The sequence below is a fragment of the Cellulomonas avistercoris genome (assembly GCF_014836445.1).
Classification (GTDB): domain Bacteria; phylum Actinomycetota; class Actinomycetes; order Actinomycetales; family Cellulomonadaceae; genus Cellulomonas; species Cellulomonas avistercoris.
In genome coordinates this window covers 97663-213005 of record NZ_JACSQV010000007.1, presented here as the reverse complement: position 1 = coordinate 213005, position 115343 = coordinate 97663, and the positions used below count along the sequence as shown (strand labels likewise).

Here is a 115343-nt window from a genome sequence, read left to right as displayed (position 1 = left end):
GCAGGAACGCCACGGCGTGGCGCACGGCCTGGCACATCGCCTCGTCGAGGTCGGGGTCCATGCCGGTCGGGATCCAGTGCGTCGCCGTCTCCACGACCGGCGTCCGGACGTCGCCCAGGACGCCGGGCAGGTCGGCCGCGGCCACGACGCTCAGCCGCACGGTCGCCCGCAGCGACGCCTCGAGCGCGGTGAGCGCCACCTCGCCGTTGCCCTGCGCGAAGTGCGGGTCGCCCGCGTAGAAGAGGGCGCCGTCGACGGCGACCGGCAGGTACAGCGTCGCCCCCACGCCGGTGTGCTTGATGTCGATGTTGCCGCCGTGGTCACCGGGCGGCACCGACGGCACGGGCGCGCTCGTCGCCGGCGCGGTGCCCATGAGCCCGAGGAACGGCGCGAGGGCGAACTGCACAGTGCGGCCGGCGCCGGCGTCCATCACCCCGACGTCACGCCCGGCCCGCTGCTCCACCCACGCGAAGTGGCTGACCGAGCCGTCGGTGATCATGCGGTCGACGTGCCGCGTCGGGGTCGAGTCCCGGTCCTGCGGGTACTCCCCCGCGAGCGCACCGAACCCGTGCCGGTTGCTGACGAACCCGTACGGCACGCGGTGGGCGAGGTCGAGGACGTCGACCCGGAGCACGTCGCCGGGCCGCGCGCCCGCGACCGCGATCGGCCCGGTGACGACGTGGGGGCCGTCGTCGGGTCCGTTCGCGATCCCACTGCCCGCGACCTCGACCGCGTCGTCCAGCACGTCGACGTCGCCGAACTGCCGGATGTAGCGCGCGGGGTCGCGGCCCTGGTCGGCGAGCAGCCCCTCGTGGGACAGGGTGTCGAGCGTGACGGTGGCACCGTCGGCGACGTGCAGCACCGGGGACGCGTCCGCGTTCGGCAGCCAGCCCCACCGCACCTCGTCGGCGCGTGACGGCAGGTAGTGCTCTCCCAGGACGGCTCCCTGCCCGGGCTGCAGCGTCGGGCGGTCCGTCATCGTCTCCGCGCTCATGCCGCACCGCCCGGCATGCCGACCACCAGGTCGACCTCGACCAGCGCACCGACCGCCAGGCCCGTGACCCCGACGCACGTACGGCTCGGCAGGGGGTCGTCGAACCACGTGCGGTACTCGGCGTTGAACTCCTCGAAGTCGTCGAAGTCCGTCAGGTAGGCCCGGACCATGAGCGTGTCGTCCAGCTCGGCGCCCGCGGCGCGGACGACGGCCTGCAGGTTGGCCATCACCTGGCGCGTCTGCTCGACCAGCCCACCGTCCACGAGCCGCCCCGTGGCAGGGTCCGTCGGCATCTGCCCGGTGACGAACAGCAGGTCACCGAACTGCACGGCGTGGCTGAAGGGCCCGACCTGGGGCGGGACCCCAGCCGACGCGGGAATGACGTGGTGCGTGCGTGCCTTGCTCATCTCAGACCTCCGCCGAATCCATCGCGCGGACGAAGCGACGCGTCGCCTCGACCTGCGGGTCACCGATCACCTGCTGTGCCGTGCCCTGCTCGACGACCACCCCGCCCGCCATGAAGACGACCCGGTCCGCCACCTCGCGGGCGAACCGCAGCTGGTGGGTGGCGATGATCATCGTGAGACCGCCCTGGCGCGCGAGGCCCTGGATGACACCCAGCACCTCGGCGACCAGCTCGGGGTCCAGCGCGCTGGTCGGCTCGTCGAGCAGCAGCACCTTCGGGTTGGACGCCAGCGCCCGGGCGATGCCCACGCGCTGCTGCTGACCACCGGACATGTGCCGCGGCAGGGCGTCCGCGCGGTGCGCCATGCCGACCTGCGCGAGCAGCTCGTCGGCACGGGCGGCGGCGTCCTCGCGGGACCAGCCGTGCACCCAGCGCAGCGGCGCCGCGACGTTCTCGCGCGCGGTCAGGTGGTGGAACAGGTTGAACTGCTGGAACACCATCCCGACGCCCGCCTCGACGCGCTGGCGGGCCACGTGCCGCTCGACCAGCTCGTCACCCCGCTCGCCGTAGCCGATCGCCGTGCCGGCCACGAGCACGGACCCGCCGTCGAGCCCCTCGAGGTGGTTGATGCAGCGCAGCAGCGTGCTCTTGCCCGAGCCGCTGGGGCCCAGCAGCGCGACGACCTCGCCCTGACGGACGTGCAGGTCGATGCCGCGCAGCACCTCGTTGTCGCCGTAGGACTTGCGCAGGTCGAACGCCTCGATGAGCGCCTCGCCGAAGCTGCGCGGCGGCGGGTCCGCCCGGGTCAGTGCGGGCACCTCGCCGAGGCCGACGTCGGTGCGGTCGGGCGCGCGACGCAGGTCGGGCTCGACCGTCGTCGGGACGCCGACCGCGGGCCGACCCAGCCGCGCGACCCACGACCGCAGCGAGGCCTGCGCGGGCCGGTCGAGGTCGAGCGCCCGCTCCACCGCGAGCTGCACCAGGGTGAGAGCCCCCGTGAGCAGCAGGTACATCACCGCGGTGGCGAAGTAGATCTCGAAGTAGTCGAACGTGGCCGACGCGAGCTGCTGCGTGCGCAGCGTCAGCTCCGGCACCGCGATGATCGACGCGAGCGCCGAGTTCTTCATCGTGGCGACGCCCTCGCTGCCCAGGGACGGGACGATGGCCCGCAGCCCCTGGGGCGCCACGACGCGGCGCATCAGCAGCGCCGGCCGCATGCCGAGCGCACGTCCCGCGGCGACCTGGCCCGGGTCGACGCCCTTGACGCCGGACCGGAAGATCTCGGCGAAGAACACCGCCTCGTTCAGGGCCAGGGCCAGGCCCCCGGCCACGAGCGGGGACAGCGTGATCCCCGCCCGTGGCAGCACCGAGAAGACGAAGACGAGCTGCAGGATCAGCGGCGTGCCCCGGTAGAGGGTCACGTACGCCCGGGCCACCCAGGTGAGCGCCCGGAACCGCGTGAGCTGCATCGCCGCGAGGAACAGGCCGAGGACCATGCCGCCGACGAACCCCATGGCGGTGAGGCGCAGGGTGAAGGCGATGCCCTCGAGCAGGTAGGGAAGGGTCAGGTAGTGCAGGAACTCGGTCATGGTCGTGCCGTCCTCGCGTCGCTCGTCATGTCAGGGGTGAGCGGGGACGGTCAGCCGACGCTGAGGATCGTCGGCTCGGCCAGGGCGTTCTCGTCGAGCTTCCACTTCGTGGCCAGCTCGGCCTGCAGACCGGACTCCTGGATCTCGACGAGCGCGGCCTGCACGGCGTCGCGGAACTCGTGGTCGCCCTGCAGGACGCCGATGCCGATCTCGTAGTCGAGCATCACGGTCTCGGCCGAGTCGAGCTCGTCCGGGTGCTCGGCGATGTAGCCCTTCACGGTGTTGATGTCGTTCATGTAGGCGTCGGCGCGGCCGGCGAGGATCGCCTGCACGCAGTCCGCGCTGGAGTCGAAGAGGCTGACGGTCGGCGCGACCAGGCCCTCGGCCTCGCACTCCGGGCCCATCGCCTCGACCAGCGGGACCTCGACGTACCCCTTGTTCAGCGCGACGGTCGTGCCGCACAGCGAGGTGTCGATGCCGGTGATGCCCTTCGGGTTGCCCGTGGTGACGAGGATCCCGTCGAAGACCTTGGAGTAGCTGATGAAGTCGACGCCGCCGTTCGCGCGCTCCTCGGTGGCGTACAGGTTGGACACGATCCAGTCGGCCTGGCCGCTGGCGACCGTGGGCACGAGCTCGGCGAAGCCGACCGGCAGGTAGTCGACGTCGAAGCCGAGGCAGTCGCCGATCGCGTCGCCCAGGTCGATGTCGAAGCCCATGTACTCGTCGGGGTTCTCGGGGTTGACGACCTCGTAGCCCGGCGTGTGGGGGTTGAGCGCGTTGGTCTTCGTCGTCCCGACGAGGTCGGGGTTCTTCTCGCGGAGCTCGACGCAGGCCGCGGAGCCGGCGAGGTCCGCGTAGGTGGCCTCACCGGCGTCGTCGGATGCCGAGCTGGTGCTCGTGCACGCCGAGACGGCGAGCAGGGCGGCGACGGCGCCGGTGGCCAGGACCACCGTGCGGGGGGACTTCGTGGGGAGCATCGCGCATGCCTTCCGGTCGCGGGACGGCTGCGCCGGGGGCCGGGGGGAACGACGGGCCACGACGCCGCCGTTGGTGTCGTCGGTCAGATGGTCTGACCGATGTGGCATGAAGGTAGACGCGCCCGGAGGGGACGAACAGGACTTCACGGACTCGGAAACACACTCTTTACCGGCTCGACCCATGGCGAAACATTGGTCAGACCATCTGACCGATCGGGTGCTAGCGTGCCGTCACGCACAGCCGTGCCACGGACGATGGACACCCGAACAGGAGCGCCCCGTGCCGACACCGGTCCCGCCGTTAGCCCGCAGGTCGCCCACCATCTCGGTGACCCTCGCGGCGCACCTCGAACGCCTCATCGCCACCGGCGAGCTGGCACCCGGGCAGCGCCTGCCGGGCGAGCGCGAGCTCGCCGAGCAGCTGTCCGTGTCGCGCGCGTCGCTGCGCGAGGCGATGTTCGAGCTCGAGTCCAAGCACCTCATCGAGCGCCGGCCGGGCCGCGGCACCGTGGTCGTCGAGACGTCCGCCGAGCAGCGCGACCTGCACGAGCTCACCACCGACGCGGCCGGTGGCACCGCCCGGGCCGACGCCGCAGAGCTGCGGCTCATCGTCGAGCCGTCGGTCGCCGGCCTCGCGGCCCGCCGCGCCACGCCCGCCAACCTGCTCCAGCTGCAGGACGTGCTCGACGCGTCGGTGGGCCCCCTGAGCGCGGCACGCTCCGTCGAGGTCGACCTGGAGTTCCACCTGCTGCTCGCCCAGGCCGCGCGCAACCCCCTGCTCACGACGCTGCACGGCCGCATGGCCGAGTGGACGATGCCCGTGCGACGGCGCTCGCACGCGACCAAGGCCGGCCGCGCCAGCTCGCTGGCGGGGCACCGCGCGATCTACGCCGCCGTGGCCGCGCACGACCCCGACGCCGCGACCGCCGCGATGCACGACCACCTCACCGACATCCACACCCTGCTGAAGGAAACCTGATGCGACGCCCCACGGCCGGCGGCCTGTTCACCTCGGGCCTGCTGCTGCTGACCGCCGCCACGGGCGCGATCGACGCCGTCAGCTACCTCGCCCTCGACGGCGTGTTCACCGGCAACATGACCGGCAACGTGCTGTTCCTGGCGTTCGCGCTGGTCGGCGTGCCGGACATGCCGCTGCTCAACAACGGGTTCGCGCTCGCCGGGTTCGCGCTCGGCTCCGTCCTCGGCGGGCGCATCGTGGGGCGCGGTCACCCCGTCGGCCTGCCGACGCGCAGCGCCTGGCTGCTGGGCGTCGGGGCGGCCCTGGTCTTCGTGCTCGTCGGGGCGTGGACGGCGGTCGGCCACCTGCACGGCCCGGCCGAGATCACCCTCACCGCGGTGCTCGCCGCGCTCATGGGCGCGCAGGTCGCGGCCGTCAAGCCCGTCGGCAACACCGACATCACGACGGTCGTCGTGACCAGCACCCTGGCCAACGTCACGCGCGAGAGCCGCGTGGGCGGCGGGCGCCAGACCCGCACGCAGTGGCGCGACCGGGCCCTGGCCGTGCTCGCGATGGGTGCCGGCGCGGCCGTCGGCGCCGCCGTGCTGCGCGCGGCTGACGGGCCGGCGGCGCTCGCCGCGTCCGGCGTGGTGTTCGTCGCCGGCGTCGCGGCGCTGCTCCTCGGACGTCGTGCGGCGGCTACGGCGGCCCCGTGACCGATCCGTCGAGCACCGAGCCCCGCAGCTCCGGCTCCTCGGTCGCCACCGCGCAGTACGCCGTCGTGCCGCCCGACGACCAGTCGTCCGGGTGCGGGAAGCTCACGTCGGACCACACCACCCACTCGTCGACCAGGCCCGGCGCGGCCTGCTCGATCTGCGCCGCGCACAGCTCGAACCCGCGGTCGTACTCCCGGAACGGCGACTCCGTGTACGAGTCGACCGGACCGGGCAGCGGCAGGATCGACACGATCTCCAGCGCGTGCTCCTCGGCGCAGTCCACCGGGTCGGCCGTGCCGAGGTCCCACGACCAGGGGTACTCGCGCAGGCAGTCGCCGACGACGAGGTCCGAGCGCAGCGTGTAGTCGGGGAGCTCGTCCTCCGCCGCCAGGCCGCTCGGGGCGCCAGGGTTGCCGTCGGCCCACACCGCGAGCCACACCAGGCCCGCGCACACGAGCGTGCTCACCGCACCCACGACCACACCGGCGATCGCCATCCCGCGCCCCCGCGTACCGCGCTGCCGGATCCGGCGCAGCGCACCGATCCCCAGGCCGAGCCCGACGGGCCCCGGGAGCCCTGCCAGGAGCACCAGGCCCGCGACGCTGGTCACCAACGAGGCGGTCGCCAGGCCTTCCGTGGGGACCTCGACGAACGGGGCGCCGTAACCGAAGGGCGGGCCGGCCGGGGCGGGGGCACCGTACGCGGGCGGCTGGCCGTACGCGGGTGGCTGGCCGTAGGCGGGTGGCTGGCCGTAGGCGGGCGGCTGGCCGTAGGCGGGCGGCTGGCCGTAGGCGGGCGGCTGGCCGTACGCCGGTGGCTGGCCGTAGGGCGCGGGCTGGCCGTAGGCGGCGGGGACGGCGGGTGCGCCCCAGGGCGGCTGGTGCGCGGGCGGCGGGGCGTAGGGCGACGCCTCCGCCACGGCCGGCGGGGGGTACGGCGGCGTCACAGCCGCCGCTGCCGCACCGTCGTCCGGCGACGCGCCTGCGCGGACGCCGCCCGGCGGGGCGAACGGCGTGCCGCTGGGCTCGTGTCGCGTCGGCTCGCTCACGCGCGGCACAGTAGCGGGGCGGCCTCACTGCGCGTGCAGGTTTGCCGGGGGATTCACTCGCGCGCTCCCCCGCAGTCGACGCTCGCCGCACGCCGACGAGCCGACCTAGCGTCAGGCGGGACGCGTCACCATCGCCATTCCCCAGGGGTCGCGCTCACCGTGGACGCCGGCTCGGCTGGTGACTAGGATTCTGGTCATGACGACGACCTCGCTCGCGAATGTCAAGGCGCACCTGTCGCGGTACGTGGACTCCGTGCAGGACACGCATGAGCGCGTGACGATCACGCGCAACGGCGAGCCCGCAGCGGTGCTGATGTCGCCGGACGACCTGGCGTCGCTCGAGGAGACGATCGCCGTGCTGTCCGACCGCGAGACGATGGAGGAGGTCCACGAGGCGGACGCAGCAGTCGCCGCAGGGGACGTGACCCCGCTCGCGGAGGTCCTCCGCCGGCTCCGTGAGGGCGCGTGACCTACGAGGTGGTCCTCGCGCCGCCGGCCCGCCGAGCCCTGGCCGGCGGACTTCCCCCTTCCGTCGCAGCCGCGGTCGTCGAGTTCCTCTCAGGTCCGCTGGCGCGAGAACCGTTCCGGGTCGGGAAGCCGCTGCGCAACGAGCTGGAGGGCAAGTGGTCAGCCCGACGCGGCGAGTACAGGGTGATCTACACGATCAACGCTCGGGTGGTCACCGTGACCGTCCTGACGATCGCGCACCGGCGCGACGCCTACCGCCCATGAGGAGTCGTGAGCAGAATCGCGGCACACCCGGCAACCGCGTCCACCACCTCACGGCGAACTCCAGCCAGGGGCGGCCGGGCGGCGCGCGGCGGTTCCCGCGCGATTCACTCGTACGCTCCCCCGCAGTCGACGCTCGCCCACCGGAGCGCCGCGCCGTCGTCGACGGTCAGCCGAGCACGCTGCGCGCCCGGCGCACCATGAGCTCCTCCTCGCACGCCGTGGCCCACTCGCGGCGCGGGCCGCGCAGGGTGGGTGCGGGAGCCAGGCCCAGCGCGACCACCGTCCCGAGGACGTACGCACGACGCGGGGGCACGTGACGCAGACGCGCCTTCGCGTACGTCTTCCCGAACGCGCTCACGTGCGCCTCGACGAGCACGCTCAGTGCCCGACGGACAGGCTGGGACAGCGTCGACATGGTGCTCTTCTCCTCCGTTCCGACGTCCCGTTGGCGAGTAGAGGGCAAGTGTCGCTCGCCGACCTGAGTGCACGGCCCACGGCGCGGGGACCGGTGGACAGGTGCCCTGCCCCCCGTGCCTCGTCGCGCTGTGACGCACCGCCCACCCGGACGCGGGACCTGTGCCGCCGCTGCGGCCCGACCGCGCGGGTAGGCTCCCGGACGAGCCTGGCCGACGGCTCACCAGGAGGAACGCACCGGTGGAGACCACGTCCGCACGCACCACGCCGACGCCGGGGACGGCCCCACCACCGCGGCTCAGCCGCGACGGCAGCGTGCACGTCACCGACGAGCGGGTCAACACCGTCACGCACCTCGCGGCGAGCTGCTTCGCGCTCGTCGGGGGTGCCGTGCTCGTCGCCCAGGCGGTCACCGAGGGCGACCTCTGGAAGGTCGTCGGGCTCAGCGTCTACGCGGCGTCCGTCCTCCTGCTCTTCGTCGCCAGCACGCTGCACCACGGCATCGACCGGGGGCCGCGCGTCAACGGCGTGCTGCGGACGCTGGACTACGCGTCGGTGTTCGTCCTGATCGCCGGCTCGGTGACGCCGCTGGTGCTGGTGCTGTTCCGCAACGCGTACGGCTGGGCCGTGCTGGGCGCGGTCTGGGTGGTCGCCGCGGTCGGCATCGCGCTGCGGTCGGCGCTGCGCGAGCTGCCCAAGTACGTGACGAACACGCTGTACATCGCGATGGGCTGGATGCCGGTGGTGCTCGTCGGCGCCGGTGTCGCCCTGCCCGTGGGGGCGTACGTGCTCATGGCCGCCGGTGGGCTGGTCTACAGCGTCGGGTTCGTCGTGTTCGTGGTCGAGCGGCCCAACCCCCTGCCCGGCGTGCTCGGCTTCCACGAGATCTGGCACGTGCTGGTGGTGCTCGCGTCCGTGCTGCACTACCTGCTGATGTACCGGTACGTCCTCCCCGCCTAGCGGTCCGCACCGGTCCCGGGACGCCGTGACGGGCGCGACTCACCCTCTCGCGGCGGCGCGCAGCGTGTGCCGGGGCCCCGCGGCCGGTCGCGCCACCGCGGCGGCGCGACCGGCGCGGGCTCTCAGCGCGAGCGCGCCGACAGCCGGCGACGGGCCAGCGCTGCGGCACCCGCGACCAGCAGCACGAGGCCGGTGGCCTCCCGCGCGCCGACACCGCCGGCCGGCCCGCCGGCGGCACCGTCGGCCGCGAGCGTCTGGATGCCCGGGTCGTGCGCCGCCTCCACCGCGGACTGCAGGTCCGTGGCGTCCTCGACCCCGGCCAGAGGCGCGGCGGCCGCGCGTGAGAGCGCATCGACGTCGCCGTCCTGGCCGACCTCGACGAGCCCGCCGAGCTGCGGGTCCTGCACGACGTCACCCGTCGGCGCCTGCGTGAGGGCTCGTCCCGCCTGCGCGTCGTCGTCGACGTACGCGAACGCCACGGCCCCCGCGGACTCCGTCGCGGCGATGGTGCCGACGACGACGCCGTCGCGGGAGAGCGGCGCCACCCACTCGCCGCTCGCGACGAGGGGCTCGACGGACTCGCCGTCGACGAAGCCGTCGCTCCACCGGTGCAGGGCGACGGGGTCGCCCACGGTGAAGGTGCTCGCCGGGGAGCTCGCGTCCGCGATGTCCACGGCACGCCCCTGCAGGACGTCGCCCGCCACAGCGGGCGCCTCTTGGGCGAACCACGTGGTGACGGCCTCGGGGGCGTCCTGCGCGGCAGCGGGGGACGCACCTCCCAGCCAGAGCAGGACGAGCGCGGCGCCGGCGACGGCCGGGACCCGGGAAAGTGCAGCCATGTCGCGCCTCACTTCTTCGTCAGGTAGATGAGGCCGGTGCCCGTCGTCCACGACGAGTTGGTCAGGTAGCTGCCCCACTCGCGGGACGTCGTGGTCCCGGACGCCGGGTCGACGTACGAGACGCCGTAGGAGTAGCCGGTGTCGTAGTAGCCCCGGATGACGTGGGCGTGCCCGCCGCCGGACTTCCAGAGGATCGAGCTGTACACCGGGCGGCTCGTCTTCATCTCCGCGACGACCGTCGCCCAGTCCAGCTTCCGCTCGGTGCCCGGGTTCACGCCGTTCCTGGACAGCGCGTTCATGACGTCGGACTTCGACCCCGCCACGTTGGCGCACGAGGACGTGCCCTTGCCGTTCTTGACGAGCGTGCACTGGGCAACGACGTTGCCGGTCTGGAACTTGACGATGGTCTTCGACGCCGCGGCCCAGCACCAGTTCGACTGCTCCTGCTTGTACGGCGTCACGCTCAGGATCTTCTCGACGCCCTGGGCGGCACCCGGCGCGACGAGGACGAGGCCGACCGCGACGGCGAGCGACGGGAGCACGGTGCGAAGGGACGGGGATCTCTGCCTCATGTGCACATCCACCTTGGGTGAGGAGACCCGCGGTCAGTCGACCGGCGGGTGGATCGTCGTGGCGTCGAAGAACGCCACGGGTGCCGCGTCGACCGCGCAGAAGTCGACCAGGGTGGCCACCTTGCCCGGCGGCTGCGACTCCTCCCCGAACGGCAGCGCGTCGTCGACGACCGCCGCCGCCTCGAAGGAGTCACCGGTTCGCAGGGACGTGCCGTCGGGCAGGGTCACGACGTAGCTGCCGAGGTCGTCGGGGTCCTCCTCGACCTGGGTGCCGCTCGGCCAGAAGGGCAGGCGCTCGACCCCGTCCACCTCCACCGTCACGCACCCGCCCGGGGTCACGCCGAGACGTGCGACGACGGTGGTCGGCTCGGCCGTGAAGTGTCCGGGCTGGGGCGGGTCCTCGAGGTCCGACACCTCGAGGTGGCCTGTGCCGTCGGAGGGCTGGTTGCCCGGCGGGGTGCCAGACGGACCGGCGGGCGCGTCGCCGCCCGAGCACGCCGCGAGTGCCCACGCGACGCCGACGAGCAGCGCCCCCACCGTCAGCGTCACCTTCGGCGTCGACCTCATCTTCGGACGATAGCGGCGTACCGGCACGTCCCGAGGCGGTTCGGCGGACCGATCTGCGGGCGGTCCCGCGAGCCCGCGTGCCTGACCGACGCAGCCGACCCCGGGTCGGCGTCGCCCAGGGCATCGGCTCAAGGAACCCGTCAGACGACCCGGGCCAGGCCGGCCGCGATCTGGGTCCGGGACCGGGCGAGGCCCCGGCAGGTGGCTCCTACGCATCGGTGAAGTTGCACGTGATGACGAAGCGGATGCTCCTGTCGAACGTGTAGGTGCGGTCGCCCTCGTTGGCGTCACCCAGGTCGCTCACGAAGTACGTCCCGCCCGTCCTGATGACGACGAAGGCCACCGGCGACGGCTTGGTGTACGTGCGCACGCCGTGGCCCACGGTCGCCTTCGAGCAGTCGTAGACGCCGTCGTACTCCCACGTCACCGGGTCGGCGCGCGGATCGGCGGGGCATGCCGCGGCGGGTCCCGCGGAGGCGAGCAGCGCGGCACCCGCGATCGCGGCCGCGGTCAGTGTCAGTCGCAGACGAGCCATGAGATCCCCCGATGAACGGCAGGCACCACGCCGGTCGCGACGCCCGATTTGTTCACATTAGCGAGCGGTACGCGGCCGCGGTACGCACCGCCGGAATCTCGCCTCCAACATCACCCGACGCCACACGAGGCACCCCGCCGGGGGGTCGTGACCACGCCGGCACGCGTTCCTGGCGTCGTCACGACGAGCACCGCGTGGCCGACGCCGAGGACCCACATGACCCGCAGCGCGACGCGAGCGTCAGCACGACCACCCGGTCACGCACGTCGACAAGCCGGACCGGCTCACCGTCAGCGGTGTGCACCGCGGAGTGCAGCGTCGGATCTACGACGAGCACAGACGCTCCCTCGTCCCGGCCCACGGCCTGACGTTGCTGATCGTCCGGACGGCGCAACTCGCGGTCGACGCTCGGAGCAGGCTCCTGGGGGACGGCCACGAAGATGACCCCGACCTGACCTCGCCACCCGCGTATCCTGCGTCCCCGGACGCGCACCGCTGGCCAGAGTTCTCTCGAAAGTTCTCGAGGCCTGCCTCAGTGAACGTCTGCTCGTCCCGGGCTTCTGGGACAAGCAGACATTCACTGCCCCGCGCGGGTTCTTCTCTAACTGCGGTGTCAAGAAGGAAGGAGGCGCGTTCCTCGTGGTCCCCCTCCTCCTCCCCGGGACCGTCGAAGCACCGGCACCGGGAACACTGCCGACGTCGCGGGCGTGCGCACCGTGACGGCCTTCGACGCAGCGCTCGAGCAGTACCGGGCCTACGAGGATCAGCTGCGCGCGCACGCCCCCGACGTCGCCGCGCGGCTCGCCCCGCCGCACCCGGACCCAGCGGCAGCGGTCGCCGACGCGTTCCCCGGCCTTGTCCTGCCCGACGAGCTCGTCGCGTGGTGGTCCTGGCACGACGGCATGACCCCGCCGGCGGGGTATGCGGCACCGGAGATCGCGCCTTCGTGGCACTTCTTCTCGATGGACGGGGCGCTTCGGGAGTGGCGCCTCGAGCGCGAGACCGCCCGACGTGTTGCCGAACCGCCGGAGATGCCGGCCGAGCACTTCTGGCCCGCCTCGTGGATGCCCGTGCTCAGCAATCACGGCGTGGCGCTGGCCGCCGACCTGGCTCCTGCACCGCCCCGCCCCGGCGTGATCCTGAAGGAGCGCGAGACCATGGGCTACAACTCTCCCGTGATCGCCCACGGGCTGCCCGAGGTGGTGGAGTGGTGGACCCGACTGCTTGCCATCGAAGCGACCACCTGGCACGCAGTGCCCTCCGCATCCGGCCACTGGGTCACCGACCGCTCCCGCGTCCCGGCCGACCTGCTCGGCAACCCCGCGGCCTACATCGACCTGCAAGGCCCACGCGACCCACGTTTCCTCCCCCTGGACTAGGCCCAACAGCGACGATCCCGGGAGGACCTCGATAACTCGCCCGGCACCGCAGATCATCGCCCGGGAGATCTTCGAGGACCTCACTGCTGCACTGACGGAATTCGAAGCAGTGGCGGCCGCGCTCGAGACGTCGTCAACTCCGCCGCTCGCTGAGGACATCCCGACGGCACGACCGTCAGAGGAGGTGCAGGCATGAGAACCCTCCGCGACGGAGCGCATGCCCTCGGACGTCAGGACGCCGCCCTTACCTGCCGGTGGACTCCTACGGGCCCGACCTCTCCCTGGTCGTCGAGGTCGACGAGCGTCAGCACGACCACCCGGTCACGCACGTCGACAAGCCGGACCGGCTCACCGTCAGCGGTGTGCACCGCGGAGAGCAGCGTCGGATCTACGACGAGCGCAGACGCTCCCTCGTCCCGGCCCACGGCCTGACATTGCTGATCGTCCGGACGTCGCAACTCGCAGTCGACGCTCGGAGCAGGCTCCTGCGGGTCGTCCCGGCCGACGACCCGACCCTGCGGCGGCTCCTCGACGAGGCTCCGGCAACCCCCGGACACGTCCACGACGACGGCCCCGACCTGACCTCGCGGCCCGCGTACCCTGGGTGCCCGGACGCGCAGGGCTGAGCAGGGGCTCTCTCGAAAGTTCTCTCGAGGCTTGTCTCAGTGAGTGTCTGCCCGGGCCTCTGGGACATGAGTGGATTAGCTCCAGCCTGCGGCATCTCCAAGGGTACGCGGCGTTGCACCCCGGAGGGCGGATCGCGGCTCGTACGGTGTGCAGCCGTGCGGTGGGGATCGCGGGTGCGTCCCGTCCGACGCAGGCACGGAAGACCGCGACCACGGTGCGTGCCTGCGTCTGGTGCAGCAGGCCGGGCGTGGGCTGCTCGAACGCGCCGCCCACGCGGGCCAGCTCGTCGCCGATCTCGCTCACTGCCCACCCCCTCCTCTTGGCCACCGCGCGGAAACCGACTGGCGGTGCGATGACGCTAGAGGTGACCAACGACAAGGAAGGCCGAAGGGGTGACCCCCGCAGGGCCGCAAGGAAGCGCCGTCGACCGACCGAACACCTGCATGCCCCCCTAGATCGGCTAATCCAAGCGGCACATGCACCTCATGGCCATGCCGAACCACATCGCCGTTATCCCGAGGGTTCCACCGACCCCGTCTCCGAGGACGCACGTCGCGCGACCACCCTCGCGCCCACACCCCCACCGGCCCTGACCAGCCTGTACCGTCGATCCGTCCCCCACAGCGCCCCTCACCGGGCGCACGCGGACGACACGGGTGTTGTCCCTCGGATTCCACAACGAAACCCCTCATCACCCGGGCCTCTGGGCCTCTGGGCCTCGAGCTCATCTGGCAGAGCAGCGGACTCTTCATCCGCGGGTTGTGGGTTCGATCCCCACGGGGCCCACCTGAACTGCGGAAACGCCGTGTGGGCCTGCCTCCGGTCGGCCGACTCCTGGCCTGTGAGAGGCTCGAGCGAGCTAGATCATCGGTGTCGCCCCGTAGTCGCTCGGAAGGAACTCGCTGCATGCGTCGTGTGCCCGGCCGTTCTCCGCACGCTCGACCGGGTGCATGCTCGCGGCGGAGGGCGCACGTCGCCGCCGGCCTGGCGCTGGTGCTCGGTCCTGTGCTGCTGGTCGGCTGCTCGCCCGCGCAGTTCGCGCCTCAGGAGCGGTCGACCACCGCCCTCGACGAGGCGTCCGACGAGCTCAGCACGATCGTCGCCGGGTTCGCGCCCGAGGGCTGCACCGACGCCTCGCTGCCTGTCACGGTCGAGGAGGAACGCCTCACGGCCGTCCTGCCGGACGAGGCGGACCCGTCGCAGCCCGCCGACCGCACGTTCGCCCGCACGATGGTCCAGGGCGCCGGGTTCGGTGAGTTCACCGCCGCCCTCGCCGAGGAGGTCTGCAGGCAGGACTCCCTGGCCGACGCGACGACCGTCGTCGAGCGCCTGGGCACCGAGCTGTGGCGGCACGCCGTCGCGCGCGCCCAGTCGACCGACGGCGTCGCCGGGGAGCTGCCGGCGAGCGACGACCGCCCGCTGTACTGGACGCGGCTCGAGGCCATGTCCGTGCTGCACCAGTGGAGCCCGGACTTCACGCTCTCCACCGAGGAGCGGGCGTCGCTGGTCGATGCCTTTGACCGGGCGGCCCGGGGCATGCACGACATCGACCTGCCGACGGGCGACCAGGTGAAGCGGGTGCTAGTCAGCGGGTTCGACCCCTTCGCGCTGGACGACGGCGACACGGGCCGGGCGCGGGGCACGGTCGGCAACCAGATCCGGCACGGCAACCCGTCCGGCGCGACCGCCCTGGCGATCGACGGGACGACGACGATGGCTCCCGACGGCACGACGGTGCACTACGAGGCGTACACCTTGCCGGTCAACTACCCCGAGTTCGAGCGCGGGTACCTGGAGGACACGGTCGGGCCGCTGATGGAGGCCGGCGACGCCCAGCTGGACGCGTCGATCACCATGAGCCAGGCGGGCGGCGCTTTCTTCGCCCTCGAGCAGTGGAACGGCCGCTACCACGGCGATGTCGCCGGGAACGACGACTTCGCGCCCTGCCCGCCCGCGCCCCTGACGAGCGCCCCGCAGCTCGCGAAGGACAACCCCGGCTGTAACACGCAGGTGCCGGCGCGGTGGGGTGGCGGCGACAGGCTGACGGATCCGCCGCAGTGGACCGCGTCGACTCTGCCGATCGAGCAGATGATCGAGGCGCGCACGGGCGCAGACGTCCCCCGACCGCCGGGCGACAGGTGGGAGGACGAGTCGGTCGCGTTCGGCGTGCTGTGGAACACGAACTACACGTACTTCCCCAGCTGCGACTCCCGGGATCTGGAGGACGCCTTCCAGCGCGAGGACACGTATCCGCCCGCCGTCGAGCCGACACCTCCGCCCGAGGACTCGTGCGCGCGCAGCGGCGGAGGCGGCGCCTACCTCTCGAACGAGTCGGCGTACCGCAACACGCTGCTGCGCGACCTGGCGGGGCTCGGCATCCCGGCGGGGCACATCCACACCCCGGACATGCAGCACTTCGCCACGGACTTCGCCGTGACGGACGCGACGTTCGAGGCGTGGCGTGACGCCATCGTCGCCCAGTCGCGCGAGCTCATCGAGGTGGTGGGAGCCCACAGCTGACATCTGCAGGCACGGGGCTCGGCCCAGGCACTGACACTGCTAGACCGCGAGCTCCGCCGGGCTGCGTCCGCATGGGCAGCGACGTCACCGCCAGGGCTGGCTGACCCCGAGGACGACTGGCGCGACGAGGTGTACTCCGGCGAAGACCGCGTACTGGATCCGTTTCGCCGGTCGCTCCGCGCGCACCCTGAGCCGAAGCGAGATGTGGGCGAGCTCCGCGTGGTCGCGTCCGAGCCGGACCCATTCACCCTGCTCCTAGATGTACTGACCCGCAGCGTTGTTGACGTAGCGAGAGACCTCCGGGTCGAGTTGGGACTGCTTAGGAACCCGGCTCGAACACTCGGAGGTCTCTCGTGTCTCACGCTAATGCCCGGTTGACCCCTGCCGGCAGGTTCGTGTTGGTGCAGCGGATCGCGGCTGGTCGTCCCGTCGCGCATGTCGCGGCGGAGATGGGCATCTCTCGGACCACGGCGTGGCGGTGGTGGCGTCGTTGGCAGCTGGAGGGTCGCCCCGGGCTGGCCGACCGCTCGAGCGTGGCTCGTAGCCACCCGGCTCGCACGGCGCCGTGTCTTGAGACGCGGGTGCGGATCGCGCGGATGCTGTCGCGTCGTGGACCAGTCTGGATCGGGCACCACCTCGGTCTGCCAGCCTCCACGGTGGGCCGGATCCTGGCCCGCCATCAGGTTCCCCGGCTGGCCGAGTGCGACCCTTTGACCGGTCAGCTGATTCGCGCCACGCGTCGTTCGGCGAACCGATACGAGCATCCCTACCCGGGCTCGCTGGTGCACATCGACGTCAAGAAGCTCGGTCGCATCCCCGACGGGGGCGGGTGGAAGGCGCACGGGCGCGGCGAACGACCTCGAGACAGACGAGGTCTGGGCTACGACTATGTGCACACCGCGATCGATGACCATTCCCGGCTGGCCTACGCCGAGATTCACGACGACGAGAAGGGCACCACTGCCGCCGGCTTCTTGACCCGCACAGCAGCGTTCTACGCGGCCCATGGCATCCAGATCGAGCGTGTGATCAGCGACAACGCGTTCGCCTACCGCAACTCACGCGACTTCCACCGAACTGCGCTCGACCTGGGCATCGCGCAGAAGTTCATTCGTCCGCACTGCCCCTGGACCAACGGGAAGGTGGAGCGTCTCAACCGCACTCTGGCCACCGAATGGGCCTACTCGCGAGTCTTCGAGTCCAACGACGAGCGCTCCGCGCTCTTGCCCGTGTGGCTGCAGCACTACAACCTGGAACGACCCCACCTCGGCATCGGCGGACTGACACCCATCGACCGCGTCAACAACGCTGCGGGTCAGTACACCTAGAACCGACCGGCGAGCTACACGACCTGCTGGGGACGCTCCCGACATCCACGCTTCTCTACGCCATGTCGGCCTTCGTAGGACATGCGCATCCGGCACTACTGGCATGTCGAACCGATGCTTGGAGCAGGTAGGGGCAGTGCAAGAGAGCTCGACATCCTCCGGGAAGTTCGCGCCGGACGATGGCCGGGCAAACGCCCCGATGGGGTCGGCCAGACTGAACGCGCCAGCGGGCGCCCGTCCAACTTCCGCGCGGTTGCCCCTCCTCCGCCTGAACGCGGCCTTCCATGCGCCGTGGTGCATGCCGAGACCATGCTCGGCGAGGGCACGACAGTCGTCATCGATCTGCTCCCCAGCACGACACCCGCGTACTACCTGGCCAGGGCGCACCACGCCCCACTCCTGTGAGGTTCTGCAGTCCGGCAAGGCCGTAGCCTAGGCCGCACAGGCGAGCGGTCGCCGAGGTTGTCCCCCTGGTTCTCCCGAGGGTTGTCTCAGTGAATTAGTGCTTGTCCCGGGCCTCTGGGTGGTGAGTGGATCAACTCGGACCTGCAGAGACGCTTCTGACCTGCGACGCTGCGCGACCAAGTAGGGAACGCACCCGACCCTCGACCGGAACGCCTCGGCATAGCCGACTGATTGAACTCCCGGTGCCGCTTTGCGGCTGGCAACTGCTACGGCGACGCCTTGGCCGATGGCTCGGCCCCGCTCACCGTCCCCCTCGCCGAGCTCGAGGCCAGGGTGTTATCGGCGGCCGCCGCAGCCAACTCCCAGGAGCGCAGGAGCTGCCGTGCCGCCTCAGGATCTCGATCCCACGTGAGAGCGAGGATCATGAGTACGCCTAGATTCGTGACCTCATCGTTGGATGACTGCATGGCGCCCTGCGCGATTCTGGCAGCAAGCGTTGCTTCCTCGGGCGCATCGTCGTCGAACTCGCCCTGGACCCGGTCCGTGAGGCTGTCGAGCTCCTCGCGTATCCCGACGACAACACCATCTTGCGGCTGCAGCCGCCCTATCGCCTCCAGTGCTCCTCGAAATCGGCTGATCTGCTCATCGACCTTCGTCTGGTCGACACCGGATGTGCCACGTCGAGCATCGAGAACTCCCAGGGCAGAGACCATTTGTAGTGCTTGATGTGCTTCCACCAGAGCGTCCGCAAGAGGCGTTGGCCACGGCTCAGGTAGCGACTCCACCCATTCTTCGAACAACTCTGTGCCGGGAAAGATACTGATCACCATCGCCATGGCGAGCATTCGGATCGGCCTGCCGCCGCTGACCGGAAAGAGAAGGACCGTTCCGCGGTCGGCTGCGGGTGGCGTACTGGACTCGATGGCACTGCGGAGCAACTCCAGAGCGGCAGTCCATTGGGTCAGGTCGTCCATCTCGACGCCGAGGGCGAACTGTGATGCAAATCGGCCGAGGGACGACGGGGTAGAGCGAGGGCGCCGATGAACCTCAACAACCAGACCAGAGCCCGCAGCAAGAGCGACGAGATGTGCCGCCCACTCGTCTTCGGCCCGCGTGGCCTGGACTCGCGCGGCCTCGGCGACACGATAGATCGAGGTGCCTCTCGGCCCGGATGACGCGATCGCACGGATTGCGGCACGTGAGAGTGAGCCTGCTGCAAGTTCGAGGAGGACGGTGTTGAGGCACGAGAAGATCGTGTCCATCGCTTCGAGTTCAGCTGGCGGGTCCTCGCCGAGAAGTTCCCATTGCTCCTGGCGGATCTCGGACACTTCGCGACGGAGCTGGTCACCGACGAAGCCCGCCAGGGCGGCCCAGTTCGGCTTCGACTCGAACAGGCGCCCAGCCAAGTTCTCGACCAGCGCCCATGCAAGCCCATGGACCGGGTCGCTTCTCGGAGACGCGTCGACACCCTCGACCGAGTCAAGCGTTGCCAGGCTCACGCTGACCGGCACCCGCAGATCGCCCGACGCCGCTGTAAGGGCATCCCCAGCCCGGATGAGACGCTGCCTATCCCGCGGCAGGAGCTCCCCGTTGCACCAGACGCGAACGAGGTCGATCAGGTATCCATGGGCACCGGTCACGATTCTGCGTGCATCGGCGACTCTCGCGGTTGCGTCGACGAGGCCACCAGCCGCGGCGGCCACATTAATGCGCAGGCGGTTCCAGGCGACTTCCGTTGCCGGACGGTCGTAGCGTCGCTGCAAATGGCTGACCGCCATGACATAGCCCCCGGACTGAAGTGGGATGTCGCCGGGGAGTCGGGCCTCCACATCCACGGAGTCGCAAATGGGAGAGCAGCGCAGCAGCACCTTGGCGAAGGCGCGCACCACCGCGTCGGCCCCGCCGGCGTACTCGTCAGACACATGGAGGCACCGCGCCACCGCAACCGCCACCCCGTCACGCTCGACTACGCCGACTTCGACGAGTTCTGGGTACTCCACCTTGAGCCGTTCGATGACAGCGGCTTGACCACCCGCTGCCTCAAATAGGTGGACCGCGAGCGCCTGCGAGACCAGCCGCGCGGTAGCCAGGATGCTGCCGAGGTCTTCACACCCGGCGCCGCGCAGTGCCGCCTCGAGCGGCGAACCACCCAGGTGCCCGACGAGCGCCGCATCGAGATCGGCCGTGGTGCCCTGCAACACCGCGAGAAGCTGCCGGGCCGCCTCGAGCGACCCTCCACAGACGGCGGAAACCAGGAAATCGATACCCGTGCTCGCCATGGCGTCGCGCAGCGGACTACCCGCGTTCAGGTCGGGTTCGATCTGCTGAATAGCCTTTCGGACTTCCGACTTGAACAACGGCGAAGGCTCGGAGTCGAGCATCGCGAGCTGGATTGCGATGGCCCGATCCACGGGATTTACACCTAGCCGGTCCAGCTTTGCGACGATTCGGTCGCAGCGGCGGCGAAAGTCGACCATCCGCAGCCCGTGCAACGCCGACGCCCAAGCAGCTAGCGAGTCCCGGTTGCGCAGTTCGGTCTTGAGCCGGGACGTGACAACGTCGTCGAGCCTTGGATGCTCGGTCATGATGGACATCACGAGGGTTGTGAGCTGCTCGTCGTCGACCAACTCGAGGAGCGTTCCGACGGAGTCCTGCACGGTCGGTGGCGGGTACCGCCACACCGCGTCGCTCAGAGCAGACGATCGGAGCTGGTGAAGACCCGACAAGCGACCGTCGAACTCCTGAACCAGGTGCTCGTCCTTCAGCCGACCGAGCGACTGCCGGAACAGGGCATCAGGCGCATCGAGGGAACGCTGAACAGCCCGCAGGTCCAGATCGGCGCCCCAACGCTGAGCCGCCGCCACGAGCCCGATAACGCTGACCTCAACGCCCCGCTCAGGGTCATCAATCCGACGTCGGACCTGCTCACCGAGCACGTCAGCCAGACGACGTCCGCTCGTCAGGCGGTGCGTGTACTCCAGCGTCAGTCCGTGAGCCTCCCGGTACGCCTCCCGCCAGTGCGCAGCGCCGGTGGCACCAACTGCCGTCAACGCGAGGTAGATCTGCTCAGCGGTGTTCTCGTCGAGTCGCGGCTCAATGAGCACGCACTCCGCCAAGGACCGGAGCGGCTGCAAGTCCTCGAATCGCGCGGTTCCGAGAAGTGCTATTCCGGCGATGGGCGCAACTTCGCGAACCAGCAGATCCCACGCGTCGCTGCCTCGAAGACCGACACCATCGACAAGAAATCCAACTCTGGCTCGCTCAGTAGGTCCGTATGCGCGGGCAAGGGCAACCAGCGATGCGACGTCCGCCTCGCGAAGTATGCGGACCCGGAACCACAAGATGTCGCGCATGGACGAGGCCGACATCCACAGCAGGACGGACTTGCCCACTCCCGACGGCCCAGTGATCAAGACGGGCGCCCCATGGTCGACCGCCGAGGCGATTTGCTCGACGAGGTCAGGTCGCGGTACCGGCAAGCCCGCGGCGACATGACCCGGCTGCGCGGCAACGCCCTCATAGAAGCGGTCATCGCGTAGCGGCGTGTCGAAGTCGACTGGTTCGCACAGGCCGTCCGTCAGTGCCTGCTCGACTGCGGTTCGGTCGATGCCAGTCGCGGCCCCGCCCGTCACGCGTTCGATCTGGGTCCGGTCCATCCCAGCGCGCCTCACCCAGTTCGACTCGGCGTTCGTGTCAATACACCTCGCTACCGCATCGCGCAGCGCCAGCACGATCGGACCTGTGACACCGCGTGGGAGGGCGTAGCGATCAGCCAGCAGCGCGGCCGCCTGCTCGCGGGCCTCCTGCCAGGGCAGGACGAAGACGGAGATCCGCTCTGCCACCGCCCGAATCGCCGTCGCCTCCATACCCCGTGCCGCACCGAGGTGCTCGAGAGCTGTCAACAGCGGGTTTCCTGAGGGGAGGTCCCCGATCACCTGGCCCCACGTGGCCGGAGAGCAGCCGTCGATCGACTTCTCGAGAACCAAGACCGGCCGGCCGGTCATCCCCAACGCGCGGCGCTGCTCGTCGCTCGCTGCTACGGCCAGGACGTGCTGAGCGGCTTCGGCAGCAGTGAAGTCGTTGCGGCGGTCCTGCCGCGACTTGACCTGAACCTGCCAAGCCGAGGCACCCTCGCATGACACATCCTCGAACCCCTCGGGAACGAGGACGTCGGCGTCGATGCCCCCCGCAAGCACCTGCGCACACAGCCACGCAGCAACATCGTCCTGGTAGTGATACCCACGCGCTGCTCGCGACCCTGACCGCGTCCCGGCCCATAGGTGCTCAGCATTGGGCCCGTCGTCACGCGGGCCGTCCCCGGGGAGCACGCGGGCAGCAACGCGTCGCCCATCTGCTCGCGTTGGGCGACGCTGCGCGCGCCCGCCGCCTCTACGCCTCGGATCACCTTTGCCGGACACAGCCGCATCGTCGCACCACCTGCCGACAATCCATGGGGTCGCCCGACAGTGGTGGCTCAGCTGATCTCGGCTCAGTCCGCTAGAACGGATTCAGCGATACCTTCGCGGCATCGATCCAAGTCACGCACACCACCCGGATCCAGGACCGCCAGCACTCGGTCCCCCTGCGGATCGTTGTCCAGAACGTCGACGTGCGCCCCGCTGCTGTCCTCGTACACGCGGCCCCCGTATCGCTTGTCGAGAAAGGTGAGCCAGCTCAGCCGAAGGTCTTCCTCTGCGGGGACAGTTCGCACCTCGACCGTCGAAGAAGACGCAGGTCGATGGTCGCATCCGACACAGCGCGGGATGGTGGCGGTACACCAGCCGCGCCGGGTTGGACGAGACCAGTACAGCACGCGCCACGTCGGCGATGGAAATGCAACGATCCGGACAGGACTAGAGCACGGAGACCAAGGAGTCCGCGATTAGTCGGGCAGACTCCTCGGGCCGGGTCTCTGTAAGGTCGAATTCAAACCGTTGCCTTATAGGAGAGGGCACGGCGGGAATGACGCTGATCTCGTCGGGGACGCGACCGTCTATGTCACTGCGCAGGAAGTGTTGCGTGTAAGGGTGCATCGCGTCAGGAGTACGGTCGCGACGCGAGATAAAGATGGACGGGTACACCGCGCTGCTATCGATCTCCAGCCACCTATCGCTGCGGAAGCCGAACCAAAGGAGCCACTCGCTCTGCTCACCTTTCTGGCGGACCGTCGCGAACCAGCCATTACCTTCGACGTCGCGGTCGCAAAGGAGTGAGAACGAACCTGGATCCAGCGTTCCCTGAACTTCAAACAGGGCACCACGCCCTCGCAGGCTCTCTCCCAGCGCCGTGGTGAACTGACGCAGGGTGCTTAGCCAGAATCTGTGGCGCTCACTCTCACTCGCGAGGAGCCGGTCCTCGATGACCGCGCGGACGTAGTGGGGTCGCGACATGATCTTGGCTTGCCTGCGCAGGACTCTCCCGAAGAGTTCATACAGGGGCAGGAGGTCGCCCTCGTCGCTCGCGGCGAGCGCTGCGTAGTACTCGCCGCGATCGCTCGCAGCTCGGACGGTCAGCGCGGGGTACCCGTGACGCGCCAGTTCGAGGTTCGCCAGGATTCGCGAGAGGCGTCCGTTCCCGTCTTCGAACGGGTGAATATGGGCGAGCCAGGCGTGCACTACGGTCGCGGTCAGCAGGGGGTCGGGGGTTCCCGCACCCCACCAGTCTGCGAGCTCGAGCATCACCCGGGGCGTGTCGGCAACGGAGGAAGTGCGGTGGGCGCTTCCACCGATCACGTTATCGAACTGCTTGAACTCACCGCTGCCGGGGATCGCCCCCAGGATAAGCCGGTGCAATTCGCGGATCTCGTGAGCGCGCGGCACCCTGTCCTGCTCTGACCAGGTCTCTGCGATCTCGTGTGCTCTGTAGAGCCCCAGCGCCTCGTAGACGCGTGGATCAGACTTCACGCCGGCCACGAGCGTCCGCGTTGGTGCCGAGAGGAGCTCACGATGAGTGGCGACCACTGCGCGGACCTCCTGCGCCGACCACTGCATCCCCTCGATCACGTTGCTCTCTGCAACGAGATCGGTTCGTGCCGCCTTCAGGTACGGATCGAGCACCTCCTGGGCCTCCGCAACGATGCGCGCGTTGGTCTCCGTGGCCTTCCTGCGCGTCTCGGACGACCGAGTAGCAGCAGCCTGGAACCGAGTCGCTGATACGAAGTCACCTGCGATCAGATAGGGAGTACCAACGAGTAGCGATTCGGCATCGTGCACAAGACCCTCCCCAGACGATGTGATCCAGCCACCATGACGCACTGGGGTGTCCGCCCGCTGGCGTTTGCCAGCTGAATGAGTCGCGCGCCCTGGCGTTTCGGTTGCAGTCGATAGCCGCGGGCGGGCTGATGGCGGCAGTTGCGCTCGAGCCGTGGCCCGGTCGCTAGGAGCGCCTCAGAGCTCAGTCGCCGCGCACTTAACTGCGGGGGGAGGGGTCCGGACGTTCTGTGGCAGCGAGCATGCGGCGCACCGGTAGTGGAAGGAGCTCCACAACATCAACTGCGTGGACAAGGCTCGCGAAGTTCGACCAGACCTGCCGACGGACAGCTGCCGCGTCGAGCCCGTGAAGTTGAGCAAGCGCAGTCTCCACGTCGCCAACTGCGCCAGGCTGCCTCGGGGACGTGGAGCCTCGATCGCCGGTCGGATGGTCGGTCTCGGTGAGGACCCGATCGAGCGGGATCGCGGCGACATCTGCGGGATGCTTCATGCCTGCAGCGTTGAATGAGAACCAGCACCCTAGTTCAAGCGCGCGCCTCGTCTCCTTCGTATCGCCCCGCCACCAATGCAGAACTGCGCCCTGGACTCGATGTTCTTCCAGAATTTTGAGAACGATGCTCGGCGCCCCTGAACTGTGAATTGAAGTAATCCGCGGCGCCCTCTGTAGGCTCTCCAGGATCGACGTCAGCACTCGCACCTGCGTGTCGATCGCGACCCTCGAGCGCCCGTCGATCCCGACCTCGCTCACATACGCCGTCATTGGCAGAAGTTTCGTGAACTCCGCAGGGTCGAAGGCAGTTTGCGCTCGCTCAACGCCAGGGTGACAGCCCAACCCCCAGACGGTCACGGTGTCGCGGCGGTTCCTGACGGACTCGAATTCAGCAATGGATCTAGTGGCAGCGAATACCACGGCGCCGAGTCGTTCTAGCTCCGCATGGCTCACCTTCGGGCTGATGTGCGCATGGAGATCGATTGGTGGGAGCTGCACCGTCATGCGAACAGACTCCGGAGTTCTTCCACGCCCCTCTGAGACAGGGCCAGCGCATCCTGTGCGGCGTATCCCGACGGCAAGGACATGACCATGACATCGCGCGCGCGGATGCCCCGGTCGGCGAAGTCACGCATGGGCTCGACGATTGACTTCTGCTTGACGAAGCCTTCGAAACGGCCGGCCTTGTCGTCGACGAGATAGGTCGTCTTGTCAGGGATGCCTGCCGCGAGGAACGCGGCCCGTCGCACCAGGCACCCGAAGCACACGCCGCAGGACGCTCCGGTCACCCCAACGAAGCGGGCGTCGGTGTGCGAGCACGAGTTGGTCGAGCTGAGGTACCCGGACGCGGAGTCCACGCCGATCGCGTCCGCGACGCGTCGGAACATCTCGCCCTTCGTGAGCCCTTCAAAGGGGTTCTCGATCAGGCTATGGCCGCCGACGTCCTCCATCAGATCCGCCAGCTCCCTGAGGAACCTCGGGTGAGTCGTGTGGGTCGACAGGCCCCCACGGCGGTCTGGGCCGAGCGGCGGGTTGAGCGACGCGAAGCCGTTCTCGGGAATCCAGAGCGGTGAAGCGGCACGTTCCGCAACGGCAAGCCCGAGCGCGAGGAAGAGGAGCGATCGCGACCGCGTCGACGACTCGCTTTGAAACGACGTCCCACCCAGACGCTTCGACCTGCGGTGTAGGTGGAACTGCCGATGCACCTGGCCGCACCTTGGGACGAACGCTTGCACCGCCTTGAAGAGGCCCTGTTGGACAGGAGATATCGCGGTCGAGCTGTACTGGGAAACCAGAGCTTGCGAGCGTCCATGACCTAGCTCGAGGGCTGAGAGAAGCGCGCCGGCCGCCGAGTCCGCCCCGCCGCTCAGAAGCACCGTGCGCTCGTGGTGCTGCTCCTCGATACGCAGAACTGTCTCGTTGGCAGGAGGTGCGGGCGAGAACTGGAACGTCCAGGAGTCACCAGAGAGGAAGCCGACGACTCGGGCGAGCCGGTCGGCATAGGACGCCCAGAGGGCAGGATCAGCCACTTGCACTGTGAGATCGAGCTCTCGAGCATTCCAGTTCGAGCCCCCGCCCTCGCGAAGCACCGACCGATCAGATGCGAGGACCGCCAGAGCGATCCGAACGAGATCCACGTTGCGCGGGTTTACTGCTCCGAGCGTCGACAGGTACGGGTCGAGTGGGCCGACGAACGTGGACTTTCCGCTGGGCGCCCAAAGAAAGACCTCGTCGAATACACCGTGCTGGAGAGCGGTTTCAGCGTCGGTCTCTGAGATCGCGAGTAGGAGCCGGGTCATGACTTGACTCCGAAGATCATGCCGATGTCTCGGATGCCACGCTCGATCGCCTTCGACATTTCCTGCTCGGTAGCTCCGGAAGGGCTCAGAGTGGCCTGCGTCGCGTATTCCGCGGCAACATCGCGGATCTGTCGCTCCAGGCTGCGCCTCTTCTCGGCACTTGCAGCTTTCGCATAGACCGTTGCGGAGATCTCTGTCAGTGCAGTCTCCGCTATTGACGTCTCGATTGCCTTCCGTACGACCTCTTCCGGTGTCGGTGGGCGATCTGCCGGCTGATCGAGGATCCACTCGACGACCCCAGCGACTATGTCGCGTTCCTCCGCGTCGGCGACAGTGCTGTCGGACTTGGACTCAAAGGCAGCCTCGATGATCCTGATACCAATGGCGACCGGATCACCCAGTGCGCGGAGCTCGTCGTAGTTGAGTCCCGACTCACGCAGCGCCTCGCGATTCCCCGACGAGTACGCAAGGGCAAGGCGTCCGGCGCGGCCTGCCGCCTTTGAAACTCGGCCTACCGATCGCGACGCTCCGCCATAGGTGCGGCTACCTGCACCACCGCTGCGCGCACCACCGCCACCACTGCCAGGACCGTCCGCGCCGCCTCCCCGACCACGAGAGCGGAGAAGCACACGGAGAGCTGGGCCGAGGTCGACCTGTGAGGGCAGGTTGGCGGGACCCGATCGGGGTGGAACGGAAGGACGGTCACCTCCTCCCAGCTCGCCCGAGTCCGGCGCGTTCGCCGACCCGTGCTCACCGGGTCCGTCTAGCCAATCCGCGATGTTGCTGCGGAGATCGCGAGCGTCCTTACCACCGCTCCCGCCAAATGAGCCACTAGTTCCCATTGCCGCCGCTCCAAGTTGTCTCGACGACGCCGATCGAATTCAGGAGTTGCGCGTCATTGGTCCCCGCCTTCCATGCCTCAAGCACGGGTCGGTAGGTCGCCGGATCGAGCGGGCGCAGCTTAATGATCGTCGCCATCTCGACATCACCGGCGGGCAGACCCTTCAGCGCCGCCACGACGCTCGGCACTGTGGAGGGCTGCTGCGCCGCGATGCGTAGGAGGCTCTCCGCGGTGAACCTCTGGATGCTCGGCTGGTCGCGCGTTCGACGGCCGAGGTACCCGACGAGCGTCTGCGCATCAGGTTCAGGTAGCGCGTTGAGTGAGTGCTCAGTGACACCAGCACGGTCGAGCTTGAGGCTTGAGGTGAGAGCCGCAGCGAGGTCACGAAGGCGCTCGGGCAGTCCAGTATCAGTGACCTCGATCTTGGCGAACGAAGCAGCCAGATAGAGGTAGCCCGAGATAGCCGAAGCGTCAAGGGCAGGGGGGAGCTTCGCCCACCGCCGAAGAGTGTCGCTGAAGGCGTCGACGCGCTCGGGCGTCGGCTCCTGCTCGTGAGGTGCGCTCTTGGCCGCTCGCCTGCCCTTCGCGGGAGCCACCGCCGGAACGCCGGAAGTCTCTTCGGGCGGTGCTTCGGCGGGGCCGTTGGCTGCGCGCTCGAGCGCTTCGAGCTTGTCTCGAAGCTGGCTAGACGCCAGCCAGTCGAGAACCGTGAGGAAGTCCTCGGTGAGGATGCGCTCAAGGACCATGAGCTTGGCGACCTCGTCGGCCTTGAGTTCGAAGCCGCGACGGTTCGCAATGGCCCGGCGGACATTCAGATCGTTCAGGAAGCGCTTGATGCGGCGCGGATTGCCGTGGAACTTCTCGTACAGGATCGGGGTGAGGCGCGCAGCCGTGACCAAATGGCCTGCGAGCGAGCTGCCAGCCGTGACCTCGATGCCATCGAGACTGCCGCCATCCAGGCGTAGCTCGTCGCACTTGGCGACGAACTCGGCATAGGCATCGTCTTCTAGCTCGGCCTTCGCCAGCAGGAGGAACAGGTACGCCTCCGTGTCGAATCGGCTCAACGCGGGCAGCGGGATCGTCGTCTGGACGATCTTGTGCAGGTAGAGCTTTGACGGATCCTCATCCTCACCCTTGGCATCGGGGGTCTTGAACTTCTGCTGGATAGCCTCGGCCACGCGATCCTCATCGGCAGCGATTATGAACGACATGCCCTTTGCGGACAGGAAGAGCCGAATCGCTTCGAGCGTCTCTACCACGGTGTCCGGCAAGCAGCGGTCGAGGTCGTCGACGAGGACCACCACACGCGACAGGTGCTGTAGCGCCGGGTCGGCGAGGAGTGCCTCGAACTCGTCTCGGAAGGCCGCCATCCCCTTCTCGGCGTCGAGGCTCTCTGGGTCGTCGCTGACCAGCCCGAACATGTCGTCAATGTCCGGAAGTTGCATGGTGAGCGCGGTGCGGGCCGCCATCTTGACAGCCTTGGACCAGTTGACCTTGCGCACGAGCTTCTTGAACGCTTCGAGCCCGGCCTTGCCGACGGGGTCCTCGGTCTTGAACTCCCTTCCCAGCGCGCCGAGCACCTCGGCAATGAGGCTCTCCTTGGGTCCAACTGCCGGGTCGTAGCGCCACGGCTGGGTCGGGATCACCAAGACCTTGCCGTCCGCGGTCGCGGATCGCTCGATGATCTCGGCCTTGATCAGTTCGAGCACGCTGGTCTTGCCACTGCCCCACGCCCCCGAAAGCCCGATCGCGACGGGGTCGAGGTGCTCATCGAAGATCGAGTCAGCTGCGGTTTCAGCCACAGCACGAAACGCCAGCAGGTCGCGTGTCGCTGGCTCGTCGGACCACAGGGGATAATCGGTGCTCATGGCAGGTGTCGACCTCCTCGATCTCGCGCCCCGCGGCGACCGGCGGCTGTCGGCGGTTCCTGTGCGCAAGAGTCACACAGCTCGGGTTCTGAGAGCCGGATTGAGCGATGCGCTTCCTTGACGCCCTCGTCCCTTCGTGGGAGAACCGGCATGTCATCGGACGGACCACCGTCGAGGGCTTTCGCCAAAATCTCCGTCGTTTCGTTGTCAAGCAGGGGCGTCTTCGCCTCGAGCATCCAATGATCCTGTCAGTGACGCGCTGTGGTGTGAGCGGGGATGGACCCCGGAGCTTGGGCAAACAATGTGACTACCCGGCCTATTGCGGCCTAGTCACGGCATGCGTGTTCTCACGCGTTATCGGGCTAAGGCCGCCACAGGTCCAGGGCCGACGGCACGTGTCGTACCCGGGCCCGGTCGCGCCGCCTGCGTGCGAAAACCCAACTGACTTTGTCGCCCCAAGCTGCCGTGGCATCCCGGGCATTGGTCCAGCACTCATTTGTGACATCTAGCGCCTCACATGAACACCCGTCGATGGAGATGGTCGGCCCAGTTCGGGCCAGCGTCCTCGGCTCTGGAAGTACTCGAGGGCCTCCGGATCCTCGGTGAACTCAAGGAGCCCACCGACCTTCTCGTCAAGTACAGCTCGGACCTCGTTCGGAGTGGCAAAGAAGAACTCGCGCCGCTCGTTGACGAAATTGACCCGCCGTTCCGCGAAGGCCTTGTGCAGCTGGCCCTCGAGGGCGATGGCGTCCTCCGAGAAGAAGAGAGCGTGCACGTCGTAGCGGAACGGGACGGACGCGTCCCCGAGCTCGCGGATCCGATCGTGAGGTTCGAGGCGACGGGTCATGCCGATCTTCACCATGTTGGGCCCGAAGGCGCCGACGTTCGAGATGACGTAGACATACCCCGCGCGGATGTTCGCGATCCGGTAGTCGTTGGCCGCGATGGCCTCCGTGATCTGTTCCAGGCGGTGAGCGAGGTCATCTGCTGCAGCGTCATCGCCCCGCGCGCGTAGCGACTCCAGCACGGTGAGGTAGTGGCTCTTCTCCTTCTCGAGCCGCTCGCGCTCCGCCGCGAGTTCCTGCTCAGCGCGCCGCTGCTCCCGCAGCAGCTCCCTCTCCTCACGGGCGCGCTCGCGTTCCTCCTGGACCTTCATCTGGAAGTCGGCCGTGAGCTCGAGCTCGGCAAGGCGCAGTGCGTGATAGGCGGGGTTGACCCGCATCTCCATCATCGCGCCCAGCTTCTCGATGGCAGCCACTGCGGAGTCCAGTCGCTTCTTCGCGGTGCTGATGTTCCCGGAACGAAGTGATCGGACGCAGTTGTCGGCCTCGGCGTTGTACGCACGCAGCATGAGCTTGGACAGGTCACCGACCATCCGCCGACCTTTCGCCAACGACCCGTCGAACGTGAACAGGTCTGCCGCGAGAACGGCTTTGCCGTCCTTCACGACGACGTCTATCTGTTGCTCCAGCTCGTGAAGCCGCTCCTTGTAGGCTGCCGCGTCCTCAAGGGGGTGGTGGTACCGGTAGATCCCCACGTCCTGGAGGACGCGTTGATCGCTCAGTTCGATGACTCCGCCCGTTCCGGCCTGCGCGGCAGAGAGCGCCGCCTCGAGTTCAGCGATTCGACGCAGGAGTACGCCTGGATCTGAAGCGGCTGAGGTTGGCGGCTGCGAGGTTTCCTGGGCACGGCTTGGTTCTGGAAGGGGCGATTCTGCGTTGTCCGAGCTGGCGTCGACGGCTGGTGCTGCGGCTGGCATTCCGGTGTCAGCCGGCTGGTCGTCGACCCACAGCTGCCAACCCGAAGGTGGGTCTGGCCAGGCGGGGTCCGGATTCCAGTCTGGCGGGGGCATCCAGCCCTCGGGCGGCTGAGGCCATCCGGGCGGCGGGTTGAACTTCACCCCTGTCCCCGGACCCGCACACCCCTAGCCGTGTCGGCTGGTGTCAGGTCGAACGGAGACTTGGACAGTGCGGCACCCAAGTGGGACAGGGTCGCCTGCGGGACGATGTTGGCCAGATCGAACCCGCTGAAGGTCTCCCGGTCGGCGGCGACCTGAACGAGGGGTACGGTCTCGGGTTTCCCCGTGGCTGGAGATATGCGGTTCACCCCGACGGTCAGCGCGATCGAACGGATCTTCCCGGCGCGATCCGCCTCGAAGACTTCGTGAAGGGTTCGGACGGCCACCTGCCAGACCGCCTCGGCGTACCGATCCTTCTGCGCCTTGGCGGTGAGGGCTGTCGCGACGATCTCGTCCTTGGCCTTGACGTACTTGAACTCCTTCACGGAAGGCACTGCCGACGGCTCGGGCACGATTGCCGTGAGGGTCAGCTCCCGGGTCTCGAGAGAGAAGCGATGGTCGTGGCTGACGGGAAAGATCTCGGGATAGACCGAGTTCGACAGGACGATGCCGACGTACTCCTGAATCGCGGACTCGACGTCGAACGCAAGCTCGTTGATCAGCGTCGAGAGCTCTGCGTTGCGTGCCGCCGCGTCCGCTTCGCGCTGCGCGCACTCTTCGCGGTAGGTGGCCTCCGCGATGGCAAGCTGCGCGAGCCGCCGCTGTTCAACTTCTTCGCGCGACGCCAGCGCTGCGAGGTGCTGAGAGTGCAAGGCCGTCGCCGCTTCGTGCCACCGACGTCGGGCGATGTCGAAGGCCTGGCGCGCCTGCTCGACCGCTTGCTCATGCTTCTTGCGTCCACCGAACGCTGCCGACACACCACCCGGCGCACGCGGCTCTTCATACACGGGCTCAGGAGGGTAGACCAGGGGCGGCACCGCCGGTGTCGCGACCCCGAGCCTTCCAGGGTCGAACGACGGATGCTCGACGATGACCTTCAGGCTCTCGAGCTCGACATAGTCGTCCACCTCAAGCGTCCAAGCCAGGAGACCGTCGATCTGCGTGGCTTCGTTCGCCACATCTGCGTTGAGTGCAGCGACCTCGGCAAGCTGCGCCTCGACGTGTAGACGGGCGGCTTCCTTCTCCGCCGCCTTCTGATCCGCGGCCGACGCACGGGAAGCACTCGCCCGAGCACGCTCCGCCGCAACACGAGAGCGTTCCAGCTCTCGCTCTGCGAGCGCCTGGGCGCGGAAACCTGCCGCTTGCTGCTGGCGCCGCGCCTTCTCCGCCTGCTGCGCCTGGTAGTTCAGCTCCGCGAAGAAGCCACGCTTAGCCATGAATCTCCCTTGTCGGCCCGTTTGCCAACTCTGGCACACCCCTCAAGGGCGTCACCCGCAAAACGCTGCGCCGCCCGAGTGATCCTCCTACGGTCACGGACCGGCGCAGCACGAGGTCGTCCTGGAGATCGGAGCGGCGAGGCAGCGGTAGTAGGGCTGTCTCGCGAGCTTGAGGACCCGGCCTGTCACCACCACGGGGATGCCGTCGGCGGCGAGATCGCCCACGAGCGGGTAGAGCTTTTCCCGGCAGGTGCGCCTAGGACAGGCACGCCGCCGCGCGGCGCAGCACCTCGTTCTCCTGCTCAAGCAACCGCATCCGGCGGTTTGCCTCACGCAGCTCGGCCGACTCGGTGCGGGTGAGCCCCGGCCGGTTGCCGTCGGCGACGCCAGTGTCGCGCAACCAGCGGCGCAGGCACGACTTGGCGATGCCGAAGTCCGGGGCGATCTTCTTGATCAGGGCATCCCGCGGCGAGCCACGGCCACGACGTCGTCGCGGAACTCTCTGGGCGAAGCCCGACCTCTCCCTGGTCGTCGAGGTCTACGAGCGTCAGCACGACGACCCGGTCACGCACTTCGACAAGCGGGACCAGCTCACCGTCAGCAGCGTGCACCGCGGAGGGCAGCGTCCGATCTACGACCAGCGCCGACGATCCCTCATCCCCCACCACGGCCTGACGCTCCTGATCGTCCGGGCGTCCCAGCTTCGCTGTGAACCGTCGCAGCAAACTCCTGCGGGACGTCGACGCCGATGACCCGACGCTGCGCGCGCTGCTCGACGACGCTCTGGCAACCCCCGGACACGTCCACGACGACGCCCCCGACCTGACCTCGCGGCCCGCGTACCCTGGGTGCCCGGACGCGCAGGGCTGAGCAGGGGCTCTCTCGAGAGTTCTCGAGAGGCTTGTCTCAGTGAATCGCTGCTCGGCCCGGGCCTCTAGCTCAATTGGCAGAGCAGCGGACTTTTAATCCGCGGGTTGTGGGTTCGATCCCCACGGGGCCCACCCTCACCTGCGACCTTGCCGCAGCCCGCCTCCTTCGGCCATGAAGGCGGCCGGTGCGACCAGGTGTGCGCGGTGACCACGGCGCTCCGCCCCCTCACGTGCGTCACGCACCCGCCGCAAGAGCCGCTGTCGACCCTGGAGCTCGGGACCGACGTCACGGACCGCCGCGCGCTCCCCGCAGCGGGGTCAACGACGGTTCAGCTCCCGGACGTGGATCAGACTGCGAAGGTTCAGCGCCCGCCGGTCCGCCGAGTTCTCGAGTGCGTCCACGACGACGGCGGCACCCAACCATCTGGCAGCGGCGTCGTCGACCAGCTGCTGGCACGCGCGTGCTTGCCCGCCCGTCGACGCCCATTCGTCGACGAAGAGCACCCGGTCCCCCGTGCGCAGGACGGAGCGGCGGACGGCGAGGTCCAGATGCCGATCCCGGTAGTCGGGCGGAGTCCTGCGGACCAGCCACACCTCGTCGTTCGAGGCGCGTTCCGGTTTCTTCCGCACCGCCGCGAACCCGATCCCCAGGTGACGCGCCACGAGCGGTCCCAGCAGGAACCCGTGCGACTCGGTCCCGAGGACGACCGTGGGCTCTGCGTCGTGGAACAGCCCGGCGAGCGCGGGACCGATCGCGGCGAGGACCGAGCTGTCGCGCCACCATGCGCTGTAGTCGGCGTAGTACGCGCGCGACTCGGGCCAGACCGGAGGATCGGACCGCCAGCTGAATCCGGCGATCAGACCTGCGTGCAGGTCGTTCACGCGGCCAGTGTGCCAGCCGACGCGACCGGGGGTGAATCTTCTCAGCCCCAAGCCTCTCCTTGTCGATAGAGGGACGTAGGCACCTCAGCGCACGACCCGGGGAGGGGATCCCGATGAGCACGACCGCTCTCACAGCGAGCGACGTCCGGCGGGACGGCGAGCGAGCGCTCGCCGTGGCCCTCGGCCTCGCGCGACGCACTCCCCCGCCGGTGCGGCTGCCCTCGTTCGCGCAGCAGATCGTCCCCGGCCGTTCACCGCTCGAGGCGTCGGGCTGGGCGGAGCCGGCCGTGAGGCGCGTGGCGACTCAGCGGTAGCCCCGCTGCGCGGCCGGAACGTCGTCCGGCAGGACGTCGGCGTGCGGTGTGAGGTAACCCGTGGACCACCTCCCGCACCATCTCCGCGGAGGTCACTTGAGCCCGGCAGGCGGCGTGCCGACGATGGATACACCAGCACCCCGCACGTCGCCACCCGGCGAGGAGGAACAGATGTCCACGCGCACCGTCGGCATCACGAGCGATGTCCGGCGTGACGGCGAGCGAGCGCTCGCGGTAGCTCTCGGCCTGGTGCGGCGCACGCCGCCCCCGGTCCGCGTACCCTCGCCGACCCAGCGGATCGTGCCCGGGAACTCGCCGCTGGAGGCGTCCGGCTGGGCGGAGCAGTCCGAGCGGGACCGCGCCCGGCGCTGAGCCCACCGGCCCCACCGCGTCCGCCCGCCCACGCCCGTGACGTCGGACACGTCGACGGGTGCCACCGACCCGGGCCCGGGCGCGAGCGGTCAGACTGAGGACATGCCCTCCGCCCTCTTCTCGCCCCTCACCCTGCGCGGCACCACGTTCGCGCACCGCGTGTGGATGGCGCCGATGTGCCAGTACTCGGCCGCCGCCGACGGCCCGGACGCGGGTGCACCGAACGACTGGCACGTGCAGCACTACGGTGCGCGCGCGGCGGGCGGCGCGGCCCTCGTGATCGTCGAGGCGACGGCCGTCGTGCCCGAGGGGCGCATCAGCCCCTTCGACCTGGGGATCTGGGACGACGCGCAGGTCGCGGCGCACCGGCGGGTCGTCGACCTGCTGCACGCGCAGGGCGTGCCCGCGGGCATCCAGCTGGCGCACGCCGGCCGCAAGGCGAGCACCGACGCCCCGTGGCGCAGCGGTGGTCCGCTGGCCGCCGACGCGGGCGGCTGGCCGGTCGTGGGGCCCAGCGCCGTGCCGTTCGCGGACGGGCACCCGACGCCGTCCGCGCTGACGACCGACGCGATCGCCGGCGTCGTCGAGGCGTTCGCCGCCGCGGCCCGTCGCGCCGTCGCCGCCGGGTACGACGTGGTCGAGGTGCACGCCGCGCACGGCTACCTCCTGCACCAGTTCTGCTCCCCCGACTCCAACGTGCGCGACGACGCGTACGGCGGCTCGTTCGAGAACCGCACGCGGCTGGCCCGCGAGGTCACGTCGGCCGTGCGTGCCGCGGTACCCGACGACCTGCCGGTGCTGGTGCGCGTGTCCGCGACCGACTGGGTGGAGCCCGCCGGGTGGACGGGCGACGACACCGTGCGCCTCGCGCGCGACCTGGCACCGCTGGGCGTCGACATGGTGCACGTCTCGACGGGCGGCAACCTGCCGCGCGTCCGCATCCCCGTGGAGCCCGGCTACCAGGTGCCGCTGGCCGCCCGCGTGCGGGCCGAGGCGGGCGTGCCGACGATCGCGGTGGGCGCCATCACCGACCCCGCGCAGGCCGAGCAGGTGGTCGCCGGCGGGTCCGCCGACGCCGTCGCGCTGGCCCGCCCGCTGCTCGTCGACCCGTTCTGGCCCCACCGGGCGGCGCTGGCCCTGGGCGTCGACCTGCCCCTGCCCCCGCAGTACGACCGGGCGCGCGCGCTGCTCTGACGACGCCGTCGGCGCGTCAGGCCACCAGCCCCACGACGAGCGCGACGACGCCGAGCAGCGGCAGCAGCCCCTGCGAGCGTGCCGCCGACGCCTTGCTGCGGTCCGACAGCAGCAGCACGAGGGCGGCCGCGACCATCGACCCCGCACCGGCGAGCACGAGCGCGGACCCCACCGCGAGGTGGCCCGCGGCGACGAGCACGATGCCGACGACCACCACCACGGCCAGGAACAGGTTGTAGAAACCCTGGTTGTACGCGAGCGCGCGCGTGGCCTCGGCCTCCTGCGGGCCCATGCCGAAGATGCGGCGGGCGCGCGGCGTCGTCCACGCCACCGACTCGAGCCAGAAGATGTAGACGTGCACGAGCGCGGCGAGCCCCGCGAGCACCAGACCCACGACGACCATCACGGACCCCCTCCGTCGGCGACGGCCGGGCACCGCGCGTGCCTCCCATGGTGCCCCCGACGGGCCCCGCGGGCGACGCAGCCCCGGCCCGCGCGCCGCGGGCGACGGGTCAGTCCCGGCGCTCCGCGTGGTGGTGCACGATCCGCCACGTGCCGTCCTCGCGGCGCAGCACGTCGGTGACGCGGAAGACCTCGTCGGCGGTGCCGTCGTCGTAGGTGGCGTGCAGCTCGTAGCGGACCACGCCCGTGTCGCCCCACGCGTCGGCCGCGACCACGTGCGGCGCGACGGACACCGGCCGCGGGCCGTCAGCGGCACGCGCACGGCGCTCGTCGCGCAGCGTGTCGAGCGCGGGCAGCCCGCGCAGGAGCCCCTCGGCGTCGGACTCCCACATGAGCACGTCCGGGTGCAGGTGCGCGTCGAACCGCGGCCGGTCGCCCAGCGCGTCGTACATGGTCGAGATGCGGGAGACGATCTCGCCGCGGGCGTCGGTGGTCATGCGTCGGTCCTGTCGGACGGGGCGCCCCGCAGGGCGCCGGTGGTCAGGGCGGTCCGCAGCGGCCCCAGGCCCATGGGGCCCAGGCCGAGGGCGGTCATGTGGAACGTCTTGAGGTCGAGGTCGCCGACCTCGTCGCGGACCTGCTGCCACAGCCGCGCGCCGACCTTGAACGCCAGCGCCTGGCCGGGCCAGCCGAGGTACCGGTCGACCTCGAAGCGTGCGGTCGTCGGGTCCACCTCGGCGACCTCCTGCAGCACCTGGACGCCGAGCTCCGGGGTCCAGCGGGCCTGACCGTCGAGGCAGCGCACGCCGGTGCGGGCGGGCACCGGCAGGTCGAGGTGCAGGCCGATGTCGATGACGATGCGGCACGCGCGCCACAGCTGCGCGAAGACCGCGCCGAGCCGCTCGCCCGGGTCGTCGAGCAGGCCGATGTCCTCCGCGAGGTGCTCGGCGTGGTGCGCCCAGCCCTCGGCGTACCCGTGCACGTGGCACAGCAGCCGCTGCCACGGGTGCAGGTCCAGGCCGTACGTGATCGCGTGCTGCAGGTGGTGCCCCGGGACGCCCTCGTGGTGCACGGTCGACACGTCGCGCCACGTGGCGACGTGCGCGGTGCCCGGCGGCACGGTCCACCACACGCGGCCCGGCCGGGTGCCCGCGGCGTCGGCGGGCGTGTAGTACATGACGCCCGACGCGGCCGTGGTCAGGCGGGCCTCGACGCGGCGGTGCGCCGCGGGGACGTCGAACCAGCGGCCGTCGACGGCGTCGGTGACCGCGTCGAGCCGGTCCTGCAGCCACCGCTCGAGCGGCGCGCCGACCTCGACGTGCCGCGCGACGTCGGCGTCGAGCGCCGCGACCGCAGCCGCGACGTCGGGCGTCCCGACGACGGCACGCGCGAGCTCGCGCGCGCGTCCCTGGAGCCGCGCGATCTCGTCCCAGCCCCAGGCGTACAGGGCGTCGAGGTCGACCGACGTGCCGAGGAAGGCCGCGCTGGTCACGGCGTACGTCTCACGCCCGACGCCGTCGGTGCTCCCGGCGCGCGGCAGCAGCCGGTCGCGCAGGCCGGACGCGAACCGGGAGGTCGCGTCGGTCGCCGCGTGCGCGCGCTCGCACAGCGCGATGCCGAGCGACGCGTCGGCGCCGGAGTACTCGCGGACGAGCGCGTGGTAGTACGCGTCGCGGACCCACGCGTCGCACTGGTCCGCGACGGCCCGCACCTGCCGCTGGGCGACGACGTGCCCGCGGTCCGCCGCGTCGTGCAGCGTGGCCGTGTACTGCTCGAGCGCGCGCGGCACCTCCGCGAGGTGGCACGCGACGCGGTGCCAGTCCGCCTCGGTGGCGCGCGGCAGCCCGTCGAAGACCTGCCGCACCAGGTGCACGGGCGTGGCCAGCGGCGCGAGCAGCCGGCGCGTGAAGCCGACCTCGTCGAGCGCGACGTCGCTGCCGAGCCGCTCGAGCGCGGCCAGGCGCAGCGTGGCGTCCGGGCCGTCGGCGGGTGCGGCGCGCAGCGCGGCGAGCGTGCGCCGGTCGAGGTCGTTGCGCGCGGCGAACGCGTCGGGCGACAGGTCCGGCACGCGCATGACGCCGGTGCGGCCCAGCGCCTCGGCCGCGTCCGGGTCGAGGCCGGCGAGGTCGCTGACGTAGGCGTCGAGGACGGTGCGGGTCGTCACGCCACGACCCCCGCCGTCGCGCCCAGCGCCTCGCGCACGGCGGGCAGCACGGCCGCGCCCAGCAGGTCGATGCCGCCGGGGCCGGTCAGCCCGTGCGGCGTGCCGAACTCGACGCGGGTCGCGCCCGCCTCGACCAGCGCGACGGTCCGCTCGGCGACCGCCTGCGGCGTGCCGGCGAAGCAGAAGCGGTCCAGCAGGTCGTCGGGCAGCAGGGCGCCGGCCTCGTCGAGGGCGCCCGCGGCCAGCAGGTCGTGCAGGCGGTGCAGCAGGTCGGGGTCGACGTCGACCGTCGGGTCGAGCGCCGCGACCACGTCGACGTACATCGCGACCTCGCGCCGCGCGACGCGCCGGGCCAGCGCGCCGTCCTCGTCGACGACCGTCACGGCGCCCGCGACGACGCCGACGGCACCGGCGCCGCGGCCGGCGGCGACCGACGCGTCGTCGAGCCACGTGCGCATGAGCCGCACCATGTCGGGGTTGGTGGACCCGCCGATCTTCACCTCGTCGGCGATCCGCCCCGCGAGGCGCGCACCGCGCGGGCCCCACACGCCGAGCAGCACGTCGACCGACGCGCGCAGCGGGCGGTAGTGCAGGCCCGTGCCGGCGGGCAGCGAGTGCACCGTGCCCTCGTAGCCCGCGTCGTCGCCCGCGAGCAGGCGCCGCACGATCGCGACCGTGTCCTCCAGCGCCGCCAGGGGCCGGTCCTGCACGACGCCCGCACGGTCGAGCCACGACCCGCGCGCCAGGCCCAGGTACGACCGGCCGCCGCTCGCCTCGTCGAGCGTCGCGGCCTGGCCGGCGATCTCCACGGGGTGCGTGAGGTACGGGTTGAGGCACGCCGGGCCGAGCGTGAGCGAGCGCGTGCGTGCGGCGGCCGTCAGGAGTGCGGGCAGCGGCGGCTGGTAGCCCAGGTCGGCGTACACCGACAGGCCGTCGAACCCGTGGCCCTCGACGCGCTCGGCCAGCGCGCCGTACTCGGCGGTCGTCTTGTCGGACTGCAGGGCGACCGTGATCCGCACGGGACGGTCGTGGGGCGCGCTCACGTGAGCTCCTCGGTGGGGACGGACGAGCGGCCCGTGCGCTCGATGCGCATGATCAGCCGCTCCTCGGGGTCGGGGCACGCGACGTACGCGTCCTGCGCGAGCCAGTCCCCCGGTGCCAGGTCACGCTGCTTGGCGGGCAGCAGCGGCAGCACGGCGGACAGCGCGTAGAGGCAGAAGTGCTGCCCGGCGGGGATGGTCAGGCGCGACTGCGACAGCTCGAGGCAGTCGCCCACGCGCATGCCGCACACCGACCGGCCCTCGATGCGGTCGACGACGACGCGCAGGTCGTGCAGGTCGGTCGTCGGCGCGTCGGGTGCGCTCTCGGGTGCGGCCTCGGACGCCGTCACGGGCGTCCCAGCCCGGTCAGCACGCCGCGGTCGTCGCGCACGACGCGCCCGCCCTGCACCACCGCGTGCATCCCCCGCAGCGCCGACACGTCGGTGACGGGGTCCGCGTCGAGCACCAGCAGGTCCGCCACCGCACCGGGGACCAGGCGCCCGACGACCTCGTCACCCCCCAGCCAGTCGGCCGCCACGCTCGTCGCCGAACGCAGCACGTCGAGCGGGGACATGCCCGCCTCGGCCATGAGCTCCATCTCGCGGACCGTCGCGGTGGTGCCGTCGTAGTCCGCCTGCGGCGGCATGTCGGTGCCCATCATGATCGTCACGCCGGCCGCGATCGCGTGCTGCAGCGACTGCCAGTGCACCGGCCCGGCGCCCAGCGCGCGGTCGATCATCCACTGCGGCACGCCGTTGGCGCGGAAGAACTCCTCGCAGCGGCTCACGGTGATGGTCGGGACGTACGCGACGCCACGCTCGGCCATGAGCGCGCACACCTCGGCCGTCAGGTCGTAGCCGTGCTCGACGCAGTCCAGGCCGAGCTCGACGGCGCGCGCCACGACCGGTGACGGCCCCGCGTGCGCCGTGACCTTGCGGCCCCAGTCGTGCGCGGTCGAGATGACGGCGGCCATCTCGTCGTCCGTCATCTGCGGCGTGTCGATCGCCTCGTGCAGGCCCGCGATGCCGCCGGAGACGCAGACCTTGATGAGGTCGGCGCCCGCGCGCAGCTGCACGCGCGTCGCGCGCCGGAACCCGTCGGCGCCGTCGGCCTCCATCGCGTCGGAGTCGTGCCCGTGCCCGCCCGTGCAGCACAGCGCGTGCCCGGCGGTGAAGATGCGCGGGCCCGGGACGTGACCGGCGCGGATCGCCGTGCGCAGCGCCATGTCCGCGAAGTTCGTCTCCCCCACCAGGCGCACGGTGGTGACCCCGGCGCGCAGCGTCTGCGCGGCGTTCCCGGCCATGAGCAGCGCGAGCGTCGCGTCGCCCGCGCCCTGCGCGGCGTCCTGCATGGCGCCGGGCAGCGCGAGGCCGAGGTGCACGTGCATGTTCACCAGGCCGGGCACGACGACCGCACCCGCGAGGTCGACGACCGTCGCGCCCGGGGCGCCGGCCACCACGTCCGCGGCAGGACCGACCGCGCCGAGCGTGCCGTCGGGCAGCACGTGCAGCGCCTGGTCCGCCGCGGCCGCGTCGGCCACGCCGTCCCAGACCGTCGCGCCCGTCAGGACCGTCCCCTGCGTCGTGCTCATGCCCGTCCCTCCGTCGCGCCGGCGGGTGTGCCGGCCGTCTCCTGCGCGTGCAGCCAGCACGCCGACCACTGCTGACCGATCTGCACGACCGGCGGCTCACCGGTGCACACGTCCATCGCGCGCGGGCAGCGCGGCCGGAACCGGCAGCCCGTGGGGATGCGCGCCGCGTCCGGCACCTCGCCGCGCAGGCCGACGGGCAGCGTCGGCTGCGCGGAGATGCGTGGCAGCGCGTCGATGAGCGCGCGCGTGTACGGGTGCTGCGGGGACGCCCACACCTGGTCGGTCGGCCCGGACTCGACGATCCGGCCCAGGTACATCACCGCGGTGACGTCCGCGATCTCGTGCACCAGCGCCAGGTCGTGCGAGATGAACAGCATGCCCAGGCCGAGCTCGCGCACGAGGCGCACCAGCAGGTTGACCACCTGCGCCTGCGACGACGCGTCGAGGGCCGTGACCGGCTCGTCCGCGACGAGCACGTCGGGGTCGGCGGCCAGGGCGCGCGCGATGACGACGCGCTGGCGCTGCCCGCCGGAGAACTGGTGGGGGTACCGCTGCGCGGCGTCCTCGTCCAGGCCGACGAGGTCCAGCAGCCGGCGGACCTCGCCGTCGGGGTCCGTCGCGGCGGCCGGCGTGCGCAGGCCGTCACGCAGCTGCGAGCCGATCGTGCGGCGCGGGTTGAGGGACCCGTACGGGTTCTGGAAGACCATCTGCATGCGGACGTCGTGCGCCGAGCGGCGGCGCCACCGCAGCGGTGCGACGGGCGCGCCGTCGAGCAGCACCGTGCCCGTCGTCACGGGCTCGAGCCCCACGACGGCCCGGGCGAGCGACGACTTGCCGCACCCGGACTCGCCGACGAGCCCGACGACCTGGCCGCGCTCGACGTCGAGGCTCACGCCGTCGACGGCGCGGACCGTGCCGCGGCTCCGCGAGCGGAACTCGACCTCGACGTCGCGGATCTCGAGCAGGCTCATGCGGGCACCTCGTGCAGGTCGGGCTGGACGACGCACGCCGCGCCGCGGCCCGGGGCCACGGTCAGCAGCGGCGGCGGGGCGTCGGTGCAGCGGTCCTCGCGGAACGCGCAGCGCGGCGCGAAGGGGCAGCCGGGGCCCGCGGTGGCGGGCGTCGCGGGCGTGCCCGGGATGGTCGTCAGGGCGTGCGTGCCGCGCGTGCCGGCGGCGCCCCACGAGTCGTCGGCGTGCGGGCGGGCGCGCAGCAGCGCCGCGGTGTACGGGTGGCGCGGGTCGAGCAGCAGGTCCGTGGTCGGGGCCTGCTCCATGACGCGCCCGGCGTAGAAGACGTACGACCGCGACGTCAGCGCCGCCAGCACGCCGAGGTCGTGCGTGATGAACAGGACCGACAGGCCCATGTCGCGCCGCAGCTCGTCGAGCAGCTCGAGGATGCCCGCCTGGACCGTCACGTCGAGGGCCGTCGTCGGCTCGTCGGCGATGAGCAGGCGCGGGTTGCACGCGAGCGCCGCGGCGATGGCCACGCGCTGGCGCATGCCGCCGGAGAACTGGTGCGAGTAGGCCTTGAGCGTCCGCTCGGGCTCGGGGATGCGCACGCGGTCGAGCAGCTCGGCCGCGCGACGGTTCGCGGCGCGCTTGTCGAGCCCCAGGTGCAGGCGCATGTGCTCGGTGAGCTGCCGGCCGATCGTCAGCATCGGGTGCAGCGCGGACGTCGCGTCCTGGAACACCATGGCGACCTGCTTGCCGCGCACCGTGTTCCACTGCGCACCGCGCAGCGCGAGCAGGTCCGTGCCGTCCAGCCGCGCCGTGCCGCGCACCTGGGCGCCGTCGGGCAGCAGCCCCAGCAGCGCCTGCGCCGTCATGGACTTGCCGGACCCGGACTCCCCCGCGATGCCGACGATCTCGCCCTCGTCGACGTGCAGGGACGCGTGGTGGATGACGGGGACGGTGCCGCCGCCCGCAGCGGGCAGGGCGACGGCCAGGTCCTGGACGTCGAGCAGACGGGTCATGACAGGCCCTTCGCGTGCCGGGGGTCGAGACGGTCGCGCAGCGCGTCGCCGAGGACGTTGAAGGCGAGGACGACGGTGAGGATGGCCAGGCCGGGGAACACGCTGACCCACCACATCGACAGGTCCCGTGAGCCGCCGGCGATCATGGCGCCCCACTCGGGTGCGGGCGGGCGCGGCCCGAGGCCGAGGAAGGACAGGGCCGCGAGCATGAGCACGGCGTTGCCGAGCTCGAGGGTCGCGAGCACCACGGCCGGGCCGACCGAGTTGGGCACCACGTCGCGGCGCAGGGCCGTCACCGGGCCCACGCCGAGCATGCGCGAGGCCGCCAGGTAGTCCGACCCGCGGATGCTGAGCACCGCGGACCGGATGACGCGCGTGTACGTCGGCCAGGACACGAGGATGAGCGCGAGGACCGCGTTGCGCGTGCTCGGCCCGAACGCCGCCGACACCGCCATGGCCAGGATGATCTGCGGGAACGCGAAGAACAGGTCGGTCACCCGCATGATGACCTCGTCCGCGACGCGGCCCAGGTAGCCGGCCACCAGGCCGAGCAGCCCGCCGACCGCGAGCGACCCCAGCACGATGACGAACGCGAGCGGCAGCGACAGGCGCGCACCGTGCAGCACGCGGCTGAGCACGTCGCGGCCCAGCTCGTCGGTGCCGAACGGGTGCGCGGCCGACGGGGCCGCGTACACGTCGGGCGACTGCGCGATCGGGTCGGCCGGGGCGATCAGCGTCGCGAACGCGGCGACGGCGAGCCAGCCGACGACGATGACGAGCGCGACGACGACCGCGGGCTGACGCCAGATGCCGTGCACGGACGGGACGCGCAGGCGCTGCGGCCACGTGCGGCGCCCGAGCGCGCGGGCGGTGCGCCGGTCGACCGGACCCTCCGGCACGTCGCCGGACGCGTCGGTGGGCACCGGGGCAGGACGCTGGACCTCGAAGCTCATGACACCCTGATCCGTGGGTCGATGACGCCGTACAGCAGGTCGACGCCGAGGTTGACGGCCGTGTACACGAGCGCGACGAAGAGGCTGACGCCCATGATCGCGGGCATGTCGAGCCCGCTCGCGGCCCGGTAGGCGTACTGCCCGACGCCGGGCCAGCCGAAGATCTGCTCGACGAGCACGGTGCCCGACAGCAGGGACGCGAACGCCAGGCCGCTGACGGTGATGACGGGCACGAGCCCGGCGCGCAGCACGTGGCGGCGCAGGATGGTGCGCTCGGGCAGGCCCTTGGCCCGCGCGGCGCGGATGTAGTCGGCGTCGAGCACCTCGAGCATCGCCGAGCGCACGAAGCGCGTGAGCACCGCGACCGTGAGCGTGGTCAGGACGAGCACCGGCAGCGCGAGGTGCTGCACGGCGTCCCACCACACGTCCCACCGGCCCGCGAGGGCGGCGTCGACGGTCGTCATGCCCGTGACGCGCTCGGGCGGCACGATCCACGTGCTGAGCCGACCGCCCGACGGGCTGACGCCCAGCAGGTAGAAGAACACGTACAGGACGACGAGCGAGAGCCAGAACGACGGCGTCGAGAGCCCGACGAGGGTGCCGACGCGCACGACCTGGTCGCCCGTGCGGTCGTGGTGCACGGCCGCGTAGAGCCCGACGGCGGTGCCGATGACCACGGCGAGCAGCATCGACGGCAGCGCGATCTCGAGGGTCGCGGGCACGTAGGTGAGCAGGTCGCCCAGCACGGACCGGCCGGTCTGCTGGGAGATGCCGAGGTCACCCTGCAGCACGTTCGTCAGGTACACCCAGTACTGCACGGGCAGCGGCTGGTCGAGGCCCCACTTGGCGCGGTACGCGGCGACGACCTCGGGGTCGTTCAGCGCCGTCTCGGACAGGTTGGCCGACGCGGCGTCGCCGGGCACGGCCTGGACGATGAGGAACGTCATGACCGTGACGCCGAGCAGCAGCGTCAGGGTGATCGCGATGCGGCGCGAGATGTAGCGGGCCGCGTGGGTGACGCCACGCCACCGGTCCCGGGCGGGGGCACCGCCGGAGGGCGGGGTGGTGGTCACCCCGCCCTCCGCACGGTGACGCCGGGCGGTGGTGTCGCTCCCCGACGGGGCGACACCGCGCGTCATCGACGCGCCACGGCGCGCAGGTCGACCTGCCAGCCGGCCGGCGAGTAGTCCGCGCCCACGAGGTCGGACGTCGAGACGACGACGCCCGAGTTGTACGCGAGCGGGATGTACGGGCCGTCCTCGTCGAGCACGCGCTGCCAGTCCTGCATGGCCGCGTCCTGCTCGGCGGTGTCGAGGGCCGCCCGCACGCGGTCACCCGCGGCGATCGCCTCGGGCGTGGCCCGCTCGAGGGTCCAGCCGGTGCGCTCGGCGCTGGTCTGGCCCGGGTGGAAGTTGTTCACGAGCGAGGACGCGACCGGGTAGTTCAGCGACTGCGGGCTGAACCGGAACGCGACCTTGCCGGCGGACTGCGCGTCGAGGAACGACGCGATGGGCTGGGGGTCCAGCTGCACCGTGATGCCGGCCTGCGCGGCGTCGTTCTGCACCTTGGTGGCGATGGTCGCCAGGTCGACGCCGCGGTACGTCATGGCCGGGAACATCAGCGTGACGCTCGGGTCGGTGACGCCCGAGGCCGCGAGGTGCTGCTTCGCGGCGTCCAGGTCCTGCGCCTTGGACTCGGACTCCGGCAGGGCGCCGGCGAACGCGGTGGGGACCATGCCGGCCGCGGGACGCGCCTCGGAGCCGAACAGCGCGGCCAGGCCCTCGTAGTCGATCGACGCGCGCAGCGCACGCACGAACTCGAGGTTCGACGTGACCTCGCTGACCGCGGGGTCCTGGTGGAGCGTGAGGAAGTAGAACGTGTCCTGCGTGCTGGAGACCTGCAGCGCGTCGTCGAGGTCGTCGAGCATGCGGCCCGACAGGTCGAGGGCGACGAAGTCGCGACCGGCCCGCTCGACGCTCATCTTCTGGTTCTGCGCCTCGACGTTCTGGATGACGATGCGCTCGTACGCCGGCGCCTCGCCCCAGTACTCGGGGTTGGCCGTCAGGACGATCTCGGAGGCGGGGTCGAACGCGTCGAGCACGTACGGGCCCGAGCCGATCGACTCGCCGTCCATGAAGGACGTCGCGGAGTCGGACTCGGCGGCGTCGGCCGCGTCCGTCGCGCCGTTGGCGCGCGCCGTCTCGGCGTTGACGATGCCCGTGGCGGGCATCGCGAGGATGGTGGGGACGTTCGGGTTCGGCGTCTCGGTGGTGACGACGACGACGCCCTCCTCGGGCGACGACGCGCTGAAGCCCTGGACCGTCACGGACGGGCTGCCCTTGAGGTTGACCAGGCGGTTGAGGCTGAACACGACGTCCTCGGCCGTGAGCTCGGAGCCGTCGGAGAAGACGACGTCGTCGCGCAGCGTGAACGTGAACTCGGTCGCCTCGTCGTTGGACTCCCAGCTCTCGGCGAGCAGCGGCTGCGGGTCCGAGACGTCCGAGCCCTCGAAGGTCACGAGGGTGTCGTACATGGCGTGCACGGCCATCGCGCCCGTCGCCTCGTACACCTGCGCGGGGTCGAGGTTCTTGACGACGAACGAGTTGGCCACCGTGAGGGTGCCGCCGGTCGTGGGCCCGTCGGTGCTGTCACCGGACGCGCCACCGGCACCACCGGCGGACCCGGCGGTGCACCCGGCGAGCGTCAGGGCCGCCGCGGCGGCGAGCGCGAGGGTCACGCGACGTCGAGGGGTAGGTCGCTGCATGCTTCTCCGTCCGTGCCGGTGCAGGTCAGCGACGCTGCGGGGGTCCGGCGTGTGTGTCGGTGGCGCGGGGACGCCGTGTGTGAGGGATGACACCACAAGGGCGGACCAGATGTACAGTCTGATCAAACGTGTTCACCAAGACGAAACAGATTCGCGTGATTCGCACCGATTCGGAGGCCACATGCTGGGACACCGCCTACGCGCGCTCCGCAACCAGCACGGCCTGACGCTGCGGCAGGTCGCCGACGCGACCGGACTGTCGACCGCCCTCCTCAGCCAGATCGAGAACGGCCGCACCGACCCGAGCGTCACGACCCTGCGCAAGCTCGCCCAGGTGTTCGAGGCCGACATGGCCACCCTCTTCCGCGACCCCGACGCGCCCGCCGTGCACGTCTCGCGGCCGGGCGAGCGGTTCCGCATGAGCGCACCCGCCGGCCTCATCACCTACGAGCGGATCACGCCCGGCCGCGGCGACTTCGAGGTGCTGCGCGCGCAGCTCGCGCCCGGCGACGTGAGCTCCGAGCACGCCTGGGGCCACGAGTCGACCGAGTGCGTCTACGTGCTCGACGGTGCGATCACCGTGACCGTGGGCGACGCGCAGCACGCGCTGCAGGCCGGCGAGGCCGTCACGTTCGACTCCCGCCAGCCGCACCGGTACGCCAACGAGTCCGACGCGCCGGCCGCCTTCCTGCTGACGGTCTCCCCGCCCACCCCCTGACGACCTCGGCGCACCCGCGCCGCCCCCTCCTGGAGCACCATGGACCGCCACGACGTCGACTGGCACGGGTACGTCCCGGCCGTCACCACCCCGTTCGACCGCGACGGCGCGCTCGACCTCGACGCCCTCGGCGCGCAGCTCGAGTGGCTCGTCGGGCAGGGCATGCACGGCGTCGTGCTGGCCGGCACCACCGGCGAGTGGTTCTCGATGTCCGCCGACGAGCGCGCGACGCTGTTCCGCGAGGGCGCCCGCGCCGTCGACGGGCGCATCACCGTGCTGGGCGGCTGCAACGCCTACACGGCCGCCGAGTCGGTGCAGCACGCGCGCGCCGCGCAGGCCGCCGGTCTCGACGGCGTGCTCGTGACCCCGCCGCCCTACGTCGTGCCGACGGACCGCGAGGTGCTGGCCTTCTACGGCGACGTCGCCGCGGGCAGCGACATGCCGCTGTGCGTCTACAACTGGCCGCGCGGCTGCGTGGTCGACCTGGGCACCGAGCTGCTCGCGCGGATCGCGGAGATCGACACGGTCGTGGCCGTGAAGAACTCCACCGGTGACGCCGCCGCGTTCTGGCGCGGCCTGTACGCGCTCGAGGACCGCGTCCGCTACTTCGGCGTGCCGACCAGCCCGCTGGGCGCCGACGTGGCCGGGCTCGGGCACGGTGACGGGCTCATGGGCTCCGGCGGGGTGCTCGGCGCCGACCACCCCGACTTCTGGCGGGCCGTCGCCGCGGGCGACCGGCAGCGCGCCGTCGCGCTCGGGGCGCGCGACCGCGTCGTCATGGAGCGCTGGTTCACGCCCGACTACGGCGCCCGCTTCGGCAGCTCGCAGGCGATCATGAAGACGGCGCTGCGGCTGCGCGGCGTGCCCGCCGGGTACGTGCGCCGCCCCCTGCTGGAGCTCACGGACGACGAGGTCGCGGTCGTGGCCACCACACTGCACGACCTCGGCATCGAGACCGTCGACCCCGCATGACGCGGCAGCGCGACGTCGTCGTCGTGGGCGGCGGCCTGCTCGGCTGCGCGACGGCCCACCTGCTGGCGCGCGAGGGTGCCGACGTCACGCTGCTCGAGCGCGACCAGGTCAACCGGCACGCGTCGGGCCAGAACGCGGGCAGCCTGCACTTCCAGCTCGAGTACCGCATGGTCGAGCGCGGCCTGGAGGCCGCGCGCACGGCCGCCACGGCGATGCCCCTGCACCTCGACGCGTCGGCCCGGTGGGACGCCCTCGTCACCGAGCTCGGGCCCGACCTCGGCCCCGAGCTGGGCGTCGCACGCCACGGCGGCCTCATGCTCGCCGACGACGTCGCGACCGCGCGCCTGCTCGAGGCCAAGGCCCGCATCGAGCGCGAGCGCGGCCTGGACGTCCACGTGCTCGACGGTGCGCAGGTCCGCGAGCTCGCGCCCTATCTGTCCCCCACGGTCGTCGCCGCCGCGTACTGCCCCAGCGAGGGCCGGGCCAACGCGCGCACGGCCGCCCCGGCGCTCGCGCGCGCCGCGGTCGCGCACGGCGCCGACCTGCGCACGCGTACCGAGGTCACGTCCCTGCGCCGCGACGGCGCCGCGTGGGTGGTCGGGATCCGCACGCAGGATCCGGACGGCACGCACGACGACGAGCTGCGCGCCGACGCGGTCGTGCTCGCCGCGGGCGTGTGGACGCGCACGCTGGCCGCGATGCTCGACGTCGACCTACCCGTCACTGTGCTCGCGCTCATGATGAGCGTCACGCAGCGCACCACGCCCTTCCTGCCGCACCTGGTGCAGCACGCCGGCACGCGGCTCTCGCTCAAGCAGACCGCCGACGGCAACGTGCTCGTCGGCGGCGGCTGGCCGGCGCACCTGGTGCGCGCACCCGACGGCACCCCCGTGCACGGCGCGCGCGGCGAGGTCGTGCCGGCCTCGCTCGCGGGCAACGCGCGGGCCGCGGTGCGCGCCGTGCCGCGGCTCGGCGAGCTGCAGACGCTGCGCACGTGGGTGGGTGCCACGACCGTGGGGCCCGACCAGCTGCCCGTCGTCGGGCCCGTGCCCGGCGCGCCTGGCGCGTTCGTCGCCACGGGCGGCTCGGCCTTCACGCTCGGCCCCAGCTTCGCGCGCGTGCTCGGCGACCTCGTGCAGGGCCGGACGCCGGCGGTCGACGTGCAGCCGTACGACCCGCGGCGGTGGGCCGCGTGAGCGGGGCCGTGGACGGCGGCCCACGCGCCGGACGCGTCGCCGGACCGCGCGGCGCGGGCTTCGCGCTGCGCGTCGACGGCCGCGACGTGACCGCGTACGACGGCGAGAGCATCGCCGCGGCGCTCCTCGCGGGAGGCGTCGAGGCGTTCCGGACGACGGCCGACGGGGAGGCGCGCGCCCCGTTCTGCCACATGGGCACGTGCTTCGAGTGCGTCGTGCGCGTCAACGGTCGGTCGCTGCGGGCCTGCCTGACCCCCGCGACGCCCGGTGACGACGTCGGCCGGGTCGACGAGCGCGAGCCCGACGAGCGGAGGGCCGGATGACCGCGGAGAGCCGGACGACCGCGGGCGTGCACGACCTCGTCGTGGTCGGCGCCGGCCCGGCCGGGCTCGCGGCCGCACTCGCCGCCCGCGCCCGCGGGCTCGACGTGGTCGTGGTCGACGAGCAGCAGCAGCCCGGCGGGCAGATCTTCCGCCGGCCGTCCGGCGGCCTGACCGCCGCCGGCCACCGCTGGCCCGCGGGCTACCCGTGGGGGCCCGACCTGCTCGCGCGGGCCGCCGCGTCGGACGTCACCTGGCGGCCGCGCACCACCGCGCTGGGCGTGCTGCGCGGTGAGGCCGGCACACCGCTGCGGCTCGCCGTCAGCGGCCCGGACGGCCCGGACGCGCTCGCGGCGCACCGCCTCCTGGTCGCGACAGGCGCGTACGACATGCCCGTCGCGCTGCCCGGGTGGACGCTGCCCGGCGTCGTGACCGCCGGTGCCGCGCAGGGCCTGCTGAAGTCGCAGCGCGTGCTCGTCGGCCACCGGCCCGTGCTCGTCGGGGCGCACCCGCTGCTGCTGCTGGTCGCCGACCAGCTCGTCGCGGCCGGTGCGCACGTCGCCGAGGTCGTGCTGGCCCGCGGCGTGCCCGGACCGGCGGAGGCCGTGCGCGCTCTGCCGGCAGCGCCGGGGCACGTCGGGCTGCTGGCCGCGAGCACCGCGGCCGTCGGCCGGCTGCTGCGCGCGGGCGTGCGCATCCGCACGCGCACGCTGCCCACGCGCGTGCTCGGCGAGGACCGCGTGGAGGGCGTCGAGCTGCGGCGCGTCGACAGCGCCTGGCGCCCCGTCGGCCCCGCCCGGACCGTGGCGGCGGACGCCGTCGTGCTGGGCTTCGGGTTCCACGCGTCCACCGAGCTCGCGCGGCAGGCCGGCTGCGCGACGCGCTGGGACGGGGCCGGCGGCGGCTGGGTGGTCACGCACGACGGCGCGCAGCGCACGAGCGTGCCCGACGTGCTGGTGGCGGGCGAGCCCGCAGGCGTGCGCGGCGCCGAGCAGGCCCGCGCCGAGGGGCACCTCGCGGGTCTCGTCGCCGCGCGTGACCTGGGCGCCGCCGTCACCGGGCGCGACCTCGACCGCGCGCACCGTGCGGTCGCACGCGCCCGCCGCTTCTCCGACGTCGTGCAGCGCGTGTTCGCCCCCGACCTCACCGGCCTCACCGCCCTGGCCACGCCCGGGACGCTCGTGTGCCGGTGCGAGTCCGTGACGCGCGCGACCGTCGAGCGCACGCTCGCGGCGAACCCGCACGTGTCGACGGCCAACGCCGTCAAGCTCGAGTGCCGCACCGGCATGGGCACGTGCCAGGGCCGGTACTGCGAGGCGACGGTGGGCGCGCTCGTCGAGCGTGCCACGGGGCGCCCGATGGACCAGGTCGGCCCGTTCACGGCGCACCTCCCCGTCAAGCCCGTCCCCCTCGCCGAGCTGGCCGCCCTGGGCGAGCTGGCCGCCGCACCGCCCGAGCCCGCGCCGTCCACCCCCGCGCCCTGCGCACCCGTGCCGGCGACCCACCTGCCCTGACACCTCCCTGCGCCGTGACGCACGGCGCCCGAGGATGGAGGCGTCCCACGCACCCGCCGGAAGGAACCGCCGTGCCGAAGCCTCCCCTGCCGCCCGCCGTCGCCGAGCTGTTCGCCCGACCCAACCCGGCCGTCATGGCGACCATCCACCCCGACGGGCACCCCGTCACCGTCGCGACCTGGTACCTGCTCGAGGACGACGGCCGCGTGCTGCTCAACCTCGACGCGGCCCGCGCGCGCCTCGAGCACCTGCGCCGCAACTCCCACGTCGCGCTGACCGCCCTGTCGCAGGAGAGCTGGTACACGCACGTGAGCGTGCAGGGCCGGGTCGTCGAGATCGTCGACGACGTCGACCTGGTCGACATCGACCGCCTCTCGACGCACTACGGCGGCAACCCGTACCCCGTGCGCGACCGTCCGCGCGTCAGCGTGCGGTTCGAGATCGACCACTGGCACGGCTGGGGCGCGGCCAAGCAGGGGTGACCCCGCGCCGGCACACGGCCCGGCTCACCACGCTGCGGCGTACGCCGTACGGCACCATGTGCCCATGCCGCCGCCCCTCGGTCGCTCGCTCGTGCGCACCACCCGGCTGTGGGTGTGGGTCGCCGCCGCGGGTGCCGTGCTCTTCCTGGTGATGGGCGCCCTCCTGGTGACGGGACGGTCCCCCGCCCGCGCGTGCTGGACGTGGGCCCCACGACGTACCCCGAGCTGACGACCGTGCGCGACACGGGCTCCGGCGAGGACTGGGCGTTCGTGGTCGCGACGGGTGACGAGCTGCTGCTGTCCTCGGTCACGTGCGAGGGCGGCGGTGTCGAGCGGTTCGCGACGATGCAGGCGCACGACCCGGCGTCCGACCGCGCCTTCGGCACGAAGCTGCTGCTGGTGGCGCCGCTGCTGGCCCTCACGTCCTGGATCGCGCACCGCGTGACGCGTCGGCGGGAGGCGTGACCGCGGCCCGCGCGCGTCGTCCCGCCGTCAGCCACAGCCCGGCGACCGCCGAGCCCAGCCCGCCGGCGACGAGGTCCCCGACGGTGTCCTCGTAGCCGACGTAGATCTCGGGGTCGATGTACGCGTTGCCGAGGTACTCCCCCACCTCCCACGCGACGCTGAGCGCGAGCCCCAGGCCGACGGTCACGACGACGACCCCGACACGCTCGGCTCGCGACGTCACGCGCCGCGGCGCCAGGACGGCGCCCGTGCGCCGCGCGAGCAGCAGGTAGGCGACGGCCGCGACGAGCCCCGTGACCACGAGGTGCATGACGACGTCGAGCCACACGACCGCCTGGTAGAGGTCCAGCGCGCCGCACCACGCCGCGGCGAGCAGGCCGATCCCGTAGGCGGCGTCGAGCCCGCGCGGCGCCCCGGCCAGGAGCGGGACGACCAGACCCGCGAGCACCAGCGCGAACAGCGCCGTGTCGACCGGCCCGCGCACCAGCGCGACGAGCAGGCACAGCAGGCCGACGACACGGACGGCACCGCCGGGTCCCGTGACCAGGCCGCGCAGCGACGGCGCGGTCGTGGTGTCCGCCATGCCGCACCTCCGGTCCGGGCCGGAGGGTCCGCCCTGCCGCGACGGTACGTCCGCGCGCGACCGCCCGCACGGCGAGGTGCACCGCGGCACGACGGCGCCCGCGCGGACCTCACAGGGGCGCGCCGCGCGGTGAGCGGACACCGCAACCGGACGGGCACGTGCGGCGCACCGGCCCGTAACGGACGGCTCCTAGCGTCGGCTCCCGGTCGCGTCCGCGACCGCTCGACCGTCACCGGGGGCCGCAGATGTCCTACGTCAAGCCGTCCGACCTCGTCACGTCGCTCGTCGACGCGGGGGAGGCCAAGATCTTCATGTCGACGCGCGACACGCTCCTGAGGGCCTACATGGCCGGCGCGCTGCTGACGCTCGCCGCCGCCTTCGCCGTCTCGATGAGCGTGCAGACGGGGTCGCCGCTGATCGGTGCCCTGCTGTTCCCCGTCGGGTTCATCATGCTGTACCTGCTGGGGTACGACCTGCTCACCGGGGTGTTCGTGCTCGCGCCGCTCGCGTGGCTCGACAGGCGCCCCGGCGTGACGGGGCGCGGCGTGCTGCGCAACTGGGGGCTGGTGTTCCTCGGCAACTTCGGCGGCGCGTTCACCGTGGCCGTGCTCATGTCGATCGTCTTCACGTACGGGTTCTCGACCGAGCCGGACGCGGTCGGCGTGGCGCTCGGGCACATCGGCGAGGGCCGGACGCTGGGGTACGCAGAGCACGGCGCGGCGGGGATGCTGACGCTGTTCGTCCGTGGGGTGCTGTGCAACTGGATGGTCTCGACGGGCGTCGTCGGCGCGATGGTCGCCAAGGACGTCCCGGGCAAGGCGATCGCCATGTGGATGCCGATCATGCTGTTCTTCGCCATGGGGTTCGAGCACTCGGTCGTCAACATGTTCCTGTTCCCGACGGGCCTCATGCTCGGCGGGCAGTTCACGGTCATGGACTACCTGGTGTGGAACGAGATCCCCACGGTCCTGGGCAACCTCGTCGGCGGCCTGACGTTCACCGGCCTGGTGCTGTACGCGACGCACGGGCGCACCGGGGCGCCCCGGCGGGCCCCCGAGCCGGCCGAGCGGTCGGTCTCGACGGACGTCCCGCGCGACGAGCCGGTCGAGCAGCTCGTCTGACGCGCACGCCCGACGGGACGGCTCAACGCCGCCCGGCCCACCAGTCCGTCGCACGCGCGGGCCCCGGGCCGGGCAGGCGCCGGACCACCGGGGCGTCGGCGGGGTCGGCCGACCACCACGGGTCGCGGACGCGCAGGGTGCCGGCGTCCCCCGCCCGCACGGCCGCGACGACGTACGCCAGGACCCCGAGCGGCAGCAGGACGAACGCACGCACCACGGCGTACAGCGGGTACAGCCACGCGACGGGGTCCCGCAGCCCGCGCGTCAGGGCGGCGGTGAGCGCGCCGTGCGCCACGACGACGAGCACCAGGACCCACGGGACGTGCAGCACGCTCCACCACAGCAGCGGCACGAGCGCGAACGCCCCGGCGGCCGGCAGCAGGTGCAGCGACGGCCGCCGCACGCCGAGGTGCGGGTGGAGCAGGGACAGCCGGACGACGCCGGCGACCTCCGTCAGCCGCTCGGCCCACCAGTCGCGGGCGCTGCGGGCACCGCGCCCGGTGGCCGCCACGTCGAGGTGGCCGACGCGCAGCCCCCGCGCGACGCCGAGCACGCCGAGCTCGGCGTCGTCCCCCGCACCGAAGCGTGTGTGCCGGCGCAGCAGGTCGGCGTGGGCGGCGCGGCGCGCGACGTGCACGCCGCCGCGCACCAGCCACGGCACGCGGTGCCGCAGGCGGCCGGCCAGCTCGTCCTCGACCCGCTGGACGCGCGCGAGCAAGCCGTGGGGCGCGACCGCGGTCGTCACGGTCCCGACGTCCAGGCCGGCCGCGGCGAGCGCGCCGACGACCTGCCGCAGCGGGCTCGAGATCACGGTCCCGGGGTCCACGCAGACCACGTACGTGCTGGTCAGCGTGGCGTGAGCGTCGCCGAGCAGGGCCGTGCGGCCGGGGCGCGCCCGCTGCGCCGCCCCGGGCTGCCGCCGCGTGCCCGCCACGTGCACGCGGAACCCGTGCTCGCCCGCCACGGCCCACAGCCGCCGGTGGAACGCCGGGCCCTGCGCGCCGGTCGTCACGAGGAGCACGCGTGCACCCTCGTCGTGCAGCCACGCGAGCCGATCGAGCTCCCGGACGTCGCCGTCCAGGGGCACCACGACGGTCAGGTCGGCGGCCGCGCGCGGATCGTCGGCGGCCTCGCGGCCGTGCCCGACGGCACGACGCGGTGCACGCAGGTGCGGGCGCAGGTCCACGGCCAGCGCGAGCAGGGGCTCGGCGAGCAGCGTGAGCAGCAGCACGACCTGCGCGAGCGTCGTCATGCCGGGACGGGTCCCAGCACGCGCAGCGCAGGGCCGGGGCCGCTGCGGGGGACGTGGCCGTCGGGCGCCCGGTCGTCGTCGAGGCGCGCACGCAGACCGGCGAACTGCTCGCCGAGCAGGCGTCGCACGCGCGGCTCGTCGGCGTCGTCCGCGGCCGCGTACAGGTCGGACAGGACCCGGTCGAACCCGGGCGGGCGGGTGACGGGCGGGCAGCGCAGGACGCGGTCCACGCCCGTCGGCCGGTGCCGCTCCCCCTCCGCGACGAGCGTCTCGTGCTGCTTCTCGCCGGGCAGCAGCCCCGTCACCGTCACGCGCGGGGCCGGGAGCCCCGCGAGCGCGGCGTACCGGTGGACCAGGTCGAGCACGCGGACCCGCTCGCCCATGTCGAGCACGTAGGTCTCGCCGCCGTGGGCGAGTGCGGCGACCTCCAGCACGAGCGCGGCGGCCTCGTCCAGGGTCATGAGGGAGCGCGTGGCGTCCGGATCGGTGACGGTCACCGGCAGCCCCGCCGCCGTCTGGTGCACGAGGGTGTCCCAGAACGACCCGCGGCTGCCGAGCGCGGTGCCGAACCGCACCGACGCGGCCCGCGGGCCGTCCTCGCCGCGCACCACGAGCTCCGCCAGCCGCTGGGTCGCACCGAGCACCGAGGTGGGGTCGGCGGCCTTGTCGCTCGACACGTGGACGACGCGCTCTACGCCGTGGCGGTGCGCGGCCCGGACGACGTTCTGCGTCCCCCACACGTTGGTCATGACGCCCACGCAGCCGAACGTCTCGAGCAGCGCGACGTGCTTGAGCGCGGCGGCGTGCAGCACGAGGTCCGGTGCCGCGCGTGCGAACGCGGCGTCGAGCGCGCGGGCGTCGCGGACGTCGGCGAGCAGGACCTGCGACGACCGCGTGAACCCGCGGCCGGTGAGCTCGAGCTGCTGCGCGTGCAGGCGGCCCTCGTCGACGTCGAGCAGGTGCAGGGCCGCAGGTGCGAGCCCGGTCAGCCGGCGCACGAGCGCGGCGCCGACGGACCCGGCGGCGCCGGTGACCAGGACGCGGCGCCCCGCGACGAGCGCACGGACCGCGGCGCTGCCCACGGGCGGTCGCGAGGCCGGCAGCAGGTCCTGCGGGCGGGGCAGGCGACGGTCGGTGGTCATGGCTGCTCTCGGGGACGGGGCGGGGGCGGGGACGCCGGTCGGGACGAGCGTATTGCCCGGTATGTCCGTTCCGGACGTCCGCACCGGCGCGACCACCCGTTCGGCCGCGACCTTCCAGCCGTCCGGCCGACGCCGCCTAGGCTGGTCAGGTGGCCTCGATCCTCGCCGTCTGCGTCGTCCACGCCCTGCGCCCCGACCCCGGTCCCGTCGGCGTGACGGCGATCGACAAGCGAGCCGTGACCGGACCCGTGCGCGTCGGGCGGTACGGGCTGCGCGCCGACGTGCAGGCCGACCGCAAGTTCCACGGCGGCGAGGACCAGGCCGTCTACGTCTACGGCGAGGACGACGCCGCGCACTGGGCCCGCGAGCTCGGCCGCGACCTGCCGCCGGGGTGGTTCGGCGAGAACCTGCGCGTGGCGGGCCTGGACCCGAACGAGGCGCGCATCGGCGAGCGCTGGCGCGTCGGGGCGGACGTGGTGCTGCAGGTCACGGGCCCGCGCACGCCGTGCGCGACGTTCGCGCGCTGGGTGGGCGGCGACGACGAGCGCGGGTGGGTCCGACGGTTCCGGGACGAGGCCCGTGTCGGCGCCTACCTGCGGGTCGTGCACCGCGGGTCGGTGCGCGCGGGCGACGAGGTGGTCGTCGAGCAGGCCGCTCCCGCGGGCGCACCCACGGTGCGCGAGGTCCTGCTCGCCTGATCCGAAACGTTCCGGACTGGGGCAAACCGGTCGAGGGGTGGTTGAATCTTCTCTGATCCGCGCCCTCCCACGGTCGAGCAGTCGTAGCCACCGCGCACCCGGGGGCGGAGGCGACGACGACGACCGACGACTGGGGACGACGACATGAGCGAGCCGATGCGGACCTCGGACCGACCCGTCCGCCAGTGGCAGGGCCTGACCATCCCGGACCCCGGCACGTACGAGCTCGACGACGCCCACAAGCGCGTCGGGTTCGTCGCCCAGCACATGATGGTCAGCCCCGTGCGCGGCGAGTTCGCCCGCGCGGCCGCCACGATCGTCGTCGGCGAGGACCCGCTGCGCTCGTCGGTGACCGCCGTCATCGCGACCGAGAGCCTCACGACGCACCACGAGGACCGCGACACCCACCTGCGCAGCGCCGACTTCCTCGACGTCGCGCAGTTCCCCATGATCGAGTTCCGCAGCACCGACGTCGCGTGGCGCGGCGAGCCTGACGCGATCCTCACGTGGGCGCGGCTGCGCAACCACAACGCCGACCGGCGCCGCGTGTCCAGCAGCACCATCGAGCGGGCCGACCGCAACCGCATGAAGTTCGACGTCACGGGCGACCTGCGGATCAAGGGCGTGACGCGGTCCGTCACGCTGCGCATGGACTTCGGCGGTGCCCGGCGCGACCCGTACGACCGCGACATCTTCGGGTTCCACGCGGTCACCGACATCGACCGCGAGGACTTCGGCCTGGTGTGGAACGTCGCGCTGGAGGCCGGCGGCTGGCTCGTCGGCAAGAAGGTGCGGATCGAGATCGCCGGCGAGGCCGTCCACCAGGCCTGACTCTTCACCCGGCGTCCGCCCGCCGGGCCACCGGCCCGTCTCCTAGCCTGTCCGACGTCGGCACGAACCGCGCGAACCGGGCATCGGGGTCCGTCGCGCCGCCGGCACCGGCACCGGACGTCCACGGGCGTCCGCTCCAGGGAAGGCAGGTTCGTCATGCAGATCAAGCGGGTCCTCGCCGGCGCCGCGGTCGCGCTGCTCACCGGCGTCATGCTCACCGCCACCGCAGGCAGCGCGAGCGCGGCGTGCGACTGCGGCACCGGGTCGTACGTCGGGCAGCGTGCCTACCAGGGCGTCGGCAACAACATCAGCGTCTACCGGTGGAACGGCGGCGGTTGGACCTACCTGGGCAGGTACGTCGTCCAGTGACGGGCGACCTGGCGGTCGCCCGACCGCCCGCGGCCCCGGCCTCCGCCCCCGCCCCCCGCGGTCCGTCACCCGCCGCGCGCGAGCGACACCGCGACCAGCGCGCCGACGACCGCCACCACCGCGACCAGCACACCGAGCGCGAGCAGCGCACCGCGCCGCCGGTCCCCGGTCCACGTGATCTCGACCTCGTCGCGCGACGCGAGGTGCCGCAGCGCCCCACGCACCTCGCGCGTGCGCACCGCCTCGTCGACGGGCGCCACGACCCCCGCCTCCTGCGGCGTCGCCACCACGACGACACCCTGCGGCTCGGGCGCAGCCAGCAGGTGCCGCTCCTCGCCGGCGGGCACGGCGTCCGCCTCGTCGTCGCCCAGGAGGCGCACGGCCGCGCCACCCCCGTCGGTCGTCGCGCCCTCTCCCGCCGCGCCGGGGAAGATCACGGGTGACACCGTCGAGGCGGCCGGCGCGTCCGCCGGCCGTGCGGGAGCCGGGGCGGTCGACGGCAGGATCCGCCCTGCCGCGCTGAGCGCCGCCCCCAGGCACACCGCGTACTTGGGGTGCGCGTCGACGACGACGGGCGCGCCGATCTCCGCCGCGATGAGCTCGGACACCAGCGGGATGCGGCTCGACCCGCCCGTGAGCAGCACGGCGTGCAGGTCGGCGGGGCGCACACCCGCCGACGCGACCGTGCGCGCAAGGGTGTCGACGGTCCGCAGCACGTCGATCCGGATCGCGGTCTCCAGCTCGCCGCGCGTGATCCGGACCTGGCGCGTGAGGCCCGGCAGGAGCACGGGCACGACGGCCTCGACGTCGCTCGACAGCGCCTCCTTCGCCAGCACGGACTGGTCGCGCACGGCCGCGAGCGCCGCCAGCACCGCGGGGTCCTGCGTGTCGAGCGACGTCCAGGCACGCCCCAGGGCCGCGACGACGTGCCGCAGCACCGCCTCGTCGACGTCCTCGCCGCCGATGTGCTCGTCGCCGCCGGGCTCGCCGCGCAGCTCGTACCCCTCGGGCGTGCGGACCACGACCGTGGCGTCGAACGTGCCGCCGCCCAGGTCGTACACCGCGACGACGGCACCCACGGGCAGCCGGTCCAGCGCCGCGTAGTGCACGGCCGCCGCGACGGGCTCGACGAGCAGGCCCACGTCCGTGAGCCGTGCGTGCGCCGCCGCCTCGACGAGCAGGTCGCGGCGCAGCGCACCCCACGTCGCGGGGTGCGTGAGCGTCACGTGGTCCGGCTCGCCGCCCTCGCGCTCCCGGACGGTGTCGACGACGTGGCGCAGCACCGCGCCCGTCAGCTCGACGGGGTCGAGCTGGTCGTCGCCCAGCAGCAGGCCCGTCGGGTCGCCCATGCGGCGCTTGAAGCCGCGTGCGAGGCGCTCGGGCTCGAGCACGCCGCGGCGCACGGCGGCGTCGCCCACGAGCAGCGCACCGTCGGAGCGCAGCAGCACCGCCGACGGGATCGTGTCGGCGCGGTCGCCCAGGTTCACCGTCGTCGCGCGGCCGTCGCGCCACACCGCCGCCGCGGTGCGGGACGTGCCGACGTCGACGCCGAGCGTGTAGCCGCTCACGGCGTCGCCGCCGGGGCCGGGGCCGCCGCCGGGGGCCGCGCGATGCAGAAGCCCGCGACCGCCCGGAACGCGTCGCACTCGGCGCGCGCGTCCGCCTCGGACGCGAAGCCGTCCTTGAGGACGACGACCAGGCCCGTGTCGCCCGGGCCGTCGGCCACCGCGACCGACCCGCGCGAGTCCTCCATCCGCACGCCCGTCGCCCCCGCGGACTGCAGCTGTGCGAGGAGCTGCTGCGGCGCGGTCGCGGCCGCCGTGTCGGCGAGGGGGAACGCGTTGTAGACCACGTACCAGCCGGTGGGCTCCCACGCCGGTCCGCCGGACGCCGACGTCGCCGTGGGGGCCGGCGTCGCCGCGGGCGTCGCGGCCACCTCCGCGACCTCGACGCACTGCTGGGCGCTGGCCGGGCCGGACACGTCGTCCGCCACGGCGGCGACGTCGTAGCAGTGCGTGCCCGGCTCGCGCTCGGGCCAGGTGAACGACGTCTGGTCCTGCGCGTCGACGCTCTGGACGCCCGTGCCCTCGCCGGACTCGGTGCGCTCGCGCACGACGTAGCCCGTCGCGTACGCGCTGCGCTCCCACACCAGGCGCACCTGGCGCTGACCCGGCTCGACGGCCGTGAGCACGACGGGCGGCGGCGACCCCGCCCCCAGGTCGACCGCACCGCCCTGCCCGCGCAGCCACAGCCACCCGGCCACGAGGGCGACGACGAGCAGCGCGCCGGCGACGAGCCACCACGTGCGCAGCACCGCGCGCTGCTCCCACGTGCCCGTGAGCTCACCGCCGTGCACCGACGCGGCCTCGGCGTACGTGACGACGAACGGGTGCGGCACGGGCGGGCCCAGCAGCCGCGGCGCACGGCTCGCGACCGCCAGCAGGGCGACCACCGTGCCACCCGCCGGGACCGTCGCGCGGCGCGGGGCGAGCGCGAACCGCAGCAGCCCGGCCGCGTCGGCGACCTGGAGGTCCACGTCGAGCGGGGTCGTGCCGACGTTCTGCAGCTCGACGCGGAACCGGCCCGCGCGCGCTCCGCCCGGGCCGTCGGGCCGCAGCCGGGCGTCGAGACCCTGCACGGGCGAGACCACCAGGTCGCCCTCGACCACCGCGGCGACGTCGCGGTGCTCGAGCGACACGCACCGTATGCCGAACGGCACGTCGCCCACGGGTGACGCGGGCGGCGGCGGAGGTCGGAACACGACGTCGACCGTGACGCCCTGCTCCTCCCCCGGCAGCACCGAGACCAGGTGCGGCGTGACCGTCGACCACCGGGCCGCCTCCCCCAGCACCTCGACGCGGTACTGCGCGACGACGTCGCCCGTGTGGTGGACGGTCACGCGCGTGCGCGCCTCGCCGCCGGGGTCCACGGCGACCACCCGGGCCGCCAGCTCCAGCACCGGGTCCGTGACGACGTCCATGACCGCACCCTTCCCCCGGACGGTCCCGGCGACGGGCCGGGAGGACCCCCGCTGCCCCAACGGGCACGAACCCTGCCCGCCCGACGTATCTGCCCGCCGTGGCGCCGGTCCTACCTTGCAGGTACCGCGCACGGCGGTCGGTGATACGCCCGCCGTGCGCGGAGGCGCCCCGGCGCGGGGCCGGTGCGGGTCCGGGGGGAGGACAGGCGTGGACAACGACTTCGCCGACGCGTCGGCGCAGGGCCGGACCGCGTGGTTCGCCGAGCAGTTCGACGCGCTCGCGGCCAACGTCGAGTCGTTCATCCGTGGCAAGCCCGACGTGGTCCGCATGGCGCTGGTCTGCATGCTCGCCGAGGGCCACCTGCTGCTGGAGGACGTGCCGGGCACCGGCAAGACGTCGCTGGCCAAGGCCATCTCGCAGTCGATCGACGGGTCGATGCGCCGCATCCAGTTCACGCCCGACCTGCTGCCGTCGGACGTCACGGGCGTGCAGGTGTACGACGCCGGCAAGCGCGAGTTCGTGTTCCACCCCGGTGCCGTGTTCGCCAACATCGTGCTCGGTGACGAGATCAACCGGGCGTCGCCCAAGACGCAGTCGGCGCTGCTCGAGGTCATGGCCGAGCGGCAGGTCACGGTGGACTCGATCCCGTACCTCGTGCCGCGCCCGTTCGTCGTCATCGCGACGCAGAACCCCGTCGAGCAGGGCGGCACCTACGACCTGCCCGAGGCCGAGCTCGACCGGTTCATGATGCGCGCGACGCTCGGCTACCCGGACCACGACGCCGAGGTCGAGGTCGTCTCGCAGGTCACGGCCGGGCAGAGCACCGACGACCTGCCCGCCGTGCTGAGCACCGCGGACCTCGAGCAGATGAACCAGATCGCGTCGCAGGTGCACCTCGCGCCCGCCGTCCTCGGGTACCTGGTCACCGTCACCGCGGCCACCCGCACCATGCCCGAGCTGCGCCTGGGCGTCAGCCCGCGCGGCACCATCGCGACCGCCAAGGCCGCCCAGGCGCTGGCCGCGACGCAGGGCCGCTCGTTCGTCACCGCCGACGACCTCAAGGTCGTCGCACCGTACGTGCTGCCGCACCGCATGGTGCTGCGCCCCGAGGCCGAGCTGCAGGGCCGCACGGCCGCCGACCTGCTCGACCAGGTGCTCACCAGCGTGCCCGTGCCGCAGCAGCGCGCCGAGGTGTGACGTGCTCACGCGCTCGGGGCAGGGCGTCGCGGTCGCGGGCGTGCTGCTGCCCCTGATCGGGTGGCTCGCCGACTGGCCGGAGCTGGTGCTGGTCGGGCTCGCGTGCCTGGTCGCGCTCGCGGGGGCCGCGCTGTGGATGGTCTACCGGCCGTCGGTCACCGTGCGGCGCGAGATCCAGCCGCTGCGCGTCGCGGAGGGCGAGACGGCTCGCGGCCTGCTGACCGTCACCAACACCGCCGCGCGACGCAGCCCGCCCGTCCTGGCGACCGAGCACGTCGGGACGCGGTCGGTGACGCTGCCGCTGCCGAGCCTCGGCCCGCACGCGTCGCACGTGACGGCGTACCCGCTGCCCACCGCGCGGCGCGGCGTGTACCCCGTGGGCCCGCTCGCCATCGGGCACTCCGACCCGCTGCGCCTCATGCGGATCGCGTCGGACCACGCGTCGACCGGGCGCCTCACGGTGCACCCGCGGATCCACCACGTCGCGTCGCTGCCGTCGGGGCGCTCGCAGGACGCCGAGGGGCCCACGTCCTCCAGCGCGCCGCGCGGCGGCATCGCGTTCCACTCGCTGCGCGAGTACGAGCCCGGTGACGACCACCGGCTCATCCACGCCAAGGCCAGCGCGCGCACCGGCGTGCTCATGGTCCGGCACAACGTCGTGCCGTTCGAGCCGCGGCTCATGGTCGTGCTCGACACGCGCGCGGTCTCCTACCCCGGTGGCACGTTCGAGGACGCGTGCCGCATCGCCGCGTCGCTCGCGATCGCGGCCGTCGACGGGCGCTTCCCGCTGCAGCTGTCCACGACGGCCGGCGACACCGTGGTCGTCGACCGCACGCGCGACCGCAGCGAGGTGCTCGACCTGCTCGCCGCGGCACAGGCGACCGTCGAGGACCCGGGCCTGCCGGCGCTCGCGTCGATGGTCCCGCGCGAGGAGGGCGTCTCGTTGGGCGTCGTGACGGGCCAGCCGCCCGCGGCCGAGCGCGCGGTCGTCTCGCGCGTGCGCGGCCGGTTCCAGATGGTCTCGCTCGTGCAGGTCGCGCAGCCGCGCGGTCGCCGGGCCGCGCCGCTGGACGGTGCGCTGGTCGTCGGCGTCGCGTCCGACGAGGACTTCCCCGCCGTGTGGAACGCGCTGGTGCGGGGGTGAGGACGTGACGACGCACGCCCCCGCCGCGCCGGCGGTCGCTCCCGCACCCGACGGGCCACGCCCGGTGCCGGCCGCAGCCGGGCCCCGTGGGCGCCGGCGCTGGGGTCCCGCCGTGGCCCGCACCGCCGAGCCCGTGCTCGCGGTCGCCACCGTGCTCGCGGCCGCGAGCGCGCTCTCCGGGTTCTTCACGGGGTGGGCCTGGGCGCCGCCCGTGGCCGTCGCCGCCGTGGCCGGCGCCCTGCTCGCATGGCTCGTGACGTGGCGCCGGGTGCCGGGGTGGGCGTGCGCACCGGTCGCGCTGGTCGTGCTGGCCGTCGGTCAGCTCTACGGCCTGCACGCGTCCGCGACGCTGTACGGGCTGCCGCGCCCGGCGGCGCTGCGCGCGACCGGTGAGGGGCTGCTGTCCGGCTGGGCGCGCATGCTCACCGTGACCCTGCCTGCGGACACCACCCCGGACCTGCTGGCGCTGCCCGTCGCACTCGCCTTCGCCGCCGCGTACACCGGCGTGCTGCTCGTGCTGCGCACGCGTCTGGTCGTGGCGGTGGCGCTGCCGGCGCTCGTCGTCCTCGCCGCGTGCCTCGCGCTGACGGCGGGACGTGAGGCGTGGGCGCTCGTGCCGACGGTCACGCTGCTGGGCACCGCGCTGCTGCTGGTCCTCGTGCGCGCCAACCGTGCGTCGACCGACGACGGCGCGAGCGCCGCGGACGCGCGTGCCGTCGGCGTCGACCTCGGGGCGCAGCGCCGGCACTCCACGGCGGGGCGCGTGCTCATCGGCCTGCCCGGCGCGGCGGCCGTCGTGGCGCTGGCCGCGTTCGGTGCGTCCGCGCTGCCGCTCGCCGACGGCAGCGGCCGCGCCGACCCGCGCAGCGTCTACGCACCGCCCGTGCAGGTCGACCAGGGCCTGAGCCCGCTGGTGCAGGTGCGCCCCCAGCTCACCGACTCCCCCGTGCCGCTGTACCGCGTGCGTGTGCGGACCGACGGTGACCCCGCCGACGTGAGCCGGGTGCGGCTGACGGCCCTCGACCGGTTCGACGGTGCGCTGTGGACGCAGGGCGGGCGCTTCGTCCTCGCGGGCAGCACGCTGCCGCACACCACGGCCTACGCGGCGGGCGCCGACACCGTGCGCCTCGACGTCGAGGTGCTCACCGGGGCGAGCCCGTTCCTGCCGGTCGTGGGCGAGCCCGTCGCGCTGGACGGTGCGGCGGCGGCGCTCGACGAGGTGAGCGGCACGCTCGTGCGGGCGGACGACGGCCCGGACGCCGGGTCGGACGCCGGGTCGGCGACGTCGTCGTCCTACGCCGTGACGGGCCTGGTCGCGCACCTCGACGACGTCGAGGGTGCCGGACCACCGGCCGGGGACGTCGGACTGCTCGCGCTGCCGGACGTGCCCGAGTGGGTCGGCGAGCGCGCCGACGTCGCACGCGCGGCCGGCACGACCCCGTGGGCGCAGCTCGACGCCCTCGCCGCGTCGCTGCGCGCCCTGCCCTACGACCCGGGCGGCCTGCCCGGGCACTCCTACGGCGCGCTCGAGCGGGTGCTGCGCACGCAGGACCCCGTGGCCGGGTACGCCGAGCAGCACGCGTCGGCGTTCGCCGTGGTCGCGCGCGCGCTCGGGTACCCGACGCGCGTCGCCGTGGGGTACCGGCTCGACCCGTCCCGCGCGGTCGACGGCGTGGTCGAGGTCGTCTCCACGGACGTGCACGCGTGGCCCGAGGTGCTGCTCGACGGCTACGGCTGGGTCGCGTTCGAGCCCACCGACGTGGCCAACACCGTCGACTCCCCGGAGCGTGAGGAGCCCGAGGTCCCGCAGGTCGCGCCCGACGACGCGGTCGCGCAGCCGACGCAGGCGGACGACGCCGCCGACGACGGCGGCACCGAGGTCGCGGGCGGTGTGCTGGGCCGCGTGGTCCGCACGGGTGCGCTGGTCGTGACGGGCCTGGTCCTGCTGCTCCTGCTGCTCGCGGGGGGCGTCGTGCTCGCCAAGACGGTCCGCCGCTCGCGGCGGCGCGCGCGCGGCGCGCCGGCCCGCCGGGTCGCGGCCGCGTGGCGCGAGACGTGCGACCTGCTGCGCGAGCAGGGCGTGCCCGTGGCCCTCGCGCGCACGCCCCTCGAGGTCGCCCGCACCACGGCCGCGGCCGGTGGGCCCGCCGCCGCCGCGTCCGACGCGGTGGGCGAGCTCGCGACGCTCGTCACCGCGACCGTGTGCGCACCGGCCGAGCCCACCGACGCGACCGCACGCCGCGCGTGGGCCCTCGAGGCCGACGTGCGCCGGCGGGTCGCCGCGCGCACGCCGCTGCCCCGGCGGGTGCTCGCGGCGGTCGACCCGCGGACGCTGCGCGGGCCGCGCACCACACCGGTCCCCGAGGCCGCAGCACCCGGTGACGCACCCACCGACGTCCCCCGGCCCGAGGGCGCCGATGACGCCGTGCCGGCTGGGGCGGGCCCGGCGGACGGAGCCGGACGTGCCGGGTGACCGTCGACGCAGCCACGCGGTGGGCACGACCGTCGGGACGCTGCTCGCCGTGGTGCCGCTCGTCCTCGCGGGGCTGTGGGGCGCGGGCCACGCCCCGCGGGCGGTCGACCTCGTCAGCGGCGCGGCGTGGCTCGTCTCCCCCGCGCGCGGGCTCGTCACGCTCGTGGACGGTCCGTCCGCGCAGGTCGCGGTGACGCTGCGGCTGCCCGTGGCCGACCCGACCACGAGCGTCGTCCAGGGCCGCGACGCCGCGTACGTCGTGCGCGCGGGGACCCTGGCGCGCGTCGACGCGGCGACGTGGACCGTCGGGGGTGCGGTCGCGTTCGCCGACGCGGGCACCGCGCTGACGGTGCTGCCGGGCCGCACGACGGGCGACCTGCCGGCGCCCCTGTGGGTCCTCGACGGCCGCACCGTGCGGGCGGTCGACTCCCGCACGCTCGAGGTGAGGGCGACGGCGGACCTGCCGCTCGACGAGCCCGTACGGGCGGTCGTCGACGACCGGGGCGACGTGTGGGCCGCCGACGACGACCACGTCGCACGCGTCCGGCTCGCCCACGGCGGCCTGCGCGTGGCACCCGAGCGCGGGGACGGGGGCGACCTCGTCCTCGTGCAGGGGCGCGCGGTCCTCGTCGACGTGCCGGCGGGCACGGTCCGCGCGCTCGACGGGCCGCGGACGGTCGCGTGCCGGCAGACCCGCTCGCAGGCCGACCGGGTCGCCGTCGTCGGGTCCTCGACCTCCCCGGAGGTGTTCACCGCGGCCTACGGCACGCTGCGGGTCGCGGGCACCCACGGCGGCACGTGCGGCACCCTCGCCACGGTCGGCGCCGAGGACGCCGACCTCGGGGCGCTCGCGCAGGTCGGCACGTACGTCGTCGCGACGGACCGGCGCACGGGCGTGACGACCGTCGTGGACCGCAGCACGGGCACGCCGCAGACGTTCGCCCTGGCCGAGCCGGGTCACCGCGTCGAGCTCGTGGTGCGCGGGTCCACCGTCTTCTGGAACGACCTCGACGGGCACGGGTCGGGGCTGCTCGAGCTCGGCGACGACGCCTGGCGCAGCACCACGGTCGACAAGTACGACCCGACGACGGGCGTCGGTGCGCAGGTGCCGCGCACGGCGCCCACGGGCCCGGACGCGTCGAGCGCCCCCGCGACGTTCCGGATCGACTCGCTCGTCACCGACCGCACCCTGTACGCACCGGGCGCACCCGCCCTCGTCACGCCGGACGTCACGGGCGAGCCGGCGCCCGGCGAGGTGTGGTGGTGGCGGTTCGAGGACCTGGCGACGGGCACGTTCGAGGACTTCCGGACGCCGACCGTGCCCCTGAGCATCAGCGCCCTGCCGGACGTCGGCGAGTACGCCGTGACCCTCGTCGTCGTGCGCGACGGCGGGACCGCGACGGCCACGACCACGCTGCGCGTCGTGACCTGGTGCCCGCTGACGGTGTCGGCACCCGTCGTCGACCTGGCGACCGACCCCACCGTGCAGGTCTCGGTGGACCCCGCGTGCCCCGTGCGGCAGCAGATCACGGTGACGGCCGCCGGCTGGCTGCAGGCCGACACGAGCGGCGACTTCGCACCCGGCGCACCGGGCACGATCACGCTGCGTACGGTCGGCCCGCCGCCGTCGCCCGGACCGGTCGCGGGCGCCCTCACGCTCGAGGTCACCGGGCAGCCCGCCTCGCAGGTGCGGGTCGACGTCGTGGGGGTCGCGCCGTGAGGCGACCCACGCTGCGGCGGCCCGGGCGACGTGCCGCGGTCGGGGGCGGGACGTCGCTCGCCGTCGCCGTGCCCCTCGTGCTCGCCGCCGTGACGGGCTCCGGCCACCTCGCGCACGTCCTGGACCAGCGCTCCGGCGGTGCGTGGGTCGTCAGCGCCGAGCTCGGCCTGCTCTCGCTGGTCGACGGGCCGACCGAGGAGATCGCCGCGACCGTCACCGTCCCCGGCGCCGGCCACGCGCTGTCCGTCGCCCAGTCGGACGACGGCACGTACCTCCTCGACGGCGACGCGGGCACGGTCGCGCGCGTCGACCCGGCGACCTGGCAGGTCGGCGCACCCGTCGCGCTCGGCACGCCCGGTGAGCCGCTCACCGTCCTCCAGAACGCACCCGGGACCGGGGGGCCGCCGCACGTCGTTCACGTCGTCGACGCCGGTGCGCGCACCGTCACCCAGGTCGACCCCGTGACGCTCGACGTGCGCGACGAGACGGCGCTGGCGGCGCAGCCCGGACCCGGCCAGGCCGCGGTCGCCGACGACGGCGCCCTGTGGGTCGTCGACGCAGGAGCCGGGAACGTCACGCGCGTGGCCGCGAGCCGCGCCGGGGCCCCGTCGCCCGTGAAGACCGTGCGCCGCACGTCGTCGGCGACGCCGACCGCGCAGGTGCTGCTGGTCCAGGGGCGGCCCGTGCTCGCCGACCCCGCGACCGGCACGCTCGCCGCGCTCGACGGGACGCCGCGCGCCACCGGCTGCCTCGACACCCGGCCCACCGACACCGTGCAGCTGCTGGGGTCGCGGTCGACGCGCGAGGTGTACGCGGCGGTCGCCGGTGCCCTCCTCGTGGCCGCGGTGGACCGCCAGGACTGCACGCGCACGGTCCCCGTGGCCGACCCCGCGACCGCCCGGTTCGGACCGCTCGCGCAGTCCGGCCGGTACGTCTTCGTGCCCGACCTGTCGACCGGGACGACGACCGTCGTCGACACCGTCGACAGCACGACCGCGGCCTTCCCGCTCACCGAGCCGGGTCACCGGGTGACGCTCGAGGCCAAGGACGGCCTGGTGTTCTACGACGACCTCGACGGGGAGAAGGCGGGCGTGCTGACCCTGCGCGGCGACGTGTGGGTGCAGGCCGCGCTCGAGAAGTACGACCCCGCCACGGGCGAGGGGACCAACGTCGTCGTGCCGGACGAGGGGTCAGGGGACGACGCGCCCGGCGCCGGGGACCAGGGCTCCGACGCGCCGCAGGACGAGCAGGTCGCGCCGGACGACGCACCGGGGCGGGACGGCCGCCCGGGCGCGGGCCCGGGGCGCACGGGCGGGCAGGCACCGCCCGGACGGAATCCCGTGCCGGGACGCCCCGGCGGACCGGGCGGACCCGGCGCCCCGGGCACGCCCTCCCCGGGCGCCACGGCCGGCGGACCGCAGGTGACCGCGCTGGCGGTCGCGCCCGACCCCGTCGTCCTCGGTCGGCCCGCGACCTTCACCGCGACCACGACCGGCACCGACGGCGCCACCTGGGCGTGGACGCTCACGGACCCCGGCGGCGGGACCGTCACGACGTCCGACCAGGCCGCGTCGTTCGCGTACACGCCGCCGCGCGAGGCGGCCGAGGGCACCTACCAGCTGCGGCTGACCGTCACGGTCGGCACGCTCACCGCCACGCGGACGCTGCCCGTCACGGTGCGGGCACCCGGGGTGAGCATCACGTCGCTCGCGAGCACGGAGGCGCAGTACGCGCAGTACACGCCCGCGACCGTCGTGGCGGAGGTCGCCGACGCGCCGCCCGGCACGACCTGGACGTGGACGGCCGTGAACAGCGCGACGGGTGCGGTGCCGTTCACGGCCCCGGCACCGGGCGACCCGCTCCAGCTCGACCACGTCGGGGACGTCGGGACGCTCACCGTGACGCTCACGGTCGAGGGCGGCGGCACGCAGGACACGCGGTCGGTGGACGTCCCGGTCGTGTACGTGTGCGACCTGATGGTGCAGACCACGGAGCTGGTGCTGCCGGAGTTCGGCTCGACGGGCGACGTCGTGGTCGGGATCCCGGGGTGCCACGAGGAGCAGGTAACGCTCGTCGTGCCGGCGTGGCTCAGCGGCGGCGGGACGTTCACGCTGTCCCCCTCCGGCAACTCGTCCCTCACCGTGACGCGCACGGGCGACCCGCCCGTCGACGGCCGCAACACCGGCGCGGTCACCGTGCGGCTGGAGATCGCGACGCCGCAGGAGGAAGCGCTGGACGTCGTCGCCAACGTGCCCCCCGCGATCGTCCCGACCGCCGAGATGCCCGGCGGGTACACCTCGTGCGTCCGCAACGGCGACGTCACCACGTTCTACGCCTCGTACCGCGACGGCGACCAGGCCGGCCTCGACGTCGTGCTCACCAACGCCGGGACCGACTGGCACCTGGACCACAACACCGGCAGCCCGGACACGCTCTACTGGCGCGAGGTGCCCACGGCGTCGCTGTCGGGCGCGGGGTGGACCATCCGCGCGATCGACTCGTCCGGCGCGTCGTCGCCGCCCACCGCCGGCACCAACTCGTGGAGCTGCTGGTAGGCCGTCCCGTGCGGCCGGTGACGACCACGTATCAGGACGCCCGTCCACCGCTCCTCCCCCACGGACGGGCGGACCGCCGGTGGAGGGCCGGCGGTGCGCCCGTGGGGGGACGATGGCGGGCGACGGGTCGAGGGGGGCCGCGCGGGTCGCGGGGATGCTCGCCCGCGCCCGCCCTCGGGCGCGCACGGTCGCGACGGGCGGTGCGGCCCTCGCCGTCGCGACGCCGCTCGCGCTGGCCGCCGTGCTCGGCAGCGGGCACGCGCCGCACCTGCTCGACCAGAGCGCGGGCACCGCGTGGGTCGTCTCCGCGGACCGTGGTCTGGTCACGCTGCTCGACGGCCCGTCGGAGGACGTCGTCGCGGGCGTGCAGGTCCCCGGCGCGGGTCACGCGCTCAGCGTCGCGCAGGCTCGGGGCGGCGCGTACCTCGTCGACGACGACGCGGGCACCGTGAGCCGGCTCGACCCCGCGACCTACGCGGCCTCGACCCCCGTGGCGCTGGGGACCCCGGGCGGCGATGTGACCGTCCTGCAGAACGACCCCGCCCCCGGCGGCCGGCACGTCGTCCACGTCCTCGACCCGCAGGCGCGCACCGTGACCCGGGTGGACCCGCGCACGCTCGCCGTGCACGACGAGGTCACGCTCACCGCACGCCCCGGGCCGGGCCAGGCGGTCGTGGACGGCGCGGGCGACCTGTGGGCGCTGGACTCCGCCACGGGGACGCTGACGCGGGTCGACGCGGGCACGGAGCCCCGCACCGTGCGCCGCACGGACGCGGCGACGGCGACCGCGCGCCTCGTCCTCGTGCGCGGTGCACCCGTGCTGGTCGACCCAGCGCGCGGGGCGACGCACACCGTGGGCGCCGACGCCCGGCCCGGTCCCGCCCGCTGCCTCGACACGCGACCGGCCGACGACGTCGAGGTCCTCGGCTCGGCGACGCGCCACGAGGTCTACGTCGCGGTCGCGCAGGCACGCTCGCTGCTGGTCGCGTCCACCACCGACGACGGCTGCGGCCGCGCGATCGACCTCGCCGGCCCCGGCGACGACCCGCGGTACGCGGCCCTCGCGCAGTCGGGCCGGTACGTCTTCGTCCCCGACAGCGCCAGCGGCACCACCGCCGTCGTCGACACCGCCGCAGGCACGGTGCTCGACCACGTCACGCTCGGCGACCCGGGCCACCGCCTCGAGCTGCGGGCCCAGGACGGGTTCGTGTTCTTCAACGACCTCGACGGTCACACCGCCGGGGTCCTGACGCTGCGCGGCGGGCGCTGGTCGCCCACGCCGCTGGAGAAGTACGACCCGGCGACGGGCGAGGGCACGCAGGTCGTCGTGCCCGAGGACGAGCGGCCGCCGGTGCAGGCGCCCGCCGGTGACGCACCGGGTGACGCCCCGGGTGACGCACCGGGTGACGCCCCGGGTGACGCAGCGGCGGGAGCACCGGGTGACGCACCGGCCGGCGACCCCGGCGACGACGCTGCCGGCCAGGCGCCGGACGGGCGTCCGACGCCCGGGCCCGCCGGTGGGCGCCCGGCCCCGCGCGGGACGCCGGCGAACCCCACGGCCCCGGCGACGCCCGGAGCGACCCCGAGCCCCACCGCCGCTCCTGCACCGCAGATCACGGTCGCGCTCGGCACCGACCCGCCCAGCCCGGGCCAGCCGGAGTTCCAGCCGTACACGTCGGCGACCGTCGTCGCGTCCGTCGCGGGTGCCGGCCCCGGCGCGACGTGGGTGTGGCAGGTCGCGTCGGACGCCGGCGAGCAGCCGTCGTACACCCCGCCGGCGCCCGGGCAGCCGCTCGTGCTCGACTCCGTGGGCGACGGCGACGTGACGGTGCGGCTCACCGTGACGGACGGCGACCGCAGTGCCTCCGCCGACCTGCGGCTGTGGGTGAAGTACGCGTGCCACCTCACGATCGACGGGTCGGGCGGCGACGAGCACGTGCTCGACCTGAGCAGCAGCGACACCGCCGACCTGCGGCTCGAGGCACATGAGTGCCGCGGCGCCCAGTCGGCCCACCTGACCCTGCCGCCCTGGCTCACGGGCCCGGCGGACGTGACCGTCCCGGACGACGGCAGCTCGGCCGTCGTCGCGCTGACGTACGCGGGAGCGTCGCCGGGCGGCCGGCAAGAGGACGCGGTGGGTGTGACCTTCACGGGTGCGGGGCCACGGACGACGTACGCGGTCGACGTGCTCACGGACGACCCGCCGAGCGTCACGGCCCGGTCGTGCCAGAGGTCGGCGCCCCTGCGCGACGGAGGCAGGACGATCGGGGTCCGCGTGACGACGGTGGTCGAGGCCGTGGTCCTCGACCACTGGGTGCGCGGGGCCGACCGCCACGACGTGCACGGGGACGACGGCCGTACGCTCGTCGACGCGGGCGCGGGCGCCGGGTCCGGCGAGCGGGTGTATCGGGTCACCGAGGTGGTCGACCTCGTCGACGACGGCAGCGGCGTCGTCGGGCCTGCCGCCCCTGCGCTCACGGTCACGGCGCGCGACGGCGCAGGTGGCCAGGGGACCGGGCCGGTGTCCGGGTTCGGCGCCATGTCCCCCTGCGGCTGAGCGCACCGCGACTCGCTCTGCGGCTGAGCGCACCGCGGCACGCCGTGCGGCTCCGCGCACCGGGGCTCGCCCTGGGTCGGTCGGCGCCGGTGCCACGGTGGCGTCAGCGGTCGGTCATCGGCCGCTGGTGGCGGCGGCGAGCCCCTCGCACGTCCGCCTGAGCACCTCGGCGACGCGTCGTACGTCCGGCCCGGCGAAGGGGTGCGCGGCCCGCCGCTGCCACGCCCGCAGGGACGCGACAGCCGCCGCCCGGACCTCGGGGTCGACGCCTCCCGCTCCGGAAGTGGTCACATCCGGCCCTACCGGGACGAGAAGTGGTCGAAGATCCGACCCGTCGGCCTCGGGTTGGTGGGTGGGGTGGGGGGTGGGGTGCGGGGTGGGGTGGGGACCGGGGTCGGGGTCGGGGCCGCGGGCGGTGAGGGCCGGCAGGCCCAGGCGGGTGCGGGGGTCGCCGCCCTGCGCGCCCAGGAGGCGTTCCGCCTCGTCGCGGGCGGCGTCGTCGCGCAGGTCGAGCTCGCCCGTGCGCAGGTCGGCGAGCAGGCGCAGCTCGACGAGGTCGTGCGCACCGGCGACCACCTCCTCGCAGCGCCGCGCCAGGCGGTCGGCGCCCGCCACGGGGACCCGCGCGACGAGCGTCTCGACGGCCCGCAGCGCGCGCTGCGCCTGCAGCGCACCCGCCCGCGCGACGAACCGGCGCAGCAGCAGGTCGCGCACGTCGTCGAGCCCGCTGGCGACGCGCAGCACCGCCGCGAGCGCCGCCGCGTCGGGCGCCGTCCCGTCCCGCACGGCACCGACGGCGAGGCGGACGCCGAACAGACCCAGGTCGTCGAGGAGCACGGCGCGCGCGTCGGCCGGGACCGACCCGCCCGCGCGCAGGAAGCGGTCGGCCGACAGCAGCGCGTGCGGCGGCTCGCCCGCGAGGGCCTCGACGTGCGCGTACCGGGCCTGCGTGAGCTCGACCGCGGCGAGCCCGAGCAGCCCGCACACCGGCACGACCGTCTGCACGAGGGCCCGCACGCGGGCGTCCGCCCGGTACCGCGCCGCGATGCGCTCGGCCATGGCCAGGGCGTCCTCGCGCCCGCCGCCCGTCTCGTCCGCGCGCGACAGGACGCCCACGGCGTTGACGGGCGTGACGGCCCACGTGTCGTCGTCGGCGTGGAAGGCGCGCAGGAAGTCGACGTCGGACTCGTGCACCTGGCGCAGCAGGTAGAGCACGGCGTCCGCGCTCCCGGGTCCCTCGTCGTCGCCCAGCAGGAACTCCTGGGTCCGCGCCGACACCTCGGCGCGGGCCGACGCGAGCCCCGGGGTGTCGACGAGGGTCAGGCGCTCGAGGCGCGACGACGGGTACTCCACGACGAGCCGCGCGACGTCCTCGACGGCCAGCGCGCCCAGGTCCACGCGCGTCTGCCCGGCCTCGCGCACGAACGCGACCTGCCGGCGCTCGCCCGTCGGCAGCACGGCCCACGCCCGCGCGGCGGGTCCGTCGACGTACGTCGTGACCAGGCGCGTGCACTCGGTGGCGTCGGTCGCCGCCAGCCGCTGCCCGACCAGCGCGTTGAGCAGTGTCGACTTGCCGGCCTTGACGCGGCCGGCGAACGCGACGCGCAGCGGGCCGTCCAGCCGTTCGGACGCCGCGGTCAGCCCGGCCGCGTGCGGGGTGCCGGCGTAGGCGTCGGCGGCGTCGCGCAGCAGCCCACGGACGGCGTCGACGGTGCCCGCACGGGCGGTCACGTCGTCCCCTGCGGGACCGGGACCGTCGCGCGGCGGGCCGCGAGCAGCGGGGCCAGCAGACCCTCGGTGCGGGCGGCGAGGTCGCGCAGCCGGCCGAGCTCGGCGTCGACGCGGGCGGTGCGCGCCTGACGCGCCGTGTCGTCCTGCGCGATGGCCGCGGACATCTGCTCGACGGTGGCGGTCGCCGTCGCGAGCAGCTCCGCGGCGCGCGACGCGTACGTCTCGCGCAGCAGCCGCTGCAGCCCGCGCACGGCGGCGCGGCTCTGCTTGCGGGCCGCGGTGTCCACCTCCTCGAGGTACGCGCCGACGGCCCGCTCGGTCTCGGCGCGCAGCGCCCGCAGCTGCCCCGCGCGCGCCGCCTGCCAGGACCGGCCCGCGAGCACCGCCGACAGCACGACGGCGACGGGCAGGACCACCGGCAGGGCGAGCCCCAGCACGAGGCCCGCGCCGTGGCTGATCATCGCGCCGGCCGACCCGCCGCGCAGGGCAACGAGCCCCAGGTCCAGGCGCGACGCGCGGGTCCCGGGTGCCGCGACGAACGCGACGTCCACACCGCTCGCGGCGTCGCCACCCGTCGCGACGCCCTGCCGCAGCTCCCACGCCGCGGAGCCGAACTGCTCGGCCACGGCGTCGGCGGCCTGGTCCGCGAGCGTCCGCACGAGCGCCTGGTGGTCGAGCAGCGTGGCCGTCGTGCGCTGCTGCAGCCACGGTCCCAGGTCGGCCTCGAGACGGGCCGCCGGCAGCTCGGCGATGTGCGCGACCGCGTCGCGCCGCAGCGCCCGCAGCCGCACCGTGAGGTCGCTCTCGACCTCGGACGCCAGGTCCGACGTCCGGTCGAACAGCACCTGCTGCCACCGGGCGCCCGCACCGCGCAGGTCGGCCGCGCGCGCCCGCGCCTGCTCCCACGCGGTGCGCCGCTCGCGGGCCGTGGTGTCGTCGCCGAGGGCCGCGCGCTCGGACGTCAGCGTCGTGAGCAGCTGGCCGAGCGTGCTGGCGGCCACGGCCGCCGCGGCCGCCTCCCCGGTGCCGGCCGCCCGCACGCGCTCGTCGAGCAGCCGCGCCGCGAGCGCGGGGTACCCGGACTCGGCGAGCAGCTCGCGGTCCGCCGTGCGCAGGCCGGCGTGCCGCAGCGGCGCCGACAGGCCGAAGAGGTCCGCGCGCACGCCCGCGACGCGTAGGTGGTGGGCGTCGGCGTCGCGGATGCGCCGCCAGTGGGCGAACAGGTCGGTGCGCGTCAGGCCCACGAGCACGACGGGGCACAGCGCGGCGGCCTGCCGCAGCAGCTCGATCTCCGCCGCGCCGAGCTCGGAGCCCGCGTCGGTGACGAACAGCAGGGCGTCGGCCACGGCCAGGCTGCGCAGGGCCACGCCCGCGTGGGACGACGCGAGCCCGCCGCTGATGCCCGGCGTGTCGACGAGGACGAGCCCTCCGCGCAGCAGCTCGCGCGGGAGGCGGATCTCGACGGCCCTGCCCGTCGTGCCGGCACCGCCCGTGCCGCGGCCGCCGCCCGCGCCACCGTCCGCGCCACCGCCCGCGCCACCGTCCGTGAGGACCGGCACGGCCTGACCTGTCGCCGCGGTCGGGACGTCGGCGGGCGCGACGTCGCCCAGCGTGGGCGCGTCGGGCTGCTCCTCCGCGAGCACGCGCGCCGCGACGCGCTCACCCCACCGGACGTACGTCGGCACGGCCGTGGCCACGTCGGCGTCGGTCGCGCACACCCGGGCACCGAGCAGCGCGTTGACCAGCGAGCTCTTGCCCTTCTTGAACGCCCCGCACACCACGACCCGGAACGCCGGGTCCGCGAGGCGCGCACGCGCCGCACGGACGCGCTGCACGAGGTCCGGGCGCGACGCGCGCTCGGCCGCGTCGGCCACGGCGTCGAGCAGCCGCTCCACGTCCCCCATCACGGCATGCTCCCACCGCACGCCCGACGCACGCCCCCACCCCCCACAAGATGCCCCAACAGGCACCCACCGCTGCCCCCTCCCTCCCCCCACCTCCCCCCGCGAGAGAGCGATCCAGTCACACCCACCCCCACCCCCCTCGCGAGAGAGCAATCCAGTCACACCCGCCCCACCTCCCTCGCGAGAGAGCAATCCAGTCAGCACCACGAGCAGCCGACCCGGGTGAAAACCCCCACGTTGAGCAGGTGTTGAGCGGCTGTGGAGGCCGCGTTGAGGGGTCGGCGCGACGCTCCTGGCCATGACCACCGCATCCGTGCTCACGCTGCGACCGCTCGAGTCCGTCCGCACCGCAGGCGTCGCCCTGCACCTGCGGGTCGCCGTCCAGGGCGGTGATGCCCTCACACGCGCCGGCCTGCGGGCCGTCATGGACACGCTGGCCGACGTGCAGGTCGAGCACGTCGAGGTCGAGCGACCCGCCGACCTCGCGCAGGCCGAGGTGGTCGTCGTCGTGCTGGAGACCGTCACCGCGCGTGCGGTCGACGCCGTCCGGCGGCTCGCCGCCCGGCCCGGGTGCCGTCCCGTGCTCGTCGTCGGCGAGGTGAGCACCGAGGCCGTCGCGCTCGTCGTGCAGGCCGGGGCCGTCGGCGTGCTGCGGCGGCGCGAGGCGACGGCCGAGGGCGTCGGTGCACTGCTGCACGCGGTCGCGTCCGGCGAGGCCGTCGTGCCGGTGGACCTGCTCGCGGCGCTGCTGCCGCGCACCGCGTCCGAGCCCGCGTCGGCACCGCCGCGCACCGGCAACGTGCTGGCGCTCACGGGCGTCAACGACCGCGAGCGCTCGGTGCTGCGCCTGCTCGGCGAGGGCGCCGACACCCGCGAGATCGCGCGGCGACTGTCGTACTCCGAGCGCACGGTCAAGGTGGTCGTGCAGGACCTCACGCGGCGGTTCGGGCTCCGCAACCGGACGCACGCGGTCGCGTACGCGGTCCGCCACGGCCTCATCTGACGCACCCCGGCCCTCCGCCGCCCCGCGAGCGCGGTACCTGGCGTGCGAGCGCGGTACCACTGAGTACCGCGCTCGGGCACCGAGTGCCGCGCTCGGCGGTGGGTGGGTGGGGTGGCGGGTGGGGGGCCCGTCAGGCGGTCGGGTCGTCCGGGGCGATCGACGCCAGGGGGTTGCCGGCGGGGTCCAGCGGGTCGAAGCCCGCCGTGTGCTCGGCGCCGTCGACGAAGCCGTCGCCGTCGGTGTCGGCGGCGAACGGGTCGGTCCGCAGCACCTGCTCGAGCGCGTCAGCCAGGCCGTCCGCGTCGCCGTCGGGCCCGCCGGCGGCGCCCGCGTCGAGCAGGCCCCGCCCGTCCGCGCGCAGCGGGTCGGTCCCCAGCAGCAGCTCCTGACCGTCGGAGACGCCGTCCGCGTCGGAGTCCGCCTGGGCGGCCTCGGTGCGCAGCACCAGCACCTCGTACCCGTCCGACGACCCGTCGAGGTCGGTGTCCGCGAGGAAGGCGTCGAGCCCCAGCCGCTGCTCGAGCACGTCGGTGATGCCGTCGTGGTCGGAGTCGAGCCCGGGGTCCGCGGCCACGGCGCCGGCGGGGCCGACCGTGCCGCCGGTGAGCCCCGGGATGAACCCGGCAAAGTTGAAGCGCCCCTCGGCCTCCCCGAAGACCACGCCCTTGCGGGGGTTGGCCGCCTCGATCGTCCGGCCGTCACCGAGGCTGATCGCGACGTGCGCGCTCGACGGCCGCCCCTGGCCCGGCTGCGGCTCGGACGGGAAGGAGAACAGCAGCGCACCGGGGGTGTCGATGGCCTCCTCGACGGACATCGTCGCGCCGTCGGCCTTGAGGTCGAGGTACTGGAGCCAGGTGCCGTCGGGGACGTCGACCCCCTGGCGCCCCGCCGCCCACTTGACGAGCTCGGAGCAGTCGAACGTGTCGGGGTCGGCGTCGTCCACGCTCGCGGTGGCGCCGAACACGTACCGGTCGCCCTCCTGCGCGGTCGCCGCGTCGAGGAACGCCTGCAGCAGGCTGCCCCCGCCGGGCGTCCCGCCGCCCACGGGCGCGGACAGCGCGTCGAGCGCCTCGCCGCCGCCACCGCCAGCGCCGACGACGTGCCCGTACCCGTCGGTCCCCGACCACACGCCGCCGGGCGCGTCACCGGCCAGCTGCGCCGCGGCCTGCGCCTCGTCGCGGTACTGCAGGTAGCGCGCGCTGCCGCCGCCGTGCGTGACGGTCCACGGCGAGATGTTGTCGCCCTGCCCCGACACCCGGTAGGCGGCCTTCGCGTTCTCGAGCGGGTCGGACAGGTCGACGCCGACGAGGTCCTTGTGCGCGGCCACGTTGATCTGCCACAGGCCGCGCGAGTCCTCACCGACGGGGTTGTGCGCGCCGGTGTTCCCCCCAGACTCGGCCAGGGCGATCGCGGTCATCGTCTGCGCCTGGTCGGGGGCGAACCCCGCCATGCGCGCGTACCGGTAGATCTCCTGGGCCGACAGCATGGCCATGCCTCGACGGTAGGCCCGTCGCAGCACCGCGAACAGGATGAATCGGGCGCGCGGGGCCCGGTGCCCGTTGAGGCAGCGCACCGTGCGGACGGCGCGTGCGGGGCGTCGGCGGCGCGACCATGGGACCGGACGGGCCGAGCAGGACGGGGACGCGCATGATCTCGGACGCCGACGACGCGCTCGTCGCGCTGCTGCAGACCGAGGCGCTGCGTGGGCAGCCCGCCGAGGTCGTCCTCGACGCGCCGACGTCCAGCTGGGCCGCGCGGCGCACCGGCCCCGTCGTCAACGTGTTCCTCTACGACCTGCGCGAGGAGGTCGACCGCCGCGACGCGCAGTCCCGCACGGTCCACGACGAGCGCGGGCGCGTCGTCGGCTACTCCCCCGGGCCGCGGTGGTACCGCCTGTCCTACCTCGTGACCGCGTGGACGCAGCGCCCCGAGGACGAGCACACCCTGCTCGGGCTCGTGCTCGCCAACCTCGTGCGGTTCGACGCGATCCCCGCGGTCCACCTGGACGGCAACCTCGAGGGCGCGCACGTGCCCATGACGGTCGGGCTGCCGCCGTCGGGCGACCGCTCGGCCCCCGACCTGTGGAACGCACTGGGCGGTGAGCTCAAGCCCGCGCTGGACGTCGTCCTCGTCGCCCCGCTGACGGTCGCGACGACGCAGGTCGCCGGGCCGCCGGTCGAGGGCCGCCAGGTGCGGGTCGGCGACCGCTGAGCGACCCGGGTCCGGGCGCTGCCCGCCAGCCCCGTCGGCCCGTCAGCCCCGTCGGCCCGTCAGCCCCGTCGGCTCGTCAGCCCCGTCGACGGGCCGTGTCGTCGACGAGCAGCCGTTCGAGGACGCCCTGCAGCGCCGTCTCGGCCATGTCCTCGACCTCGCCGAGCTGCGTGGCGACCGCACCGCCGACGACGCCGGACGAGGGCACGGGTTGCTCGCCCGCGCCCTCGGGGCCCCGGCGCACGCCGTTGGTGTCGGTGAAGCCCGCCGCCACCTGGGCGTTCTCCTCCCGGATGGCGTCGACGGTGCGGTTCATCGCCGCGTTCGCCGCGGGGCGCAGCGCGTTCATGTAGGCGACCGTGAGCGACTGGGCGCGTTCGAGCGCACCCGAGTTGTCGGGGTTGATCGCGAGCGCCTTGAGGACGTCGCCGAACTGCGTGGCGGCCGCCGTCCCGGCGGTCTTGGCCTGCTCCGTCAGCTCGTTGTCGGCGGGCGTCTTGATGCGGGCCGCGCCGAAGTAGAGGACGACCGTGGTCTGCGACATGTCCTGCCACTCGCCGCGCTCCGGCGCCGAGGCCGTCAACGCGGTCCACAGCTGACGGCCGGTCCCGAACGGCAGGACGTGCTCCGACTCCTGCTGCCAGATCGGGTCCTCGCTGCGGACCGACGCGTGCTCGGGGCCGCGGATGCGCGGGGGCTGGCTGCCGTGCTTCGCGGTGTCCCCGATGTTCGGTGCGCTCGCCCGGGGGTACCCGGGCCGCCCACCCCCGGCGTAGGCGACCAACGCGTTGAGCGCGGTCACGAGCCGGGCGCGTGTCCCGCCGAGGTTGGCCGTCGGACGGGGGGCCGGACGCCCGGCGTCGAGCCACGCACGCCACGTCGTCCGCGCCGCGACGAACTCCTGCTTCGCGGTGTCGAACGCCGTCAGGAGCGGGGCCAGCGGCTCCCCGGCACGCTCCATCGCGCTCAGCGGCACCGGCGTGCTGTGCAGCACGAGCGCGTGCGCCGTGCCGTCGTCGCGCAGGTGGTGGTCGCCGTCGGGCGCGTGGACGGTCTCGTCGACGGGCACGTCCTCGAAGTCCGCCGCCGCGGGCTCCGGGCCGCCCTCCGCGCCGTCCGCCCCACCCTCGCCCGTCAGCGCCGCGAGCGCCCCGCGCCCCAGCGCGACCGCCCGCTCGATGAGCCAGTCCAGCGCCTCGAACAGCTTCTCCCGCAGCCCGACGACGAACTCCGCGATCTTCTCCGGTGCGTCCCCGAGCCCCACCTGGTTGGCGAGGAACCCGATCGCCACCGGCACCGCCGCGGCGAGCCCGCCCTCGAGCATCGCGGCACCGGGCCCCACGTCGCCCTTGGCGATGGCGCCGATGGTCGCGACGTAGGAGTCGACGATCTCGAGCAGCTCGCGCACGTAGTCGAGCACCGACTGCACGGCCCGGAAGAACGCGATGGCGCCGTTGATGACCGCCATGATCCCGGTGGGGTCGAGCATCGACAGGACCTTGGCGATCGCGGCGTCGACGATCTCGGACATGATCCAGTCCTTGACCATGTCGAACAACGTGTCCCACAGCATCGACAGCTTCTCGGTCAGCCGCGCCCAGATCGCGGAGAAGCCGCCCTCCTGGACCTCCTGGACGAACGCGAAGGCCTCACCGGCCATCGCGACCGCGCCGCGGATGCGGTCGACGGTCTCCTGCCCCAGGTGGACCGCCAGCTTCTGCCAGATCACCTCCACCGTGATGCCGGACAGCTGCACGACCAACTTGATCGCGGCCTCGAGCGTCAACTCGGTGGGCCGCTCGACGCCCAGCTTCGTCAGGCCGCGGAACAGCCAGTCCGCGAGGCCGTTCAGCAGGTAGGTGCCGATCTTGCCGAAGAACGACGAGAAGCCCGCCTTCATCGCCCCGATGAGGTTCAGCAGGAACCCGACGGGGTCGGCGACGATGTCGTCGATCGCGGCCGTCGCGTTGGAGACGACGTTGCCGACGAGCTCGGGCGGGAAGTTCATCATCCGCAGGATCAGCTCGATCACCGTCTCGACGACGATCGCGATGAACTCGAAGATCCGCCCGAGCGGTTCACCGAACTTCGCGGTGATCTCGTTGAACGTGTCGATCGGCGAGAGCAGCTTCTCCAGCGTGACGAGGTCCCACACACCCTTGAACGTCGAGGTGATGAGCTCCCACGAGATGCCGAGGCTCTCGACCGCGCCGTCGACCCGCGCGCCGGCCTGCGCGATCGCCCCGGACTCGGCGAGCTGGGAGTACATCTGGTCGCCGCCGGGCAGCAGCGTGATGAACCCCTTGATGAGGTTCTCCGCGGTGCGGGGGACGCGCTCGTCCGTGAACGGGTTCTTCTCGAGGATCACGGTCATCAGGTGGAACCCGGGGATCGCGTGCGCGTGCTCGCTCAGCCACCCGAGCAGCGACTTCTTGACCAGCTCGAGGACCTTCGCCACGACGTCCCAGGCGAACGCACCGACGTCGCTGACCAGCGCGAACGCACGGTCGGCCAGCACGGGCAGCGTGTCGAGCAGGCGCGGCAGGTTGGCCGGGCTGATCGCGTCCCACGCGTCGGAGAACAGCGCGCCCGCCTGCCCGAGCAGCCCGGTGAACCGCCCCCACATGGTGTCGAGCCAGTCCGCGGTCTCCTGCAGCGTGCCGCGCTCGGTCATCTGGTCGACGACCGTGCCCTTGCCGATGAACCGCAGGAAGTCCCCGAGGACCTCGACCGTCGGCGCGTCCACGTCCTCGCCGGTGAGGGGGTTGTGGTGGAACGCCTTGACGGCGAGGTTCCACAGCGGCGCGATCTCCGGACGCTGCAGCAGCGGTTCGGCGATCGTGGCGACCACCTCGCGCACCTTGGCGATGACGGCGTCCTTGACCTCCTCGACCAGCGCGCGCACGTCGGCGAGGAACGCGTCGACGTACCGCTCGACGATCGCGACGTTGCCGCTGATCCCCTCGGTCACGCCCATCTCGTCCCAGGCCCTGCCGATGTCGCCGCTGATGCGGTCCCACGTGAGGTCGTGCGCGGCCATGCGCTCGCGCAGGTAGGCGACGATGTCGGCGAGCACCTCGACGCCCTGCAGCACCGGCCCCACGGCCGCGCCGAACGGGCCCCACGTCAGGACCTTCTCGACGAGCTCGAGGTCCGGCGGCCGCACGGGCTCGTCGGTGAGCGGGTCCTTGCCGGTGATCAGCCCCACGAGCGCGTAGCCCGGGATCGCCTGCACGGCGGACGTCACGCCGTCGACGACGAAGTCCGGCAGCAGGTCGCTGACCTCGAGGTCCCGGGCGACGGGCGCACGCCACGTGTCGAGCGCGACCTGCTGCACGACGTGCGTGGCCTCGTGCCCCATGAGCTCGAGGTCGCCGACGGACTGCCCCTCGCCGAGGAAGATGTGGGCGCCCACCGTGAACGCGCGCGCCTGCAGCTCGGCCGCCGCGGCCGTGGCCGTGCCACCGGTGTGCACCTGGACGCCCGAGAGGTCCGCCCCGAGGTGCGGCTCGATGCGGGCACGCACCGCGTCGGGGATCGGGACACCGCCGCCGGGGCTGGCGACGAGCGAGCGCGTCGCGTCCGACACGGGCACCTCGCCCCCCGCGGCGACCTGGCCGGCCGCACCACCCGCGTCGCCGTCCCGCGCCACGGCGGCGGAACCGGATCGCTCTCTCGCGCCCGGGGGGACGGGGGCGGGCTGCCGGGCTGCCGCACCGGATCGCTCTCTCGCGCCCGGGGGGACGGGGGTGGTCGCCCCCCGCCTCCCCGTGAGAGAGCGGTCCAGCTCGCTCGCGGGCGCGCTCGCCGTGGTGCCGGCCGGCGCGACGGGCGGGCGCTGGTGCGCGATGCGGGCACCGAACGCCTCGGCCTCGCGCTCCGCGGGGTCGCCCGGGTGGCTGACGTCGAGCGTCGACAGGGGTGCCCGCCGTACCGCTCGGGCCTCGGCCACCGGCCCCGGGGCTCGCGCCCCCGGGGCCGCGCCCGTCCCGGTCCCGGGTTCGCGGGCGATCCCGGGCGGGGTCCCCGTCCGCCGGACGGCGCGCGCGACGGCCGAGTTCGGGACCCCGGCCGCACCCGCCGCCGCCGCACCGGACGCGCGCGGACCACCCGTGCGCGCGACGGCCCGCGCGCTCGTGCGCGCGGGTGCGGCGGCCGTCCGCGACGCACCGGCGGTCCGCGCGGCAGGGGCGGCCGCGGCCCGCTGCGTGACCGCCGCCCGCTCCGTCTCAGCCCCCTGCCCGCACGACGGGGCCGCCCGCCGGCTCGTCGACGGGGTCCACCACCGACAGGTGCCCGAGCTTGACGAGCTCGCGCTGCAGAGCCCGGACGACCCGGCCCATCGTGATGCCCGCACCCTCGTCGGCCGCCGCGAACGCCGCGCCCAGCGCCGCGTTGCGGATCACGCCGCCCGTGACCTTGAACCGGCGCGCCAGCAGGTCCAGGTCGACGTCCTCGACCGGTGCGGCCGACGGGAAGACGCGTTCCCAGATGCGACGCCGCTCGGCCTCGTCGGGCGACGCGAAGGTCACCGAGACCGCGATCCGGCGCCAGAACGCGTCGTCGATGTTGCCCTGCAGGTTGGTCGCCAGGACCACCAGGCCGTCGAACACCTCGAGCCGCTGCAGCAGGTACGCGACCTCGATGTTCGCGTACCGGTCGTGCGAGCTCGACACGTCGGTGCGCTTGCCGAACAGCGCGTCCGCCTCGTCGAAGAACAGCACCATGTCCCCGGACGCCGCGGCCGAGAAGACCCGTTCGAGGTTCTTCTCGGTCTCCCCGATGTACTTCGAGACGACGGCCGACAGGTCGACCTTGTACAGGTCGAGGCCCAGGTCGGCCGCGACGACCTCGGCCGCCAGCGTCTTGCCCGTCCCGGACGGGCCGGCGAACAGCGCGACGACCCCCGCCGACGGCACCGCGGGGAACCCCCAGGTGCCGAACACGGTCCGCCGCTGCCGGTAGCGCGCGACGAGGTCGCGCAGCTGGTCGGTGGGCGCGACCGGCAGCACCAGGTCGTCCCAGCCGCGGCGGGCGTGGACGCGCGCGGCGACCCCGTCGAGGTGGCCGCCCGCGAGCCGTCGCACCCCGGCCACGACCCCACCGGCGCCCGCACGCCCGCTCGCGCCCGCGTCGGCACCGGCGACCAGCCGCAGCTGCTCGCGCGTGAGCCGCACGCCCGCCGGCGCGGGGCTGCCCGTCCGTGCCTGCCAGTCGGCGTCGTCGGCCTCGCCGTCACGCACGTGGACCTCGCGCCACGGCCGCGCGGGCAGGCAGTCCAGGGGCAGCTCGCGTGCCGAGGCGAGCACGAGCGCGAGGTGCGGCGACCGGTCCAGGCGCTCGGTGTCGTCGGGCGTCAGCCGGCCGTCGACCTCGACGACGAGCGCGACGGACCGCAGCGTCGCCTCGCGCACCAGCGCGTCCCACGCCTCGCCGGACGTGGGCAGGGGCGTCACGAGCAGACCCGCGCCACGCAGCACCGACGCGGCGGCCTGCCGCCGGCTCTCGGGGTCGGCGCCGTGCACGAGCAGCAGCGCGCCCGCACCCGGCGGCCGGTCGCCGGGCGGACGCGGGGCCCGTCGTCCACCGCCCCGCCCCGCACCCGCCGCCTGCGCACCCTCGGGCGGCGCCGGCAGCGCGCGCGTGCCCGCCGGCACGTCGGGGTCCAGCGCGTCGTCGCCGCGCGCCGCCCACGCCACGCGCGGCGCGACGCCGCACATCCGCGTCGCCCACGCACCCTCGGCGCCGACGACCACGAGGCCCGCGCGCACGAGCGGGCCGCGCGGTGCGAGCGCGCGGACGCCGTCGTCCCCCAGCACGCGCGCGACCCAGGCGAGCGTGGGCCGCGGCAGCTGCACGCTGTCCTGCACGTACGCGAGCAGGCGCTGCCGCTGCGGGTGCAGGTCCACCGCGAGCAGCACCGCCAGCACCTCCGCCGCGACACCGCGGACGCCCGCGTACCGGCACGCGCGCGCGAGGTCGTCGTCGCCCGTGCGCACCCACGCGTGCAGGGCCGCCCGGGCCGCGGCGACGTGCGGGTCGAGGCGGGCGCGCACCGGCGCCACGCGCTCCGGCGACGGCCCGTCGAGCCCCGGCAGCGTCGCGAGCAGCGCGTCGACCTCGTCGTCCCCGACGTACAGGCCCGCGAAGTCGCGCGGCGGCACGCCCTGGACGACACGGCACACCACGGCGTCGGCGGCCAGCACGACGTCCGCGAACCGCTCCCAGACCGGCGCGTCCATGCTCACGTCGTACCCCGGCCGCACCCGCAGCACGACGCCCCCGGCGGAGCCCTGCCCGTAGGTGCACGCGCGACGGCCCCTACCGACGCCCGCCGGGCACTGTCGCGCGCGACCCCGCGGGCCGACGCTGGGCCCTGGTGCGGACCACACGGGCGCGCGCCGCACCGACCAGGAGGGGGACGAGCCATGGCCACGCTGAGCAGCATCCGGTCGCCCGGTGTGTACGTGCAGGAGGTGGCGTCGGGGCCGCGGCCCATCCAGGGCGTCGGCACGGCCGTCGCGGCGTTCGTCGGCATCACGGCCGACGGCCCCTACGACCAGGCGGTGAAGGTCGTCAACTGGTCGCAGTTCACGCGCACGTTCGGGTCGTTCGTCGAGGGCGCGAACCTGCCCTACGCCGTCCACCAGTTCTTCGACAACGGCGGCGGCGCCGCGTACGTCGTGCGGGTCGGGTCCCTCGGGTCCGACGAGGGCCAGCGCGCGACGGCCGAGCTGACCAGCTCCGTGCGCGCCGGCCACGCCGTGTACCGCGTGGAGGCCGTCGACCCGGGTGCGGGTGGCGACGCCATCACGGTGGCCGTCGAGCCGAAGGTCGAGACCGAGGGGCAGGGCGAGGCACCCCCCGACGAGGCGTTCACGCTCGTCGTGCGCCGCGGCGACACCGTCGAGCGGTACGAGAACGTCACGAGCCGCAAGGGCCCCGCCAACGTCGTCACGGCGGTCGCGGAGTCGCAGCTCGTCCGCCTGACGGAGGTCGGCTCGTCGCCCGTCGCCGAGCGTCTGCCCGCGTCCGGCCAGGTCGCGCTCAGCGGGGGCGCCGCGCTGCCGGCCCGCGTCACCCCGAGCGACTACCTGGGCGACGTGACCGCACGCTCCGGCATCGCGGGCCTCGACGCGCTCGACGACGTGACGATCCTGTGCGTCCCGGACCTGGCCGCCGCGTACGAGGCGGGGCAGCTCGACGCCGACGGGTTCAAGGCCGTGCAGTCGGCGATGGTGTCCCACTGCGAGGCGCGCAAGGACCGCATGGCGATCCTCGACACCCCGCGCGGGCTCAACGCGCAGCAGGTGCGCGAGTGGGTGACGGAGAAGATGGCGTTCTCCTCGCCGTTCGCGACCGTCTACTGGCCGTGGGTCTCGATGTGGGACACGCTGCTCGGCCGTGCCCGGCTCTTCCCGCCGAGCGGTGCGCTGGCGGGCATCTGGAGCCGCAACGACGACACGCGAGGCGTCCACAAGGCACCGGCCAACGAGGTCGTCCTGGGTGCGCTCGACGTCGAGCAGGCGCTGACCCGCAAGGAGCACGACGACCTCAACCCCGCGGGCATCAACGCCATCCGGGCGTTCCCCGGCCGCGGCATCGTCGTGTGGGGCGGGCGCACGCTCGCGTCGGACGCGCAGTGGCGGTACGTCAACGTGCGCCGGCTGTTCAACTACGTCGAGTCGTCGATCCTGCTCGGGACGCAGTGGGCGGTGTTCGAGCCGAACGACCAGAAGCTCTGGCAGCGCATCGAGCGCTCGGTCGGGGCGTTCCTGCTGGGGCTGTGGCGCGACGGGGCGCTGTTCGGCACGACGCCCGCCGAGGCGTACTACGTCAAGTGCGACACCGAGACGAACCCGCCCGACCAGGTCGACGCCGGGTACGTCGTCATCGAGGTCGGCATCGCACCCGTCAAGCCAGCCGAGTTCGTCGTGTTCCGCATCAGCCAGCTGCCGACCGGCGGCGCGGTCGCCGAGTGACCTGACCTTCTCCAGAGAGGACGACGCCCATGCCCATCGGCGAGGACGCGATCGCCGCCAGCCTGTTCGAGGTACAGGTCGACGGCGTCACCATCGCGCAGTTCAAGGAGGCCTCCGGGCTCGGCATCGAGATCTCGGTGATCGAGCACCAGGAGAACAAGCCCGGGGGCATCCCCGTGCTCAAGAAGCTGCCCGCGGCGCAGAAGTTCAACGACGTCACGCTCAAGCGCGGCATGACCAAGGACGACGGCTGGTGGCAGTGGATCGCGGCCGTGCAGGAGGGCGACATCGACGGCTCGCGCCGTGACGCGTCGATCATCCTGCTCGACTACCTGCACCACGAGGTGCTGCGGTTCAACCTGTTCTTCTGCTGGCCCTCGAAGATCACGCTCGGGTCGCTGCAGGCCGGGTCGACCGAGGTCGCCATCGAGGAGGTCACGCTCGTGCACGAGCGTGTCGAGGTGAAGGTCTCCTGATGAGCGCCGACGTCGCGGCGACGCCGGACGCGGGCACGCCCGGGTCCGTGCCGCCGCCGGGTGCCGGCCCCGTGCCGGTGCCCAGCGGCGGCACGGGCCTGCAGACGGAGTTCTGGTTCGAGCTGCCCGTGGGGTTCGAGGACGACCACGGGCGCGTCCACCGGCAGGGCACGATGCGCCTGGCGCGCGCCCGCGACGAGATCACGCCCCTGCGGGACCCGCGCGTGCGGGACAACGAGGCGTACCTGACGGTCCTGCTGCTGGCCCGCACCGTGACGCGGCTGGGCGACCTGCCGGCGGTCACGACCGGCGTCATCGAGGGCCTGTTCACACCGGACCTGGCGTTCCTGCAGGACCTGTACCGGCAGGTCAACGCCGACGGCACGACGACCACCGCGGTCACGTGCCCGGCGTGCCGCGAGGAGTTCGCCGTGGACCTGCACGGCAGCGGGGGGTCGGGTGGTGCGCCGGGGGGATGGTGAGGTACGCGGCCGTCGACCTGCTCGACGAGATCGCGTACCTCGCGGCGGTGCTGCACTGGCCGCTCGACACCCTGCTCGACCTGGAGCACCCGGACCGCGCGCACTTCGTGGCCGCCGCCCGCGCGCTGACGGAGCACCCCGAGGACGAGGGAGGCCGACGATGACCCGCCGTCACCCCGGCCGCCCAGCCGCCGCCTCGCCGCCGCCTGGCCGCCCGCCGAACGCGCGGTTGTGCCGCTTGCCACGGGTCATGAGCGGCAGAACCCCGCGTTCGGCGGGCGGGGCGGAGGTGCCACGTGAGCGCCGGTGAGGGGTGGCGGCCCGTGGGGGGGCGGCCGCTGGAGGCGCGGGCCGCCGTGGCGAGCCGCAGCTTCGCGCGCGGGCTGACGAGCCGCCGGGTCCTGCCGGCCGCACTGGCGCAGCCCGTGACGCGGGCGGCTGCCGAGGCTGGTCCGGGGGCGGGGCCCCGGGGCGGCGTGGATCGCGCCGCTGCGGTGGGATCCGGCAGGTCGGGACCGGCGACCCCCGTGCCTGCCGCGGACGCCTCGTCACCCCCGCTCGCGAGGGCGGCCATGACCCGCGACCCTGTCGCGGGGGACGGACGGGTCGGCCCGGTGACGACGACGTCGCCGCTGCGGCGTCTCGCGTCGCTGCTGCGTGGGCGGCGCACCCCGACGGGTGCGTCCGACGAGGCGACCGCCGACCGGATGCCCGACGGATTCCCGGACGCCCCAGCCGTCACGCGCGCGGCCGAGCCCGCGGTGCCGGTGGCTCCCGCGGAGGCGCGGGCGGTGGCTCGACGGACGCCCACGTCGTCGAGGTCGACGAGCTCGCCCGCCACGACGCGGTCGACGGCCGGGTCGACGGCGACGACGACGACGGGGACCGGGTCGACCGGGTCGACGGGCTCGACGACGGGTCGGTCCTGGACCCCCGCGGTCACCCGCGCTCCGCTCCGGTCGCAGACGCCGCCCGTGGCCGCCGCTGCGGCAGGCACCACGGACCCCGGCACCGCGGTCGCCCGTGCGCACCGCTCGCGGGCCAGGACTGCGCCGTCGGTGCCGGAGCCGGCGGGCCGGACCCTCGCCGGGTCGGCTCCGTCGGCCGGGTCCGTCGCGTCCGCCGGGCCGGTCCAGCGTGCAGCGGCCCCCGGACCTCGCGACGGCAGCACACCGCGACGCCCGGGCGCGGGCGATGCGCGCGAGCCCGCGGTACCGAGGGCGGCACGCGCCGCTGCGCAGGTCGCACAGGTCGCACGGTCGGTGCCGCCGCACGCAGCCAGGTCGACGCCCGCCGAGGACTCGTCACCGCCGGCAGCGCCGGGACCCGCAGCCCTCGCGCAGCGGACGGCAGGCGCACCCGCCCTGGGCCGCGACGCCGCGCCGACGCCCTCGGCGCCCGCCGAGGCCCGTCCGGTGCCCGCACCCGCCGCACCTCGACGGACACCCACGGCACCCACGGAGGCACACCGTTCGACCGCGGCACCCGGCTCCGCGTCGGCACCGGCCTCCGCACCGGCACCGGCGGACGCCGTACGGGTGGTCGCGATGCCGGAGCCGACCCTCGACCGGTCGCCGGGCACTGTCTCCCGCGCTGGCGCCGGCTCCTTGCCCCGCGCGGCTGGTCTCGGTCGTCCGCTGCCGCCCTCGGTCCCGCACCCAGAGACGGCCGCGCCGCCGGACGACGGCGGGCGCACGCCGGGAGCGAGCAGCCCACCGGGCGCGAGCCGCGCGACCACGGCTCCCCGCACGAGCGGCACGGCCGGCGCACCCGCCGTCGATCGCGCGGCCGCCGCACCCGGAGGGAGCAGCGCCGTCGCGCACCGGCAGGTCACGTCGCCGCCGCGGCAGGTCACGTCGCCGCCGCGGCAGGTCACGTCGCTCCCGCCCGACGCCGCGTCCGGCGACGACGCGCGCGCGGACGTCGGATCCCTCGACGCCGCACCCACCCCGGCCGCACGGGCGTCTCGCGCGGTCGTCTCCCCGCCGGCGGGTCCCGCGGCACCAGGTCCGGCACTCCGGGCGCCGTCCGCGCCGGGTGCCGTCCCGCCGTCTCCCTCGCGGTCCGGTCTCGGCCGCCCGGTCGGGGCCCTCCGGGCGGCCGAGGCCGCCGCCCACGCGTCGACGCCCCCCGGCGAGCACGCTCACGCCTCCTGGTCGTCGAGCCCAACCGCCACGGGCCGCGACGACCGGGGTGCCACCGTGGACCGACAGATGCCGACCCCGCCGCCGTCGTCCACCGTGCCCGCGGGCCGGACGGTCCCCGGGGCATCCGACCGCGACAGCGGACCGGCACCGGCCGGCGCCTCCCCCGCGCCTGCGGTGTCCCGACGCACCGCCCCCCTGTCGCGGGCGCTCACACGCTCGCCCGCAGCGGCGCCCGACGCACCGCACGCCGCCGACGGCCGCGACCCGGGCGCCGCGCTGGACCTCGTCGGGCGCACGCCCGTCGCGCACCGGCCCGACGCGCACCGGCCCGCCGTCGCGCGGGCCGAGCCGGGCGACGACGTCGTCGGCGAGGTGGTCGCGGCGTCCCCCGACGAGCCCGCGAGCCCGGCCGGCACCGCGGCGGCCCCCGAGGCGCCGGCCGACCGCGCCGGGCTCGCCGACCGCCTCTGGGACCATCTCGAGCAGCGTCTGCGCCGCTCGCTCCTGCTCGAGCGCGAGCGCCGCGGCGCGCTCCCGGACCTCTGACCGCCCACACCGACCACCCGCCGACGAGGAGCAGACATGAAGCGCACGGACGGTGACCCCGTCTCGACGATGCACTTCGACGTGACGATCGACGGCGTCGACGTGGGCGCCTTCACGGCGCTCGACGGGCTGTCCGCGCAGTACGAGGTGCGCACCTACGCCGAGGGCGGCGAGAACGGGTTCGTGCACAAGCTGCCCGGGCGGCTCACCTACGCCACGGTCAAGCTGACGCGGCCCGTCGGGTGGCGGACGTCGGCGCTCGTGCAGTGGTTCGACGACGTCGCGCAGGGGAAGTCGCCGGCGGACGCGACCGCGAGCGTCGTCGGCATGGACTCCCAGCGTCAGCGCGTGGTCACGTGGGAGTTCCGCAACGTGTGGCCCGTCAGCTACAAGGGCCCGAGCTTCGCCTCGGAGGGCGGCAAGGTCGCGCTCGAGGTCTTCGAGTTCGCCCACGAGGGCTGGACCGAGACCTTCGCCGAGCCGGTGGCGTCGTGAGCACCGGCCGGGCGGTCGCGGTCCTCGCGGAGGAGGCCGACCCGTCGCGCAAGCTGACCTTCCACTTCAACCCGACGACGATCGCGTTCAGCCGCCAGGTGCAGTACAACCGGCAGCCCCGGCAGGCGAACGACCCGCCCGTGCAGTTCACGGGTGCCGGACCCACGAGCCTGACGCTGCAGGTGTTCCTCGACGCCGCCGGCCGCCGCGAGCCACCGAGCGTGCAGCCCGAGATCGACCTGCTCGTGGCGTGGACGTCGGTGCCGGACGTCACGAAGCCCGGCGACGGCCCTCCCAAGGTCACGTTCACGTGGGGCCACCTGGCGGTCAACGGCGAGCAGACGCTCACGGGCAACGTGTCGCAGCTCAAGGTCACCGTCGAGCGCTTCGACCGCGAGGGGCGTCCCCTGCGGGCGGTGGCGGACCTGACGCTCGTCTCCGCGAAGACCGAGCCCCAGGGGACCAACCCGACGTCCGGCGCCGAGCGCTCCCGGCGCCGGCACGTGCTGCGCCGCGGCGAGACGCTCGCGTCCGTCGCGTGGTCGCGCCTCGGCGACGCGGGCGCCTGGCGTGCCGTGGCCGAGCTCAACGGCATCGACGACCCGACGCGGCTGCGCGTGGGCCGTGAGCTGCTCCTGCCCGACGCCCCCGAGCGCGGTGCGCTCGGTCTGCGCACCGGCGGGCCCGGCGCACCGGCCTGGCACGGGGACGCGCGATGACCGCCACCGCGACCCGCACGGGCGGGACGACCGCGTCGGGGCCCCCGGACGCAGGCAGCGCGACGGGCGCCCGCCCGGTCGTGCGGGTCGAGGACGTCGAGCTCGCGGGCCGGCTGCTGACGGCGCTGCGCTCGACGGTCGTCGACACCGACGTCGCCGGTCCCGACGCGTGCCGGCTCGTGCTGGACGACCCGGCGCGCGACGTCCTCGCCGACACCGCGCTCGACCTGGGCGCACGCCTGACGGTGACCGCCGGACCACCGGGAGCGGCGGCCGCGGTCACGCTCTTCGACGGCCTGGTGCACGCGATCGGCTACGACTTCGACGAGCGCGGCGGCTGGACGACGGTCACCGCCTACGACCGCTCGTACACGCTGTACTCGGGCGTGCACACCGCGTCCTACCAGGACGTCACGGACGCCGACCTGGCCACGACGATCGCACGGCAGGTGGGCCTCGACGTGGGCGCGGTCGACGCCACGGACGTCGTGCACGCGCACGTGGCACAGGTCAACGAGACGCACGTCGCCCTGCTCGAGCGGCGCGCGCGCGAGGCGGGCCGGGTGCTCGTGGTGACGGGCACGTCGCTGTCGTTCGTCCGGCCGCCGCGCGCCGGGGACGCGCCGCGCCCCGGCGACCACGAGTCGCGCGGGCGCCGCCAGCTCGTGCCGGGCGCCAACCTGGAGCGGCTGTCGGTGCGGGTCACGGGTGCGCAGCAGGTCGCGGAGGTCGAGGTGCGGGGCTGGGACCCGACGGCGAAGCGCGAGCTGGTCGCCACGACGTCGGCCACCACGTCCAGCGCCGAGATGCGGGACACGCCCGCGTCGGTCGCCGACCGCTTCGGCCGCCCGCGCGCCGTCGGGGTCGACGTGCCGGTGTCGCAGCAGGCGGAGTGCGACGCGCTGGCCCGCGCGTGGGCGGACCACCTGGGCGGTGCGTGCGTGCACGCCGAGGGCGTCGCGGCGGGCGACCCGCTGCTCGTCGCCGGGACGCCCGTGAGCCTGGGCGAGACGGGCGGGCGCTTCGACGGCAAGGTCACGCTCACGCGCGCGCGGCACGTGTGGGAGGGCGAGGGGTACCGCACGCACTTCACGGCGTCGGGGTCGCACGACCGGTCGGTGCTGGGCCTGGTGCGCGGCGCCGCGCCGACGGCGCCGCAGCGGGCGCCCGGCCTGGTCATCGGCGTGGTCACCAACGTCGACGACCCCGCCGGCCGGGGCCGGGTGCGCCTTCGCTACCCGTGGCTGGACGGCGACTTCGAGTCCGACTGGGCGCGCGTGGTGCATGTCGGCGCCGGCAAGGACCGCGGCCTGCAGGTCATGCCGGAGGTCGACGACGAGGTGCTCGTGGGCTTCGAGCACGGCGACCACCGCTCGGCGTTCGTCCTCGGCGGTCTGTACAACGGCGTCGACTCGCCTCCCCGGGACAAGCCGGTCGCCTCCTCGGGTGCGGTCGACCTGCGGGTGTGGCGCAGCCGCACGGGCCACGAGGTGGTGCTCGACGACACCGACGGCGCCGGCAAGGTCGTCGTCCGCACGGCCGGGGACACCGTGGTGGTGACGCTCGACGTGGCGAGCAAGGCCCTGTCGGTGACGTGCGAGGGCGACGTGAAGGTCGACGCGCAGGGCGCCGTCCAGGTCGACGCGAAGGGCGACCTCAAGGTCTCCGCGCAGGGGTCCGCGAGCATCACGGGCAGGTCCGGGCTGACGCTCGAGAGCAGCGGCAAGGTCACCGTCAAGGGAGCGACGATCGCGCTCAACTGAGCGGCGGCGTCGACAGCGGGAGGAGGGGCGCGATGGGGGCACCGGCGGTCGTCATGGGCGACAAGGTCGTGGGCGTGTGCGCGGGGCACCAGGTCCCCACGCCGACCGGCGCGCCGTCGCCGGGCCCACCGATGCCCCTGCAGGCCCCGCTGCTGCAGGGCCTGGCCACGACCGTGACGATCGGCGGCAAGCCCGCGGCGGTGCAGGGCAGCAGCGGGTACAACACGCCGCCGCACGTCGGCCTGCACCCGTCGGACCCGAAGCTCGTCCCGACGACGCAGGACGCGCGGGTCGTCACGGGCAGCTCGACCGTGACGTTCGACGGCAGGCCGGCCGCGTACGGCGGGTGCCCCGTCACGGGGTGCCTGGCGCCGTCGGCGCAGGTGGCGGGGACGGGCACGACCGTGCTCGTCGCGCCGTGAGGCACGAGGGGGGACGATGACCGGCCACGCGTTCGTCGGCACGGGCTGGCACTGGCCGGTCGAGACCGACGCCACGGGTGCGTTCGCGCTGACCGGCGGCAGCACGCTGCTCGAGCAGGCGATGTACCTGATCCTGTCCACGACGCCCGGTGAGCGGCCCATGCGGCCCGAGTTCGGCGCACGGCTCGCGCAGTTCGTCTTCGAGTCCGGCGACGCGACGACCGCCGGGCGGATCGCGACCGAGGTGCGCACGGCCCTGGCGCGCTGGGAGCCGCGCGTCGAGGTGGGCGAGGTCGTCGTGACGATCGACCCCGACGACGCCGCGACGCTGTGGATCGACGTCGCCTACCGGGTCCGCTCGACCAACGACCGCCGCAACCTCGTCTTCCCGTTCTACGTCATCGGGCGCCACGAGGAGGCCGACGAGCCGCTGCCCGCCGGGCCCGACGTCGCCGCCCCGCCCGTCCCCGCGCTCGCCCGGAGGTCGTCATGACCCTGCCCACCCCGCGCCTGGACGACCGCACGTTCCAGGACCTCGTCGACGAGGCGAAGCGCCACGTGCAGCGCCGCTGCCCGGCCTGGACGGACCACAACGTGTCCGACCCGGGCGTGACCCTCATCGAGACGTTCGCGTGGATGACCGAGCTGCTGCTCTACCGCGTCAACCGCGTCCCCGACCGCATGCACCTCACGTTCCTGGACCTGCTGGGCGTGCAGCTCTTCCCGCCGCGTGCGGCACGCGCCGAGGTGACGTTCCGGCTGTCGTCGCACCACGACGAGGAGGTCGTCGTGCCCGCCGGGACCGTGGTCTCGACGCGGCGCGCGGCGGACCGGCCGCCCGTCGCGTTCACGACGGTCGCGCCCCTGGTCGTGCCGCCGGCGTCGTCACGGACGGTCCTGACGATCGCCGCCGACGGGCGCACGGTCGACCGCACCGCGGGCCTGGGCGTCGGCGACGGGTTCACCGCGTTCGGCGAGCCGCCCGTCATCGGGGACGCGCTGTACGTGGGTCTCGACGCCCCCGCGCCGTCGTGCGTGCTGCTCGTGCAGGTGGTCTGCCGGGTCGGCGGGCACGGCATCGACCCGCACCGCCCGCCCCTGGTGTGGGAGGCGTGGACCCCGGACGGCTGGCAGGTGTGCGCGGTCGAGCGCGACGACACCCTGGGCCTCAACGTGCCGGGCGCGGTCGAGCTGCACGTGCCGGACGGGCACGAGCGCTCGACGGTCGGCGACGTCGACGCCGCGTGGCTGCGGTGCCGCGTCGTGCGCGCGGCGCGCGCCTACCGCTCGTCGCCCGTCGTGGTGTCGCTCAGCGCGGCGACCGTCGGCGGCGACGTCGAGGCGGTCCACGCCGAGCCCGTGGTCGACGAGCCGCTCGGCACGTCCGACGGCACGGCCGGGCAGGTCCTGACGGTCAGCCGCCCGCCCGTCCTCGACGAGCCGGACCGGCCCGTCGTGCTCGAGGTCGGGCGGGCCGCCGCGCGCGCGGACGAGGCGACGACCTGGGAGGCGTGGCGCGTCGTGGACGACGCAGCGTCGGCCGGCCCCGAGGACCTGGTCTGCACGCTCGACCGCACGACCGGTGAGCTGCGGTTCGGCCCGCAGGTCCGCTCGGCCGACGGGTCGGTGCGCGGCTACGGCGCCGTCCCGCCGCTGGGCGCGCCGCTGCGCCTCACGTACCGGACGGGCGGCGGGGCGGCGGGCAACGTCGCCGCGCGCACGCTCGCGGTGCTGCGCACGTCGGTGCCGTACGTCGCCGCCGTGTGGAACCGGCGGGCGGCGTCGGGGGGCGTCGACGGCGAGACGGTCGCGGAGGCCCGCGAGCGCGGACCGCTCGAGCTGCGCACGCGCGGCCGCGCGGTGACGGCCGAGGACTACGTGCACCTCGTGCGGCACGCCGCACCGGAGCTCGCGCGCGTGCACTGCGTGCCCGTCGCGGAGGGCCCCGACGCCCCGGGCCTGCGCGTGCTGGTCGTGCCGGCCGCGGCGACGGGCGACCCGTTCCTCGACCTCAAGGACCTGCAGCTGCCCGACGACGCGCGCGACCGGGTGCTGGCCGCCGTCGACGCGGCCCGCGTCGTCGGGTTCCGCGTGGCGGTCGAGCCGCCGTCGTACGTGGGCGTCCGGGTCGACGCGCGCGTGCGGGTGCGGCCGGGCGCCGACCCGCGCACGGTCGAGCACGCGGGCGTCGACGCGCTGTTCCGCTACTTCAGCCCCCTGACCGGAGGCCCGGACGGCACCGGCTGGCCGCTGGGCCGGCCCGTGCAGCCCGGCGAGGCGCACGCGGTGCTCGCACGCGTGCCCGGCGTCGACTACGTCGAGGACGTCGTGCTGCTGCGCGCCAACCCGCTGGACCGCTCGGTGTCGACCCCGCAGGACCGCATCGACCTCGACGTGACGCACGTGGTCCTGAGCGTCGAGCACACGGTCACGGCCACGAGCGGGTCGTCGTGATCCCGCAGCGGGGGGTCGACGTGCGGCCCGCACCCGTCGCGGTGTCGCTGGTCGACGGGCTGCCGGAGGCGTTCGTCGCCTCCCCGGGGACCGTCGCGTTCGTGCGCGCGTTCGACGACGGCTTCGCGCCCTTCGCCACCGTGCTCGACCACCTGCCCGCGTACGTCGACCCCCGGTACGCGCCCGACGACCTGGTGCGCTGGGTCGCGTCGTGGCTCGCGCCCGCGGTGGCGGCGCGCCGGCCGGCGGCGCTGCTGCGCGCGCACCTGCCGGACCTCGTGACGTCGGCCGTCGCCCGCGGCACGCTGCGGGGGGTCGCGGCGGCGGTGCGCGCCTGCACCGGGTGCGAGCCCGAGGTCCGCGACAGCGGCGGCACCGCCTGGAGCCGCCGCCCGCACGGCCCCATGCCGGGGTCCGCGCGGCTGCACCTGGACGTCGGGGTCCGCCTGCTGCCCGACGAGCCCGACCCCGACGACGTCCTGGACCTGGTCCGCAGCGTGGTGGACGACGTGCGCCCGGTCCACGTCCCGACGACGGTCCACCTGCTCGGATGACCCGCGCCGAGCGGCCGCGCGACCCGTCAGGGGGTCGTGAGCGTGGGCGCCGCACGGGCGACCGCGCGGACGGACGGCACGGGTGCGACGCCGAGCTCGCTCAGCACGGTGGCGTACTCGCGGCGGGCCGCCGCGGCGGCCGCGGGGCGCCCGTCGGCGACCAGGCCGCTGACGAGGCGCCGCCACAGGTGGTCCTGGAACCGGTCGAGCGCGAGGCCGCGACGCACGGCGGCCACGGCACCGGCCGCGTCACCGCGCGCCGCGAGCAGGTCGGCGAGCGCCCCGCACGCACGCACCACACCGGCGCGCACGAGCTCGCGCGGCGCCACCACCCACTCGGCCGTGCCGTCCTGCGGCAGCAGCTCCGCACCGCCCGCCTCGACGGCCTCGTGCAGCGCCACCAGCGCCGTCGCCTCGTCGCCGGCGGCGAGCGCGAGGTCCGCCGTGCGCAGCGCGCGCTCGAGCCCGCGCACGTCGTGCACCGTCCGGCCGTCGACGCCCAGCGCGTACTCCTGCTCGACGCGCCGCAGCACCGCCCCCGCGCCGGGGCTCGCGGCGTCGAGAGCCCGGCGCACGTCGCTCACGGCGACCTGCAGCGAGTGCTGACCGCGCTCGGGCAGGCGGCCCGGCCAGAACCACTCGACCAGGCGGTCGCGGTGCACGGGTGCGGGCGCGGACAGCGCGAGCGTGCGCAGCAGCGCCGCGTGCTGCGGTCGCAGGCTCGACGTCGGCACGACCGACCCGCCGACGGCCAGCCGGAACGCGCCCAGGCAGCGCACGTCGAGCACGGCAGGCTCGACGGCCGCCCCGACCGGGCCCGTCGCCGCGAGGTCCCCGGCGGCGAGGCCCGTGCCCACCGGGCGCGCGGCGGCCAGCTCCCGGGCGCCTCCGCCCGCAGCGGCGGCGACGGCGGCCCGCCGCGCGACCAGACGCATCCACGCCGGGACGCCGGCGGCCCGCGAGAGCCGCGCCCACCGCTCGGCCGGTGCCCCGAGCGCGACGAGCGTGAGCCCGTGGGGCACCGGCCCGCACCGGGCGGCGTCGACCTCGAGGTCGTCCAGGGGCGCGGCCGGGTGGTCACGCACCTGCGCGACGGCCGCGACCGCGCGCGCCCAGACCGCGAGCGCGGTCGCTCCGAGCGCCTCGAGCTCGGCCGCCGCGCGCCGTGCCGTGGCGGCTGTCTGCAGACGGTGGCCCGCGACGGTGGTCGACGCCAGCGCGTCGAGCAGACCGAGCAGCGCGGCACCCCACACGTCGCCGACGCCGAGGCAGCACTCGCGCAGGTGGCGCAGCCCGTCGGCCCCCGTCGCGGGACGGCTGGCCAGCTCCAGCCCGTCGGCCAGCCGCTCGAGCGCGGGCGCCCCGACGAGCTTGGCGGCGGTGTGCGCCCGCTCTCGCGCGTCGCGCGCGCCGCGGTCGTGCACGAGCGTGAGGCACGCGGCCTCGCCCAGCAGCGCGACCGCCTCGACGACCGGCTCGGCCGCGGCGCGCGCCTGCACGGCGGAGAACCTGCGGGCCGCGATGCGCACGTCGCCCCCGACGAGCCCGGCGACGGCGGCCGCGAGCGCGTGCCCCACGTCCTGGCCCGCGTCGGCGGTGAGGCACTCCCGTGGGCGCGCGAGCGCGCGGCGGACCAGCGCGACCCAGTCCGACGACGCGCCCATCGGGGGCTCCACCCACGTGTGCACCATGCGCCGCTCGCGGGCCACGAGCGCGCGACCCGGCCCGGTGACGGCCCGGTCCTCGGCGACGGCGTACGCCGCGAGCGCCGTGTCGAGCGCGCCCTCGACCAGGTGACGGCGTGCCAGCGCGAGGGCGACCCACGGGTCGGAGTCCCGGATCGCGCCCGGCAGCAGGTCGAGCCAGGTGCCGGGACGGCCCGCGAGGTCGTCCCCGCCGATCGTCAGGACGCGGCGGGCGGCGTCCCAGTCCTGCGCGCGGCACGACGAGCGCAGGGCGTCGTCGTACTCCCCGGCGCTCAGCGCGAGGGCAGCGGCACGCCGGTGCAGCTCGCGCGCCACCGCGCCGCCCCCGCGGTCGCCGAGCGTGTCGAGCAGGTACCCCCGGACGACGTCGTGGCACTCGTACTGCGTCCCGTCGGCCTCGTCGACCGCCGTCAGCAGCCCGTGCCGGTGGGCCGCCGCGAGGAGCCGGGCGCCGGAGTCGGTGCCGAGCAGCGCGTCGCACCGGTCCGCGGACAGGCGACCCAGGACGGACGTGCGCACCAGGAACTCGCGCACCGACGCGGGCAGCCGGTCCAGCACGTGGCCCGCGAGGTAGTCGGCGACGGCGGGCCCGCGGCCCGCGCGCTCGAGCAGGCGGCTGCGGCTGCTCGCAGGACGGTCGCGCGTGGCGAGGTGGAACAGCTCGAGCCCGGCGGCCCAGCCGCGGGTGCGCTGCGTGAGCTCGGCGACCTCGGCCGCGCGCAGCGGCGCCGCGTGGTGGGCCCGGAACAGCTCGTCGACCTCCCACGTGCGGAACCGCAGGGCCTCCCCGTCCAGGACGCGCGCCGTGCCGGCGAGCTCCCGGCTGGGCACGCCCGCGGGCATGGACCGGCTCCCCAGTGCCACGCGCAGCCCTGCCGGCTGGTGCCGGACCAGCAGGTCGACGACCTGCGCGGCACGGCGCCGCTCGGTGGCGTGCACGTCGTCGAGGACGAGCAGCGCCGGGCCCGACAGACCGTCACCGAGCGCGGCGAGGGCGTCGTCGACCGTGTGCCACGGCTCGGGCCGGCTGCGCCACGGCAGCGTCGCGCACGCGGCGCGCAGGTGCCGGACCAGCGCCTGCGGGTCGTCGAGCGCGGGGTCGAGCGTCACCCACGCGACGGGCAGCCCGGACGTGTCGGCGACGTGCGCGAGCAGCGTCGTCTTGCCGCACCCGGGCCCGGCGACGACGGCGACGAGGTGCGGGGCCGCCGGACCGACGAGCGGTGCGAGCAGCCGCGCACGCCGCAGGCCGGTGGGGTCCGGGCGCGCGACGCGGGCACGGAGCACCGGAACCGGTCCGGTGCTCGCGGGCACGTCCTGCGCCGCTCGCATGCGTCTCCCCCGTGCTTCACCCTCGGCCCCCGCGCGGGTGTCACGTACGCTGACCGTAGCGCCGGACGAACCGTACGAAAAGGACGATTCTCGGCGGGGGTCGGGCAGGGGGACGCGGTCGTGCAGCACCCGGGCGGGGGGCCGGACACGCAGGACGGGTCGCAGGACGACCTGTCGGACCTCCTCGCGCCCGCCGACGTGCAGTTCCGCCCGGCACCACCCTCCGCGCGGCCCCGCCGCGTCGCTGCGCCGGTACCGGTGCAACCGGTCGACCCGGCACCGCCACCGCCTGCGGATCTCACCCGCCCGCCGGAGCCCGTCCCCGCCGCCCCGCCGCCCTCCCCGGTCGCCGCCGCACCCGTTCCTCCCGCCCCCACCCCGGCGCCGTCGCCACGTCCCGCCGGCCGCGGGTCGCCGCAGGACGGCGACGTCGTGACGTTCGGGCGCTGGTTCCAGCCCGTCGCGGGCGGTGTGCTGCCGCGTCCCGACCCCGCCGAGCCGGTGGTGGCCGTCGTCCGGGCCGCACCCGGCAGCACCGTCCACGCGGTCACCGCGGGTCACGTGCACCGCGCCCCGGTGACGCTGGCCGCCGGCGGGCTCGAGCTCGCGGGCGACGACGGCACGACGGTGATCCTCACGGGCCCGCCCGACACCACGTGGGTGCGCGACGACGAGGACGTCGCCGCGGGCGAGGTCGTGGGCGTGCTGCCCACCGTGGACGGCACGCGCGACGACATCGAGCTGCGGGTCCTGCTGATCGGGCCGGACGGGGTCCCGCGGGACGCCGTGGACGCCCTCGTGGGCCTGCCCGACCCCGGTGAGCTCGACCTCGGCCCCGGGCTCGGCACCGACCCGTTCGCCCTCGACCTCGAGATCGCCGGTCGCACCGACCGGCCCGGTGCGCCGTGAGCACCGCCTGCCCGCGCTGCGGCCACGACAACGCGGACGACGCGCTGCTGTGCGGCACGTGCCGGGCGTACCTCGGCTGGGCCCGACGACCGGAGGCCCGCGCCACGGACGCCCCGCGCGCGACCGCGCCCGACGCCTCACCGCCACCACCGCCCGCCGCACCGGCCGAGCCCGACGCCGCCGCCCCGGCCGCGCCGGCCGCTGCCACCCCGGCCGCGCGGCGGCCGGTCGCGCCTCCCGCACCGATCGCCGTGCCCCGGGACGTCGCGGGCGCACCCCGCGCCGTCCAGGTGCCGGCCTCCGGGTCGCGGCGTGCGCCGCGTCCTGACACGCCCCCGCCCGACCGGCCACGCGCACCGGCGCCGCCGGCCGCCTCGGCGACCCCGTCGGACGGTGCGGGCCGGTCCACGTGGACGCCGCCGGCGCCCACGGCCGCCGCCGCACCCGCCGCTCCCCCGGCCCCCGCGCGCGGCGACGCGTCGGGCGGCCCCGCGCCCGTGCAGGTGTCGCTGGGCCCGTCCGCACCGCGCACGGCGCGTCCCGGCGCACGCAGCGCGCCCCCGCGCACGATCGGCGTCCGCGTCGCGGCGGGCCCCTCCCGGATCGAGCCGCAGCGCCCGGCGGGGCCGGACGCCGAGGCGCCCGCCCGCACGTCGAGCTTCGAGGCGCTGCAGCCGACCGCGGCGCAGGACGAGCCGACGGGCGGCGCCGGTCCGTCCACGGGACCGGCGCGGCCCGGTGCGGCGACGGGCTCGGTGCCGGTGTTCGAGGACGCGGTGCGGTGCCCGTCGTGCGGGCGCGCGCTGCCCGCGTCGCGACGCTTCTGCCGGTGCGGCGCCACGCTCGCCCCGCCCAGCACGCTGGTCGTGGACGACGCCCCCGAGCCCGTGCCGTGGTACCGCCGGGCCGCCGGGGCGGGCGCGTCCTTCCGGCGCCGCATGCGCACCGCGAACCACGGCACGCGCGTCGTGTTCGACCGGGGGCGTGCGGCACAGGTGCACGTGACGCGCGCGACGGCCGCGCTGGCGGCCGTCGGTCTGGCGGGTGTCGTGGTGCTCCCGCAGGCCTCCGACGTGCGCGACCGGGCGTTCGCAGCGGTGCAGCAGGTCGACCCCCGCGGGTACACGCGCGTCGTGGGCGTCACGGCCACGACCGATCCGCCGCCTGCCGACCCGGCCGCACCGGCGGACCCGGTCTTCGGGGCCCCCAACGCGGTCGACGGCGCGACGGGCCGCGCCTGGTCCGCGCCGTGGACGCCGCCCGCCGACGCCGGGCCGCCGTGCCAGCGTCCCGGCGGCGCACCCGCGCTGGTGCTGACGCTGCCGGCACCGACGGACGTGGACCGTGTGGGCCTGGTCGTCGGGCTGCCGGAGTCCGCACCGGACCGGGCACGCCAGGCGGTCCCGGCCCTGGTCGACGTCACGTGGCTGCCGTCGGGCCGCTGCACCACGCTCGAGCTCACCGACGCCGCGACGCTGCAGACGCAGGACGTCGCGGACGTGCGGGGTGCCACGTCGGCCCGGGTCGTCGTCGTCGACGCGCACCTGCCGCAGGACCCGCCGACGGACCTGCGGGTGGCCGTGGGCGAGGTGGTCCTGCTGGCCCACGGCCGGCTCGGCTCGGGCTGAGCGCGACCGGCCCGCGCACGGCCGGTGCCGTCAGGTCAGGGCGACCGCGATCAGCAGCATGGTCACGAGGAACCCCGTCAGCAGGTTGAGCCACAGGAACGTGCGCCACCCGGCGTTCGCGCGCTCGCAGTCGTCGTCGGTGACGTGGCGGAACCGCCACGTGCTCACCGCGTACGGCAGCGGCAGCAGCGCAGCGAGCACGCCGGGCCACGGCAGCGCGAGCAGCACCGCGGCGGCGGCGACGTAGGCCGCGGTCGCCGCGAGGACCGTGGGCCGTGCACCGAGCACCGTCGCGATCGACGCGAGTCCGCCCGCGCGGTCGGCGCGCACGTCCTGCACCGCGCCGAACGCGTGCGACGCCATGCCCCACAGCAGGAAGGCGACCAGCACGGGCCACGTCGTGCGCGCGGCGAGGTCGGCGCCCGCCAGGACGAGCGCGTAGAGCAGCGGCCCGACGAAGTGCACGGCCGAGGAGAACGAGTCGAGGACCGGTCGCTCCTTGAACCGCAGGCGCGGCGCGGAGTACGCGACGACGTCGGCGACGACGAGCAGCAGCACGACGCCCGCGAGCGGCGACCCGAGCGCCAGCAGCCACACCACGAACGGCACGGTCACCACGACGCACGCGACCAGGATGCGGCGGTGCACCGCGCGCGCCCGCGACGGGTCGACCAGGCCCCCCTCGATGCCGCCCTTGCGCGGGTTGGCGAGGTCGGAGGCGTAGTCGAACACGTCGTTGATCCCGTACATCAGCAGGTTGTACGGGACGAGGAAGAACAGCGTCCCGACGACGAGCCGCACGTCGACGCGGCCGTCGGTGGCCATGAGCCAGCCGGCGGCGAACGGGTAGGCGGTGTTGACCCAGGAGAACGGGCGTGACGCCGCGAGCACCTCGCGCATCAGTCGGGCGCCCCGGCCGCGGCCGGCGCCGGCCGGCCGTCCGGGCGCGACGAGGTGCGGTGCGAGCGCCCCAGCACGGTCCACAGCACGGGCACGAACACGGCGGCGGCGATCGCGTACGCGAAGTCCTCGAGCGGCGCGCCCAGGACGTGGACGCCGAGGATCTTGGCGGGGTCGAACACGTACAGGCCGACGTCGATCATCAGGGTGTCGAACACCGCCGTCAGGATGCACAGGTGCAGCGCCGCCCAGAGCAGCGGCCACCCCCGCAGGCGCCGCAGCACCGGCAGGGACACCACGGTGAGCGCCAGCAGCACGATCACGTTGAGCACGATGTTCGTCACGACGCGCCCCCGTCCGGCCCCTGCGCCGCCCTGCCTGCGGCGCGCCGGGCCGCCGACACGTCGAACCAGCGCCACGCCAGCAGGCCCACGTAGGTGAGCAGCGCGAGGAAGAACGCCTCCTCGACCGGCAGCTCGGGCGCCAGCAGCAGGCCGGTCATGTGCGGCGAGTCGCCGCGCGCGAAGATCCCGAGCACGAGCCCCGCGACGTCCCACAGCAGGAAGCCCACGACGCCCAGGCCGACGGTCCAGGCCGCACGTCGCGCGTCGTGCCAGAACGCGAGCCGGAACCGCCGGTCGAGCACGGCCAGGCCACCCAGGGACAGCAGGAGCGCGCCGAGGTACATCAGCCCCGTCATGCACGCCCCGCCGTGACGTCGGACCACAGGCCGCGCGGCAGCGCCGACCCGAGGTACCCGGGCCGCAGCGGCGCCGGCAGGGGGCGGGACGACGTCTCCCCCAGCAGGCGCTTGGCGACCAGCTCGGCGCCGATGAGGACCATCGGCAGGCCGACGCCGGGGACGGTGCCGCCGCCCACGTGCAGCAGGTTCGGCACCTTGTGCGAGGCGACGCCCGGCCGGAACATCGCCGACTGGCGCAGGGTGTGCTCCATGCCGAGCGCGGTGCCGCGCCACGCGGACAGGTCCCGCGCGAAGTCGGAGGGGCCCACGACGCGCCGCACGACGACCCGCGAGCGCAGGTCCGGCACGCCCGCCCACGCGCCCACCTGGTCCAGGTAGCGGTCGGCGTGGGCGTCGAGCTCGCCCGCGCGGCTGCCGAGCGCCGGGTCGGCGGGGTACGGGACGAGCACGAACAGGTTCTCGTGCCCCGGGGGTGCGGCGGTCGGGTCGCTCGCCGTGGTGCGCGAGACGTACAGCGACGCGACGTCCGGCACGCGCAGCCCGGAGGCAGGTGTCGCGCGTCCGGCACCCAGGATGGCCTCGAAGTTGCCCGGCCAGTCCTGCGTGAAGAACAGCGAGTGGTGACGCAGCTCGGGCAGCTCGCCGCGCACCCCCGCCATGACGAGCAGCGCCGAGATGCCCGGGCCGCGCCGCTCCCAGACGTCCGCGGGCAGGTCCGCGTGGGAGGGGGCGAGCAGGGCCGTCTCGGTGTGGTGCCGGTCGGCGCCCGACACCACGACGTCCGCCGGGACGAGCGTGCCGTCGGCGAGCCTGACGCCGCGGGCGACGCCGCGACGCCGGGGGTGGCGCGCGCTGCGCGGCACGTCGTCGACCTCGATCTCGACGACGTCGGCGCCCGTGCGCACGGTGACGCCCTCCTCGACCGCGGCCTTGGTCAGCGCCTCGACGAGCGTGTACATGCCGCCGCGCGGGTAGAACACGCCCTCGCCGAGGTCGAGGTGGCTCATGAGCGAGTACAGCGCGGGCACGCGGTACGGCGACGACCCGAGGAACACCGCGTGGTACCCGAGGACCTGCCGCAGCACGGGGTGCTGCACGGTCCCGGCGATGCGGTCGGCGAGCGTCTGCGTCAGCAGCCGGGCCAGGGTCCCCGAGCGGCGCAGCACGTCGAGGGACAGCGCCCGGTCGGGACGCTCGAAGGTCGTGTAGAGGAAGTGGTCCAGCGCCGTGCGGTACGCCTCGCCCGCGTCGGCGACGTACCGGCGGATCGCGGCGCCCGCGCCGGGCTCCAGCGCGTCGAACGTCGCGGCGTTGGCGAGCGGGTCGGCGACCACGTCGAACGGCTCGACGCCGGACCCCGGCTCGGGGAAGAGCCGGTACGCGGGGTCCAGGCGCTGCAGGTCGACGTGGTCGGACACGCGTCGCCCGAGCAGCGCGAACGTGTGCTCGACGACCTCGGGCATGAACCACCACGACGGGCCGGTGTCGAACCGGAAGCCCTCGGACTCCCACGTGCCCGTCCGGCCGCCGAGCTGGTCGTGCCGCTCCAGCAGGGTCACCTGGGCGCCGCCGCGGGCGAGCAGCGCGGCGGTCGTCAGGCCGCCGACGCCGCCGCCGATGACGACGACCCGCACGGGCGCGCTCACCGGGCCACCGCCCGCGAGCCGAGCAGCGGTGTCGCGCGGACCCGGTCCCGCGTCTCGTCCGCCAGCACGCCGGCCACGGCGCGCAGGACGACCGCGGCCTTGACCGGCCCCGGGACGCGGACGCGACGGACCCGCAGGGTCGCGACGGGTGTCGCGGCGAGGTCGCGCAGCAGGCGGTCGTAGAGCCCCGCGGTCGCGGCGACGGCGCACCGCGCGCGCGTCGGCAGCAGCGGGAGCGCGGCACGCGCGCGGTCCAGGTCCCCGCCGATCTCCTCGAGCACGGCCCGCACGTCGTCGCGCGTGAGGTGCTCGGGGTCGACGCCCGGCAGGTACGCGCGCCCCAGGTCGCCGCTGTCGGCGGCCAGGTCCCGCAGGAAGTTGATCTTCTGGAAGGCCGCGCCGAGCGCCCGCGCGCCGTCGACGGCCGCGGGCGCGGGCACCACGCGCGGGTCGCCGGGCCGGCGCTCGGCGTCGAGGAACGCGCGCAGGCACATCACCCCGACGACCTCGGCGGACCCGTAGACGTACCGCTCGTAGCTCTCGCGGTCGTGCGTGCGGACGGTCAGGTCCGCCCGCATGGAGGCGAAGAACGGGTCGATCTCGCCGTGGCCGATGCCGATGCGCCGCGCCGTGCGGGCGAACGCGTGCACGACGACGTTGGTCGAGTACCCGGTGCGCAGCGCGCGTGCCACCTGCTCCTCGAGCTCGTCCAGCTCGTCGCCCGCGTCGGGGCCCCGGTAGGTGTCGACGACCTCGTCGGCGAGGCGCACGAGCGCGTACACGGCGTGGATGTCGCCCCGCGTGCGGGCACCGAGCAGACGCGTGCCGAGGCCGAACGACGTGGAGTACGCCCGCAGGACCAGCGCGCTGGCCCGCATCGCGGTCGCGTCGTACAGGACCTGACCGGTGGTGGCCGTGCGCATGTCGTGCGTCCTCATCTCGGTCGTGCCGGTGGTACGGAGCCTCAGCGCGCGCGCCCGGCGAGGTCGTCGACGACGCCTGCCAGGTACGTCGCCAGCGGCTCCGGCAGGTTGGTGGCGAGCGTACGCGCGATGTCCGCGCTGCGGCGCGCCAGAGCGCGCACGTCCTCGACCGCGCCGGTGTCGTGCAGGACGTCGACGACCGCGTTCGCGCCGGTGTCGTCGAGGTCCGCCCGCCCGACGTGCGTGTCGAGCAGCGCGGCCTGCCGGGGGTCGGCGCGCTGCCACGCGACCCGCAGCAGCTCGGTGCGCTTGCCCTCGCGCAGGTCCGACAGCACGGACTTGCCGGTGAGCGCGGGGTCGCCGATGGTGCCCAGCTCGTCGTCCACGAGCTGGTAGGCGACGCCCAGCGCCGTGCCGACGCCCGCGAGCACGGCCCGCGCGACGCCGGGGGCGCCCGCCAGCACGGCGCCCGACTCCAGCGGCACCCGGAACGAGTAGACGGCCGTCTTGAGCTCGGCGACCAGGACGGCGTCGACGTCCGACGGCACCGCGAGCGCGCCCCGGACGTCGAGCAGCTCGCCGCTGACGGTCGTCGCGACCCCGTCGGCGAGCAGCCGCACCAGCTCGCCCAGCTGGGCCGGCGGGACCGCGCCGGTCGCGAGCAGGCCGAAGGCCTGCGCGAGCGCCGCGTCGCCGGCGAGCAGCGCGGCCGCGCCGACCTGGTGGTCGACGACGACCCGCGGGACGCCGTCGGCCGTGAGGCGGGCACGGGTCCGCCCCGCGACGTTGGGGTGGCCGCGCCGGACCTCGTCGTGGTCCAGGACGTCGTCGTGCACGACCATCGCGGTGTGCAGCAGCTCGTGGGCGGCGGCCACGTGGGCCGCGGCGACGAGGTCCGTGCCACCGAGGCCGAGGTAGGCGGCAGCGACGAGGCGCGGGCGCAGCAGCTTGCCCCCGGTGACCGCGTCGAGGTCCTGCCACAGCTCGGCGCACGCGGGGTCGAACGCGACGGCGCGGCGGCGCTGCTCGACCACGAGGTCGCGCAGGATCCGCCCGGCGGCGTCGGTCACGTGCTCGACGCCGTGCGCGAGGGCGGCACCGGCCGCGGGCGCGGCCGAGGTCGTCGCGGTGGCGGCGGGCGCGGGCGCGGGGCTGCTGCGGGTCGCGCCGGGCTGCCGGCGCTCGCTGGTCTGACTCACATCGCCCCCCGAGCCGTCGAAGAATGCTCAGCGTACTGAGTATTCGAGTTCGAGCCACCGGAACCGCCGATCCCGACCGGCGCGGCCACCTGGCGGTGGGGTTCGTCCGCATCCGTCCGGGTCCGCCCAGACCCCTCATTATGCTGACGCGCATGACCTGGCTGGTGACCGGCGGCGCCGGCTACATCGGCGCGCACGTGGTGCGCGCACTCGTGGACGCAGCACGCACGGGCGACGAGCGGCTGCGCCCCGTGGTCCTGGACGACCTGTCGAGCGGGCACGCCGCGTTCGTGCCCGACGACGTCCCCTTCGTCCGGGCGTCGGTCGTCGACACCGACGCCGTGCGGGACGCGCTCGTCGCGCACGGCGTGACGGGCGTCGTGCACCTCGCGGGCTACAAGTACGCGGGCGTCTCGGTGCAGCGCCCGCTGCACACCTACGAGCAGAACGTCACGGGCACCGCCCACCTCCTCGCGGCGATGGCGGACGCGGGCGTCGACCGGGTCGTGCTCTCCTCGTCGGCGGCCGTGTACGGCAGCCCGGACGTCGACGTCGTGACCGAGGCGACCCCGACGGCGCCGGAGTCGCCCTACGGCGAGTCGAAGCTGGTCGCCGAGTGGCTCCTGCGGGACCAGGGCGTCGCGACGGGCCTGCGCCACACGTCGCTGCGGTACTTCAACGTCGTGGGGTCCGGGGCCGACGACCTGTACGACGCGAGCCCGCACAACCTGTTCCCGCTGGTCCTCGACGCGCTGGCGTCGGGCCGCACGCCGCGCGTCAACGGCACCGACTACCCGACGCCGGACGGCACGTGCGTGCGCGACTACGTGCACGTCGCCGACCTCGCGCTGGCCCACGTCGCGGCTGCCCGCGCCCTGGCCGACGACCGGCCGCTGGACCGCGTCTACAACCTCGGCTCGGGCGACGGCCTGTCGGTGGCCCAGATCATGACGACGATCGCCCGGGTCACCGGGATCGACTTCACGCCGGAGCGGGGACCGCGTCGGCCGGGCGACCCGGCCCGCATCGTCGCGTCGGACGAGGCCGCCGCGCGCGACCTCGGCTGGGCGATGCGCCACTCCCCCGAGCAGATGGTCGCCAGCGCCTGGGACGCCCACCGCCGCGCCTCCTGATGCCCCGAGGGGCGGCGGCGCTGCCCCTTCGGCCCCGGCCGCCCCGCACCCGGTGCACCGGCCTGGTCGAGCCGGGCATATCGGGCACAGACTCGACCGGTCGGCGCTCCACCAGGCAGCGCCCGGTCGTCAGGGGGACCTCGTGCGCGTCCGCTCACCCATGCTCTGCTCCGCCCTCGTGGCGGGGTCCGTCGTGCTCGCCGTGCCGGCCGTCGCCGCCCCCGCACCCGCGGTGCGGTGCGGCGACGTCGTGGCGGGGGCGGTCGTGCTCACCGCGGACCTCGTCTGCCGCGGCAGCGCCGTCGGGCTCACGCTCCTCGACGGCGCCTCGCTCGACCTGGGCGGGCACCGGATCGTCGGTGGGGGGACGGGGACGGGGGTCACGATCCCCGGCCAGGGGACGGTGACGATCCGCAACGGCGTCGTCACGGCGTGGGCGCAGGGCGCCGCCGTCGCGCCGGGCGACGACATGACGGCCGGCCCGGGCGTCGCGACGCTCGACGACCTGACCTTCCGGGGCAACGACGTCGGGCTGTCGTCGATCGGGCTCGGCGGTGTGACGCCGGAGATCGAGGTCACGGCCACGCGGTTCGTCGACAACCGCGCGGGCGTCTCGGGCCTCGCGTCCAGGCCCGTCACGCTGACGTCGTCGCGCCTCGTCGACAACGACGTCGCCGCGTCGTTCTCGTCGGGCATCGTCACGGTCGTGGACTCGGTGATCGCCCACAACCGGACCGGGCTGGCGTGCGACGAGGCGGCCTGCGACGTCGCGGACAGCACCCTGCGGGACAACGGCACGGCCGTCAGCGCCACCTGGTACGGGACGGCCACGATGCACCGCAACACGGTCACGCGCAACGACGTCGGGCTCGACAGCTTCTGGGTCCCGTCGGTCCCGAACGAGCTGGTCGAGAACACGTTCAGCGACAACGGCACCGCCGTCCGCCTCGTGTCGGCCCTCGGGACGCTGACCGGCAACACGTTCGTCCGCAACGACGTGGGCTTCGAGGGCCGGAGCGACGACGGACCGCCGGACTTCACGGCGTCTCTCGTCGACAATGAGTTCCGCCGCAACGGCGACGGGATCCTGTCGGTCGTCGGCGAGAGCACCCTGCAGGGCAACACGGCCGTGCGCAACGAGCGCTGGGGCATCCACGCCCCCGGCGCCGTCGACCTGGGCGGCAACACCGCGCGCGGCAACGGCAACGAGCCGCAGTGCGTGGGCGTCGTGTGCGGCGGCCCCGGCCCCGCGTCATGAACGGCCGCGGCAGCGCCCCGGCCCGCCGAGGGGCATCGATGCGCACCACGCGAGCGCTCGCCGCAGCGGCGGGCGCGGTCGTGATCGTGGTGGCACCGGCCACCGTGACCACGGCGGCGCCGGTCACGGTCGCGTGCGGCGACGTCGTCACGGGCGACGTCGTGCTGACCGCGGACCTCGTCTGCCGCGGCAGCGCCGTCGGGCTGACGCTCGCGGACGGCGCCTCGCTCGACCTCGGCGGCCACCGCCTCGTCGGGGACGGGGGCGCGACCGGCGTCGCGGTCCCGGGCATCGGTGACGCGACGCTCCGCGACGGCGTCGTCACCGGGTGGGCGGCCGGCGTCACCGTCGGACGCGACGATCAGGGGCCGGGCCCCCAGGGCGTCGCCGCGCTCGAGGGCCTGACGCTGCGGGGCAACGACGTCGGCGTCGAGCTGCTCGGTCCCGCCGAGGTGGGGCCCGAGGTCCACGTCACGTCCTCGCGGCTGGTCCGCAACGTCGTCGGGATCCGGACCGGCGCGGCCGGGCGGACGTGGGTGCGCTCGTCGCACCTCACCGACAACGGGACCGGGGCGCAGGTGGTCACCGGGACGTGGCTGTGGCTGTCGGACTCGGTGGTCGCCCGCAACGGCACCGGCCTGCGCACGGCCTCCGAGCTGCACGTGCACGCGAGCACACTGCGGGACAACGCCACGGCCCTGGCGTGCGACTCCGGCACCGGCGACGTGGAGGACTCCACGTTCGCGCGCAACGGGGTGGGCGTCGACTGCGGGGTGGCGGCGAGCCTCGACGTCACCGGCAGCACGCTGCGGGACAACGGCACGGCCGTGCGTCTCGACGGGTCGTACGCGACCCTCACCGCCAACCGGTTCGTGCGCAACGAGGTCGGGTTCGTCGCCGTCGGCGGCTCGGGCAACGCACGGCTGGCGGACAACGAGCTGCGCCGCAACGGCGACGGGATCCTGTCGGTCCCCGCGGGCAGCGCGCTGGAGGGCAACACCGCGGTGAACAACGAGCGCTGGGGCATCCACGCCCCCGGCGCCGTCGACCTGGGCGGCAACACCGCGCGCGGCAACGGCAACGAGCCGCAGTGCGTCGGCGTCGTGTGCGGGGGCGCCGGCCCGGCGTCCTGACGCGGCGCCGGTGTCAGCGCGCGGCCGGCTCCAGCGCCTGCAGGCGCGGCAGCTCGGCGGCGAACCGCTCGAGCTCGCGCTCGTCGCCCGCGTACACGCCCGACTCCCGCGGCCAGTGCAGGACGACGTCACCGAACCCCATCGCGGCGGCGCGCTCGACACCCTCGACCGCGAGCGCGGCGGACGTCAGCGAGAACCGGGGCGCGCCGTCGAGGCTCAGCCACCGCCCGATCGGCCTGCCCTCGGCGACCTCGTCGAACGTGCCGACCATGCCCGCCAGCCCCTGCCACCAGGCTTCCTGCGCGGCGTCCGCGTCGACGCCGTCGCCGACACCGGTGCCGGGCCCGTAGGTCGCCCAGCCCTGGCCGTACCGCGCGGCGAGCGCCATGGCGCGCGGGCCGTTGGCGGCGACGACGAACGGCGGGCGTGGCCGGGCGATCGTCCCGGGCACCATGCGCGCGGCGTGGGCCTGGTAGAACTCGCCGTCGTGGTCCGTGACCTGCTGCGTCAGCAGCCTGTCGAGGAGCCCGAGGAACTCGGCGAACCGCAGCGTGCGCTCGCCGCGGCTCGGCGCGGGACCCATGACACCGGCGTCCCAGCCCTCTCCCCCGGCCCCGACGCCGAGCACGAACCGGCCGCCGGCCACGTCGTCGAGGCCCATGACGTCCTTGGCGAACGGCACCGGGTGCCGGAAGTTGGGCGACGCGACCCACGTGCCGAGCCCGATGCGCTCGGTGACGGCCGCGGCGGCGGCCAGCAGCGGGACGGTGGCGAACCACGGCTCGTCCGCGAGCTCGCGCCACGCGAGGTGGTCGTACGTCCACGCGTGGTCGAAGCCCAGCTCCTCGGCGCGCCGCCACCGCGTGCGCGCGCTCGCCCACCGCTCCTGCGGGAGCAGCACCACCCCGACCCTCACCATGCCTCGTCACGCTACCCGGACGTGCGCCAGTCATAGCATGCTGTTGGTGCGTGCTATGCCACAGTGACAAGAGGGTCCGGTCGCCCGTACCCTCGGCGGCATGGAGCTGGAGGTCCGGCATCTGCGCACCCTGACGACCGTCGCCTCGCTCGGCAGCATCACCAAGGCCGCGGCCGTCCTCGGCGTCGCACAACCCGCCCTGAGCGCACAGCTGTCCCGCATCGACCGGGCTCTCGGCGGGCCCACGTTCGTCCGCGACCACCGCGGCGTGCGGCCGACGCCCCTGGGCGCCCTCGTGCTCGACCGCGCGCGCACGCTGCTGCCCGCCATGGACGCCCTGCTGCAGGACGCACGACGGGTCGCCTGCGACGACACGGCCACCACGCTGCGGCTCGCGACCGCCGGGTCGGCCCTCACGGCACCGCTGGTGCACCGGCTGTCCTCGGGCGGCGCCCCTCCCCCGACGCTGCGCAGCACCCCCGACCCGGTCCGCGCCGTGGCCGAGCTCGCGGCCGGCGCCCACGACGCGGTGCTGGCGGGCATGTGCGGCGACGCCCTGCCTCCCGCACGCCCCGGCATCGCGTGGCGCCTGGTCGGGACGGACGCCGTGCGCGTCGTCGTGGGCGAGGACCACCCGACCACGGGTGACGTCCCCCTCGCGCAGCTCGCGGCCGAGCACTGGGTCACGGCCGCGGGTGGCAGCTGCTTCGCCGAGTGCTTCCTGCGGGCGTGCGCCCGGGCGGGGTTCGCGCCGCCCACGCCGAGCGAGTGCGATCGTGCGGCAGGCCTGGAGCTCGTCCGCGCCGGCGTCGCGGTGGCGCTGACCGAGCCGTACGGCGACCTCCCGGCCGGGCTGCGCGCGCTGACGCTGCGCGGGACGCCGCTGACGTGGTCGACGTGGCTCGCGACGCACGACGACACCCCCACCGACGTGCGCGCCCGCCTGGGCGCGGCCGCGCGCGACGCGCGACGCGACGAGCTCGCGGCGGCCCGTGCCCGCCGCGCGCGCTCGTCGCCGGACCTGGACCGGAGGGTGAGGCCCGCGGTGTGACTGACGCGGCCCCTAGATTCTGACTGGAGTCGGCGCCTATCGTGACATCACGGTCCCACCGAACGAGAGGCCCCACCATGACTCCCTCCGTCACCCTCCGCCGGCGTGCGGCCGTGCTCGGCGCCACCGCGCTGACGCTGCTGCTGGCACCGTTCGCCACCGGCGGCGCCTCCGCGGCGACACCCGACGCCGACGTACCGGCCGGGATGGTCGAGGCGCTCGAGCGCGACCTGGGCGTCCCGCGCGCCGAGGTCGCCCAGCGCCTGACGTTCCAGAAGGACGCGGCCGCGCGGGTCCGCACGCTGACGCAGGCCCTCGGGTCGACGTACGCGGGCGCGTGGGTGGACCCGGCCGCGGGCACCGTGCACGTCGCGACCACCGCGCCAGCCAAGGTGCGCGGGCCCATGGCGGCGGGGGTGACGACGGTCCACGCGGAGCGCACGCTCACCCAGCTCGAGTCCCTGGGCGCCCGCCTCGACGCGGCGGGGCTGCCCGCGGACGTCGCCACCTGGTACGTGGACGTGCCCTCCAACAAGCTGGTCGTCGAGGCGGTGGGCGGCACCGCGGCCGCGGGCGACCTCGCCCGGGCCGCCGGGCTGCCCGCCGACGCCGTCACGCTCACGACCGGTGAGGCGCCGCAGACCTTCGTCGACGTGATCGGCGGCAACGCGTACTACATCAACGGGCGCACGCGCTGCTCGGTCGGGTTCGCCGTCCAGGGCGGCTTCGTGACCGCGGGCCACTGCGGTGCGGTCGGGGCGTCGACGTCGTCGCCGACGGGCACGTTCCGCGGCTCCTCGTTCCCCGGCAACGACTACGCGTGGGTCCAGGTCGCGGCGGGCAACACCCCGCGCGGCCTGGTGAACAACTACGCGGGCGGCACGGTGCGCGTGACCGGCTCGCAGCAGGCCGCGGTCGGGGCGTACGTGTGCCGCTCGGGCAGCACGACGGGGTGGCGGTGCGGCACCGTGCAGGCCTACAACTCGACCGTCCGGTACTCGCAGGGCAGCGTCTCGGGCCTCATCCGCACCAGCGTGTGCGCCGAGCCCGGGGACTCGGGCGGCTCGCTGGTCGCCGGCACGCAGGCGCAGGGCGTGACGTCCGGCGGCTCGGGCAACTGCCGCTACGGCGGCACGACCTACTTCCAGCCGGTCAACGAGATCCTGCAGGCCTACGGTCTGCAGCTCGTCACCGGCTGACGGTCCCGCGGCGGGCGCCGTGCGCTGCCCGCCGCCGCCCCCCCCCCCCGCCCCCCCC

General features: G+C 74.3%; 98 protein-coding genes and 2 tRNA genes (1 of these 100 running past the window's edge). 52 read left to right on the top strand and 48 right to left on the bottom strand.

What is annotated here, in order from left to right; translation table 11 throughout:
• The 4 genes in view from H9657_RS10210 to H9657_RS10195 are tightly spaced (at most 50 nt apart) and all read right to left on the bottom strand, a layout consistent with a single transcriptional unit that may run on beyond the window.
• Positions 1-994: the 5' portion of an acetamidase/formamidase family protein gene (locus H9657_RS10210; protein WP_225215032.1), read on the bottom strand. 140 nt of this gene lie to the left of the window's left edge; the window shows 994 of its 1134 coding nt (coding positions 1-994); its start codon is at positions 992-994; the stop codon falls past the left edge of the window.
• Positions 991-1401, bottom strand: coding sequence for a RidA family protein (locus H9657_RS10205; protein ID WP_191782984.1), 411 nt, complete (start codon positions 1399-1401; stop codon positions 991-993). The genes H9657_RS10210 and H9657_RS10205 overlap by 4 nt, the downstream gene beginning before the upstream one ends.
• A gap of 1 nt (position 1402) precedes the next feature.
• The gene (locus H9657_RS19675) at positions 1403-2989 is read right to left on the bottom strand and encodes an amino acid ABC transporter permease/ATP-binding protein (RefSeq protein ID WP_191782982.1); all 1587 of its coding nucleotides are present in this window, start codon (positions 2987-2989) and stop codon (positions 1403-1405) included.
• A 50-nt stretch (positions 2990-3039) separates the two neighbouring features.
• The gene (locus tag H9657_RS10195) at positions 3040-3966 is read right to left on the bottom strand and encodes an ABC transporter substrate-binding protein (protein ID WP_191782980.1); all 927 of its coding nucleotides are present in this window, start codon (positions 3964-3966) and stop codon (positions 3040-3042) included.
• Positions 3967-4246: 280 nt separating this feature from the next.
• Between H9657_RS10195 and H9657_RS10190 the strand changes: the two genes are divergently transcribed.
• On the top strand, positions 4247-4945 hold the full coding sequence (locus tag H9657_RS10190) for a FadR/GntR family transcriptional regulator (protein WP_318241418.1): 699 nt from the start codon (positions 4247-4249) through the stop codon (positions 4943-4945).
• Positions 4945-5640 carry a YoaK family protein gene (locus H9657_RS10185; protein WP_191782976.1) on the top strand — a complete coding sequence of 232 codons (696 nt, stop codon included), beginning with the start codon at positions 4945-4947 and terminating at the stop codon, positions 5638-5640. The genes H9657_RS10190 and H9657_RS10185 overlap by 1 nt, the downstream gene beginning before the upstream one ends.
• On the opposite strand, the gene H9657_RS19670 is transcribed toward H9657_RS10185, so the two are convergent.
• Positions 5624-6688 carry a DUF4190 domain-containing protein gene (locus tag H9657_RS19670; protein WP_191782974.1) on the bottom strand — a complete coding sequence of 355 codons (1065 nt, stop codon included), beginning with the start codon at positions 6686-6688 and terminating at the stop codon, positions 5624-5626. The two genes, H9657_RS10185 and H9657_RS19670, sit on opposite strands and share 17 nt — an antisense overlap.
• Before the next feature lie 196 nt (positions 6689-6884).
• Between H9657_RS19670 and H9657_RS10175 the strand changes: the two genes are divergently transcribed.
• A complete protein-coding gene (locus tag H9657_RS10175) occupies positions 6885-7157 on the top strand; it encodes a type II toxin-antitoxin system Phd/YefM family antitoxin (RefSeq protein WP_191782972.1) in 273 nt (90 codons plus the stop codon).
• Positions 7154-7420, top strand: coding sequence for a type II toxin-antitoxin system RelE family toxin (locus H9657_RS10170; protein WP_191782970.1), 267 nt, complete (start codon positions 7154-7156; stop codon positions 7418-7420). The genes H9657_RS10175 and H9657_RS10170 overlap by 4 nt, the downstream gene beginning before the upstream one ends.
• A 166-nt stretch (positions 7421-7586) precedes the next feature.
• On the opposite strand, the gene H9657_RS10165 is transcribed toward H9657_RS10170, so the two are convergent.
• A complete protein-coding gene (locus H9657_RS10165; protein ID WP_191782968.1) occupies positions 7587-7835 on the bottom strand; it encodes a hypothetical protein in 249 nt (82 codons plus the stop codon).
• 239 nt (positions 7836-8074) lie between these two features.
• Between H9657_RS10165 and trhA the strand changes: the two genes are divergently transcribed.
• Positions 8075-8794 (top strand): PAQR family membrane homeostasis protein TrhA, encoded by a 720-nt coding sequence (gene trhA, locus H9657_RS10160; RefSeq protein ID WP_191782966.1) that lies wholly within the window; start codon positions 8075-8077, stop codon positions 8792-8794.
• A 122-nt stretch (positions 8795-8916) separates the two neighbouring features.
• On the opposite strand, the gene H9657_RS10155 is transcribed toward trhA, so the two are convergent.
• The 4 genes from H9657_RS10155 to H9657_RS10140 form a co-directional block, all read right to left on the bottom strand.
• A complete protein-coding gene (locus H9657_RS10155) occupies positions 8917-9633 on the bottom strand; it encodes a hypothetical protein (RefSeq protein ID WP_191782964.1) in 717 nt (238 codons plus the stop codon).
• An 8-nt stretch (positions 9634-9641) separates the two neighbouring features.
• Positions 9642-10205, bottom strand: a complete 564-nt coding sequence (locus tag H9657_RS10150) for a papain-like cysteine protease family protein (RefSeq protein ID WP_191782962.1) — start codon at positions 10203-10205, stop codon at positions 9642-9644.
• A gap of 33 nt (positions 10206-10238) precedes the next feature.
• Positions 10239-10772 carry a hypothetical protein gene (locus tag H9657_RS10145; RefSeq protein WP_191782960.1) on the bottom strand — a complete coding sequence of 178 codons (534 nt, stop codon included), beginning with the start codon at positions 10770-10772 and terminating at the stop codon, positions 10239-10241.
• A 208-nt stretch (positions 10773-10980) separates the two neighbouring features.
• Entirely contained in the window at positions 10981-11307 is a 327-nt protein-coding gene (locus H9657_RS10140; protein ID WP_191782958.1) for a hypothetical protein, read from the bottom strand.
• A 707-nt stretch (positions 11308-12014) separates the two neighbouring features.
• Here H9657_RS10140 and H9657_RS10135 point away from each other — a divergent pair.
• From H9657_RS10135 to H9657_RS10115, 5 genes are all read left to right on the top strand, one after another.
• The gene (locus tag H9657_RS10135) at positions 12015-12686 is read left to right on the top strand and encodes an SMI1/KNR4 family protein (RefSeq protein WP_191782956.1); all 672 of its coding nucleotides are present in this window, start codon (positions 12015-12017) and stop codon (positions 12684-12686) included.
• A 254-nt stretch (positions 12687-12940) separates the two neighbouring features.
• Positions 12941-13312 (top strand): hypothetical protein, encoded by a 372-nt coding sequence (locus H9657_RS10130; RefSeq protein WP_191782954.1) that lies wholly within the window; start codon positions 12941-12943, stop codon positions 13310-13312.
• 714 nt (positions 13313-14026) lie between these two features.
• A tRNA-Lys gene (locus H9657_RS10125) sits at positions 14027-14099 on the top strand.
• 207 nt (positions 14100-14306) lie between these two features.
• Positions 14307-15833 carry a hypothetical protein gene (locus H9657_RS10120; RefSeq protein ID WP_318241416.1) on the top strand — a complete coding sequence of 509 codons (1527 nt, stop codon included), beginning with the start codon at positions 14307-14309 and terminating at the stop codon, positions 15831-15833.
• Between the two features lie 353 nt (positions 15834-16186).
• Positions 16187-17161 carry an IS481 family transposase gene (locus tag H9657_RS10115; RefSeq protein ID WP_191782950.1) on the top strand — a complete coding sequence of 325 codons (975 nt, stop codon included), beginning with the start codon at positions 16187-16189 and terminating at the stop codon, positions 17159-17161.
• Between the two features lie 671 nt (positions 17162-17832).
• Here H9657_RS10115 and H9657_RS10110 read toward each other — a convergent pair.
• From H9657_RS10110 to H9657_RS10075, 8 genes are all read right to left on the bottom strand, one after another.
• Entirely contained in the window at positions 17833-21762 is a 3930-nt protein-coding gene (locus H9657_RS10110) for a hypothetical protein (RefSeq protein ID WP_191782948.1), read from the bottom strand.
• 657 nt (positions 21763-22419) lie between these two features.
• The gene (locus H9657_RS10105) at positions 22420-23778 is read right to left on the bottom strand and encodes a Fic family protein (RefSeq protein WP_191782946.1); all 1359 of its coding nucleotides are present in this window, start codon (positions 23776-23778) and stop codon (positions 22420-22422) included.
• 196 nt (positions 23779-23974) lie between these two features.
• Complete coding sequence (locus H9657_RS10100; RefSeq protein WP_191782944.1) at positions 23975-24769, bottom strand: TatD family hydrolase; 795 nt, start codon at positions 24767-24769, stop codon at positions 23975-23977.
• Positions 24766-26064 (bottom strand): hypothetical protein, encoded by a 1299-nt coding sequence (locus tag H9657_RS10095; RefSeq protein ID WP_191782942.1) that lies wholly within the window; start codon positions 26062-26064, stop codon positions 24766-24768. Before H9657_RS10095 ends, H9657_RS10100 begins: the two co-directional genes overlap by 4 nt.
• Positions 26061-26693 (bottom strand): hypothetical protein, encoded by a 633-nt coding sequence (locus H9657_RS10090; protein WP_225215030.1) that lies wholly within the window; start codon positions 26691-26693, stop codon positions 26061-26063. The genes H9657_RS10095 and H9657_RS10090 overlap by 4 nt, the downstream gene beginning before the upstream one ends.
• Positions 26694-26895: 202 nt before the next feature.
• The gene (locus H9657_RS10085) at positions 26896-28773 is read right to left on the bottom strand and encodes a P-loop NTPase fold protein (protein WP_191782938.1); all 1878 of its coding nucleotides are present in this window, start codon (positions 28771-28773) and stop codon (positions 26896-26898) included.
• A 505-nt stretch (positions 28774-29278) separates the two neighbouring features.
• A complete protein-coding gene (locus tag H9657_RS10080; RefSeq protein WP_318241413.1) occupies positions 29279-30673 on the bottom strand; it encodes a DUF4041 domain-containing protein in 1395 nt (464 codons plus the stop codon).
• Entirely contained in the window at positions 30670-31947 is a 1278-nt protein-coding gene (locus H9657_RS10075) for a hypothetical protein (protein WP_225215029.1), read from the bottom strand. The genes H9657_RS10080 and H9657_RS10075 overlap by 4 nt, the downstream gene beginning before the upstream one ends.
• 928 nt (positions 31948-32875) lie before the next feature.
• Here H9657_RS10075 and H9657_RS10070 point away from each other — a divergent pair.
• Positions 32876-32948 (top strand) — tRNA-Lys (locus tag H9657_RS10070).
• A 186-nt stretch (positions 32949-33134) separates the two neighbouring features.
• On the opposite strand, the gene H9657_RS10065 is transcribed toward H9657_RS10070, so the two are convergent.
• Positions 33135-33698 carry a phosphoribosyltransferase family protein gene (locus tag H9657_RS10065; RefSeq protein WP_318241412.1) on the bottom strand — a complete coding sequence of 188 codons (564 nt, stop codon included), beginning with the start codon at positions 33696-33698 and terminating at the stop codon, positions 33135-33137.
• Between the two features lie 485 nt (positions 33699-34183).
• On the opposite strand from H9657_RS10065, the gene H9657_RS10060 reads away from it, so the two are divergent.
• Positions 34184-34384: a hypothetical protein gene (locus H9657_RS10060; RefSeq protein WP_191782936.1), complete on the top strand. Its 201-nt coding sequence runs from the start codon at positions 34184-34186 to the stop codon at positions 34382-34384.
• 102 nt (positions 34385-34486) lie between these two features.
• A complete protein-coding gene (locus H9657_RS10055; RefSeq protein ID WP_191782934.1) occupies positions 34487-35578 on the top strand; it encodes an NADH:flavin oxidoreductase/NADH oxidase in 1092 nt (363 codons plus the stop codon).
• A gap of 16 nt (positions 35579-35594) precedes the next feature.
• On the opposite strand, the gene H9657_RS10050 is transcribed toward H9657_RS10055, so the two are convergent.
• From H9657_RS10050 to H9657_RS10000, 11 genes are all read right to left on the bottom strand, one after another.
• On the bottom strand, positions 35595-35981 hold the full coding sequence (locus H9657_RS10050; RefSeq protein ID WP_191783025.1) for a DUF1304 domain-containing protein: 387 nt from the start codon (positions 35979-35981) through the stop codon (positions 35595-35597).
• 109 nt (positions 35982-36090) lie between these two features.
• Positions 36091-36477: a nuclear transport factor 2 family protein gene (locus tag H9657_RS10045; RefSeq protein WP_191782932.1), complete on the bottom strand. Its 387-nt coding sequence runs from the start codon at positions 36475-36477 to the stop codon at positions 36091-36093.
• Entirely contained in the window at positions 36474-38144 is a 1671-nt protein-coding gene (locus tag H9657_RS10040; protein WP_191782930.1) for a DUF885 domain-containing protein, read from the bottom strand. Before H9657_RS10040 ends, H9657_RS10045 begins: the two co-directional genes overlap by 4 nt.
• Positions 38141-39187 (bottom strand): LLM class flavin-dependent oxidoreductase, encoded by a 1047-nt coding sequence (locus H9657_RS10035; protein ID WP_318241411.1) that lies wholly within the window; start codon positions 39185-39187, stop codon positions 38141-38143. The genes H9657_RS10040 and H9657_RS10035 overlap by 4 nt, the downstream gene beginning before the upstream one ends.
• On the bottom strand, positions 39184-39534 hold the full coding sequence (locus H9657_RS10030) for a TIGR04076 family protein (RefSeq protein ID WP_191782929.1): 351 nt from the start codon (positions 39532-39534) through the stop codon (positions 39184-39186). Before H9657_RS10030 ends, H9657_RS10035 begins: the two co-directional genes overlap by 4 nt.
• Complete coding sequence (locus H9657_RS10025) at positions 39531-40775, bottom strand: metal-dependent hydrolase family protein (RefSeq protein ID WP_191782926.1); 1245 nt, start codon at positions 40773-40775, stop codon at positions 39531-39533. Before H9657_RS10025 ends, H9657_RS10030 begins: the two co-directional genes overlap by 4 nt.
• Positions 40772-41746 (bottom strand): ABC transporter ATP-binding protein, encoded by a 975-nt coding sequence (locus H9657_RS10020; protein ID WP_191782924.1) that lies wholly within the window; start codon positions 41744-41746, stop codon positions 40772-40774. Before H9657_RS10020 ends, H9657_RS10025 begins: the two co-directional genes overlap by 4 nt.
• On the bottom strand, positions 41743-42750 hold the full coding sequence (locus tag H9657_RS10015; protein WP_191782922.1) for an ABC transporter ATP-binding protein: 1008 nt from the start codon (positions 42748-42750) through the stop codon (positions 41743-41745). The genes H9657_RS10020 and H9657_RS10015 overlap by 4 nt, the downstream gene beginning before the upstream one ends.
• Positions 42747-43703 (bottom strand): ABC transporter permease, encoded by a 957-nt coding sequence (locus H9657_RS10010; protein ID WP_191782920.1) that lies wholly within the window; start codon positions 43701-43703, stop codon positions 42747-42749. The genes H9657_RS10015 and H9657_RS10010 overlap by 4 nt, the downstream gene beginning before the upstream one ends.
• Positions 43700-44776, bottom strand: a complete 1077-nt coding sequence (locus tag H9657_RS10005; RefSeq protein WP_318241410.1) for an ABC transporter permease — start codon at positions 44774-44776, stop codon at positions 43700-43702. The genes H9657_RS10010 and H9657_RS10005 overlap by 4 nt, the downstream gene beginning before the upstream one ends.
• Before the next feature lie 62 nt (positions 44777-44838).
• Complete coding sequence (locus H9657_RS10000; protein WP_191782916.1) at positions 44839-46467, bottom strand: ABC transporter substrate-binding protein; 1629 nt, start codon at positions 46465-46467, stop codon at positions 44839-44841.
• 181 nt (positions 46468-46648) lie between these two features.
• Between H9657_RS10000 and H9657_RS09995 the strand changes: the two genes are divergently transcribed.
• The 8 genes from H9657_RS09995 to H9657_RS09960 all read left to right on the top strand — a co-directional run bounded on the left by H9657_RS09995 (position 46649) and on the right by H9657_RS09960 (position 52134).
• Positions 46649-47185, top strand: a complete 537-nt coding sequence (locus H9657_RS09995; protein WP_191782914.1) for a helix-turn-helix domain-containing protein — start codon at positions 46649-46651, stop codon at positions 47183-47185.
• 39 nt (positions 47186-47224) lie between these two features.
• The gene (locus H9657_RS09990) at positions 47225-48157 is read left to right on the top strand and encodes a dihydrodipicolinate synthase family protein (RefSeq protein ID WP_191782912.1); all 933 of its coding nucleotides are present in this window, start codon (positions 47225-47227) and stop codon (positions 48155-48157) included.
• The gene (locus tag H9657_RS09985) at positions 48154-49353 is read left to right on the top strand and encodes an NAD(P)/FAD-dependent oxidoreductase (RefSeq protein ID WP_191782910.1); all 1200 of its coding nucleotides are present in this window, start codon (positions 48154-48156) and stop codon (positions 49351-49353) included. The genes H9657_RS09990 and H9657_RS09985 overlap by 4 nt, the downstream gene beginning before the upstream one ends.
• Positions 49350-49676 (top strand): (2Fe-2S)-binding protein, encoded by a 327-nt coding sequence (locus H9657_RS09980; RefSeq protein ID WP_318241409.1) that lies wholly within the window; start codon positions 49350-49352, stop codon positions 49674-49676. The genes H9657_RS09985 and H9657_RS09980 overlap by 4 nt, the downstream gene beginning before the upstream one ends.
• Positions 49673-51187, top strand: a complete 1515-nt coding sequence (locus tag H9657_RS09975) for an FAD-dependent oxidoreductase (RefSeq protein WP_191782908.1) — start codon at positions 49673-49675, stop codon at positions 51185-51187. Before H9657_RS09980 ends, H9657_RS09975 begins: the two co-directional genes overlap by 4 nt.
• 71 nt (positions 51188-51258) lie before the next feature.
• Entirely contained in the window at positions 51259-51669 is a 411-nt protein-coding gene (locus H9657_RS09970; protein ID WP_191782906.1) for a TIGR03618 family F420-dependent PPOX class oxidoreductase, read from the top strand.
• 64 nt (positions 51670-51733) lie between these two features.
• Positions 51734-51898, top strand: a complete 165-nt coding sequence (locus H9657_RS09965; RefSeq protein ID WP_191782904.1) for a hypothetical protein — start codon at positions 51734-51736, stop codon at positions 51896-51898.
• Positions 51871-52134: a hypothetical protein gene (locus tag H9657_RS09960; protein ID WP_225215028.1), complete on the top strand. Its 264-nt coding sequence runs from the start codon at positions 51871-51873 to the stop codon at positions 52132-52134. Before H9657_RS09965 ends, H9657_RS09960 begins: the two co-directional genes overlap by 28 nt.
• Here H9657_RS09960 and H9657_RS09955 read toward each other — a convergent pair.
• Positions 52088-52717, bottom strand: a complete 630-nt coding sequence (locus H9657_RS09955) for a hypothetical protein (RefSeq protein WP_191782901.1) — start codon at positions 52715-52717, stop codon at positions 52088-52090. The genes H9657_RS09960 and H9657_RS09955 overlap by 47 nt on opposite strands.
• Positions 52718-52962: 245 nt before the next feature.
• Here H9657_RS09955 and H9657_RS09950 point away from each other — a divergent pair, with 245 nt between their 5' ends.
• Complete coding sequence (locus tag H9657_RS09950) at positions 52963-53838, top strand: formate/nitrite transporter family protein (RefSeq protein ID WP_191782899.1); 876 nt, start codon at positions 52963-52965, stop codon at positions 53836-53838.
• Positions 53839-53860: 22 nt separating this feature from the next.
• On the opposite strand, the gene H9657_RS09945 is transcribed toward H9657_RS09950, so the two are convergent.
• Positions 53861-55090, bottom strand: coding sequence for a hypothetical protein (locus H9657_RS09945; RefSeq protein WP_191782897.1), 1230 nt, complete (start codon positions 55088-55090; stop codon positions 53861-53863).
• Positions 55087-56232 (bottom strand): polysaccharide biosynthesis protein, encoded by a 1146-nt coding sequence (locus tag H9657_RS09940; protein WP_191782895.1) that lies wholly within the window; start codon positions 56230-56232, stop codon positions 55087-55089. The genes H9657_RS09945 and H9657_RS09940 overlap by 4 nt, the downstream gene beginning before the upstream one ends.
• Positions 56233-56381: 149 nt before the next feature.
• On the opposite strand from H9657_RS09940, the gene H9657_RS09935 reads away from it, so the two are divergent.
• The 3 genes from H9657_RS09935 to H9657_RS09925 all read left to right on the top strand — a co-directional run bounded on the left by H9657_RS09935 (position 56382) and on the right by H9657_RS09925 (position 58130).
• Complete coding sequence (locus H9657_RS09935) at positions 56382-56930, top strand: MOSC domain-containing protein (protein ID WP_191782893.1); 549 nt, start codon at positions 56382-56384, stop codon at positions 56928-56930.
• Positions 56931-57074: 144 nt separating this feature from the next.
• Entirely contained in the window at positions 57075-57761 is a 687-nt protein-coding gene (locus H9657_RS09930; protein ID WP_191782891.1) for a YceI family protein, read from the top strand.
• Positions 57762-57917: 156 nt separating this feature from the next.
• Positions 57918-58130 carry a hypothetical protein gene (locus H9657_RS09925; RefSeq protein WP_191782888.1) on the top strand — a complete coding sequence of 71 codons (213 nt, stop codon included), beginning with the start codon at positions 57918-57920 and terminating at the stop codon, positions 58128-58130.
• Between the two features lie 65 nt (positions 58131-58195).
• Here the strand turns inward: H9657_RS09925 and H9657_RS09920 are convergent, their stop codons facing one another.
• Positions 58196-59698 carry an Hsp70 family protein gene (locus H9657_RS09920; RefSeq protein WP_191782886.1) on the bottom strand — a complete coding sequence of 501 codons (1503 nt, stop codon included), beginning with the start codon at positions 59696-59698 and terminating at the stop codon, positions 58196-58198.
• Positions 59695-61110, bottom strand: a complete 1416-nt coding sequence (locus tag H9657_RS09915; protein ID WP_191782883.1) for a COG1470 family protein — start codon at positions 61108-61110, stop codon at positions 59695-59697. Before H9657_RS09915 ends, H9657_RS09920 begins: the two co-directional genes overlap by 4 nt.
• Before the next feature lie 208 nt (positions 61111-61318).
• On the opposite strand from H9657_RS09915, the gene H9657_RS09910 reads away from it, so the two are divergent.
• From H9657_RS09910 to H9657_RS09885, 6 genes are all read left to right on the top strand, one after another.
• Positions 61319-62308 carry an AAA family ATPase gene (locus H9657_RS09910; protein WP_318241407.1) on the top strand — a complete coding sequence of 330 codons (990 nt, stop codon included), beginning with the start codon at positions 61319-61321 and terminating at the stop codon, positions 62306-62308.
• A 1-nt stretch (position 62309) separates the two neighbouring features.
• A complete protein-coding gene (locus tag H9657_RS19665; protein WP_191782879.1) occupies positions 62310-63452 on the top strand; it encodes a DUF58 domain-containing protein in 1143 nt (380 codons plus the stop codon).
• 112 nt (positions 63453-63564) lie between these two features.
• Entirely contained in the window at positions 63565-65925 is a 2361-nt protein-coding gene (locus H9657_RS19660) for a transglutaminaseTgpA domain-containing protein (protein ID WP_191782877.1), read from the top strand.
• Positions 65915-67645, top strand: a complete 1731-nt coding sequence (locus H9657_RS09895; protein WP_191782875.1) for a hypothetical protein — start codon at positions 65915-65917, stop codon at positions 67643-67645. Before H9657_RS19660 ends, H9657_RS09895 begins: the two co-directional genes overlap by 11 nt.
• The gene (locus H9657_RS19655) at positions 67642-70200 is read left to right on the top strand and encodes an NHL repeat-containing protein (RefSeq protein WP_191782873.1); all 2559 of its coding nucleotides are present in this window, start codon (positions 67642-67644) and stop codon (positions 70198-70200) included. The genes H9657_RS09895 and H9657_RS19655 overlap by 4 nt, the downstream gene beginning before the upstream one ends.
• Before the next feature lie 154 nt (positions 70201-70354).
• On the top strand, positions 70355-72757 hold the full coding sequence (locus H9657_RS09885) for a hypothetical protein (RefSeq protein WP_191782871.1): 2403 nt from the start codon (positions 70355-70357) through the stop codon (positions 72755-72757).
• 114 nt (positions 72758-72871) lie between these two features.
• On the opposite strand, the gene H9657_RS19380 is transcribed toward H9657_RS09885, so the two are convergent.
• Entirely contained in the window at positions 72872-74488 is a 1617-nt protein-coding gene (locus tag H9657_RS19380) for a dynamin family protein (protein ID WP_191782869.1), read from the bottom strand.
• Positions 74485-76392 (bottom strand): dynamin family protein, encoded by a 1908-nt coding sequence (locus tag H9657_RS09875; RefSeq protein ID WP_191782867.1) that lies wholly within the window; start codon positions 76390-76392, stop codon positions 74485-74487. Before H9657_RS09875 ends, H9657_RS19380 begins: the two co-directional genes overlap by 4 nt.
• Before the next feature lie 298 nt (positions 76393-76690).
• Between H9657_RS09875 and H9657_RS09870 the strand changes: the two genes are divergently transcribed.
• Positions 76691-77395 carry a response regulator transcription factor gene (locus H9657_RS09870; protein WP_191782865.1) on the top strand — a complete coding sequence of 235 codons (705 nt, stop codon included), beginning with the start codon at positions 76691-76693 and terminating at the stop codon, positions 77393-77395.
• A 130-nt stretch (positions 77396-77525) separates the two neighbouring features.
• Here H9657_RS09870 and H9657_RS09865 read toward each other — a convergent pair whose 3' ends face one another.
• The gene (locus H9657_RS09865; protein ID WP_191782863.1) at positions 77526-78887 is read right to left on the bottom strand and encodes an NlpC/P60 family protein; all 1362 of its coding nucleotides are present in this window, start codon (positions 78885-78887) and stop codon (positions 77526-77528) included.
• A 155-nt stretch (positions 78888-79042) separates the two neighbouring features.
• On the opposite strand from H9657_RS09865, the gene H9657_RS09860 reads away from it, so the two are divergent.
• The gene (locus H9657_RS09860; RefSeq protein ID WP_225215027.1) at positions 79043-79606 is read left to right on the top strand and encodes a DUF4255 domain-containing protein; all 564 of its coding nucleotides are present in this window, start codon (positions 79043-79045) and stop codon (positions 79604-79606) included.
• 76 nt (positions 79607-79682) lie between these two features.
• Here H9657_RS09860 and H9657_RS09855 read toward each other — a convergent pair whose 3' ends face one another.
• Both H9657_RS09855 and H9657_RS09850 read right to left on the bottom strand, forming a co-directional pair.
• The gene (locus H9657_RS09855) at positions 79683-83258 is read right to left on the bottom strand and encodes an eCIS core domain-containing protein (RefSeq protein ID WP_191782861.1); all 3576 of its coding nucleotides are present in this window, start codon (positions 83256-83258) and stop codon (positions 79683-79685) included.
• A gap of 577 nt (positions 83259-83835) precedes the next feature.
• A complete protein-coding gene (locus H9657_RS09850; RefSeq protein ID WP_191782859.1) occupies positions 83836-85848 on the bottom strand; it encodes an ATP-binding protein in 2013 nt (670 codons plus the stop codon).
• A gap of 186 nt (positions 85849-86034) precedes the next feature.
• Between H9657_RS09850 and H9657_RS09845 the strand changes: the two genes are divergently transcribed.
• The 12 genes from H9657_RS09845 (at position 86035) to H9657_RS09790 (ending at position 97646) form a co-directional block, all read left to right on the top strand.
• On the top strand, positions 86035-87588 hold the full coding sequence (locus H9657_RS09845; RefSeq protein WP_225215026.1) for a phage tail sheath family protein: 1554 nt from the start codon (positions 86035-86037) through the stop codon (positions 87586-87588).
• 29 nt (positions 87589-87617) lie between these two features.
• Positions 87618-88064, top strand: coding sequence for a phage tail protein (locus H9657_RS09840; RefSeq protein WP_191782857.1), 447 nt, complete (start codon positions 87618-87620; stop codon positions 88062-88064).
• Entirely contained in the window at positions 88064-88546 is a 483-nt protein-coding gene (locus H9657_RS09835; protein WP_225215025.1) for a hypothetical protein, read from the top strand. Before H9657_RS09840 ends, H9657_RS09835 begins: the two co-directional genes overlap by 1 nt.
• The gene (locus tag H9657_RS09830) at positions 88540-88710 is read left to right on the top strand and encodes a hypothetical protein (protein WP_191783044.1); all 171 of its coding nucleotides are present in this window, start codon (positions 88540-88542) and stop codon (positions 88708-88710) included. Before H9657_RS09835 ends, H9657_RS09830 begins: the two co-directional genes overlap by 7 nt.
• A 2037-nt stretch (positions 88711-90747) precedes the next feature.
• Entirely contained in the window at positions 90748-91239 is a 492-nt protein-coding gene (locus H9657_RS09825) for a hypothetical protein (RefSeq protein ID WP_225215024.1), read from the top strand.
• Positions 91240-91275: 36 nt separating this feature from the next.
• Positions 91276-91734, top strand: a complete 459-nt coding sequence (locus H9657_RS09820) for a phage tail protein (protein WP_191782853.1) — start codon at positions 91276-91278, stop codon at positions 91732-91734.
• Complete coding sequence (locus H9657_RS09815; RefSeq protein WP_191782851.1) at positions 91731-92453, top strand: CIS tube protein; 723 nt, start codon at positions 91731-91733, stop codon at positions 92451-92453. The genes H9657_RS09820 and H9657_RS09815 overlap by 4 nt, the downstream gene beginning before the upstream one ends.
• Positions 92450-94216: a VgrG-related protein gene (locus H9657_RS09810; protein WP_191782849.1), complete on the top strand. Its 1767-nt coding sequence runs from the start codon at positions 92450-92452 to the stop codon at positions 94214-94216. The genes H9657_RS09815 and H9657_RS09810 overlap by 4 nt, the downstream gene beginning before the upstream one ends.
• 32 nt (positions 94217-94248) lie before the next feature.
• Positions 94249-94638, top strand: a complete 390-nt coding sequence (locus H9657_RS09805) for a PAAR domain-containing protein (RefSeq protein WP_191782847.1) — start codon at positions 94249-94251, stop codon at positions 94636-94638.
• Positions 94639-94654: 16 nt separating this feature from the next.
• A complete protein-coding gene (locus tag H9657_RS09800) occupies positions 94655-95131 on the top strand; it encodes a GPW/gp25 family protein (RefSeq protein WP_191782845.1) in 477 nt (158 codons plus the stop codon).
• Positions 95128-97092: a putative baseplate assembly protein gene (locus tag H9657_RS09795; RefSeq protein WP_191782843.1), complete on the top strand. Its 1965-nt coding sequence runs from the start codon at positions 95128-95130 to the stop codon at positions 97090-97092. The genes H9657_RS09800 and H9657_RS09795 overlap by 4 nt, the downstream gene beginning before the upstream one ends.
• Positions 97089-97646, top strand: coding sequence for a phage tail protein (locus H9657_RS09790; protein ID WP_191782841.1), 558 nt, complete (start codon positions 97089-97091; stop codon positions 97644-97646). The genes H9657_RS09795 and H9657_RS09790 overlap by 4 nt, the downstream gene beginning before the upstream one ends.
• A 26-nt stretch (positions 97647-97672) precedes the next feature.
• Here H9657_RS09790 and H9657_RS09785 read toward each other — a convergent pair whose 3' ends face one another.
• Positions 97673-100684, bottom strand: a complete 3012-nt coding sequence (locus H9657_RS09785; RefSeq protein WP_191782839.1) for a BTAD domain-containing putative transcriptional regulator — start codon at positions 100682-100684, stop codon at positions 97673-97675.
• A gap of 432 nt (positions 100685-101116) precedes the next feature.
• On the opposite strand from H9657_RS09785, the gene H9657_RS09780 reads away from it, so the two are divergent.
• Entirely contained in the window at positions 101117-101593 is a 477-nt protein-coding gene (locus H9657_RS09780) for a hypothetical protein (protein ID WP_191782837.1), read from the top strand.
• A complete protein-coding gene (locus tag H9657_RS09775; protein WP_191782835.1) occupies positions 101590-103221 on the top strand; it encodes a zinc ribbon domain-containing protein in 1632 nt (543 codons plus the stop codon). The genes H9657_RS09780 and H9657_RS09775 overlap by 4 nt, the downstream gene beginning before the upstream one ends.
• 30 nt (positions 103222-103251) lie before the next feature.
• On the opposite strand, the gene H9657_RS09770 is transcribed toward H9657_RS09775, so the two are convergent.
• The 6 genes from H9657_RS09770 to H9657_RS09745 are packed head-to-tail and all read right to left on the bottom strand — an operon-like array spanning position 103252 to position 108592.
• Positions 103252-104121 carry a prenyltransferase gene (locus H9657_RS09770; protein WP_191782833.1) on the bottom strand — a complete coding sequence of 290 codons (870 nt, stop codon included), beginning with the start codon at positions 104119-104121 and terminating at the stop codon, positions 103252-103254.
• Entirely contained in the window at positions 104121-104465 is a 345-nt protein-coding gene (locus tag H9657_RS09765; RefSeq protein ID WP_191782831.1) for a lycopene cyclase domain-containing protein, read from the bottom strand. The genes H9657_RS09770 and H9657_RS09765 overlap by 1 nt, the downstream gene beginning before the upstream one ends.
• Positions 104462-104821 (bottom strand): lycopene cyclase domain-containing protein, encoded by a 360-nt coding sequence (locus tag H9657_RS09760; protein WP_191782829.1) that lies wholly within the window; start codon positions 104819-104821, stop codon positions 104462-104464. Before H9657_RS09760 ends, H9657_RS09765 begins: the two co-directional genes overlap by 4 nt.
• On the bottom strand, positions 104818-106470 hold the full coding sequence (gene crtI / locus H9657_RS09755) for a phytoene desaturase family protein (RefSeq protein WP_191782827.1): 1653 nt from the start codon (positions 106468-106470) through the stop codon (positions 104818-104820). The genes H9657_RS09760 and crtI overlap by 4 nt, the downstream gene beginning before the upstream one ends.
• A complete protein-coding gene (locus tag H9657_RS09750) occupies positions 106467-107393 on the bottom strand; it encodes a phytoene/squalene synthase family protein (protein ID WP_191782825.1) in 927 nt (308 codons plus the stop codon). The genes crtI and H9657_RS09750 overlap by 4 nt, the downstream gene beginning before the upstream one ends.
• A 41-nt stretch (positions 107394-107434) precedes the next feature.
• Positions 107435-108592: a polyprenyl synthetase family protein gene (locus tag H9657_RS09745; RefSeq protein ID WP_191782823.1), complete on the bottom strand. Its 1158-nt coding sequence runs from the start codon at positions 108590-108592 to the stop codon at positions 107435-107437.
• 152 nt (positions 108593-108744) lie between these two features.
• On the opposite strand from H9657_RS09745, the gene galE reads away from it, so the two are divergent.
• The 3 genes from galE to H9657_RS09730 all read left to right on the top strand — a co-directional run bounded on the left by galE (position 108745) and on the right by H9657_RS09730 (position 112116).
• The gene (gene galE / locus H9657_RS09740) at positions 108745-109725 is read left to right on the top strand and encodes a UDP-glucose 4-epimerase GalE (protein WP_191782821.1); all 981 of its coding nucleotides are present in this window, start codon (positions 108745-108747) and stop codon (positions 109723-109725) included.
• A gap of 160 nt (positions 109726-109885) precedes the next feature.
• On the top strand, positions 109886-110983 hold the full coding sequence (locus tag H9657_RS09735) for a right-handed parallel beta-helix repeat-containing protein (RefSeq protein WP_191782819.1): 1098 nt from the start codon (positions 109886-109888) through the stop codon (positions 110981-110983).
• A gap of 38 nt (positions 110984-111021) precedes the next feature.
• Positions 111022-112116, top strand: a complete 1095-nt coding sequence (locus H9657_RS09730) for a NosD domain-containing protein (RefSeq protein WP_191782817.1) — start codon at positions 111022-111024, stop codon at positions 112114-112116.
• Between the two features lie 13 nt (positions 112117-112129).
• Here H9657_RS09730 and H9657_RS09725 read toward each other — a convergent pair whose 3' ends face one another.
• On the bottom strand, positions 112130-113035 hold the full coding sequence (locus H9657_RS09725) for an LLM class flavin-dependent oxidoreductase (RefSeq protein WP_191782815.1): 906 nt from the start codon (positions 113033-113035) through the stop codon (positions 112130-112132).
• Between the two features lie 100 nt (positions 113036-113135).
• Here H9657_RS09725 and H9657_RS09720 point away from each other — a divergent pair, with 100 nt between their 5' ends.
• A complete protein-coding gene (locus H9657_RS09720) occupies positions 113136-114086 on the top strand; it encodes a LysR family transcriptional regulator (RefSeq protein WP_191782814.1) in 951 nt (316 codons plus the stop codon).
• Between the two features lie 77 nt (positions 114087-114163).
• On the top strand, positions 114164-115285 hold the full coding sequence (locus H9657_RS09715; RefSeq protein ID WP_191782812.1) for a S1 family peptidase: 1122 nt from the start codon (positions 114164-114166) through the stop codon (positions 115283-115285).
• Positions 115286-115343 lie beyond the last annotated feature (58 nt).

Coding starts and splice junctions, on each gene's coding strand:
- H9657_RS10145 (WP_191782960.1), bottom strand. CDS start 10,772: ATGAGGTCGACGCCGAAGGTGACGCTGACGGTGGGGGCGCTGCTCGTC.
- H9657_RS09730 (WP_191782817.1), top strand. CDS start 111,022: ATGCGCACCACGCGAGCGCTCGCCGCAGCGGCGGGCGCGGTCGTGATC.
- H9657_RS09870 (WP_191782865.1), top strand. CDS start 76,691: ATGACCACCGCATCCGTGCTCACGCTGCGACCGCTCGAGTCCGTCCGC.
- H9657_RS09925 (WP_191782888.1), top strand. CDS start 57,918: ATGCAGATCAAGCGGGTCCTCGCCGGCGCCGCGGTCGCGCTGCTCACC.
- H9657_RS09845 (WP_225215026.1), top strand. CDS start 86,035: ATGGCCACGCTGAGCAGCATCCGGTCGCCCGGTGTGTACGTGCAGGAG.
- H9657_RS09990 (WP_191782912.1), top strand. CDS start 47,225: ATGGACCGCCACGACGTCGACTGGCACGGGTACGTCCCGGCCGTCACC.
- H9657_RS09735 (WP_191782819.1), top strand. CDS start 109,886: ATGCTCTGCTCCGCCCTCGTGGCGGGGTCCGTCGTGCTCGCCGTGCCG.
- H9657_RS09800 (WP_191782845.1), top strand. CDS start 94,655: ATGACCGGCCACGCGTTCGTCGGCACGGGCTGGCACTGGCCGGTCGAG.
- H9657_RS10075 (WP_225215029.1), bottom strand. CDS start 31,947: ATGGCTAAGCGTGGCTTCTTCGCGGAGCTGAACTACCAGGCGCAGCAG.
- H9657_RS09945 (WP_191782897.1), bottom strand. CDS start 55,090: ATGACGACGCTCGCGCAGGTCGTGCTGCTGCTCACGCTGCTCGCCGAG.
- H9657_RS09985 (WP_191782910.1), top strand. CDS start 48,154: ATGACGCGGCAGCGCGACGTCGTCGTCGTGGGCGGCGGCCTGCTCGGC.
- H9657_RS10045 (WP_191782932.1), bottom strand. CDS start 36,477: ATGACCACCGACGCCCGCGGCGAGATCGTCTCCCGCATCTCGACCATG.
- H9657_RS09770 (WP_191782833.1), bottom strand. CDS start 104,121: ATGCGCGAGGTGCTCGCGGCGTCACGCCCGTTCTCCTGGGTCAACACC.
- H9657_RS10185 (WP_191782976.1), top strand. CDS start 4,945: ATGCGACGCCCCACGGCCGGCGGCCTGTTCACCTCGGGCCTGCTGCTG.
- H9657_RS10055 (WP_191782934.1), top strand. CDS start 34,487: ATGCCCTCCGCCCTCTTCTCGCCCCTCACCCTGCGCGGCACCACGTTC.
- H9657_RS09995 (WP_191782914.1), top strand. CDS start 46,649: ATGCTGGGACACCGCCTACGCGCGCTCCGCAACCAGCACGGCCTGACG.
- H9657_RS09810 (WP_191782849.1), top strand. CDS start 92,450: ATGACCGCCACCGCGACCCGCACGGGCGGGACGACCGCGTCGGGGCCC.
- H9657_RS09785 (WP_191782839.1), bottom strand. CDS start 100,684: ATGCGAGCGGCGCAGGACGTGCCCGCGAGCACCGGACCGGTTCCGGTG.
- H9657_RS10195 (WP_191782980.1), bottom strand. CDS start 3,966: ATGCTCCCCACGAAGTCCCCCCGCACGGTGGTCCTGGCCACCGGCGCC.
- H9657_RS10100 (WP_191782944.1), bottom strand. CDS start 24,769: ATGACGGTGCAGCTCCCACCAATCGATCTCCATGCGCACATCAGCCCG.
- H9657_RS09915 (WP_191782883.1), bottom strand. CDS start 61,110: ATGGACGTCGTCACGGACCCGGTGCTGGAGCTGGCGGCCCGGGTGGTC.
- H9657_RS10025 (WP_191782926.1), bottom strand. CDS start 40,775: ATGAGCACGACGCAGGGGACGGTCCTGACGGGCGCGACGGTCTGGGAC.
- H9657_RS09795 (WP_191782843.1), top strand. CDS start 95,128: ATGACCCTGCCCACCCCGCGCCTGGACGACCGCACGTTCCAGGACCTC.
- H9657_RS09720 (WP_191782814.1), top strand. CDS start 113,136: ATGGAGCTGGAGGTCCGGCATCTGCGCACCCTGACGACCGTCGCCTCG.
- H9657_RS19675 (WP_191782982.1), bottom strand. CDS start 2,989: ATGACCGAGTTCCTGCACTACCTGACCCTTCCCTACCTGCTCGAGGGC.
- H9657_RS10140 (WP_191782958.1), bottom strand. CDS start 11,307: ATGGCTCGTCTGCGACTGACACTGACCGCGGCCGCGATCGCGGGTGCC.
- H9657_RS09860 (WP_225215027.1), top strand. CDS start 79,043: ATGATCTCGGACGCCGACGACGCGCTCGTCGCGCTGCTGCAGACCGAG.
- H9657_RS09830 (WP_191783044.1), top strand. CDS start 88,540: ATGGTGAGGTACGCGGCCGTCGACCTGCTCGACGAGATCGCGTACCTC.
- H9657_RS09725 (WP_191782815.1), bottom strand. CDS start 113,035: ATGGTGAGGGTCGGGGTGGTGCTGCTCCCGCAGGAGCGGTGGGCGAGC.
- H9657_RS09975 (WP_191782908.1), top strand. CDS start 49,673: ATGACCGCGGAGAGCCGGACGACCGCGGGCGTGCACGACCTCGTCGTG.
- H9657_RS09835 (WP_225215025.1), top strand. CDS start 88,064: ATGAGCGCCGACGTCGCGGCGACGCCGGACGCGGGCACGCCCGGGTCC.
- H9657_RS10095 (WP_191782942.1), bottom strand. CDS start 26,064: ATGACCCGGCTCCTACTCGCGATCTCAGAGACCGACGCTGAAACCGCT.
- H9657_RS09760 (WP_191782829.1), bottom strand. CDS start 104,821: ATGACGGGGCTGATGTACCTCGGCGCGCTCCTGCTGTCCCTGGGTGGC.
- galE (WP_191782821.1), top strand. CDS start 108,745: ATGACCTGGCTGGTGACCGGCGGCGCCGGCTACATCGGCGCGCACGTG.
- H9657_RS09875 (WP_191782867.1), bottom strand. CDS start 76,392: ATGGGGGACGTGGAGCGGCTGCTCGACGCCGTGGCCGACGCGGCCGAG.
- H9657_RS10010 (WP_191782920.1), bottom strand. CDS start 43,703: ATGAGCTTCGAGGTCCAGCGTCCTGCCCCGGTGCCCACCGACGCGTCC.
- H9657_RS10205 (WP_191782984.1), bottom strand. CDS start 1,401: ATGAGCAAGGCACGCACGCACCACGTCATTCCCGCGTCGGCTGGGGTC.
- H9657_RS09820 (WP_191782853.1), top strand. CDS start 91,276: ATGAAGCGCACGGACGGTGACCCCGTCTCGACGATGCACTTCGACGTG.
- H9657_RS10015 (WP_191782922.1), bottom strand. CDS start 42,750: ATGACCCGTCTGCTCGACGTCCAGGACCTGGCCGTCGCCCTGCCCGCT.
- H9657_RS09940 (WP_191782895.1), bottom strand. CDS start 56,232: ATGACCACCGACCGTCGCCTGCCCCGCCCGCAGGACCTGCTGCCGGCC.
- H9657_RS09805 (WP_191782847.1), top strand. CDS start 94,249: ATGGGGGCACCGGCGGTCGTCATGGGCGACAAGGTCGTGGGCGTGTGC.
- H9657_RS09950 (WP_191782899.1), top strand. CDS start 52,963: ATGTCCTACGTCAAGCCGTCCGACCTCGTCACGTCGCTCGTCGACGCG.
- H9657_RS10150 (WP_191782962.1), bottom strand. CDS start 10,205: ATGAGGCAGAGATCCCCGTCCCTTCGCACCGTGCTCCCGTCGCTCGCC.
- H9657_RS09965 (WP_191782904.1), top strand. CDS start 51,734: ATGCCGCCGCCCCTCGGTCGCTCGCTCGTGCGCACCACCCGGCTGTGG.
- H9657_RS10000 (WP_191782916.1), bottom strand. CDS start 46,467: ATGCAGCGACCTACCCCTCGACGTCGCGTGACCCTCGCGCTCGCCGCC.
- H9657_RS09750 (WP_191782825.1), bottom strand. CDS start 107,393: ATGCGCACGGCCACCACCGGTCAGGTCCTGTACGACGCGACCGCGATG.
- H9657_RS10175 (WP_191782972.1), top strand. CDS start 6,885: ATGACGACGACCTCGCTCGCGAATGTCAAGGCGCACCTGTCGCGGTAC.
- H9657_RS09840 (WP_191782857.1), top strand. CDS start 87,618: ATGCCCATCGGCGAGGACGCGATCGCCGCCAGCCTGTTCGAGGTACAG.
- H9657_RS10050 (WP_191783025.1), bottom strand. CDS start 35,981: ATGGTCGTCGTGGGTCTGGTGCTCGCGGGGCTCGCCGCGCTCGTGCAC.
- H9657_RS09885 (WP_191782871.1), top strand. CDS start 70,355: ATGCTCGCCCGCGCCCGCCCTCGGGCGCGCACGGTCGCGACGGGCGGT.
- H9657_RS09850 (WP_191782859.1), bottom strand. CDS start 85,848: ATGGACGCGCCGGTCTGGGAGCGGTTCGCGGACGTCGTGCTGGCCGCC.
- H9657_RS09715 (WP_191782812.1), top strand. CDS start 114,164: ATGACTCCCTCCGTCACCCTCCGCCGGCGTGCGGCCGTGCTCGGCGCC.
- H9657_RS10060 (WP_191782936.1), top strand. CDS start 34,184: ATGTCCACGCGCACCGTCGGCATCACGAGCGATGTCCGGCGTGACGGC.
- H9657_RS09930 (WP_191782891.1), top strand. CDS start 57,075: ATGAGCGAGCCGATGCGGACCTCGGACCGACCCGTCCGCCAGTGGCAG.
- H9657_RS10165 (WP_191782968.1), bottom strand. CDS start 7,835: ATGTCGACGCTGTCCCAGCCTGTCCGTCGGGCACTGAGCGTGCTCGTC.
- H9657_RS10020 (WP_191782924.1), bottom strand. CDS start 41,746: ATGAGCCTGCTCGAGATCCGCGACGTCGAGGTCGAGTTCCGCTCGCGG.
- H9657_RS09865 (WP_191782863.1), bottom strand. CDS start 78,887: ATGGCCATGCTGTCGGCCCAGGAGATCTACCGGTACGCGCGCATGGCG.
- H9657_RS10085 (WP_191782938.1), bottom strand. CDS start 28,773: ATGAGCACCGATTATCCCCTGTGGTCCGACGAGCCAGCGACACGCGAC.
- H9657_RS09955 (WP_191782901.1), bottom strand. CDS start 52,717: ATGGCGGACACCACGACCGCGCCGTCGCTGCGCGGCCTGGTCACGGGA.
- H9657_RS10155 (WP_191782964.1), bottom strand. CDS start 9,633: ATGGCTGCACTTTCCCGGGTCCCGGCCGTCGCCGGCGCCGCGCTCGTC.